Annotated in this window: 95 protein-coding genes (2 of these 95 running past the window's edge); 56 read left to right on the top strand and 39 right to left on the bottom strand. The window is 74.0% G+C overall.

All coding sequences use genetic code 11. From position 1 onward, the window contains the following. The 4 genes from ITJ48_RS07580 to ITJ48_RS07565 form a co-directional block, all read left to right on the top strand. A protein-coding gene (locus ITJ48_RS07580) for a glycoside hydrolase family 38 C-terminal domain-containing protein (RefSeq protein ID WP_194613025.1) crosses the window boundary here: on the top strand, positions 1–2,651 show its 3' portion. 397 nt of this gene lie to the left of the window's left edge; the window shows 2,651 of its 3,048 coding nt (coding positions 398–3,048); the start codon falls outside the window, past its left edge; it ends in the stop codon at positions 2,649–2,651. Next, complete coding sequence (locus ITJ48_RS07575) at positions 2,648–5,941, top strand: GH92 family glycosyl hydrolase (RefSeq protein ID WP_194613024.1); 3,294 nt, start codon at positions 2,648–2,650, stop codon at positions 5,939–5,941. The genes ITJ48_RS07580 and ITJ48_RS07575 overlap by 4 nt, the downstream gene beginning before the upstream one ends. Positions 5,942–6,047: 106 nt before the next feature. After that, on the top strand, positions 6,048–7,031 hold the full coding sequence (locus ITJ48_RS07570; RefSeq protein WP_194613023.1) for an endo-beta-N-acetylglucosaminidase H: 984 nt from the start codon (positions 6,048–6,050) through the stop codon (positions 7,029–7,031). A gap of 64 nt (positions 7,032–7,095) precedes the next feature. Continuing rightward, on the top strand, positions 7,096–7,689 hold the full coding sequence (locus ITJ48_RS07565) for an isochorismatase family protein (RefSeq protein ID WP_194613022.1): 594 nt from the start codon (positions 7,096–7,098) through the stop codon (positions 7,687–7,689). 96 nt (positions 7,690–7,785) lie between these two features. Here ITJ48_RS07565 and ITJ48_RS07560 read toward each other — a convergent pair whose 3' ends face one another. From ITJ48_RS07560 to ITJ48_RS07550, 3 genes are all read right to left on the bottom strand, one after another. Continuing rightward, complete coding sequence (locus tag ITJ48_RS07560; RefSeq protein WP_194613021.1) at positions 7,786–9,366, bottom strand: PepSY domain-containing protein; 1,581 nt, start codon at positions 9,364–9,366, stop codon at positions 7,786–7,788. After that, positions 9,363–10,106, bottom strand: coding sequence for a DUF1775 domain-containing protein (locus tag ITJ48_RS07555; protein WP_194613020.1), 744 nt, complete (start codon positions 10,104–10,106; stop codon positions 9,363–9,365). The genes ITJ48_RS07560 and ITJ48_RS07555 overlap by 4 nt, the downstream gene beginning before the upstream one ends. A gap of 122 nt (positions 10,107–10,228) precedes the next feature. Then, entirely contained in the window at positions 10,229–10,924 is a 696-nt protein-coding gene (locus ITJ48_RS07550; protein ID WP_228506231.1) for a hypothetical protein, read from the bottom strand. On the opposite strand from ITJ48_RS07550, the gene ITJ48_RS07545 reads away from it, so the two are divergent. The 5 genes from ITJ48_RS07545 (at position 10,923) to ITJ48_RS07525 (ending at position 15,453) form a co-directional block, all read left to right on the top strand. Then, positions 10,923–11,660 carry an SDR family NAD(P)-dependent oxidoreductase gene (locus ITJ48_RS07545; protein WP_194613019.1) on the top strand — a complete coding sequence of 246 codons (738 nt, stop codon included), beginning with the start codon at positions 10,923–10,925 and terminating at the stop codon, positions 11,658–11,660. The two genes, ITJ48_RS07550 and ITJ48_RS07545, sit on opposite strands and share 2 nt — an antisense overlap. Before the next feature lie 207 nt (positions 11,661–11,867). Continuing rightward, positions 11,868–12,686, top strand: a complete 819-nt coding sequence (locus tag ITJ48_RS07540; protein WP_194613018.1) for an SDR family oxidoreductase — start codon at positions 11,868–11,870, stop codon at positions 12,684–12,686. Positions 12,687–12,865: 179 nt separating this feature from the next. Further along, positions 12,866–13,561: a DUF2071 domain-containing protein gene (locus ITJ48_RS07535; RefSeq protein WP_194613017.1), complete on the top strand. Its 696-nt coding sequence runs from the start codon at positions 12,866–12,868 to the stop codon at positions 13,559–13,561. A gap of 237 nt (positions 13,562–13,798) precedes the next feature. Beyond that, a complete protein-coding gene (locus tag ITJ48_RS07530) occupies positions 13,799–14,836 on the top strand; it encodes an SDR family NAD(P)-dependent oxidoreductase (RefSeq protein WP_194613016.1) in 1,038 nt (345 codons plus the stop codon). Between the two features lie 23 nt (positions 14,837–14,859). After that, on the top strand, positions 14,860–15,453 hold the full coding sequence (locus ITJ48_RS07525) for a TetR/AcrR family transcriptional regulator (RefSeq protein ID WP_194613015.1): 594 nt from the start codon (positions 14,860–14,862) through the stop codon (positions 15,451–15,453). A 32-nt stretch (positions 15,454–15,485) separates the two neighbouring features. Here ITJ48_RS07525 and ITJ48_RS07520 read toward each other — a convergent pair whose 3' ends face one another. Next, entirely contained in the window at positions 15,486–15,770 is a 285-nt protein-coding gene (locus tag ITJ48_RS07520) for a hypothetical protein (RefSeq protein ID WP_194613423.1), read from the bottom strand. Between the two features lie 107 nt (positions 15,771–15,877). Beyond that, positions 15,878–18,061 (bottom strand): alpha-galactosidase, encoded by a 2,184-nt coding sequence (locus ITJ48_RS07515; protein WP_194613014.1) that lies wholly within the window; start codon positions 18,059–18,061, stop codon positions 15,878–15,880. 127 nt (positions 18,062–18,188) lie between these two features. Here ITJ48_RS07515 and ITJ48_RS07510 point away from each other — a divergent pair, with 127 nt between their 5' ends. From ITJ48_RS07510 to ITJ48_RS07495, 4 genes are all read left to right on the top strand, one after another. Beyond that, complete coding sequence (locus ITJ48_RS07510) at positions 18,189–19,379, top strand: ROK family protein (protein ID WP_194613013.1); 1,191 nt, start codon at positions 18,189–18,191, stop codon at positions 19,377–19,379. Between the two features lie 79 nt (positions 19,380–19,458). Further along, the gene (locus ITJ48_RS07505) at positions 19,459–20,016 is read left to right on the top strand and encodes a helix-turn-helix transcriptional regulator (protein WP_194613012.1); all 558 of its coding nucleotides are present in this window, start codon (positions 19,459–19,461) and stop codon (positions 20,014–20,016) included. Further along, positions 20,013–21,206, top strand: a complete 1,194-nt coding sequence (locus ITJ48_RS07500; protein WP_194613011.1) for a serine hydrolase domain-containing protein — start codon at positions 20,013–20,015, stop codon at positions 21,204–21,206. Before ITJ48_RS07505 ends, ITJ48_RS07500 begins: the two co-directional genes overlap by 4 nt. Further along, positions 21,203–21,568 (top strand): hypothetical protein, encoded by a 366-nt coding sequence (locus ITJ48_RS07495; protein ID WP_194613010.1) that lies wholly within the window; start codon positions 21,203–21,205, stop codon positions 21,566–21,568. Before ITJ48_RS07500 ends, ITJ48_RS07495 begins: the two co-directional genes overlap by 4 nt. A gap of 178 nt (positions 21,569–21,746) precedes the next feature. Here the strand turns inward: ITJ48_RS07495 and ITJ48_RS16650 are convergent, their stop codons facing one another. Next, positions 21,747–22,499 (bottom strand): L,D-transpeptidase family protein, encoded by a 753-nt coding sequence (locus tag ITJ48_RS16650; protein ID WP_370544827.1) that lies wholly within the window; start codon positions 22,497–22,499, stop codon positions 21,747–21,749. Between the two features lie 30 nt (positions 22,500–22,529). Further along, positions 22,530–23,900: a GDSL-type esterase/lipase family protein gene (locus tag ITJ48_RS07485; RefSeq protein WP_194613009.1), complete on the bottom strand. Its 1,371-nt coding sequence runs from the start codon at positions 23,898–23,900 to the stop codon at positions 22,530–22,532. 206 nt (positions 23,901–24,106) lie between these two features. Here ITJ48_RS07485 and ITJ48_RS07480 point away from each other — a divergent pair, with 206 nt between their 5' ends. The 7 genes from ITJ48_RS07480 to deoC all read left to right on the top strand — a co-directional run bounded on the left by ITJ48_RS07480 (position 24,107) and on the right by deoC (position 35,401). Then, complete coding sequence (locus ITJ48_RS07480) at positions 24,107–26,662, top strand: excinuclease ABC subunit UvrA (protein ID WP_194613008.1); 2,556 nt, start codon at positions 24,107–24,109, stop codon at positions 26,660–26,662. A gap of 78 nt (positions 26,663–26,740) precedes the next feature. After that, positions 26,741–27,391 carry a TetR/AcrR family transcriptional regulator gene (locus tag ITJ48_RS07475; protein WP_194613007.1) on the top strand — a complete coding sequence of 217 codons (651 nt, stop codon included), beginning with the start codon at positions 26,741–26,743 and terminating at the stop codon, positions 27,389–27,391. 110 nt (positions 27,392–27,501) lie between these two features. Continuing rightward, positions 27,502–30,117 (top strand): MMPL family transporter, encoded by a 2,616-nt coding sequence (locus ITJ48_RS07470; RefSeq protein ID WP_194613006.1) that lies wholly within the window; start codon positions 27,502–27,504, stop codon positions 30,115–30,117. A 169-nt stretch (positions 30,118–30,286) separates the two neighbouring features. Next, positions 30,287–31,510 (top strand): DUF2254 domain-containing protein, encoded by a 1,224-nt coding sequence (locus ITJ48_RS07465; protein ID WP_370544826.1) that lies wholly within the window; start codon positions 30,287–30,289, stop codon positions 31,508–31,510. A 179-nt stretch (positions 31,511–31,689) separates the two neighbouring features. Beyond that, on the top strand, positions 31,690–33,072 hold the full coding sequence (locus ITJ48_RS16645) for an alpha/beta hydrolase (protein ID WP_194613004.1): 1,383 nt from the start codon (positions 31,690–31,692) through the stop codon (positions 33,070–33,072). Continuing rightward, positions 33,069–34,706: a GMC family oxidoreductase gene (locus ITJ48_RS07455; RefSeq protein ID WP_228506230.1), complete on the top strand. Its 1,638-nt coding sequence runs from the start codon at positions 33,069–33,071 to the stop codon at positions 34,704–34,706. The genes ITJ48_RS16645 and ITJ48_RS07455 overlap by 4 nt, the downstream gene beginning before the upstream one ends. Continuing rightward, positions 34,703–35,401: a deoxyribose-phosphate aldolase gene (gene deoC / locus ITJ48_RS07450; RefSeq protein ID WP_194613003.1), complete on the top strand. Its 699-nt coding sequence runs from the start codon at positions 34,703–34,705 to the stop codon at positions 35,399–35,401. Before ITJ48_RS07455 ends, deoC begins: the two co-directional genes overlap by 4 nt. Before the next feature lie 191 nt (positions 35,402–35,592). On the opposite strand, the gene ITJ48_RS07445 is transcribed toward deoC, so the two are convergent. Both ITJ48_RS07445 and aztA read right to left on the bottom strand, forming a co-directional pair. After that, the gene (locus ITJ48_RS07445) at positions 35,593–36,285 is read right to left on the bottom strand and encodes a class I SAM-dependent methyltransferase (RefSeq protein ID WP_370544825.1); all 693 of its coding nucleotides are present in this window, start codon (positions 36,283–36,285) and stop codon (positions 35,593–35,595) included. A gap of 260 nt (positions 36,286–36,545) precedes the next feature. Beyond that, positions 36,546–37,268, bottom strand: coding sequence for a zinc ABC transporter ATP-binding protein AztA (gene aztA / locus ITJ48_RS07440; protein WP_194613002.1), 723 nt, complete (start codon positions 37,266–37,268; stop codon positions 36,546–36,548). Between the two features lie 44 nt (positions 37,269–37,312). On the opposite strand from aztA, the gene aztB reads away from it, so the two are divergent. From aztB to aztD, 4 genes are all read left to right on the top strand, one after another. Further along, positions 37,313–38,323 (top strand): zinc ABC transporter permease AztB, encoded by a 1,011-nt coding sequence (gene aztB, locus ITJ48_RS07435; protein WP_194613001.1) that lies wholly within the window; start codon positions 37,313–37,315, stop codon positions 38,321–38,323. Further along, positions 38,320–39,828, top strand: coding sequence for a hypothetical protein (locus ITJ48_RS07430; protein ID WP_194613000.1), 1,509 nt, complete (start codon positions 38,320–38,322; stop codon positions 39,826–39,828). Before aztB ends, ITJ48_RS07430 begins: the two co-directional genes overlap by 4 nt. A 191-nt stretch (positions 39,829–40,019) precedes the next feature. Next, entirely contained in the window at positions 40,020–40,922 is a 903-nt protein-coding gene (gene aztC / locus ITJ48_RS07425) for a zinc ABC transporter substrate-binding protein AztC (protein WP_370544824.1), read from the top strand. A gap of 43 nt (positions 40,923–40,965) precedes the next feature. Beyond that, on the top strand, positions 40,966–42,234 hold the full coding sequence (gene aztD, locus ITJ48_RS07420) for a zinc metallochaperone AztD (RefSeq protein ID WP_194612998.1): 1,269 nt from the start codon (positions 40,966–40,968) through the stop codon (positions 42,232–42,234). A gap of 339 nt (positions 42,235–42,573) precedes the next feature. Here the strand turns inward: aztD and ITJ48_RS07415 are convergent, their stop codons facing one another. Beyond that, positions 42,574–43,281, bottom strand: a complete 708-nt coding sequence (locus ITJ48_RS07415; protein WP_228506229.1) for a hypothetical protein — start codon at positions 43,279–43,281, stop codon at positions 42,574–42,576. A 274-nt stretch (positions 43,282–43,555) separates the two neighbouring features. Next, a complete protein-coding gene (locus ITJ48_RS07410; RefSeq protein ID WP_228506228.1) occupies positions 43,556–45,718 on the bottom strand; it encodes an aldo/keto reductase in 2,163 nt (720 codons plus the stop codon). 90 nt (positions 45,719–45,808) lie between these two features. Here ITJ48_RS07410 and ITJ48_RS07405 point away from each other — a divergent pair, with 90 nt between their 5' ends. Beyond that, positions 45,809–46,798, top strand: a complete 990-nt coding sequence (locus ITJ48_RS07405; RefSeq protein WP_194612997.1) for a LacI family DNA-binding transcriptional regulator — start codon at positions 45,809–45,811, stop codon at positions 46,796–46,798. A 319-nt stretch (positions 46,799–47,117) separates the two neighbouring features. Here the strand turns inward: ITJ48_RS07405 and ITJ48_RS07400 are convergent, their stop codons facing one another. Then, a complete protein-coding gene (locus ITJ48_RS07400) occupies positions 47,118–52,349 on the bottom strand; it encodes a glycoside hydrolase family 3 N-terminal domain-containing protein (protein ID WP_194612996.1) in 5,232 nt (1,743 codons plus the stop codon). 290 nt (positions 52,350–52,639) lie between these two features. Here ITJ48_RS07400 and ITJ48_RS07395 point away from each other — a divergent pair, with 290 nt between their 5' ends. The 10 genes from ITJ48_RS07395 to ITJ48_RS07350 all read left to right on the top strand — a co-directional run bounded on the left by ITJ48_RS07395 (position 52,640) and on the right by ITJ48_RS07350 (position 65,531). After that, on the top strand, positions 52,640–53,656 hold the full coding sequence (locus tag ITJ48_RS07395; RefSeq protein ID WP_194612995.1) for a LacI family DNA-binding transcriptional regulator: 1,017 nt from the start codon (positions 52,640–52,642) through the stop codon (positions 53,654–53,656). Between the two features lie 138 nt (positions 53,657–53,794). Next, a complete protein-coding gene (locus ITJ48_RS07390) occupies positions 53,795–55,861 on the top strand; it encodes a beta-galactosidase (RefSeq protein ID WP_194612994.1) in 2,067 nt (688 codons plus the stop codon). Between the two features lie 70 nt (positions 55,862–55,931). After that, on the top strand, positions 55,932–57,227 hold the full coding sequence (locus tag ITJ48_RS07385; protein WP_228506226.1) for an ABC transporter substrate-binding protein: 1,296 nt from the start codon (positions 55,932–55,934) through the stop codon (positions 57,225–57,227). Further along, positions 57,220–58,194, top strand: coding sequence for a carbohydrate ABC transporter permease (locus ITJ48_RS07380; protein WP_228506225.1), 975 nt, complete (start codon positions 57,220–57,222; stop codon positions 58,192–58,194). Before ITJ48_RS07385 ends, ITJ48_RS07380 begins: the two co-directional genes overlap by 8 nt. Next, the gene (locus ITJ48_RS16640) at positions 58,191–59,114 is read left to right on the top strand and encodes a carbohydrate ABC transporter permease (RefSeq protein ID WP_194612992.1); all 924 of its coding nucleotides are present in this window, start codon (positions 58,191–58,193) and stop codon (positions 59,112–59,114) included. The genes ITJ48_RS07380 and ITJ48_RS16640 overlap by 4 nt, the downstream gene beginning before the upstream one ends. Before the next feature lie 115 nt (positions 59,115–59,229). Next, positions 59,230–61,449, top strand: coding sequence for an alpha-xylosidase (yicI, locus tag ITJ48_RS07370; RefSeq protein ID WP_194612991.1), 2,220 nt, complete (start codon positions 59,230–59,232; stop codon positions 61,447–61,449). Positions 61,450–61,670: 221 nt separating this feature from the next. Then, positions 61,671–62,978: an ice-binding family protein gene (locus tag ITJ48_RS07365; protein WP_194612990.1), complete on the top strand. Its 1,308-nt coding sequence runs from the start codon at positions 61,671–61,673 to the stop codon at positions 62,976–62,978. Between the two features lie 194 nt (positions 62,979–63,172). Then, positions 63,173–63,655 carry a MarR family winged helix-turn-helix transcriptional regulator gene (locus ITJ48_RS07360; RefSeq protein WP_194612989.1) on the top strand — a complete coding sequence of 161 codons (483 nt, stop codon included), beginning with the start codon at positions 63,173–63,175 and terminating at the stop codon, positions 63,653–63,655. Between the two features lie 336 nt (positions 63,656–63,991). Next, a complete protein-coding gene (locus ITJ48_RS07355; RefSeq protein ID WP_194612988.1) occupies positions 63,992–65,080 on the top strand; it encodes a helix-turn-helix domain-containing protein in 1,089 nt (362 codons plus the stop codon). Positions 65,081–65,333: 253 nt separating this feature from the next. After that, positions 65,334–65,531, top strand: a complete 198-nt coding sequence (locus ITJ48_RS07350; protein ID WP_123546943.1) for a hypothetical protein — start codon at positions 65,334–65,336, stop codon at positions 65,529–65,531. Between the two features lie 122 nt (positions 65,532–65,653). On the opposite strand, the gene ITJ48_RS07345 is transcribed toward ITJ48_RS07350, so the two are convergent. The 4 genes from ITJ48_RS07345 to ITJ48_RS07330 all read right to left on the bottom strand — a co-directional run bounded on the left by ITJ48_RS07345 (position 65,654) and on the right by ITJ48_RS07330 (position 69,326). Further along, the gene (locus tag ITJ48_RS07345; RefSeq protein WP_194612987.1) at positions 65,654–66,085 is read right to left on the bottom strand and encodes a BLUF domain-containing protein; all 432 of its coding nucleotides are present in this window, start codon (positions 66,083–66,085) and stop codon (positions 65,654–65,656) included. Between the two features lie 356 nt (positions 66,086–66,441). Then, a complete protein-coding gene (locus ITJ48_RS07340) occupies positions 66,442–67,413 on the bottom strand; it encodes a helix-turn-helix domain-containing protein (protein WP_194612986.1) in 972 nt (323 codons plus the stop codon). An 84-nt stretch (positions 67,414–67,497) separates the two neighbouring features. Next, positions 67,498–68,340, bottom strand: coding sequence for an SDR family oxidoreductase (locus ITJ48_RS07335; RefSeq protein WP_194612985.1), 843 nt, complete (start codon positions 68,338–68,340; stop codon positions 67,498–67,500). Continuing rightward, positions 68,337–69,326 (bottom strand): SDR family NAD(P)-dependent oxidoreductase, encoded by a 990-nt coding sequence (locus ITJ48_RS07330; RefSeq protein WP_194612984.1) that lies wholly within the window; start codon positions 69,324–69,326, stop codon positions 68,337–68,339. Before ITJ48_RS07330 ends, ITJ48_RS07335 begins: the two co-directional genes overlap by 4 nt. Positions 69,327–69,482: 156 nt before the next feature. On the opposite strand from ITJ48_RS07330, the gene ITJ48_RS07325 reads away from it, so the two are divergent. From ITJ48_RS07325 to ITJ48_RS07285, 9 genes are read left to right on the top strand one after another with little or no spacing between them, the layout of a single operon-like run. Then, the gene (locus tag ITJ48_RS07325; RefSeq protein ID WP_194612983.1) at positions 69,483–70,799 is read left to right on the top strand and encodes an alpha-glucosidase/alpha-galactosidase; all 1,317 of its coding nucleotides are present in this window, start codon (positions 69,483–69,485) and stop codon (positions 70,797–70,799) included. Continuing rightward, positions 70,796–71,671 carry a class II fructose-bisphosphate aldolase gene (locus ITJ48_RS07320; protein WP_194612982.1) on the top strand — a complete coding sequence of 292 codons (876 nt, stop codon included), beginning with the start codon at positions 70,796–70,798 and terminating at the stop codon, positions 71,669–71,671. Before ITJ48_RS07325 ends, ITJ48_RS07320 begins: the two co-directional genes overlap by 4 nt. 20 nt (positions 71,672–71,691) lie before the next feature. Then, a complete protein-coding gene (locus tag ITJ48_RS07315) occupies positions 71,692–72,570 on the top strand; it encodes an SIS domain-containing protein (protein ID WP_194612981.1) in 879 nt (292 codons plus the stop codon). A 43-nt stretch (positions 72,571–72,613) separates the two neighbouring features. Further along, positions 72,614–73,993, top strand: a complete 1,380-nt coding sequence (locus tag ITJ48_RS07310; RefSeq protein WP_194612980.1) for an ABC transporter substrate-binding protein — start codon at positions 72,614–72,616, stop codon at positions 73,991–73,993. Continuing rightward, positions 73,990–74,958: a carbohydrate ABC transporter permease gene (locus ITJ48_RS07305; RefSeq protein ID WP_194612979.1), complete on the top strand. Its 969-nt coding sequence runs from the start codon at positions 73,990–73,992 to the stop codon at positions 74,956–74,958. The genes ITJ48_RS07310 and ITJ48_RS07305 overlap by 4 nt, the downstream gene beginning before the upstream one ends. Continuing rightward, the gene (locus tag ITJ48_RS07300) at positions 74,955–75,860 is read left to right on the top strand and encodes a carbohydrate ABC transporter permease (RefSeq protein ID WP_194612978.1); all 906 of its coding nucleotides are present in this window, start codon (positions 74,955–74,957) and stop codon (positions 75,858–75,860) included. Before ITJ48_RS07305 ends, ITJ48_RS07300 begins: the two co-directional genes overlap by 4 nt. Then, positions 75,857–76,837 (top strand): carbohydrate kinase family protein, encoded by a 981-nt coding sequence (locus ITJ48_RS07295; RefSeq protein WP_194612977.1) that lies wholly within the window; start codon positions 75,857–75,859, stop codon positions 76,835–76,837. The genes ITJ48_RS07300 and ITJ48_RS07295 overlap by 4 nt, the downstream gene beginning before the upstream one ends. Next, positions 76,834–77,763 (top strand): PfkB family carbohydrate kinase, encoded by a 930-nt coding sequence (locus ITJ48_RS07290; protein WP_194612976.1) that lies wholly within the window; start codon positions 76,834–76,836, stop codon positions 77,761–77,763. The genes ITJ48_RS07295 and ITJ48_RS07290 overlap by 4 nt, the downstream gene beginning before the upstream one ends. Before the next feature lie 40 nt (positions 77,764–77,803). Next, positions 77,804–79,306, top strand: coding sequence for a glycoside hydrolase family 36 protein (locus ITJ48_RS07285; protein ID WP_194612975.1), 1,503 nt, complete (start codon positions 77,804–77,806; stop codon positions 79,304–79,306). Between the two features lie 13 nt (positions 79,307–79,319). Here the strand turns inward: ITJ48_RS07285 and nagA are convergent, their stop codons facing one another. Continuing rightward, positions 79,320–80,462 (bottom strand): N-acetylglucosamine-6-phosphate deacetylase, encoded by a 1,143-nt coding sequence (gene nagA, locus ITJ48_RS07280; protein WP_194612974.1) that lies wholly within the window; start codon positions 80,460–80,462, stop codon positions 79,320–79,322. After that, entirely contained in the window at positions 80,459–81,415 is a 957-nt protein-coding gene (locus ITJ48_RS07275) for an ROK family protein (RefSeq protein WP_194612973.1), read from the bottom strand. The genes nagA and ITJ48_RS07275 overlap by 4 nt, the downstream gene beginning before the upstream one ends. A 140-nt stretch (positions 81,416–81,555) precedes the next feature. Here ITJ48_RS07275 and ITJ48_RS07270 point away from each other — a divergent pair, with 140 nt between their 5' ends. The 5 genes from ITJ48_RS07270 (at position 81,556) to ITJ48_RS07250 (ending at position 87,220) form a co-directional block, all read left to right on the top strand. Beyond that, positions 81,556–82,347 (top strand): DeoR/GlpR family DNA-binding transcription regulator, encoded by a 792-nt coding sequence (locus ITJ48_RS07270; protein ID WP_194612972.1) that lies wholly within the window; start codon positions 81,556–81,558, stop codon positions 82,345–82,347. A 248-nt stretch (positions 82,348–82,595) separates the two neighbouring features. Further along, positions 82,596–83,918, top strand: coding sequence for a Gfo/Idh/MocA family protein (locus tag ITJ48_RS07265; RefSeq protein ID WP_194612971.1), 1,323 nt, complete (start codon positions 82,596–82,598; stop codon positions 83,916–83,918). Between the two features lie 20 nt (positions 83,919–83,938). Then, positions 83,939–85,258 (top strand): sugar ABC transporter substrate-binding protein, encoded by a 1,320-nt coding sequence (locus tag ITJ48_RS07260; RefSeq protein WP_194612970.1) that lies wholly within the window; start codon positions 83,939–83,941, stop codon positions 85,256–85,258. Positions 85,259–85,268: 10 nt separating this feature from the next. Then, positions 85,269–86,231 (top strand): carbohydrate ABC transporter permease, encoded by a 963-nt coding sequence (locus ITJ48_RS07255; protein ID WP_194612969.1) that lies wholly within the window; start codon positions 85,269–85,271, stop codon positions 86,229–86,231. Beyond that, entirely contained in the window at positions 86,228–87,220 is a 993-nt protein-coding gene (locus tag ITJ48_RS07250) for a carbohydrate ABC transporter permease (RefSeq protein ID WP_370544823.1), read from the top strand. Before ITJ48_RS07255 ends, ITJ48_RS07250 begins: the two co-directional genes overlap by 4 nt. A 149-nt stretch (positions 87,221–87,369) precedes the next feature. Here ITJ48_RS07250 and ITJ48_RS07245 read toward each other — a convergent pair whose 3' ends face one another. Continuing rightward, positions 87,370–88,041: a biliverdin-producing heme oxygenase gene (locus tag ITJ48_RS07245; protein WP_194612968.1), complete on the bottom strand. Its 672-nt coding sequence runs from the start codon at positions 88,039–88,041 to the stop codon at positions 87,370–87,372. A 154-nt stretch (positions 88,042–88,195) separates the two neighbouring features. Between ITJ48_RS07245 and ITJ48_RS07240 the strand changes: the two genes are divergently transcribed. After that, positions 88,196–88,549, top strand: a complete 354-nt coding sequence (locus ITJ48_RS07240; RefSeq protein WP_194612967.1) for a DUF3140 domain-containing protein — start codon at positions 88,196–88,198, stop codon at positions 88,547–88,549. Between the two features lie 104 nt (positions 88,550–88,653). On the opposite strand, the gene ITJ48_RS07235 is transcribed toward ITJ48_RS07240, so the two are convergent. The 12 genes from ITJ48_RS07235 to ITJ48_RS07180 all read right to left on the bottom strand — a co-directional run bounded on the left by ITJ48_RS07235 (position 88,654) and on the right by ITJ48_RS07180 (position 101,686). Beyond that, on the bottom strand, positions 88,654–89,109 hold the full coding sequence (locus ITJ48_RS07235) for an SRPBCC family protein (protein ID WP_194612966.1): 456 nt from the start codon (positions 89,107–89,109) through the stop codon (positions 88,654–88,656). 261 nt (positions 89,110–89,370) lie between these two features. Beyond that, the gene (locus tag ITJ48_RS07230; RefSeq protein WP_194612965.1) at positions 89,371–90,693 is read right to left on the bottom strand and encodes a hypothetical protein; all 1,323 of its coding nucleotides are present in this window, start codon (positions 90,691–90,693) and stop codon (positions 89,371–89,373) included. Next, the gene (locus ITJ48_RS07225) at positions 90,690–91,616 is read right to left on the bottom strand and encodes a S26 family signal peptidase (RefSeq protein ID WP_194612964.1); all 927 of its coding nucleotides are present in this window, start codon (positions 91,614–91,616) and stop codon (positions 90,690–90,692) included. Before ITJ48_RS07225 ends, ITJ48_RS07230 begins: the two co-directional genes overlap by 4 nt. After that, positions 91,598–92,257, bottom strand: a complete 660-nt coding sequence (locus ITJ48_RS07220; protein ID WP_194612963.1) for a hypothetical protein — start codon at positions 92,255–92,257, stop codon at positions 91,598–91,600. Before ITJ48_RS07220 ends, ITJ48_RS07225 begins: the two co-directional genes overlap by 19 nt. Before the next feature lie 237 nt (positions 92,258–92,494). Then, positions 92,495–92,635 carry a hypothetical protein gene (locus ITJ48_RS07215; RefSeq protein WP_194612962.1) on the bottom strand — a complete coding sequence of 47 codons (141 nt, stop codon included), beginning with the start codon at positions 92,633–92,635 and terminating at the stop codon, positions 92,495–92,497. Between the two features lie 160 nt (positions 92,636–92,795). After that, complete coding sequence (locus ITJ48_RS07210; protein ID WP_194612961.1) at positions 92,796–94,400, bottom strand: protein kinase; 1,605 nt, start codon at positions 94,398–94,400, stop codon at positions 92,796–92,798. An 89-nt stretch (positions 94,401–94,489) separates the two neighbouring features. Beyond that, on the bottom strand, positions 94,490–94,954 hold the full coding sequence (locus tag ITJ48_RS07205; RefSeq protein WP_194612960.1) for a MarR family winged helix-turn-helix transcriptional regulator: 465 nt from the start codon (positions 94,952–94,954) through the stop codon (positions 94,490–94,492). A gap of 161 nt (positions 94,955–95,115) precedes the next feature. Continuing rightward, complete coding sequence (locus ITJ48_RS07200) at positions 95,116–95,436, bottom strand: hypothetical protein (protein WP_194612959.1); 321 nt, start codon at positions 95,434–95,436, stop codon at positions 95,116–95,118. Positions 95,437–95,542: 106 nt separating this feature from the next. Further along, positions 95,543–95,686 carry a hypothetical protein gene (locus ITJ48_RS07195; protein ID WP_194612958.1) on the bottom strand — a complete coding sequence of 48 codons (144 nt, stop codon included), beginning with the start codon at positions 95,684–95,686 and terminating at the stop codon, positions 95,543–95,545. Positions 95,687–95,879: 193 nt separating this feature from the next. Beyond that, the gene (locus ITJ48_RS07190; protein WP_194612957.1) at positions 95,880–97,235 is read right to left on the bottom strand and encodes a hemolysin family protein; all 1,356 of its coding nucleotides are present in this window, start codon (positions 97,233–97,235) and stop codon (positions 95,880–95,882) included. 112 nt (positions 97,236–97,347) lie between these two features. After that, positions 97,348–101,004, bottom strand: a complete 3,657-nt coding sequence (locus ITJ48_RS07185; RefSeq protein ID WP_194612956.1) for a tandem-95 repeat protein — start codon at positions 101,002–101,004, stop codon at positions 97,348–97,350. A 313-nt stretch (positions 101,005–101,317) separates the two neighbouring features. Then, a complete protein-coding gene (locus ITJ48_RS07180; RefSeq protein ID WP_194612955.1) occupies positions 101,318–101,686 on the bottom strand; it encodes a VOC family protein in 369 nt (122 codons plus the stop codon). A gap of 96 nt (positions 101,687–101,782) precedes the next feature. Here ITJ48_RS07180 and ITJ48_RS07175 point away from each other — a divergent pair, with 96 nt between their 5' ends. From ITJ48_RS07175 to ITJ48_RS07150, 6 genes are all read left to right on the top strand, one after another. Continuing rightward, entirely contained in the window at positions 101,783–102,226 is a 444-nt protein-coding gene (locus ITJ48_RS07175) for a MarR family winged helix-turn-helix transcriptional regulator (RefSeq protein WP_194612954.1), read from the top strand. Between the two features lie 70 nt (positions 102,227–102,296). Next, positions 102,297–103,241, top strand: a complete 945-nt coding sequence (locus ITJ48_RS07170; protein ID WP_370544822.1) for an ABC transporter ATP-binding protein — start codon at positions 102,297–102,299, stop codon at positions 103,239–103,241. Then, complete coding sequence (locus ITJ48_RS07165; protein ID WP_194612953.1) at positions 103,238–104,230, top strand: iron-siderophore ABC transporter substrate-binding protein; 993 nt, start codon at positions 103,238–103,240, stop codon at positions 104,228–104,230. The genes ITJ48_RS07170 and ITJ48_RS07165 overlap by 4 nt, the downstream gene beginning before the upstream one ends. A 55-nt stretch (positions 104,231–104,285) precedes the next feature. Continuing rightward, a complete protein-coding gene (locus ITJ48_RS07160; protein WP_194613392.1) occupies positions 104,286–106,367 on the top strand; it encodes an iron ABC transporter permease in 2,082 nt (693 codons plus the stop codon). 194 nt (positions 106,368–106,561) lie between these two features. Further along, entirely contained in the window at positions 106,562–108,115 is a 1,554-nt protein-coding gene (locus ITJ48_RS07155; RefSeq protein WP_194612952.1) for a cryptochrome/photolyase family protein, read from the top strand. A gap of 200 nt (positions 108,116–108,315) precedes the next feature. Next, positions 108,316–108,534, top strand: coding sequence for a hypothetical protein (locus tag ITJ48_RS07150; protein ID WP_192170559.1), 219 nt, complete (start codon positions 108,316–108,318; stop codon positions 108,532–108,534). Positions 108,535–108,567: 33 nt separating this feature from the next. Here the strand turns inward: ITJ48_RS07150 and ITJ48_RS07145 are convergent, their stop codons facing one another. The 8 genes from ITJ48_RS07145 to ITJ48_RS07110 form a co-directional block, all read right to left on the bottom strand. Next, positions 108,568–108,855, bottom strand: a complete 288-nt coding sequence (locus ITJ48_RS07145) for a hypothetical protein (protein ID WP_194612951.1) — start codon at positions 108,853–108,855, stop codon at positions 108,568–108,570. 404 nt (positions 108,856–109,259) lie between these two features. Beyond that, the gene (locus ITJ48_RS07140) at positions 109,260–109,862 is read right to left on the bottom strand and encodes a TetR/AcrR family transcriptional regulator (protein WP_194612950.1); all 603 of its coding nucleotides are present in this window, start codon (positions 109,860–109,862) and stop codon (positions 109,260–109,262) included. A 225-nt stretch (positions 109,863–110,087) separates the two neighbouring features. Further along, entirely contained in the window at positions 110,088–110,336 is a 249-nt protein-coding gene (locus tag ITJ48_RS07135; RefSeq protein WP_123546918.1) for a zinc-ribbon domain-containing protein, read from the bottom strand. A 34-nt stretch (positions 110,337–110,370) separates the two neighbouring features. Continuing rightward, positions 110,371–111,615, bottom strand: a complete 1,245-nt coding sequence (locus tag ITJ48_RS07130; protein WP_228506222.1) for a hypothetical protein — start codon at positions 111,613–111,615, stop codon at positions 110,371–110,373. Beyond that, positions 111,615–112,688 (bottom strand): extracellular solute-binding protein, encoded by a 1,074-nt coding sequence (locus ITJ48_RS07125; protein WP_192043258.1) that lies wholly within the window; start codon positions 112,686–112,688, stop codon positions 111,615–111,617. Before ITJ48_RS07125 ends, ITJ48_RS07130 begins: the two co-directional genes overlap by 1 nt. Positions 112,689–112,807: 119 nt before the next feature. Further along, positions 112,808–113,899 carry an ABC transporter ATP-binding protein gene (locus ITJ48_RS07120; RefSeq protein ID WP_370544821.1) on the bottom strand — a complete coding sequence of 364 codons (1,092 nt, stop codon included), beginning with the start codon at positions 113,897–113,899 and terminating at the stop codon, positions 112,808–112,810. Then, entirely contained in the window at positions 113,896–114,798 is a 903-nt protein-coding gene (locus ITJ48_RS07115) for an ABC transporter permease (RefSeq protein WP_370544820.1), read from the bottom strand. The genes ITJ48_RS07120 and ITJ48_RS07115 overlap by 4 nt, the downstream gene beginning before the upstream one ends. Continuing rightward, positions 114,795–115,343, bottom strand: partial view of an ABC transporter permease gene (locus tag ITJ48_RS07110; RefSeq protein ID WP_370544819.1) — the 3' portion only. Its footprint extends 276 nt past the window's final position; 549 of the gene's 825 nt are visible here — the last part of the coding sequence; the start codon falls outside the window, past its right edge; its stop codon occupies positions 114,795–114,797. The genes ITJ48_RS07115 and ITJ48_RS07110 overlap by 4 nt, the downstream gene beginning before the upstream one ends.

Raw genomic sequence — 115,343 nt, 5'->3', positions numbered from 1 at the left:
CCGGCGACGAGGTCGAGTGGTTCGTCGAGTGCGCGTCGAACCCGGTGCTGCTCGACTACCACCCCTTCCTGCCGACCGACGAGGGCGACGTGCAGACGTCGTCGCCGCGACCGCTCTACACGAGCCGTCGCATGGACCTCGCGCTGTTCGAGTCCGAGCTGCACGAGCTGGCGCTCGACGTCGAGGTGCTGCTCGAGCTGCAGGCCGAGCTGCCGCAGGGGCCGCGGCGCATGCGCGTCCTCCAGGCCCTCGACGACGCCCTCGACGCGCTCGACCTGCAGCACCTCGCCGAGACGGCCCCGGACGCACGGGCCGCCCTGGCGCCGGCCCTCGCCTCGCCCGCCGAGGCGTCGGCGCACCGGATCTCGGCGGTCGGGCACGCGCACATCGACTCGGCCTGGCTCTGGCCGGTGCGCGAGACGATCCGCAAGGTGGCCCGCACCGCGTCGTCGGTGACCGAGCTGATCGACCAGACCGACGACTTCGTCTACGGCATGTCGAGCGCCCAGCAGTACGCCTGGGTGAAGGAGCACCGGCCCGAGGTGTGGGCGCGCGTCGTCGCCGCCGTCGAGGCCGGCAGGTTCCTGCCGCTCGGCGGCATGTGGGTCGAGTCCGACACGGTCATGCCCGCGGGCGAGTCGATCGTGCGGCAGTTCTCGCAGGGCCAGCGCTTCTTCGAGCGCGAGTTCGGCATCCGCCCCGCCGGGGTCTGGCTGCCCGACAGCTTCGGGTACTCGCCGGCCCTGCCGCAGCTGATGAACCGCGCCGGGTTCCGGTGGTTCTTCACCCAGAAGATCTCGTGGAACCAGGTCAACAAGTTCCCCCACCACACCTTCGAGTGGGAGGGGATCGACGGGTCGCGCACGTTCTCGCACTTCCCGTCGATGGACACCTACAACTCGCAGCTGTCCGGCGCCGAGGTCGCCAAGGCGTCGGTCCAGTTCCGCGAGAACCGGCTCGCCAGCGGGTCGATCGCGCCGGTGGGCTGGGGCGACGGCGGAGGGGGGACCACTCGCGAGATGACGGGCAAGGCCGCCCGCCTGGCCGACCTCGAGGGCAGCGCGCGGGTGGCCTGGGAACACCCGGACGTGTTCTTCGAGCGGGCGAGGGGCGAGCTGGTCGACCCGCCCGTCTGGGTCGGCGAGCTGTACCTCGAGCTGCACCGGGCGACCCTGACCTCGCAGCACCGGACCAAGCAGGGCAACCGACGCACGGAGCACCTCCTCGTCGAGGCCGAGCTGTGGGCGACCGCCGCCGCGGTGCGCACCGGTGCCGACTACCCGTACGACGAGCTCGACGCGTTGTGGCAGACCGTGCTGCTGCACCAGTTCCACGACATCCTGCCGGGCACGTCGATCGCCTGGGTGCACCGCGAGGCCGTGGCGGAGTACGCCCGCGTCGAGGCCGCGGCCCGGGCGATCGTCGAGCGGTCGCAGGCCGCCCTCGTCGGCGAGGGCGACCTCGAGATCGAGGTCAACTCGTCGCCGGTCGCCCGGGACGGGGTCGCCGCCTTCTCGGCCCGCGTGGTCGAGCCGCGCGACGTGCCGGCGGTCGGGCTCGAGGCCCGCGAGGGCGGCGGCCACGTGCTCACCAACGAGCTGGTCCGCGTCGAGGTGGACGCGCAGGGGCTCGTCGTCTCGGCGGTCGACCTCACGACCGGACGCGACGCCGTCGCGCCCGGCCAGGTCGCCGGCCTGCTGCAGCTGCACCAGGACTTCCCCAACATGTGGGACGCGTGGGACGTCGACCGCTACTACCGCAACAAGGTCGTCGACCTGCGCGAGCTCGACGGCATGGAGGCGCAGGTCGACGAGACCGGCACGGCCCGCGTCGTCGTCCGGCGCTCGTTCTCGGCGTCGTCCGTCGTGCAGACCCTGACCCTCGCACCGGGTCGTCGCACCCTCGAGTGGGCGCAGCAGACCGAGTGGCACGAGACCGAGAAGTTCCTCAAGGTCGCGTTCCCGCTCGACGTCCGCGCCGAGCACACGACCGCCGAGACGCAGTTCGGCGCCGTCCGGCGGCCCACCCACGTAAACACCTCGTGGGAGGCGGCGAAGTTCGAGACCTCGATGCACCGCTTCGTGCTGGTCGACGAGCCCGGCTTCGGCGTCGCCCTCGTCAACGACTCGAGCTACGGCTTCGACACCACCCGGGACAGCGCCGACGGGGCCGTCAGCACCACCGTCCGCCTGTCGCTGCTCCGGGCACCGAGGTTCCCCGACCCGGCGACGGACCAGGGCACGCAGACGCACCGCTTCGGCCTCGTGATCGGCACCGATCTCGCCGGCGCGACGGCGGAGGGGCTCTGGATGAACGTCGACCGGACGACGACGACGGGAGCGCGGGACGTCGAGCCCCTCGTGTCGGCGTCGGAGGGCGTCCTCGTGTCGAGCGTCAAGCTCGCCGACGACCGGTCGGGCGACCTGGTCGTCCGGCTCTGGGAGCCGATCGGCCGCCGTGTCCGGGCGACCGTCCGGGTCGACGCCGAGGTCACCGGCGTGCAGACCGTCTCGTTGCTCGAGGAGGTGCTGCCCGGTGCCGGCGACGGTGCCCCTGCCGAGGTGGTCGAGCTCGGGGCGGGAGGGGCCGTCGAGCTGGCCCTCGGCGGCTTCGAGGTGCGGACCCTGCGCTTCGGGCTCGCACGCGCATGACGGGCTCCGGCCGGCCGGCCGGCGTCGTCGAGCTCGGCCTCCTCCGACGCGACGGAGGCCCGTCGGCGCCGGTCGCCGCGAGGGCGGGCATCGGCGCGACGTCGCTCGAGGCCTGGCGCCTCGACGTCGTCGCCGGTGACGGGCTCGTGCGGGCCGACCTCCCCGTCGCGACCGGGCACCCCGTCGGCGAGCTCGACCAGCTGAGCTGGCAGATCTGCCCCGTCGGGGCCGACGCGCCCTTCGACAGCCTCTGGGACGCGACGGCGGCTGCCGTCGACGTCCAGTTCGACGACGGCGCCTGGCTCAGCGAGGTGCCGGAGGCGGTCGACCAGTACGGGGGGCGGCTCGGCCCCGACGACCAGGCCGCCGCCGAGCGCCTCTGGGTCGACCAGTGGAACCTCCGCACCGTCGACCTCGGCGCGTGCGTCGGCCGCGTCGTCGAGCGGGTCGTCGTGACGGCCAGGGCGTCCGCGACGCGTGACCTCGTCCTCTTCGTGGACGCCGTCGGGATCGCACCGCGTCCCGCCGACCCGACCACGCCCCTCGACCACGTGCGCACCACCCGGGGCACGCAGTCCTCCGGCCGGTTCTCGCGCGGCAACACGGCACCGCTCGTCTCGGTGCCGCACGGCGGCGTGCTCGGCCTGCCGACGACCGACGCGACGAAGTCCGACTGGCCTTACTCGTGGCACGAGCACAACCGGGCGAGCGACAACCGGCCGACGGTCCAGGCCTTCTCCACGTCGCACCTGCCGAGCCCCTGGATGGGCGACCGCGGAGTGTTCCAGGTCATGCCGAGCCCTTCTGTGCGGCCGGACGTCTCGCCCGAGGGACGGGCCCTCGGCTTCGACCACGCGGACGAGGTCGACCGACCGCACCTCTACCGGGTCCGGCTCGACGGGGGAGTTGACGCGGCGCTCACGGCCGGCGAGTTCGCGCTCGGCATGCGGTTCGGCTTCGAGGGCGCGACGGGCTCGGTCGTCCTGGATCACCACGGCTCGGTCGCCGACGTGTCGCTGGCCCGCGAGGGCGACGAGCTGGTCGTCGACCTCGTCCTCGACGACCGGTCGGAGACGCCGCCGCACTTCGTGCACCTGCGCGTCGGGCGCGTGTCCGACGACGACCTGCACGAGCACCTGGCCCCCCGGCGCGGGCGGCTGCGCGGCTGGGTCGTCGTCGACGCCTCCTCGGGTCCGGTCGACGTGCTGCTGGGCATCTCGACGGTCGGCCGCGACGAGGCCAGGGCGAACCTGGCGGCGGCGGGCGGATTCGACGCGATGGCGGCCGAGGCCGAGCGGCGCTGGTCCGAGGCGCTCGACACGGTCGAGGTGCACGGCGCGACGCTCGACCAGCGGGTGTCGCTGTACAGCGGGCTCGCACGGCTGTTCTCGTTCCCGACCCGGCACGGTGAGTCGCCGGCGGGCGGGCCGGCGCGGTCGCGCAGCCCGTACGGCAGCGTGCTGTCCTCGCCGATCCGCGACTCCGCAGCCGGCACCGAGGCCGGTGCCGGGGGAGGCGCCGTCGCCGCCGCCGAGGTCGTCGTCGGGCCGTACTCGTCGACGAACGGCTTCTGGGACACCTACCGTACCGCGTGGCCCCTGCTCGGCCTGCTCACGCCGTCGTCGGCGGGCGCTCTCGCCCAGGGCTTCGTGCAGCACCACCTCGACGGCGGCTGGACCCCGCGCTGGAGCGCGCCCGGCGCCGAGGACGTCATGACCGGCACGACCAGCGACACCGTCTTCGCCGACCTGCTCGTCAAGGGCGTCCCGGGCCTCGACCTCGAGCAGGCCTACGCGAGCGCCGTCACCAACGCGACCGTGCCTCCCACCGACCCTCGGGTAGGCCGCAAGGGACTGCACCCGGGGCTGTTCCGCGGCTGGGTCGACACGGACACCCCCGAGGGCATGTCGTGGACCCTCGACGCCGCGATCAACGACTGGTCGACCTCGCAGCTGGCCGCCCTCGTCGCCGCACGGCACGAGCCGGGCACGCCCGAGCACGACCGTGCCGGCGTCGAGGCGGAGTGGTTCGCCCGGCGATCGGCCCAGTACCGGACCGTCTTCGACCGTGCTCGGGGCTTCTTCGTCGGTCGTCGCCCCGACGGCTCGTGGCGCGTGCCCGCCGACCGGTTCGACCCGGCCGAGTGGGGCCACGACTACACCGAGACCAACGCGTGGGGGACGGCGTTCACCGTGCCGCACGACGGGGCCGGCCTCGCCGAGCTGCACGGCGGGGAGGAGGCGCTCGGCGCCGCCCTCGACCGTTTCTTCACCGTGCCCGAGACGGGAGCGACCGAGCTGTCGGGCTCGTACGGCTTCGCCATCCACGAGATGACGGAGGCGCGCGACGTCCGCCGGGGCATGCTCGGCCTCTCGAACCAGCCGGCCCACCACATCCCTTTCATGTACTCGTTCGCCGGGCGGCACGACGACGCGCACCGCGTCGTCCGGGACGCGCTCGACCGACTGTTCGTGGGCTCCGACCTCGGCCAGGGCTACCCGGGCGACGAGGACAACGGCGAGATGAGCGCGTGGTGGATCTTCGCCACCATCGGCCTCTACCCGCTCGTGCCGGCCTCGGGCAGCTACCTGTTGCTGCCCCCCGCGGTCGAGCGCACCGTGCTGCGGCCGCGGGGCGGCCTGCCGATCACGCTGGTCGTGACGAACCCGGACGAGGGCGGACGCTACATCCGGCGGGTGCTGGTCGACGGCGTCGAGTGGCACGACGTCTCGATCGACCACGCACGTCTCGTGGCCGGTGCCACGGTCGAGTTCGAGCTGTCGGCGACGCCGTGCGGGTGGGCAGCCGGGTCGAGGCCGTTCTCCGCGTCGGAGCAGCACGGGCACCGGCGGGCGATCCGCGACGCCACGGCGGGCGCACGAGTCTCGGGCGTCCGGCACGCCGCCGCACTCGTCGACGACGAGGCGGCACGGGCCGTGCGCGTCGGTGCCGGACGGGCCGTCGAGATCCAGTTCGTCGCCCCGGTCGAGGCCCTCGGCCTCTACACGGTGACCGTGGCCGAGCCGGGACGCTTCTCGTGGGACGTCGAGGCGCTTGCCGACGGGGGAGCGCCGTCGGCGGAGGCCGAGGTCGACCGCCGTCGCGACGAGGTGTTCGACCGGCCGGGGCAGACGCGGGTGTTCCGAGCAGGGGCGGGCTCTGCCGTCGACGTGGCCGCCGCGACAGGCGCGGACGCAGCGACCGGTGCGCCCGTCGCCAGGGCGACGCACGGAGTGAGGCTGACCGCGGTGCGCGACCTCCGCCTCCTGCAGGTCGAGGTGCTGGGCTGAGGTGACCACGGCGCTCTCGGGCCCCGTTGACTAAAGCGTTTAAGTCGTGGAGTGTCGAGGCAGCGGTCGACATCCGCGACCGCTGCACCGCTCGACGAGGAGTGACATGCACGAGAACGAGAAGCACGAGAACGCGCAGCACCACGACGCCGTGGGCCACCGGCGCCGTCGGGGGAGGGCAGCCCGGCGGCTGCTCGCCGCCGTGGCGGTCGCCGTCGTCGCGGTCCCCGCGGCCGTCACCGGTGCGGCGGCGGCCTCCGCCGAGGGTGCGAGCACGACCGGGGCCCAGGCCTCGGTCGACGGCGGGCCGACGAGCATCGCCTACGTCGAGGTCAACGACGAGGACCTCAGCAACGTCGGCCGCTACACGCTGGAGGACGGGTCGAACGCCTTCGACGTCGCCATCATCTTCGCGGCGAACATCGACTACGACGGGACGGAGGCGGTCCTGTCGCTGAACGAGCGGGTGCAGGCCACCCTCGACGACGCCGAGAACCAGATCAGGCCGCTGCAGGCCAAGGGCATCGACGTGTCGTTGTCGGTGCTCGGCAACCACCAGGGCGCGGGCATCGCGAACTTCACGTCGCCGGAGGCGGCGGCCGACTTCGCGGCGCAGGTCGCGGACGTCGTCGAGCGGTACGGCCTCGACGGGGTCGACCTCGACGACGAGTACTCCGACTACGGGGTCGGCGGCACCCCGCAGCCGAACGGCCAGTCCGCAGGCTGGTTGATCTCGGCCCTCCGTGCCGAGCTGCCCGACGCCGTGCTGTCGTTCTACGACATCGGCCCGGCGTCGGACAGCCTGGCGACCACCGACCCCGCCGTGAACGCCCAGCTCGACTACGCCTGGAACCCCTACTACGGCAGCTGGCGCGTTCCCGCCATCCCCGGCCTCGGCAAGCAGCAGCTCTCGCCCGCGGCGGTCGACATCCAGGCGACGTCGGCGAGCACGGCCGCAGCGCTCGCGCAGCGGACGGTCGACGAGGGCTACGGCGTGTTCCTCACGTACAGCCTGCCCGGCGGCGACCGCAGCGCGTTCGTCTCGAGCTTCACGCAGCCGCTCTACGGGCAGGACGCGCTCTACCGCTGAGCCGGGGGCGGCAGGTCGCGCCGGATCGTGCAGAATACGATCTACCGACCTGAAAGGACATGACATGTCACCCTCCACCACCCTCCGCGCCGTGAACGACCTGCCGACGGCGCCTGCCGTGCTCGCCGACTCGACCGTGATCCTCGTCGACTACCAGGTCACCTACACGACGGGCGTCATGGAGCTCGAGGGCTGGGAGCCGGCCCTCGACGCCGCGGCCGACCTCCTCGCCCGCGCCCGGGCAGCGGGCTCGACGGTCGTCCACGTCGTCCACGACGGCGGCTCGGGCACGCCGTACGACATCAGCGCTCCGATCGGCCAGGTGCACGAGCGCGTCGCACCGATCGACGGGGAGGCGGTGGTCGTCAAGAACGCGCCGAACGCCTTCGTGGGCACCGACCTCGGCGACCTCGTCGACGCGGCGGGGCACGCCGACGTCGTCGTCGCCGGCTTCATGACGCACATGTGCGTCACCTTCACCGCCGAGGGGGCTTTCCTCCGCGGCAGCAGGCCGACCGTCGTCGCCGACGCCTCGGCCACGCGACCGCTGCCCGGCGTCGACGGGCCGGTGGCGGCGCGCGACCTGCACCGTGCCGCCCTCGCGACGATCAGCGATCTCTACGCCGTCGTCGTGCCGACCGCCGCCGAGCTCGGCTGAGCTCGACCCCCTTCACCGCACCGCGCCACACCCCGGAACCCGCACCACCCCGAGCGATCAGGGTGTCGTGCGGGTTCCGGGGTGCGTCGGACACCGCTACGCGCGGGTGCGGGCCGCCGTCACGAGGGCGTCGACCACGACGAACAGCACGAGCCCGAGGCCGACCATCGGCAGGAACAGCCCCACCACGAGGCCGACGGTGACGACCGCGACGAGCCCCTGCCACGGGGCGCGGACGAGGGCGCCTGCGGGAGCAGGACGTCCGGCACGGAGGCGGCCCGCGCCTCCTGCAGGGCCTCGCCGCCACCACATCAGGTACCCGAACACGACCATCGCGGCGACCCCGAGGGCCGTGACGACCAGGAGGAGCTGGTTCGGCAGGCCGAACATGGTGCCCATGTGCGTGTCCACGCCCCAGCGGGCCAGCTTCGCCATCAGCGGGTGGTCGGCGAAGTCGGTCCGGTCGACGACGGCGAGCGTGGTGCCGTCGACCGCCGTGGAGTCGACCTGGGTCGGCCAGCTCCGCTTGATCTCGGTCACGGTCCAGGCGCTGTCCGCGTCGGCGGGCGGCTTGATCTCGACCAGGCCGGTGTCGACGTTCACCGTGCGCGCGACGGCGAGCACGTCGTCGAACCGGGCCGGGTCGACGTCGGAGACGCCGGCGGCGGCCGCTCCGTGGTGACCGGCGTGGGGGTCGGCCGCGACGTCCGCGGCGTCGGGGGCAGCGCCTCCTGCGGTGCCGGTGGCCTCGGCCGGCAGGGCGGTGTCGAGCGTGGGGGCGGTCCAGCTGAGCGCGGCGCGCAGCGCGGTGACGTTGTCGCCGGCGTGCTGCGACCAGGTGATGCCCGTCGCCGAGAGGAACAGCGCGCCGACCGTCAGCACGACGCCGACGGACGCGTGCCAGGAGAACAGTCGACGCAGGCCCGTCGCGCGCAGGTCGGGCCGCACGAGGTCGCGCCGCGCTCGTGCTCGGGCCTGCCCTGGTCCGCGAGCCCGCAGACGGCGGGCGATCCAGAGGCCCAGGCCCGCCAGCACGACGACGCCCAGCCAGCTGGCGGCGAGCTCGCTGTACAGGCGGCCGACGTCGCCGAGCCCGAGGCTGCGGTGCAGGTCGGAGATCGTCGTCCGCAGCGGCAGCGACCCGCTCGTGCCGTAGACGGGCAGGTCGCCGCGGATCTCCGCCGTCGCAGGGTCGACGAAGATCGCCCGGGTCTGGCTCTCGATCAGGTCGTCGCCGGCGAACAGGACGCGTGTGGTGTCGCCCGGCTCGGGTGCGGGACGCACGGCGACGAGCTCGCCGCCGTCGCCGACGACCCGCTCGGCCGCCTCGACCTGGTCGGCGAGCGACAGCGCCGGCCCGGTGCCCGGAGCCGTCAGCTCGTCGGCGTAGACGACCCGCTCGAGCGTCGGCGCGAGCGCGTAGGCCGCGCCGGTCAGGGCCGCGACGAGGATGAACGGCCCCACCACGATCGCCGCCCAGAAGTGCAGGCGCAGCAGCAGCGGGCCGAGCCAGCTGCCGATCCCGCCGGGTGCGCGGGGCTCGCGAGCGGGGGTGCTGTCCTCCGCCCGGGCTGTTCCGTCTCGTGACGGATCGACCGGCGGCGTGCGTGGTGCATCTGCTGATCCGTCTCGTGACGGATCAGCGGGAGCGGGGGCAGGAGGGGCGCTCGCGCTCATCGGCCGGCCTCCGCAGCGCGGCGGCGCAGCGTCGTCGTGAGCAGGACGAGCCCGACCACTCCCACGACGAGGGCACCCACGGCGAGGGCCCTGGCCGTCTCGTCGACGGGAGCAGGTGCCGAGGAGGCGGCCAGCGCCTCCTGCGAGCCGGTCGCGTCGTCGGTGCTGCCGCCCGCTCCGCCGCCGTCGGCGTCGGTCAGGGTCACGAACGGCGCCGGCGACGCGGGCTCCGCGTCGGAGCCCGGCTCGGCGACCTCGACCCAGTCGTACGAGCCGACCTCGCAGGTCTGCACGGCGGGGAACGCGACGAGGTCGCCCGCCTCGCCCCCGACCGGGAGCAGGGCCGAGACGGCGACCGTGTCGCGGAGGCCGTCAGGGAGGGCGGAGCCCGGGTCGGCCGTCCAGGTGACCGTGGTGCCGGTGCCGGTGCCGGTGCTCGTGCTCGGGTCGGCCGGCACCTCGGTGACCGACCAGCCGGGCTTGATCGTCGGCGTCACGGCCTGGACCTCGGCGGGGAACGTGACGGCGAGGGAGGTGGTGGGGGAGCCCTCGCAGCCGTGCCCGACCGCGAAGGTCAGCACGCTGAGCGCCGCGGGCGCGGTCGACGAGGCCTCGAGCTCGACGTGGGCCTGGGCCGTGAGGGGCGTGGCGACGGCGAGGGCGAGCCCCGCGGCGGACGCGACGACGGTGCCGACGACGAGGGTGCGGGCAGGGGAGGTGGTGCGGGCGCGTGGGCGCATGGAGTGTCCTTCGGGCAGGCGGGGCGGACCCCGCGGCGACAGGGGAGGCCGTCCGGGCCGGACCGGCGGGAGCGGTCGGGCACGCACGACGCCGCGCCCGCCGTCAGGAGGCGTGCGCGGCTCTAGGTCGTCGCCGGCGCGGGCGGCCCGCGCAGGGCTCGCGTGGTCGCGAGCAGCAGGGTGACGAGCGGTCGCGGGGCGCGCTCGACGCGCACGGCGCCGCGCGGCCGGTGCGGCACGACGAGCGCCGTCACGCGGACGACGAGCCGCACGAGCACCAGCCCCAGCGCGCGGACGAGCTGCCGCACGGCCGACGTCCCCACGCGGAGCGACGCGATCGTCACGAGGCCGGCCACGACGTGCGCGCCGACCATGCTGCCGTCGTGGGATCCGGCGGCGAGCTCGGGCAGCACGGCGGCTCCGGGGAGGTGGTGGCCGGCGTGCGTGCCGCCCGCGCCTCCTGCGCCCTGGTCGTCGGTCATCGGGGCCATGCCGCCCGCGAGCGTGAAGACGGCGTGCAGCAGGCCCTGGGTCGCGGCGACGGCGACGACGAGCCGGGGCAGCGTCACGCGGCGGCCGCCGAGCGCGAAGCAGACGAGCACGCTGACGACGACGGCGGTGCCGAGCAGCAGCGCGGGCGGGAACGTGCCGCCGCCGAGGGCGTGCGCGGCGGCCGTGACGAGGGTGCTGACGCCCGCGGACAGGGCGGCGCGCAGCATGCGCTGCCGGCGTGCGTCCACGGGGGCCTCCTGGGGGTCGGGCTCCACGGTAGCCGAGCGGGGGACGGTGTCGGGGGCAGGGTGCAGGATGGGCCGCATGGCACACCTCCTCGTCACCGGTTCCTCCGACGGCCTCGGGCACGGCTCGGCCGCGGCCCTCCTCGAGCAGGGGCACGACGTCGTCGTGCACGTGCGGGGCGAGCAGCGGCAGGAGGCGGTGGCCGGCCTCCTCGAGCAGGGCGCGCGCCTCCTCGTCGCCGACTTCGGCGTGCGCGACGACGTGCTGCGCGCCGTCGGCGAGCTGAACGACGGCCCGGCCCTCGACGGCGTCGTGCACAACGCCGGCGTCTACTCGGGCGCTCCGCTGATCCCGGTCAACGTGGTCGCGCCGTACCTGCTGACGGCCCTGCTCGAGCACCCGACGCGGCACGTCTACCTCAGCAGCGGGATGCACCGCAGCGGCACCGCCTCCCTCGACGGGATCGACTGGGCCGGCGAGCGCGCGACGGGCAGCTACTCCGACAGCAAGCTGTTCGTGACGGCACTGTCGGCCGCGGTCGCGCGTCGGTCGCCCGGCCTGTTCACCGCCTCCGTCGACCCGGGCTGGGTCGCGACGAAGATGGGCGGCCCCTCGGCCCCCGACGACTTCGAGCAGGGCCACCGCACACAGGACAGGCTGGTCGTCGGCGAGGGTGCCGACGCCGACGTCAGCGGCGCGTACTGGCACCACGACCGGCAGCAGCAGCCCGAGGCGGCGGCGCTCGACGAGGCCTTCCAGGACGAGCTGCTCGCGGCGCTCGCCGAGGCCACCGGCGTCGAGCTGCCGCAGCGCTGACGCGGACGCCGCGCCTCCCCCTGTCGCCGCGGGGGACGGCGTGGCCGCCGCGAGGACGGCGTGGCCGCCGCCCGACGCGGTCGGGCGACAGGTGATGTTGATGGCGACAGGTGTAGCGTATGAGCCGATCTCGTGCGGGAGCACGCGGTCAGGACTCGCCGCACCGCTGAGCTCCGAGCCCTTCATCGTCGAAGTCAGGAGAGCACCATGACCACCACGCCCGCACCTGCCCCCACGCCCGCCGTCGACCGCTTCGCCGGCAAGGTCGTCCTCATCACCGGCGGGGGCTCCGGCCTCGGTCGTGCCGCCGCCGTCCGCCTGGCCGCCGAGGGCGCCTCCCTCGCCCTGGTCGACGTGAGCGAGAAGGGCCTCGCCGACAGCGTCGAGGCGATCCGCTCGTCCTCGCCCGACGCCGAGGTGCTGACCGTCGTCGCCGACGTGTCGAAGGAGGCGGAGGTCGACTCGTACGTCGCCGCCACCGTCGAGCGCTTCTCGCGCATCGACGGCTTCTTCAACAACGCCGGCATCGAGGGCCGCCAGAACCTCACCGAGGACTTCACGGCCGACGAGTTCGACAAGGTCGTCGCGATCAACCTGCGCGGCGTGTTCCTCGGTCTCGAGAAGGTGCTCGCGGTGATGCGGCGTCAGGGCTCGGGCATGGTCGTGAACACGGCGAGCGTCGGCGGGATCCGCGGCGTCGGCAACCAGTCCGGCTACGCGGCGGCCAAGCACGGCGTCGTCGGCCTGACCCGCAACTCGGCCGTCGAGTACGGCCGGTTCGGCATCCGCATCAACGCGATCGCCCCCGGCGCCATCTGGACCCCCATGGTCGAGGCGTCCATGACGCAGATCAGCGCCGACGACCCCCGAGGCGCCGCCGAGCAGTTCATCCAGGGCAACCCCACGAAGCGCTACGGCGAGGCACCCGAGATCGCGTCGGTCGTCGCGTTCCTGCTCTCGGACGACGCCTCCTACGTCAACGCGGCGGTCGTGCCGATCGACGGCGGGCAGTCTGCGGCGTACTGACGCCGCCTCCCGAGGGTCGTCGCCGTCGCGGGCACGGGCGCGGGTACGGGCGCGGGTACGGGCACGGGCACGGGCACGGGCACGGGCGAGTTCGTGGGTTTCGGGCCGTCGTGGTCGCCCGGCCGCGACGGACCCACCCGTCTGCGGCACGCCGCGGGCGGCGGGGGTAGAACGGACGCGTGTCCGCCGCCCCTCCGCTCCCGCACCGACCCGTCACGCAGCACGACTGGCGCGAGGTCGTCGGCCTGCACTGGCGTGTCGAGCCCGACCGCGTCGCCCCGCTCGTGCCGCCCGGCACCCGCCCCGACGAGCACGACGGCGCGGCCTGGGCCAGCCTCGTCGCGTACCGCTTCGTCGACAGCACGGTGCCGCCCCTGCCGAGGCTCGGCCGCCTCGGCACCATGACCGAGATCGTCGTGCAGCTGGCGACCGTCGACGCCGCCGGAAGGCAGGGCGTCGCCTACCGCTCGATCGACACGCAGCACCTCCCGGCCGTGCTCGCCGCGCGCACGATCGGCCTGCCCTACGTCTGGGCCCGGGCCGGGTCCCGCGTGCGGCCGGACGACGTCGCGCACCGCACGCAGCGGCACCGAGGAGGTGCGGGCAGCCTCGTGCGCGTCGCCCCGGGCGACGAGGTGGTCGCGCCCGACCCGGCCCTCGAGTTCCTGACGGAGCGCTGGGGCGTGCACGCCCCCTCCTTCGGCTCGACACGCTGGTGGCGGAGGGCCCACGAGCCGTGGCCCCTGCGGACCGCGACGTTGACCCGGCTCGACGACGAGCTGCTCGCGGCGGCCGGCCTGCCCGGCCTCGTCGACCGTGAGCCCGACCTCACGACGTGGTCGCCCGGCGTCGTCGTCCGGTACTCGCGCGGCTGACGCCCCTGGTCGTCTCCTCATTCAGGAAGATCGGTCCTGCGCCGTGCGGCGGGGGGAGGCGCAGTCCTGAATCGTGCACGGATCAGGAAAGCGGAAGGCTCGGGTCCTGAATTGCGCCAGCTCGCGCGGCTGACGCCTCGTGCGGCTGACGCTTCGCGCGGCTGACGCTCAGCCTCCGCCCCTACGCTCCTCAAAACGAGACGATCAGTCTCGTAACACGCGAGGAAGCGAGACACCATGACCACGAACGACCGCCCGCTGACCGGCTCGACCTCGATCGGCGACTGGCTCGACCACCCCGAGGGCGGCGCCCTCGTCCGTGAGGTCCTCGGGCAGGGAGGCGCGTTCGACGAGTCGTCGCTCGCTCCCGTGCGCGGCCTGCCGCTGCAGCAGCTCGTCGCGCTGAGCCAGGGCCAGCTGCCGCAGGCGGTCGTCGACGACCTCGTGCTCCGGGCCAACGGCGGCGTCGTCCCCGAGGAGGCGGCGGGCGGCGACGACACCGGCCCCTGGCGCGAGAAGGCCACCCCGGGACGCTTCACGGGCAAGACCGTGGTCGTGACCGGCGCGGCCTCCGGGATCGGCCGGGCGACCGCCTCCCGCGTGGCCCGTGAGGGCGGCCGCGTCGTCGCCGTCGACCTGTTCGCCGACAAGCTGGAGGCGCTCGTCGCCGACCTGCCCGGCATCGACGTCCCCCTCGTCACCGTCGCCGGCGACATCACGGCGCAGGCGGACGTCGACCGCATCGTCGCCGCCGCCGACGGCCGCATCGACGCCCTCGCCAACATCGCGGGCATCAACGACGACTTCTCGCCGCTGCACGAGACGAGCGACGCGATGTGGGACAAGGTCATCGCCGTCAACCTCACCGGCGCCTTCAAGCTGTCGCGGGCGGTGCTGCCCCTGATGCAGGAGGCGGGCCGCGGCTCAGTCGTCAACGTCGCCTCCGAGGCGGGGCTGCGCGGCAACGCCTCGGGCAACGCCTACACGGTGTCGAAGCACGGCGTGGTCGGCCTGACGAAGTCGGCCGCGTTCATGTACGCGGGCCAGGGCATCCGGGTCAACGCGGTGGCGCCCGGCGGCGTCGCGACGGGCATCCCGTTCCCGGCGACCGTGTCCGAGGTCGGCTCGGCCCGGCTGCGGCCCTTCCAGGCGGCGATCCCGAGCGTCGCGACCGCCGAGGAGCTGGCCGCGTCGATCACGTTCCTGCTCAGCGACGACGCGGTCAACATCAACGGTGCGATCCTCGCGAGCGACGGCGGCTGGTCGGTGCAGTAGCGGCGATCGACGAAGCTGGAGCCATGACCACGACACGACCGGGCCGGGCCCGCAGCGAGGAGGCGCGCCTCGCGATCCTGCTGGCGGCCCGCGACGAGCTCGCCGAGCGCGGCTACGACAAGCTCTCGCTCGACCGGGTCGCGGCCGCGGCCGGCGTGGGCAAGCAGACGATCTACCGCTGGTGGTCGTCGAAGGCGGCGCTCGTGGCCGAGGGCGTCCTCGAGGGGCACCTGATGCCCGGCCTCGCCGTGCCGAGCACCGAGACCGACAGCGACGACGTCTGGGCCGACGTCGCCGGGTGGCTGCGCGACTTCGGCCGGGCGCTCGCGACGCCGTCGACGGCCGCCCTGCTGAGGGCGACGTCGGCGGCGACGGCAGAGGACGACGAGGTGGCGGCTCGCTACGACGAGCAGCTCACGACGGTGACGCGGGTGGCTCTGGAGGCGCGGTTCGACCGCGCGGCGGTGGCGGGCCAGGTGCGTGCGGACGCCCCGACCGCGACGGCGGTCGAGGCGCTCGTGGGCCTGCTCAGCTACCACATCGTGACGCGGCGGGACCTGACGGAGGAGTCGATCGACGGCGTCGTCCGACTCCTCCGCGACGGCGTCGGGGCCTGAGGCCCGGGCCCGAGGTCCGCGCCTGCGGCGGGCTAGTGCTTGGGCGGGCCCGGCTTCGGGTGCCCGGGGATCGAGTCGCCCGAGAGGTTCAGGTCGGCAGGGTCGACGTCGATCGTGCCGACGTCGTCGGGCCCGCCAGAGCCGGGGAGGGTCTTGACGGCGTCCTGGTCGATGTCGTCGTCGATCGCAGGGGAGTCCGACACGGGCGTCGACTGCATCTCCTCGACGGTCTCCTCGCTGGTCGCGGTCGAGGTGGTGGGGTCGTCGGTCTCGTGCTTCGCCTCGGAGGGGCGAGTGGTGTGATCGTCGTTGGTCATGGGCGCGAGCGTACGCCGCGTCCCGGCGGGCGACACCCAGGTCGCAGGAGGCGGTGCACGAGTCCCGGGGGCCGGCCGCCGCCTCCTGCAGGGCCGGCCCGCGCCTCCTACAGGGCCGTCGCGCGCAGCAGCAGCAGCTGCTCGGGGTGCAGGGCAGGCAGCTGCAGCCCCTGCTCGGCGAGCACGCTCCCGGAGAGCACGACGCTGCCGTCCGTGATCCACGGCGGCGGCGAGTCGGACCGCGTGCGCGGCACGTCGCCGGGCGCCTGCAGCTCGACGCGGTACCGGCGTGCCGGGTCGAGCCCCGGCAGCGGCACGGACCCCGTCGCCGAGGTGAGCGGCGTCGTGAGCTGCACGAAGGCGAAGAGGGCGTCCGACCCGTCCTGCGACACCACGCCGTGCAGCAGCGCCGACTCGTCGACGTGGTCGCCGCGCACGACGCGACCGGTGTGCACGAGCGGACGCACCTCCTTGTGGAGGTCGACCCAGCGGGCGAGCTCGGCGCGCTCGTCGGCCGAGGCGCGGGAGACGTCCCACTCGATGCCGAAGTGGCTGAGCAGCGCGGTGCCGGCGCGGAACGCCAGGGTGTGCGTGCGGCCCGTCGAGTGCGAGTGCGGCGAGCCGACGTGCGAGCCGACGATCTCGCCGGGCAGCAGCTGCGAGGTCCAGCGCTGGATCTGCTGACGCTCGAGCGGGTCGATGTTGTCGCTGGCCCAGACCCGGTCGGTGCGCTCGAGCACGCCGAGGTCGGCTCGGGCGCCTCCGGACGAGCACGACTCGATCTCGACGGCCGGGAACCGCCCGCGCAGCTCGTCGAGCAGGCGGTAGAGCGCGAGGGTCTGCTCGTGCACGCCCGGCGTCCCTGTGGGGGAGTGGCCGGCCTCGAGCAGGTCGCGGTTGTGGTCCCACTTGACGTACGCGACGTCGTGCGAGCCGAGCAGGTCGGTCAGCCGCTCGAGCAGGTACGCGTACGCCTCGGGGTGCCCGAGGTCGAGCACCTGCTGGCTGCGCCCGGTCATGGGGAGGCGGCCGACCGGCGCGAGCATCCACTCGGGGTGCGCCCGGGCCAGGTCGCTGTCGGGGTTGACCATCTCGGGCTCGACCCAGATGCCGAAGTCGAGGCCGAGCTCGCGGACGGCGCCGATCAGCGGCTCGAGGCCGTCGGGCCAGACCGTCTCGTCGACGAACCAGTCGCCGAGGCCGGCCGTGTCGTCGCGTCGCCCGCGGAACCAGCCGTCGTCGAGCACGAATCGCTCGGCGCCGACCTCGGCGGCCGCTCGGGCGAGCTCGACGAGCCGGTCGAGGTCGTGGTCGAAGTACACGGCCTCCCAGGTGTTGAGGACGACGGGCCGCGGCGACGAGGGGTGCCCGGGGCGCGACCGGAGGTGCTCGTGGAACCGTGCCGCGGCGGCGTCGAGGCCTCGCCCCCAGGAGGCGTAGACCCACGGCCCCTGGTACGTCTCACCGGCCGCGAGCCGCACCTCGCCGGGCAGCAGCAGCTCGCCCCCGCCGATCACGCTCGTGCCGCTCGCCATGCGCTCGGCGTACTCGCGGTGGTCGCCGCTCCACGCGACGTGCAGCGTCCACACCTCGCCGGACGAGAAGCCGAAGCCGGGCGTGCCGGCGGCGAGGACCAAGGAGGCGTCGGCCCCGGTCCGGCCGCGCCGCGAGTCGCGCAGGTGCGCGCCCACGACGAACGGCAGCCGCTGCGGGGCGCGCTCCCGGCCCCACCGGCCGGCGAGGTCGAGCACCTCCTGGGCGCGCCGGGGCACGGGCAGGGCGACCTGCAGCGAGTCGACGACGAACTCGTCGCCGGACGTGCGGGTGACCGCGGCACGGCTGCGCAGCAGCCCGGACCCGAGCAGCTCGACGACGACGTCGACCGCGAGGCCCGACTGCTCGTCGACGCCGTGCACGGTGAGCACACGGCCCGCGAGCGTCGTGGCCTGCGCCCGGAACAGCGGCGTCCAGGACGTCCCGGCGCTGTGCCCCTCGAGCCCGGGCTGGCCCCGCCACCCGCCCGAGGCGAGCGGCAGCAGCTCCACGACCTCGGGCTCGTCGAGCTCGTTCGGCACGACGCCGGCGAGGCCGCCGCGGACGACGGCGTCGAGCTCGTCCGCCGACAGGTCGCCCAGGGCGGCGCCCCACCAGGCGACGACGGGCAGGCGGCCCGCGCCGAGGTCGAGCACGACGCTGACGCCGCCGGAGGTCAGGTGGACCACCGAGGGGACCGCGGTCGCGGTCGGCTCGGCGGTCGCGGGGGTGGTCGTGGGGTCGGACGGCGTCGTCATCGTGCTCCTCTGGCGGGGTCGCGTACGGCCGAGGGGGTCGACCTCGACGTTTATTTGTAGTGCGCAACGATCTGATCGGTCAAGGAGGTGGGCCGTCACTACACTGCTGATCGTCGGAGGAGGCACCGTGGGAGAGGAGACCGGGACGGCCCCTGCAGCGACGCCTGCCACGACACCTGCCTCCCTCCTGCCGCGACGAGGCACCGGTCACCAGGTGGTCGTCGAGCTGCTGCTGCACGGCCCGCTGACCCGTGGCGAGCTGGGCCTCGCGCTCGCGCTCACGCCGGGCTCGGTGACGCGAGCGGTCCGGCCCCTGCTCGACGCCGGGGTGGTGTCCGAGCTCGACGCGCTGCCCGGCCCCGGCCTCGGCCGTCCGGTGACCCCGCTCGACCTGGTCGTCGACCGTGACGTCGTGGTCGGCGTCAAGATCACCACGGGGCGGGTCTGGGGCGTGGTCGCCGACCTGCGCGGCGAGGTGCTGCACGACGCGTCCGTCGAGCTCTCCTCGACCGATCCGGGCGTCGCCGTCGGCGCGGTCGCCGATCTCGTGCGCCGGTCGCTCGCCCGGTGCCCGGACCGGGCCGTCCACGGGGTCGGGGTGAGCGTCGGCGGACAGGTCGACGCCGAGGGCCGCGTCTCGGTCGCGCCGCTGCTCGGCTGGGTCGACGTCGACCTCGGAGCCGCCCTCCGGCAGCGCCTCGACCTGCCCGTCGTCGTCGACAACGACGTCGTTTCGCTCGTCCGCGCCGAGCGCTGGCTCGGGGCCGCGCGCGACCTCGACCGCTTCGCGCTGGTCACGATCGGCGCTGGCCTCGGCTACGCGCTCGTCGTCGGCGGGGAGATCCTCGAGCTGCCGTCGAGCGCACGGAGCCCGATCGCCCACGTGCCGCTCGGCATCGGCGACGGCGTGTGCGACGAGGGCCACCGGGGGTGCGCCTCCTCGGTGCTGGCCCTGCCGGCCGTGCTCGACCGGGCCGCCGGGGCCCTCGGGCGGGGCGGCGACGTCTCGCTCGACGACCTGCTGGCCGCGCACTCGTCCGGGGAGGCCGGGGCGACGGCCGTCGTCGAGGAGGCAGCGGAGGCGCTGGGTGCGCTGCTCGCGCTCGTCGCCGACCTGGCCTGGCCGCGCGCGATCGTCGTCACGGGCGACGGGATCGGGCTGGCCCTGGCGGGCCGCGACGTCGTCGACACGGCGATGCGGGCTCGTCGGGCTGCGGACGCGGAGCCCGTGACGGTCGACCTGCAGGCGACCGGGTTCACGCGGTGGGCGCGTGGCGCGGCGGTCGCGGCGGTCGAGACGTTCGTCGTCGGCCGGTGACCGCCAGGTCATTCTGCTGCAGGACGCCTAGGTCTCCACATCTGCTGACTTCTTCCGTAATTCTGGCTATGGTGGAGTCATGACATCCCCCGAGTCTCTCCGCGCCGAGCTCGACGAGCTGCGCGAGACCCTGGCCGGAGCCCTCGCGCGCCTCGACGTGCTCGAGCAGGCGGCCGGTGCCGACGAGCCGGTGGGCGCCTCCTCGGCTCCTGCTGCCGCGGGCTCCTCGGCCGACGTGTTCTGGGCGCTCGACGGCGTCAAGCAGCGACTCGACCCGCCGGGAGGCATCGTCTTCGCGGGCTCCGTCGCGGTGCCCGCGGGCCCCGTCGACTGGCAGATCACGCTGACGACCGACGGGCTGCTCGCGGCCGACTGGGCGCAGGCCGCTCCGTCGCTCGCCGCGCTCGGCAACGCCACGCGGCTCGGCCTGCTGCAGGCGGTCGTGGGAGGCGCGGACACGGTCGCGCAGATCTCGGCCGAGGGAGGCCTCGGGTCGACCGGGCAGCTGTACCACCACCTGGGTCAGCTGGTCGCGACGGGGTGGCTCGTGGCCGTGGGGCGGGGTCGCTACGCCGTGCCGCCCGAGCGGGTCGTGCCGTTGCTCGTCGTGCTCGGCGCCGCGGGGAGGACCTCGTGAGCGGGGCCGAGCGCCGCGCCGGCCGCAGCACCGACAGCACCGGCAGGACCGGCCGCGGCAGCGGCCGTGTCGGACGCCGCGTCGTCGCCGCCGTGGTCGCGGGCGTCGTCACGCTCGGCCTGGGCGCCGCCGCGATCCCGCGCCCGCCGTCGCTCTCGGCCGAGACGACCGGGGACGAGGCGCTGATCCAGCGGGTCCGTGACGAGCTGCCCGCGGGCGCCTTCGACCGGCTCGCCCTCGCGGTCGTCGACGGCGACGAGGTCACCCGTGCCGAGTTCGGCACGGCCACGGGGCCGGGGGCCGACGAGTTCGAGATCGGGTCGGTGACGAAGACGGTCACCGCCTCCTTGTACGCGCTGGCCCAGCAGCGCGGCGAGGTGCAGCGCGAGAGCACGCTCGGCGAGCTCCTCGGGGTGACGGGCGACGCCTCCTCGATCACCCTCGAGGAGCTGGCGACGCAGCACAGCGGCCTGCCGCGGCTCCCGGCCGACCTGCCGTTCACGGGGCGGGTGCTGCTCGCGAACGTCACGGGTGCCGACCCCTACACCGACGACGTCGCCGCACTCGTCGGGCAGGCCTCGCGGGCCGAGGTCGACGACGAGAAGCCGTACGGCTACTCCAACTTCGGGATGGCGCTGCTCGGGCAGGCGCTGGCTGCGGCGGCCGACACACCCTGGGAGCAGCTCGTCGCCGAGCGCGTCGCCGAGCCGCTCGGCCTGGCGGACACGTACGCGCCGGGCGACCCGGACGGGCTCCGCGCCGACGCGCCCACCGGCTTCACGTCGAGCGGCCGGCATGCGGACGCCTGGACGATGCGGGCCTTCGGCCCCGCCGGCAGCGTCCGCTCGACCCTCGATGACATGGTCGCCTACACGGTGGCGCAGCGCGACGACCGGGCTCCGGGAGTCATCGCGACCGAGCCGCTCGTCGAGGCGGGCGGCGGCGGCGCCGAGATCGGCTGGGCGTGGATGACGACGCCGCACGACGACGACGACGACGGCGACGGCGGTGGGGACGGGAACGAGGGCTCGACGCCCGGGGGCACCTCGACCTGGCACAACGGGATGACGGGCGGCTACGCGAGCTTCGTCGGCTTCGACCGTGACTCCGACCGTGCGGTGGTCGTGCTGAGCAGCTCGGCCGTCAGCCTCGACGACCTCGCCTTCGAGCTGCTGGAGGAGGAGAAGTGACCTGGATCTCGGCCGTCGTCGTCGGCGTGCTCGCCCTGTTCGTGCCGGGGGCCTTCGCGTTCTCGGTCTGGACCGCGAAGGAGGCGCGGCGCACCCGCAGCCGCGTCGACCTGCTGATCGCCGCGCTGAACTCGGTGGTGGTCCTGGTGGTGCTGCACCAGCTGCTGCCCTGGAGCTCGGTCCCCGTGGCGCTCTGGCTGCTGCCGGTGCTGCTCGTCGCGGCCGGCGTGGTGGGCGCGGTGCTGCGCTGGCCGGGCCTGCCGTGGCTGCGGCCCGACCGGTCGCGTCGGCGGATCGTGGCGGACGTCGTGCTGGAGGTCGTCGTCGCGGCTGCGGTCGTGGTGGTGCTGATCGTCCTCTGAGGCGGGCCGGTCGGTCGGCCATCGCGGGCTCGGGCGGCGCAGATGCCGACCGTGGGCGCTGCAATACGTGGATATCCGGGTGTTGCAGGGCCCGTGCGGCGCGAACGGTCGGCATTTGCGGGCCCCACGCCGAGGAGGAGCCCGGGCCCGGCGCCGAGCGCGCGCGCGGCCGGGCCTGCTACGTGATCGTGATCGGCGTGCCGAGCGGGAGCATCGCGGCGAGCTCGCTGATGTCGGCGTTCGAGAGGCGGATGCAGCCGTGGCTGGCAGCCTGGCCGATGCTGGCCTCGTCGTCGGTGCCGTGCAGGCCGATCTGGCCGGGGCCGCCGCCGAAGGAGTTGAGGGCGTCCGAGAACGCCGAGAGCCCGTAGGCGAAGGGCCCGTAGCCCTGGTTCGTCGGGGCGAGCAGCTCGGTGAGGTAGAACGAGCCGGTCGGCGTCGGCGTGCCGCCGGTGCCGGTCGCGACCGGGAACGACTTCTTCTCGACGCCGGCGTCGTAGAGCACGAGGGTGTTGCTCGTCGTCGAGGCGACGAGGGCGTAGGAGGTGGTGGTCAGGGTGACGGCGGAGGCCGGCACCCAGCCGCTGCTCCCGTTCGGACGCTGCGCGACGGAGACGTTCACCCAGTCGCCCTCCTGGCCGAGCACGAGCAGCACGAGCGGTGCCCCGGACGCCTGCGGGTTGTCCAGGGTGGTCGTCACGGCGCCGTCGGGGGCGTCGTGCACCTCGACCGACCGGCCCGTGACGCTCGCGACGGTCGACGTCGAGGGGACGGCGGGGGCGGCGCTCAGCGTCGGTGTCGGCGCGGGCGCGGTGGCCGACGGGGTGGAGCTCGGAGACGGACGGTCGGGCTCGTCGTCGGCGGTGGAGCACCCCGCGAGGAGGGCGGCGGAGAGCACGACGGCGGCGAGGGGAGCGAGGCGACGGAGCACGGCGTCAGTCTAGGCGGACGTGACGAAGTCTCAGGCGGCCGCTCGGCGGAACAGCTCGCGCTCGATGTCGAGCGCGAAGCCGCGGAGCAGCTCGACCTGGAGGTGGGACACGTCGCGGGGCTGCGGATCGAAGACGCAGAGGGCCCCGATGCGCGTGCCGTCGGCCGTGTGGACGGGCCAGCCCGCGTAGAAGCGGATGTCGTTGCGGGGCAGGTCGAGTCCCTCCTGCCAGGCGTCCGACACGACGAACGGCTCCTCCGAGCGGATCGTCGTGACGCAGAACGACTCGCTGAGGGGCATGGCCGTGGCCGACCCGAGCGTGCTGACCACGGCCCACTGGTGGTCGTCGAGCACGAGGTCGAAGGCGGCCCCGTCGGTCGAGAACGCCTCCCTGGCCCGGTCGGTGATGTCGTGCAGGGCCGCCGTCGGCTCGGCCTGGACGAGCCCCGAGGAGCTGATCGCGTCGAGCCTGACCCGCGCGGGCTGGGGCCGGTTCCGCGCCCGCTGCGGCGAGTCGGTCCTGGCTCGCTGGGCGTGCAGCAACGGCGCCACGTGCTCGCTGAGCGCGTCGGCCCACTGCTCGTAGAGACGGCCGGTGGGGTCGTCGACGCCGCCGGGCGCCTCCTGGGCCCCGGTCCTGTGCGGCGCGGCAGGAACGGCCGACCCGTCGTGCCCCGCAGGGACGGCAGGCAGCGCGAGGTGCGTGACGCGCGCGTGATCGGCGCAGACGCGGTCGGCGACGTCGCGGAGCACCCGGGCGTGCCGGTCGGCGGCGGGCGACGGGTGCAGCCCGAACGTCGAGAGGGCGTCCGTCAGGGGGGCCGAGACCACGACCACCCGCGCGCACGGCCGGAGCCTGGCCAGGAGCGAGGTCACGAGCGCGTCGAGCTCGCGGCCCCAGGCGCGCGGCGAACGGAGCGTCACGGCGTCGGCAGCCCCGAGCGTGACGACGACCACGTCCCAGTTCTCGAGGAACAGGTCGTCCAGGGCCGCACGGATGGCGGGGAGGCGGTGGGTCGGCTCCGCGAGGGAGGCCACGTGGGAGCCGCGGCCCGTGCGGCGGGCCAGCCGACGGGAGACGCGTCCCGGCAGGGCGAGGTCGTGCGAGCTGGTGCCCCAGCCGACGGCCGGGCCGGCCCCGACGACGAGCACGCGGTCGGGGTCGACGCCGGCGCCGGCGCCGAAGGGCACGTCGCTCGGACGCGGCGTCGACGTCGCCCTGGCGCGGAGCCTCGCGTACCGCGCGGCCGAGGCGGGGGCGCGGAGGAGGCGGCCGGCGGTCGTCGCGAACCGGTCCGGTCGGCCGCCGGTCGCGCCTCCTGCGCTGCCGCTGCCGATGCCATTGCCGCTGCCGGCGGCGCCGGTGCCGCCTCCGCTGCCTGTCTTCGTCGTCGTCGACATGGTCCGTCTCCCTGATCGGGTCGTGCTCGCGAGTCGGTGAGCAGCAGGGCTGCCTCGCGCCGGCACCCCCCGGTGCCGTGCCTCCACGGTAGCCACGCCGGGGCGGACGGACAAGGTCGTCTGCCCCTCTCGCAGCCAGCTGTCGGACTCGCCGGCCGCCTCCCCGACCCGGACCCGCTGACGCCGCACCGCCTACCATCGTCCGGATGCCCTCCTCACGCTCGCGCGCCTCCTCGACACCCGACGACGCGACCGCCGCCGTGCCCGCCGACGCGACCGCCGACGTGCCCGTGGCCGCACCGGAGGCCGCGCTCACGGACGGCTTCGTCCGCGTCCGCGGCGCCCGCGAGAACAACCTGCGCGACGTGGACGTCGACGTGCCCCGCGACCGCATCGTCGCGTTCACCGGCGTCTCCGGCTCGGGCAAGTCGTCGCTCGCGTTCGGCACGATCTTCGCGGAGGCGCAGCGCCGGTTCCTGGAGTCGGTCGCGCCCTACGCCCGCCGCCTCATCGCCCAGGGCAGCACCCCGCACGTCGCGTCCATCACCGGCCTGCCGCCGGCCGTCGCGCTGCAGCAGCGTCGCGGCGCGCCCAGCTCGCGGTCGACCGTCGGCACCCTCACCACCCTCTCGAACTCGACCCGCATGCTCTGGTCGCGCGCGGGCAGCTACCCCGAAGGCGCCGAGCGGCTCGAGTCCGACTCCTTCTCGCCGAACACCGTCGCGGGCGCCTGCCCGCGCTGCCACGGGCTCGGCATCGCCCACGAGGTGACCGAGGCGTCGGCGGTGCACGACGACTCCCTCAGCATCCGCGAGGGAGCCATCGCCGCCTGGCCCGGCGCCTGGCAGGGCAAGAACCTCCGCGACGTCACCGCCGTGCTCGGCCACGACATCGACCGGCCGTGGCGCGAGCTGCCTAAGGCCGACCGCGACTGGCTCCTCTTCACCGAGGAGCAGCCCGTCGTCGAGGTCGTCCCGCAGCGCGACCGTGTGGCAAAGCCGTACAAGGGCCGGTTCTGGAGCGCCCGCGCCTTCGTGCTGCACACCCTCGCCGACTCCCAGAGCGAGACGCAGCGCGCCAAGGTGCTGCAGTTCGTCGAGTCGGGCCCGTGCTCGCTCTGCGGCGGCACCGGCCTGACGCGGGCGGCGCTCGCCGTGACCTTCGCCGGCCGCACGATCGCTGAGCTGAACGGGCTGCCCCTGTCCGAGGTGGCCGAAGTGCTGCGGCCGACCGCCTCGCTGGCGCACGCGACCGCGGCGACCTCGCGCGCCTCCTCGGGCGAGGGCACCGAGGTGGCCGTCACCATCGCGCGCGACCTGCTGTCGCGGGTCGAGGTGCTCACCGGCCTCGGGCTCGGCTACCTCAGCCTCGACCGGGCGACGCCGACGCTCTCGCCGGGCGAGATGCAGCGGCTGCGGATCGCGACGCAGCTGCGCTCCGGGCTGTTCGGCGTCGTCTACGTGCTCGACGAGCCGAGCGCGGGCCTGCACCCGGCCGACGCCGAGTCGCTGGTGGAGGTGCTCGAGGCCCTCCGCGCCGGGGGCAACAGCGTGTTCGTGGTCGAGCACGACATGGAGATCGTCCGTCGCGCCGACTGGGTCGTCGACGTCGGGCCGGGCGCCGGCACCGGGGGAGGCGAGGTGCTCTACAGCGGCCCCGTCGAGGGCCTCGCCGACGTCGAGGCGTCCGTCACCCGCCGGTTCCTCTCGCCGCGTCGGGCGGCGGTCGCGACGTCGGCCGCGGGGCGCGACGAGGCCGAGGAGGCGCGCGAGACCGCCGAGGACGCGCCCGCCTCCCGTGCCCCGCGCGTCCCCGCCGCGTGGCTCGAGCTGCGCGACGTCGCCCGGCACAACCTCCGTGCCCTCGACGTCGACGTGCCGCTCGGGGTGCTCACCGCCGTCACGGGCGTGTCCGGCTCGGGCAAGTCGAGCCTCGTCGGCGGCGTCCTCGCCGAGCGGGCGACCGAGCACCCGCTCGTCGACCGCGTGGTGCAGGTCGACCAGGCGCCGATCGGCCGCACCCCGCGGTCCAACCTCGCGACGTACACCGGCCTGTTCGACGCGGTGCGCGCCTCCTTCGCGGCCACCGACGAGGCGAAGGCCCGTGGCTGGGGCGCCGGACGGTTCTCGTTCAACGTGGTCGGCGGCCGTTGCGAGGTCTGCCAGGGCGAGGGCTCGGTCACGGTCGAGCTGCTGTTCCTGCCGGGCAGCTGGGCGCCCTGCCCCGAGTGCCACGGCGCGCGGTACACGGCCGAGACGCTCGAGGTGACCTGGCACGGCGCGACGATCGCCGACGTGCTCGGGATGACCGTCGACGAGGCCGAGGGGTTCCTCGGCGACGTGCCGGCCGCCTCCCGCGCGCTCTCGACGCTGCGGCAGGTCGGCCTCGGCTACCTGCGGCTGGGGCAGCCGGCCCCCGAGCTGTCGGGCGGCGAGGCCCAGCGGATCAAGCTCGCGACCGAGCTGCAGCGGATGCGCGGCGGCCACACGCTGTACCTGCTCGACGAGCCGACGACCGGCCTGCACCCCGCCGACGTCGAGCTGCTCGTCGCGCAGCTGCAGCGACTGGTCGACGCGGGCGGCACGGTCGTCGTGGTCGAGCACGCGATGGACGTCGTCGCGGCCGCCGACCACGTGATCGACCTCGGCCCCGGCGGGGGAGACGCGGGCGGGCAGGTCGTCGCGACGGGCACGCCGCGCGAGGTCGCCGCGTCGCGCGCGAGCCGCACGGCCCCGTACCTGGCCCGGGCCCTCGGCCGCTGAGGAGTCCGGCAGAACTTCCCAGCATCTCCCCACCCTGGCGCCGTGCACCGAGTGCGTCGCTGCACTTAGTGTAGGCAGGTGCCCTCGACCGCTCCCGCCCTCGACCGACGTGCCGCCCTCAAAGCGCGGCACCGTCAGGCGATCCTCGACGCGGCCGACGCCCTCATCGCCGAGCGCGGCTCCCCGCGCTTCAGCGTCGACGAGCTCGCCGCCCGCGCGGACGTGTCACGGCGCACGATCTTCAACCACTTCGCGAGCCTCGACGAGGTCGTGATGACTCTCGGCACCGTGGCGATCACCGACGCCGTCGACGAGTTCCAGTCGGCCACCGCGGCCGTCGCGACGCCTGCCGTCGCCGGCACCCGCGCCTCCTTGTTCGACGAGGTCGCGCTCGCTCTCCGCGGCATCGACCTGCCCGCCGTCATCGCCTACCTCTGGCGCGTGCTGGACGGCGACGCCGAGGGCAACGGGGCGCCGAACGTCATGCAGGACGTCTTCTCGCGCGCGACCGAGCAGCTCTCGGCCGACGCGGCCCGCCGCAGCATCGACGTCGACCAGCTCGACGTCGAGCTGCTCGTCAGCTCGGTCATGCACGGCATCGCGGTCATCGCCGTCCACTGGATCAGGCGCACGGACGGCTCGCTCGACGACGCCTCCCGCGAGGTCTGGGCCGAGCTGTTCGACCGGCTGATCGTGACCGTGCGCAGCGGCTACGCGCCTCCTGCCTGACCTGCCCGACCCGCCCCGACCCCCACCTCCTTCCCGACGACGCGACGCGAGGCTCCACCACCCCACGGACCGACCACCGGCCCACCGCACCACCAGGAGGACGACCGCCCATGGCATCCCTGCTCTACCGACTCGGCCGGCTCTCGGCCCGACGCGCCTGGGTGGTGATCGCCGCCTGGATCGTCGTGCTCGGCCTCGCCGGCGGCTCGTTCGCCCTCTTCGGCGGCACGCTCACCACCGCCGTGAGCATCCCCGGCACGAAGACGCAGGAGGTGTCGGACCAGCTGGCCGACAAGTTCCCGCAGGCGAGCGGCGGCACGGGCTCGGTCGTGTTCACGACCAGCGACGACAGCGCCTTCAGCGCCGACCAGCAGGCCGACATCGTCTCGCTGCTCGGCGGGATGACCGACCTCGACGACGTCAAGGGCACGGTCGACCCGTTCGACACGCAGGCGCAGCTCGCCGACCAGCAGTCGAAGATCGACGCCGGTCGTCAGCAGATCGCCGACGGCCGCACCCAGATCGAGTCCGGCCAGGCGCAGATCGACGCCGCCCAGGCGCAGCTGACCGCGGGTCAGCAGCAGCTCGACGCCGCACGGGCGCAGGCCGAGGCTGCCGGCCAGCTCGCCGCCGCCCAGCCGCAGCTCGACGCGCAGCAGGCCCAGATCACGGCCGGTCAGCAGCAGATCGACACGCAGCAGTCCACCCTCGACTCGAGCCTCTCCGAGCTCGAGACGCAGGAGACGACCCTCGAGGACGGCGCCTCGCTGCTCGACCTCTCGTCCGGCATCCGCCAGGTGTCCGAGGACGGCACCACGGCCGTCGCCACCGTCCAGTTCGACAAGGCGCTCAACCTGGTGCCCTCCGAGGCGAAGGAGGCGGTCGTCTCGCACCTGGAGGACGCCGACATCGCCGGCGTCGACGTCGAGGTCTCGAACGACATCGCCGCGACGATCCCCGAGATCCTCGGCCCGGGCGAGGTCGGCGGCGTCATCATCGCCGCCATCGTCCTGTTCGTCATGCTCGGCACCCTGATCGGCGCCGGCCTGCCCCTGCTCAACGCCCTGGTCGGCGTCGGCGTCGGCGTGCTCGCCTCGCTGTCGCTCTCGGGCGCCGTCGAGATGCTCTCGGTCACGCCCGTGCTGGGCGTGATGCTCGGCCTCGCGGTCGGCATCGACTACTCGCTGTTCATCCTGAACCGGCACCGCACGCAGCTAAAGGCCGGCGTGCCGCTCGACGAGTCGATCGGGCTGGCCAACGGCACGTCCGGCAACGCCGTCGTGTTCGCGGGCTCGACCGTGCTCATCGCCCTCCTCGCGCTGAACCTGACGGGCATCCCGTTCCTCGGCCTGATGGGCACCGTCGGCGCGGTCTGCGTGTTCGTCGCCATCCTCATCGCGATCACGCTGACGCCGGCGCTGCTGCGCCTCGTCGGCCCGCGCATCCTCACGAAGAAGGCGCGTGCCGCGGTCGGCCGCACCGGCGCCGTGACGGTGCCCTCGAAGCCGATGCGCACCGGGCGTGCCGTGCTGACGCTGGTCGCCGGCGTCGCCGTGCTGCTGATCATCGCCATCCCGGCGCTGTCGATGCGCCTCGGCCTCCCGGCTGGGTCGTCGGAGCCCGTCGACTCGAGCGCCTACCAGGCGTACAAGATCGTCGAGGACAAGTTCGGCGCCGGCGTCAACGGGCCGCTGCTCGTCGTCGCCGACCTCGACCAGGCCGTCTCGGACGACGACCTCGTCGCCGAGCAGGTGCGCGTCGGCACCGAGCTGGCCGCCCAGGACGACGTCGCCGCGATCGCCCCGATCGGCGCCTCGGACGACGACACCCTGCTCGCGTTCCAGGTCGTGCCCGAGGGCGGGCCGACGGCCGAGTCGACCGAGCAGCTCGTCCGCGACCTGCGCTCGCTCGACGTCGAGGGCGTCTCGTCGCTCGGCGTGGCCGGCAACGCGTCCGGCAACATCGACGTCAGCGAGAAGCTGGCCGCGGCCCTGCCGCTGTACCTGCTCGTCGTCGTCGGGCTGTCGCTGATCATCCTGATCTTCGTGTTCCGGTCGATCCTCGTGCCCGTGACGGCGACGCTCGGGTTCGTCCTGTCGCTGTTCGCCGCGTTCGGCGGCGTGACCGCGGTGTTCCAGTGGGGCTGGCTGGGCCCGGTGTTCGGGGTGCACGACCCCGGCCCGATCCTGAGCTTCCTGCCGATCCTCATGGTCGGGGTGCTGTTCGGGCTCGCGATGGACTACCAGCTGTTCCTCGTCAGCGGCATGCGCGAGTCGTACGCCCACGGGTCGCCGGCACGCCTCGCCGTCCAGCGCGGCGTCCACGCCGGGCGGACCGTGGTCATCGCCGCGGCGCTGATCATGGCGGCGGTCTTCTCGGGCTTCGTCTTCTCGAACTCCGTGATGATCCAGTCGATCGGCCTGGGGCTCGCCCTCGGCGTGCTCGTCGACGCGTTCGTCGTCCGCCTGCTGCTCATCCCCGCGGTGATGCACCTGCTCGGCGACGCCGCGTGGTGGATCCCGAAGTGGCTCGACCGCATCCTGCCCGACGTCGACGTGGAGGGCGCGTCGCTCGAGCGGTCGCACCCGGCTGCGGGTGCTGACGGCGGTGCGGGTGCGAGCTCCGGCTCCGGTTCGTCGGAGGCCGTGTCGCACGTCGCGGCCGAGGCGCCCGTCGACGCCGAGACGTCGACCCGCCACCACGGGGACGGCGCCCACCGGGCCTGACCCGTCCCCCGGGCCACGGCCCGACCAGCGTCGAGGAGGCGCGGTGCGGCACCCGGCCGCGCCGCGCCTCCTCGTCTGCGTGCCCGACCACGGCTGGGCCGTCCGCGCGACCGGGCACAGTGTGGGGCATGCCCCTCTGCCGCGTCCGCGCCTCCGCCGCCCTCGTGACGTGCCCGTGAGGGCCGTCCTGCTCCGCGCGCGGGAGTCGTTCTGGTTCTTCCCGGCGCTGCTCGGCGTCGTCGCGATCGTCGCGGCCGAGCTGCTCGTCGCCGTCGACCGCGGCCTGATCGGCGGCGGCACCGTCGGCCTGCCGTTCCTCGACGCGCTGAGCGCGAGCGGCGGGCGGTCGCTGCTCTCGATCATCGGCTCGTCGATGCTCACGGTGGCGGGCACCTCGTTCTCGATCACCATCTCGGTGCTCGCGACGACGTCGTCGACCTACGGGCCGAGGCTCGTCCGCAACTTCATGGCCGACCGCGCCAACCAGCTCGTGCTGGCGGCCTTCACCTCGACGTTCCTCTACGCGATCGTCGTGATGCGCTCGGTGCACACCGAGGTCGACGGCGCCGACGCGTTCGTGCCCCTGCTCGCCGTGCACGGAGCCGTGCTGCTCGGCGTGGTCGACGTCGGCGTGCTCGTCTTCTTCATCCACCACATCGCGACGTCGGTGCAGATCACGTCGCTGCAGCAGCAGGTGCTGGGCGACCTGCGCACGGCGGCCGACCTCGCCTACCCGGCCTCGCCCGGCGACCGCGTCACGACCGAGCCGCAGGAGGCGCCCCGCACGACGGCCGCGGTGCGCACCGACCGGGACGGCTACGTCCAGGCCGTCGACTGGCCGCGGCTCGTCCGCGTCGCGGCCGACGCCGACACGGTCGTGGTCGTGCGCGCGATGCCCGGCAGCTGGGTCATCGTCGGCGACGAGCTCGTGGGCACGACGACGACCGCGTCGTCCGCCACGGCGACGGCGATCCGCGCCTGCGTGACGCTCGGCTCGTCGCGGACCCCGCACCAGGACGTCGACTACGCGCTGCAGCAGCTCGTGGAGATCGCCGTGCGCGGCCTGGCCTCCGGCACCAACGACCCCTACACGGCGGTCAGCGCGCTCGACATGTCGACGGCGGTCCTCGTGCCCGTGTGGCGCGGACGCGACCGCGTGACCGGGCACCGCGACGCCGACGGGGCGCTCCGCGTCGTCGTCGGGCTGCCGTCGGTCGAGTCGCTCGTCGACTCGGTCGTGGCGGGCGTCGAGACGTACGGCGCCGACCAGCCGGCCGTGGTCGCGGCGGCGCGCCGGCTCGTCGGGCGCCTGCGGGACGTGTCGCCGGAGCGGCGGCTCGGCACGGTCGACGACCTCGAGCGACGTCTGGCGGCGTTGCCGGCCGCGGTCTGAGCGACCCGGCGCCGCGCCCGCGCTCGCGCGCTCGCGCTCGCGCGGACCGACGTACCCCGGCGGGAGGCGGCAGGCTGGGAGGGCGGTCAGCCGCCCGTTCGTAGTGTCGGCGGTGCCTCGTAGTGTCCGTCGTGCCCCGCCGTCCGGGGGCACCGCGCCGAGGCCCCCGAGGAGCAACCGTGAGCACACCCGTCGACGCGTCGCGTCCGACCATCTTCTTCCTGCACGCCCTGGGCATGAGCGGGCGCGAGTTCGACGGCGTCGCCGCCCGGCTCGCCGACACGGCCGAGGTGGTCGCGCTCGACCTGCCCGGCTTCGGCGACGCGAGCGCCGCCTCCGGCGTCTCGGTCGACGACATGGCCGCCTTGGTCGTGCGCAAGGTCCGGCGCCACGCGCCCGGCCGCTGGCTGCTGGTCGGCCACAGCATGGGCGGCAAGATCGCCTCCGTCGTGGCCTCCCGGGCCCTCGCCGGCGAGCACGGGCTCTTCGGCCTCAGCGGCGTCGTGCTGCTCGCGGCGTCGCCGCCGACGCCCGAGCCGATGAGCGACGACGACCGTGCCGAGAAGCGCGCGATGGCGGACGGCGGGGCGCTCGACGCCGCCTCGGCTCGTGCGTTCGTCGACGCGAACGTGGGCGCGCCGCTCGACCCGACGTCCGACGCGACCGCCGTCGACGACGTGCAGCGCGCCTCCGCCGAGGCCTGGACGGCCTGGTTCGACCGGGGCAGCCGTGAGGACTGGTCCGAGGCGGTCGGCGTGCTCGACGTGCCCGCCGTGATCCTCGCGGGCGGCAGCGACGGCGACCTCGGCGAGGCGGCGCAGCGCGAGCTCAACGGCCGCGTCTACCCGCGGGCCCAGGTGCACGTGCTCGAGGGTGCGGGGCACCTGCTGCCCCTCGAGCGTCCCGACGAGGTCGCCGCCGCGATCCGCGACTTCTGGCGCGACGAGGCCGGCACCGGCCCGGTCGTGCCCGTCGACGTGGTCCGCACCCTCGCCTCCTCCCGCGTCAGCACGCAGACCCGAGCGCTGCACGCGCGGCGCGTCCTGGCTGACGACCCCCGCTACGCCCCCGTCGTGCTCGACGAGGTGCAGCTGCGCACCCTGCGCGAGCTGAGCGACCGCGTCGTCCCGCAGCGCGCGCCCGAGCCGCGACAGACGATCGACCTCGCCGCCCGCGTCGACGCGCAGGTCGGCTCGGGTCGCGGCGACGGCTGGCGCAACGCCGCCCTGCCGCCCGACCCCGAGGCCTACCGCCGCGGCCTCGACGAGCTCGCGGGCTTCGGCGACCTGCCGCGGGCCGAGCAGGACGCCCTCCTCACGGCGGTCGTCGCCGGTGAGCACGAGCCCCGGGCCGACGACTTCACGGCCGAGCAGATGACGCTCTGGTTCGAGGACTGCCGGGTCGACCTCGTCCGCACGTGGCTGTCGCACCCGGCGACGATGTCGCGCATCGGCTACGACGGCTACGCGAACGGCGGTGACGGGCCGCGGTTCCAGGGCTTCCAGCTCCTGGCCGCCGATGCCCGAGAAGCGTGGGAACCGACCATGGAGGCAGCACGATGAAGCTCGACGACATGACCACCTACGGGCACGACGAGGTCGTCGACGCCGTCGTCGTGGGCACCGGAGCAGGAGGCGCGCCCCTGCTGGCGAAGCTGGCGGCGGCCGGCCTGCGCGTCGTCGCGATCGAGGCGGGGCCGAACTTCGACCCCGAGCTGTACACGAACGACGAGGACGCGGGCACGGCCATCAACTGGATGGACGAGCGCCTCAGCGACGGCGACGACCCGAACGCGTTCGGCCCGAACAACTCGGGTCGCGGCGTCGGCGGCTCGACCCTGCACTGGGGTGCCTTCGTGCCCCGGCCCGACGAGCGCGACCTGCACCTGAAGACCGTCACGGGCCAGGGGGTCGACTGGCCCGTCGACTCCGCCGAGGTCACTCGCTACATCGAACAGGTCGAGGCCTTCGTCGGCGTCTCGGGGCCGAGCGACTACCCGTGGGATCCCTCACGGCACTACGCCTACCCGCCCGCCGGGCGCAACGCGGCGGCCGACATGATGGTGCGCGGCTGCGACGCCGTCGGCATCCGCACCGCCGACGCCCCCGAGGCGCTCATCACGCACGACCACCACCAGGAGCACGCCGGCCTCCGCCACGCCTGCGTCAGCTGCGGCAGCTGCCACCAGGGCTGCCGCAACGGCGCCAAGGTCAGCATGGACGTCACGTACCTGCCCAGCGCGGTCGCCCACGGCGCCGAGATCCGGCCCGACTCGACGGTGACGGGCATCGACACCGACGAGAGCGGCGAGGTCACGGCGGTCGTCTACGTGCACGACGGCGTCGAGCACCGGCAGCGCACCGCCGCCCTGTTCCTCTGCGCCGGCGGCGTCGAGACCCCGCGGCTGCTGCTGCACACCGGTCTCGCGAACAGCAGCGGCCAGGTCGGTCGCAACTTCATGGCGCACGGCGCGACCCAGGTCTGGGGCACCTTCGAGGGCGAGATGCGCGGGCACCGCGGCTACCCGTCGTCGATCATCACCGAAGACCTGAGGGCCCCGGCCGACGCCGACTTCGTGGGCGGCTACCTGATCCAGAGCCTCGGCGTGCCGCCGCTCACGCTGGCCACCACGTTGGTGCGCGGCGGCGGGCTCTGGGGCGACGAGCTGGCCGACGTCATCGGGGGCTACCGCCACCTGTCGGGCATCGGCATCAACGCCGAGTGCCTGCCGAGCGACGACAACCGCCTCGTGCTCTCCGACGAGCTCGACGAGGTCGGCGTGCCCAAGGCGCGCATCTCGTTCACGGCGGGCCCGAACGAGCAGGCCATCGACGAGCACGCCATCCGCACGATGACGTCGATCGTCGAGGCCGCGGGCGGCACCGACATCCGGGTCCTGGCCCGGACGGCGCACACCCTCGGCACCTGCCGCATGGGCGACGACGCGGCCGACGCCGTGGTCGACCCGGACGGACGCAGCTTCGACGTGGCCAACCTGTGGGTCTGCGACAACTCGACGTTCCCCAGCGCCGTCGTGGCGAACCCCGCCCTGCTGCAGATGGCCATGTCGCTCCGCACGGCCGACCGGTTCCTCGCCCAGCACCCGACGGCCTCGGTCGTCGAGGTCCGCGACGGCGGGGCCGACGGCGACGCGGCGCAGAACGGTGCGGCCGACCGCCGTACCCTGGTCTCATGACCGAGACGACCCTCACCAGCGCCGACGCGGCGCGCCTGATCGACCACACCCTGCTCAAGCCCGAGGCGACCCGCGCCGACGTGGACGCACTGATCGCCGAGGCCGTCGAGCTCGGCACGTACTCGGTCTGCGTCTCGCCGTCGATGCTGCCCCTCGTGCTGCCCGAGGGCACCGACCTCAAGGTCGCCGTCGTCGCCGGGTTCCCCAGCGGCAAGCACACCTCCGCGGTCAAGGCCGCCGAGGCGGCCGAGGCGGTCCGTGCCGGGGCCGACGAGGTCGACATGGTCATCGACGTCGGCGCCGCGGTCGCCGGCGACTACGCCTCCCTCGAGGAGGACATCGCCGCCGTCCGCCAGGCCGTGCCGGCCCCCACCGTGCTCAAGGTCATCATCGAGTCGGCCGCGCTGAGCGACGACGCGATCGTCGGTGCCTGCAAGGCCGCCGAGTCGGCCGGCGCCGACTTCGTCAAGACCTCGACCGGGTTCCACCCGGCCGGCGGTGCTTCCGAGCACGCGGTCCGGCTGATGGCCGAGACCGTCGGCGGGCGCCTCGGCGTCAAGGCCTCGGGCGGCGTGCGCACGCTGGCCGACGCGCAGAAGTACGTCGCCGCCGGTGCCACGCGCCTGGGCGTCTCGGGGTCGCGGGCGCTCCTCGCCGACTCGGCCGCCGCCTCCTCGGGGGCCAGTTCGTACTAGGCGCTGATCGTCGCTCGGACGCCCCGCTGCCGACCCGGCGGCGGGGCGTCCGTCGTTCCGGGAGCGCATGTCGCGTGCGGGCTGCTGCCCCTGACACCGTCGAGTGAACGGAACACCGCCTCGTTCGCCGGTGTCGCGTCCACTCGGCGGTGTCTGAGGCCGGGCGCTATTGGCCGCGCAGGGTTGCGGGTTCAGCGGGCGGTGCGGCGCTCGGCGATCAGCGCCGCGTGCGGGCGTGATCCCGGGTCGGTGCGGGTCGTCGTCTCGAGCACGGCGAGCCCTGCCGCCTCGAGCCGCACGGCGAGCTCGTCGACCGGCCAGCGCCAGGCCGTCACGACCGCGTGGTCGAACGACTCGAGCGCCGGCGCCTCGAAGAACCCCACGAGGAGGCGCCCGCCCGGCTGCAGGACGCGCGTAATCTCGCGCAGCGGCTCCTCGATGCCGTCCGGAGCGTGGTGGACGAGCGAGTACCACGCGAGCACCCCGGCGATGCTCCCGTCGGCCGCCCGCAGGTGCTCGGCCGAGCCGACCTCGTACCGGACGCCCGGGTGCGTCCGGCGCGCGTGCCGCACGAACGCCGGCACGGGGTCGACACCCGACACGTCGAGCCCGGCGCCGTCGCGCCCCGCGAGGAACGCCGTCCAGTGGCCCGGACCGCACCCGAGGTCGAGCACGGGGCCGTCGAGGCCCCCGGCCCAGCGGGAGACGAAGTCGAGGTCGTCGGGGTGCACCGCGCTCATCGAGCCGAGCGCTGTCGCGTACTCGCCGGCGCGCTCGGCGTAGGCCGCACGGACGGCGTCCGCACCCGCACCCGCGTGTGCGTCGGCGTCTGCGCCGGTGCCCGCGTCGGGCTCACGCGGGGGTCCACTCGGCGGTAGCTGCACGCCGACCATCATCGCGCGCCGTCTGCACCCCGCGAACCCGCGCACACCCTCCGGCGCGCGCGGGGGTGCGCGCGGGTTCGCGGGGTGCGGGCGCAGCCGGCGCCGCGGCGGCGGGGCCGGGCGCGGTGCAGCCCCGACGACGCGCTGCACCCCCGACCGTGCACTGCACCCCTGAATTCGGGGGTGCGGTGCACGATCGGGGGTGCGTCGAGAGGTGTCCGGCGGCGAGACGGCGCCGCGGGCGGCGCGCGCAGCCGCGCTCATGCCACGCGGCGACCGTCCACGAGGTGCACGACGTCGATGCCCGGCCCGTGCAGGGAGTGGTCGTGCGTCGCCTCGACGACGGTCGCTCCGCGGGCGAGCTCGGCGTCGACGGCCGCGCGGATCAGCGCCGTGGCGGCGGCGTCGACCCCGGCCGTCGGCTCGTCGAGCAGCAGTAGGTCGGCCTGCCGGGCCAGCCCCTGGGCCACGAGCACGCGCTGCCGCTGCCCGCCCGACAACGCCGCCAGCGGACGCCGCGCGAGGTCGGCGACGTCGAGCACCTCGAGGCAGTCGTCCACGACGGAACGGTCCCGACGCCCGACCGGCCGCCACGCACCGAGCGACCCCCACCTCCCCATCGCGACCGTCTCGCGCACGGTGATCGGCAGGCGGTCGGTGACCGCGCTCCGCTGGACGACGAACGCCGTCGTGCCCGACGCAGGCAGGGCGACCTGCCCCTCCACGTCGCGGTGGGTGCCGGCCAGCACGCCCAGCAGCGTCGACTTGCCCGAGCCGTTCGGGCCCACGAGCACCGTCAGCCGGCCGCCGAGCACGTCGACGTCGACCCCCCGCAGCGCGGTGCGTCCGTCGTGGTGGGCGCTGACGCCGAGGAGGCGCGCGACTGTCCCCGAGGTCGGCTCAGCCGGGCGGGAGGCGCGGCGGCAGGGGAGGTCGGAGGGGAGGTCGGAGGCCGGCGCGAGGGGTCCCGGTGCGATGTCCATGGCTTGATCATACTGATAATCGTTTTCATGTATTGTCGTGCCTCGTGACCTTCCTCCTCGATCCGTTCAGCACGGCGTTCATGCTCAGGGCCCTCGTCGGCGGCGTGCTCGTCGCCGTGCTCTGCGGCGTCGTCGGCACGTGGGTCGTCGTCCGCGGCATGGCGTTCCTCGGCGAGGCCATGGCCCACGGGGTCCTGCCCGGCGTCGCCCTGGCCGCGCTCCTCGGGCTGCCCGCCGTGCTCGGCGCCGCCGTCAGTGCCGCCGTGATGACGGCCGGCGTCGGTCTCGTGACGCGACGGTCGCGGCTCTCTCCCGACACCGCCATCGGCCTGCTCTACGTCGCGATGCTCAGCGCGGGGGTCGTGATCGTCTCCCGCTCACGCTCGTTCGCGACCGACCTCACGGCCGTGCTGTTCGGCGACGTGCTGGCCGTCGACCAGGGCGACCTCGTCTTCATCGCCGTCGCGGTCGTCGTCGGGGTGGCCGTCACGGCCGCGTTCCACCGCCCGTTCGTGGCACTGGCCTTCGACCCCCGGGTCGCGAGCACGTCCGGCCTCCGTCCGGGGCTCGCCCACGTCGTGCTGGTCGGGCTCGTCACGCTCGTGGTCGTCGCCTCCTACCAGGCCGTGGGCAGCCTCCTCGTCGTCGGCCTGCTGATCGCCCCGGCCGTGGCCGCCGCCCAGTGGACCCGTCGCATCCCCACCACCATGGCCGCCGCCGCTCTCGTCGGCGCCCTGGCCGTGCTCGTGGGGCTGCTCGTCTCGTGGCACGCCTCGACGGCGGCGGGCGCGAGCATCGCCGCGTGCGCCGTCGCGCTGGCCGGGCTGTCGGCCGCGGCGCGTGCCGCGGTCGGGGACCGCGCCTCCTCGGCACCGACGCCCGACGCGACCGCCGGAGCCGCGACCGCGCCCGCATCCGCGGCAACGGCACCCGCACCCGCACCTGCATCCCCGACGAGGGCATCCACGCTCGTGCTCGCCGCCCACCCCGCACCTGCCCACCCGACACTCGACCTCGCGCCCCCGGTGCGACAGGAAGCGACCCCGCACTCGTGACCAGAAGAAGCACAGCCCTCCTCCCCGCCGCCCTCGTCACGCTGCTCGCCCTCGCGGCCTGCAGCCCCGGCACCGGCTCCGCCGACGACGCCGGCACGACCGGTGCCGACGAGACCGCCGTCCCGCACGGGTACGTCGAGGGAGCCCGCGAGCTCCAGGAGCCGCAGCTCCGCCTCGTCGCCCTCGACGGCGACGTGCTGAGCGCCCTCGACCCTGCCTCGGGCGAGATCGTCGAGCTGGCGTCCGGGGGTGCGCTCGGCGACGCCTCCTCGCTCACGACCGACGGCCGGCACCTCTTCGCGGCGACCCCGGACGGCCGGCTCACCGTCGTCGACGGCGGCGCCTGGACGGTGCCCCACGGCGACCACTCGCACTACTACCTCGCGGATCCCCGCGTCGTCGCCGAGCCCGACGACCTGGCCGACCTCGGCGTCGAGACCGGGAACAGCTCCGGCGCCGGCGCGGCCGGCGCGTCCGAGGGCGGTGCGCAGGAGGTGCGGGCCGCCTCCAGCGCCTCCCTCACCGCCGCGTCCTGGTCGGCCACCGGCACGGGGCTCGTGCTCGACGGCGACGCCCTGGCCGACGGCGAGCTCGAGGCGGTCGGGCGGATCGAGGGGACGCCGCACGACGGCGTGCTCGTGCCGCTCGGCGACGAGCTGATCGCGAGCGTCGTCAGCGACGCGGCCGACGCGGCCGACGTGTCCGACGCGGCCGACGCGGCCGACGTGTCCGACGCGGCCGACGCGGCCGACGCCAACGCGTCCGACGCCTCCGACCCGGCCGACGCCTCCGACGCGGCCGACGCGGACGCGGCCGACACGTCCGTGTCCGGGCCCGCCGACGCGTCCGGGCCGGCCGCGCCCGTGCGCGCCGACACGGTCGTCGTCACGACCGCCGAGGGCGAGGCCGTCGACGGCCTCGAGGAGCCCTGCCCTGCCCTCCGCGGCTCGGCCGCGACCCGCGTCGGGGTGGTCGTCGGCTGTGCCGACGGCGCCGTGCTCGCCACCGCCGACAGCGCCGGCGACGTGACGCTCGAGCGCATCCCGTACCCGGCCGGCACGGCCGCGTCGGACGTGGCCACCTCGTTCCAGGCGCGTCCCGGCCGGCCGGCCGTCGCCTCCGTCGCCGGCACCCGCGGCGCCTGGCTGCTCGACACGCGGGCCCGCGCCTGGACGCTCATCGAGACCCCCGAGCCCCTGCTGCGCGCCACCGCCGTCGGCGACTCCGACGACACGGTGGTGGCGGTCGACGTCTCCGGACGCGTCGTGGTGCTCTCGCCCGAGGGCGTCGTCGCGCAGACCGAGCCGCTCGTCGCGGCCGACCTCGTCGCCGGAGCCGACGGCCCCGAGCTGCCCGCGGGCGTCGTGCTCGAGGTCGACGCGTCGCGCAGCTACCTCAACTCGCCGTCGGCGGGAGTCGTCCACGAGATCGACCACGCCGACTCCGCTCGCGTCGCCCGCACGCTGCCGCTGCCCGGCCGCCTGGTCGTGGAGACGGGCCGATGAGCCGCACGCGCCTCCGCGCCGGCTCCGCCGCCGCCGCGCCCGCGCCCGCGCCTGCCGTCCTCCGGCACCCCGAAGTGGACGGAACACCCCGTCGTTCCGGGGTGCACGGTCCACTCGGGGGTGTCAGAGCACAGCGACCCGCGCGACCCGCACGAGCAGCAGCAACTGCGGCAGCCGCCGCCGCCCTCGCCGTGCTGCTCGTCACGAGCGGCTGCTCCGCGCTCGCGGACGGCCCCGGCGGCACAGGCGCAGCCGCAGGCGCCCCGCGCGTCGTCGTCACGACGAACATCCTCGGCGACGTCGTCGGCGAGCTGATCGGCGACCAGGCCGACGTCGTCACGCTGATGCCCCCGGGGGCCGACCCGCACAGCGTCGAGATCTCGGCCCGCGAGGCCGCCGACCTGCGGGACGCCGACCTGGTCGTCTCGAACGGCCTCGGCCTCGAGGAGGGCCTGCAGCAGCACGTCGACTCCGCCGCCGACGCCGGCGTGCCCGTCGTCGAGGCCGGCGACTTGATCGAGCCCCTGGCCTACGCCGAGGGCGACGCCGAGGGCGAGCTCGACCCGCACTTCTGGACCGACCCGCAGCGGATGCTCGACGTCGTCGACGGGCTCGAGCGCGAGCTGGCGACGCAGGTCGACGGCCTCGACGCCGGTGCGCTCGAGTCGGCAGCCGCCTCCTACCGGGGCCAGCTCGAGCAGCTCGACGCCGACCTCGAGGCGAGCTTCGGCGCGATCCCGGCCGAGCGCCGTGCGCTCGTCACGAACCACCACGTCTTCGGCTACCTCGCCGAGCGGTACGGGTTCCGGGTCGTCGGGGCGGTGCTGCCGAGCGGCACGACGCTGGCGGCGCCGAGCGCGTCCGACCTCGCCGGGCTCACCGACGCGATCGAGGAGGCGGGGGTCGGCACGATCTTCGCCGACGCCTCCCAGCCGGACCGCCTCGTGCAGGTCCTCGCCGACGAGGCCGACGTCGAGGTCGACGTCGTCGCCCTGCACACCGAGTCGCTCAGCGCCCCCGGCGGGGGAGCCGAGACCTACCTCGAGATGATGCGCTCCAACGAGCAGCTCATCGCGACCGGCCTGTCGCCCTGACCGGCCTGCACCACCCTCATCACCGAACACGGAAACGGATCACATGACCCAGCGACACCAGATCTCGCGACACCAGACAAGGGCCCTCGCGGGCCTCGCCCTCGCCGCCTCGGCCGCCCTCGCCCTCACGGCGTGCTCGAGTGCAGGAGGCGCGGGCGGCGACGGCGCGACCGGCGCGGCCTCCGAGGCGGGCGCGACCACCGCCTCCTCGGCGCAGCCCCGCATCGCGGCCACCTACGACGGCGGGGTGCTCATGCTCGACGCGACCACCCTCGAGACCGTGGCCGACATCGAGCTGGCGGGATTCAACCGCGTCAACCCGGCCGGCGACGGACGGCACGTGCTCGTCTCGACCGAGGAGGGGTTCCAGGTGCTCGACACCGGGGCCTGGACAGCCGACGGGACGTCGTACACCGCGGAGCCCGAGCTCACCGACCTCGTGTTCGAGGCGCCGACGCCCGGCCACGTCGTGCGCCACGGCGACAAGACCGTCCTGTTCTCGGACGGGACCGGCGACACCACCGTCTTCGACACCGCCGACCTGCTCGACGTCTCGTCGACCGGGGAGCTGCCCGCGACCGAGACGATCTCGTCGCCCGAGGCCCACCACGGCGTCTCGATCGAGCTCGAGGGCGGCACGCTGCTCACCACCATCGGCGACTCCGAGTCGCGGGTCGGCGTGCGCGCGCTCGACGCCGCGGGCGAGGAGATCGTCCGCAACGAGGAGTGCCCGAGCGTGCACGGCGAGGGCACCACGGCCGACGAGGTCGCGGTGTTCGGCTGCAGCGACGGCGTGCTGCTGTACGACGACGGCGCGTTCACGAAGATCGCCGCCGCGGACGAGTACGGCCGCACCGGCAACGCCTACGTCACCGACTCGTCGCCCGTCATGCTCGGGGACTACAACAGCGACCCCGACTCCGAGGGCTACGAGCTGACGCAGCTCACCGCCGTCGACACCGCCGCGGCCACCTCGCAGGTGCTCGACCTGCCCGACGGCGTGGCGTACACCTGGAAGGGCGTCGGCCGCACCGCCGACGACGACGCGCTCGTGCTCGGCACCGACGGAGCGCTGCACGTGCTCGACGTCGCCACCGGCTCGTTCGGGGCGTCGTACCCCGTGATCGAGGCGTGGGAGGGGCCCGCCGAGTGGCAGGACTCGCACCCGAGCCTCTCGGTCGTGGGCGACACCGCGTACGTGACCGACCCGGCGTCGGGCTCGATCCACGCGGTCGACGTGGCCACCGGCGAGGTCACGGCCACGGGCGACCTCGGCGTCGCGGCCAACGAGATCGCGGTCGTCACCGGCTAGCCCGGGCCCTCCCCGTTCAGGAAGATCTGTCCTGAGTCGCGCAATGGGGGGAGCGGGAGTCCTGACTCGTGCACGGTCCAGGAGGCGCGGGCGCGCACCTCCTGAACGGTGACAGTGCCGAGCCGGTCCCGTCTCGGTCCCGTCTCCGTCCCGGCGCCGGGCGGCGAGACGACAGAAAAGGTCCTTTCCCAGACGGGAAAGGACCTTTCCTGACGGTTCATGACCGAGCGGAGGGAGAACCCCGCCCCACGCGTGAGCGTGAGACGGGGCCCCACCGGGAACACCGGCCCACGTGCAGGGTCGGGGCCGGTGTCGTCGTCACTCGGGTGAGGGCGGACCCTACTCGGTGGCGACGGTGATCTTCGCGACGCCGACGAGCATCTCGTCCTGGACGGCGTCGGTGTTGAAGGTCTGGTTCAGCAGGGCGGCGGCGTCGGGGCTGATGTGCACGGTGGTGCCCTCGAGGACGGCGTTGGTGCCCTCCATCTGGAGGGGCTTCAGGGTGCCGCCGTAGAGGTTGAAGAGGTAGGCGTCCTCGGCTGCGACAGCGCCGTTGGCGGTGACGGTGCCGTAGAGCTTGCTCTCGCCCGGGTCGATGCGGAAGTCGCTGAGCTCGACGACGGTGCCGTCGGCAGCGGTCAGGGACAGGCCGGAGCCGTCGTGGTCGATCTCGCCCTGGACGTAGGGGCGCACGTCACTGGAGGGGTCGTAGTAGTCGACGTTGCCGCCGGTGATGGGGAAGGAGAAGGTGCCGGTGGTGGCATCGAACGCGGCGGTGCCGACGACTCCGGGGGTGAGGCCGAGGCTCGTGAGAGCGTCGACGAAGGACGCGTCGACGGCGACCTGGGTGTCGACGCCCTTGCTGAGGTCGGGGAGCGACGCGACGGGCTCGGTCGACGCAGCGGACGACGAGGACGACGGGGCGGCCGAGGACGACGAGCCGGAGGTGGCGTCGCCGGAGGAGCAGGCGGCGAGGCTGAAGATGAGGGCGCCGGAAGCGACGATGCCGAAGGCGGACTTGGTGATGGTCTTGCGCGAGATGTTCACGATGTTTCTCCTTGTCTGTGGTTCCCGGTGGGGGAGTTGACAGGGGTTCGCCACCCTCGCTGGATGAGTTTGGTGCGTTACCTGACCGTTACCTCGAGGAGGCGGTGGGCAGGTCTGCGGGACCGGGCTGGCGCCTCCTCGGCTCGCGGTCTCGGCATCAGCGTTCAGGAACCGAGCGTGCACGGGTCCTGAGTCGTGCAGGGATCAGGACGCACGGGTCCTGAGTTGCGCGACTCAGGACCCATCTTCCTGAATGACGAGAGAGGACGTCGGGTCAGCGCAGGTCGAGCCAGGCGACCTGCTCGTCCGACAGCGAGACGCTGAGGCCGCGCATCGACGACCGCGCCTCCGAGATCGTGCGCGGCCCGAACAGCGGGAACGTCGGGAACGGCTGGTGCAGCACGTACGCCAGGGCGATCGCCGTCGCCGCGACGCCGTGCTCGGCTCCGAGCTGTTCCGCACGGCGCAGGCGCTCGAAGTTGTCGTCGCTGTAGTAGCAGCGCACGAGCTCCGCGTCGGTGAGGTCGTCGGGGCGGGCCCGGCCCGTGAAGAAGCCCCGCGCCTGCGACGACCAGGGCAGCAGCGGGATCTGGCGCTGCTCGAGCCACTGCTTCGACTCGGGGTCGGTGACGTGCTCGCACCCGGCCCACGGCACGTCGTAGGCCTCGGCGAGGCCGAAGTGGTTCGACAGCACCGAGAACTCGGCGCGGCCGTTGGCGCGGGCGTACTCGTTCGCCTCGTCGACGCGGGCGGGGGTCCAGTTCGAGCCGCCGTAGACGCGGATGCGCCCGGCCCGGCGGTGCTCGTCGAGCACGTCGACGAACTCGCCCACGGGGACGTCGGTGTTGTCCCTGTGCATCATGTAGATGTCCGCGTGGTCGGTGCCCTGCCGGTCGAGGCTCTCGAGCAGCTGGCGGGTCAGCGACTCGGGGTCGCAGTGCGGCGTGTGCGCGCCCTTCGTGATGACGACGACGTCGTCGCGGATGCCGCGGTTCGCGATCCAGCGGCCGAGCCGCGCCTCCATCTCGCCGTCGCCGTAGAGCCAGCCGGTGTCGAACGTGTTGCCGCCCTGGCTGACGAAGTGGTCGAAGATCGAGGAGGCGTGCGCCAGGTCCTGCTGGTTGTCCACTCCCATGACCAGTCGCGACACCTTCTTGCCGACCCCGGCGATCTCGCCGTAGACCATCGGGGCGTCGGGGGAGACGGCGAGCGGGCGGCCTGTGACGGTGGGGATGTCGACGTCCTCGCGCTCGAACGGGTAGCGCAGGCCGATCGCGGCACGCCACTGGTCGAGCACGCGGGCGGTGCCGACGCTGTCGTCGAGGCTGATCTCGGCGGCCTCGCCGGTGCCGTCGCGCAGGGCGGCGATCGTCGCGGCGGCCTCGAGGCCGTAGGGCTGTGCCCCGGGGAACGACAGGGTGCGGGTCTCGCCGTCGACGGTGCGGACGGTCAGCTCCGCGTCGTCGCCGAACCACGGGTCGGTGAGCACGATGCTGCCGAACGACCCCGTGATCGTCGCGATGTTGGTGTCGTCGACGCGGACGCCGCAGCGCACGGCGGCGGTCACGCCGTCGCCGAAGTCGAGCTGGGCCAGGGTCCACTCGTCGACGCCGGTGGGGCCGAGCGTGCCCTTGGCGGTCACGGCGAGGGGCTCGGCGAACGCGCGGCCGCGGGCGGCCCCGACGACGGCGCGGGCCAACGAGACGGGGTAGCCGCCCACGTCGAGGATCCCGCCGCCGGCCGTGTCGACGTCGAACAGGCGGCCCTCGCGGTCGGAGGCGGCGAACGAGAACGCGGCGTCGACGTGCACGAGCTCGCCGATCGCCCCGTCGCGCACGAGCTCGAGCAGCGCCCGCGTCTGCGGGTGGAACCGGTACATGACCGCCTCGACGAGGGTCGCCCCGGCCTGACGCGCCTCGTCGGCCACCGCCATCGTCGTGCCCGCGTTCGGGGTCAGCGGCTTCTCGCAGAGCACGGCCTTGCCGGCCGCGACGGCGTCGAGCACGAGGCGGGCGTGGGCGGTGTGCACCGTCGCCACGTAGACGGCGTCGATCGTCGGGTCGGCGAGGACGTCGGCGTACGTCCCGGTGCGGACGCGCGCGACGTCGGTGCCGGAGGCCGAGACGTCGGCGCCGCCCGCACCCGGCTCGTCCCCGGCCGGCGCCGCCCCCTGCTCGACGGCGAACGCGGCGAGCTCGGCGGCGCGGCCCTCGTCGGTGCTGCCGACCGCGGCGAGCACCCCGCCCGACGAGGGCAGCTGCGAGACGAACTTCCGGGCGATGGTGCCGGCGCCGAGCACGGCCCAGCGAGCGGCGGCGCCGGGCTCGGCCAGACGCCCGGAGGCCGAGGACGCAGCGGCCGAGGACGCAGCGGCCGAGGAGGCGGCAGGGGCCGAGGAGGGGGCGGTCGCGTCGGCGGGAGTGGTCAGGGGAGACATCGGTGTCCTTCACTGGTCTGGCGAGCACTGGTCTGGCGAGCGACCGTGAACGTTCACGGCCATCGACGACGCTACCAGTAACCTCAGGGGGTGACGACTGCCGACCCCCGCCTCCCTCGCCCTGCCACGATCCTCGACGTGGCCCGGGTCGCCGGGGTCTCGCGCCAGACCGTGACCCGCTCGCTCAACGGCCTGCCCGACGTCAGCGCGGCGACGCGCGAGCGCGTCGTGCAGGCGGCCCGCGACCTGAACTACCGGCCGAACCGTGCGGCCCAGGGCCTGGTCAGGGGCCGGCAGGTGACGGTCGGGCTCGTGCTCGACGACCTCCGCAACCCGTACTACCCGGAGGTCGCCTCGGAGTTCAGCCGGGCCGCGACCGCACGCGGCTGGGGAGTGCTGCTGTGCGACCTCGGGCACGACGCCTCCGTGGCTCGGGAGAGCCTGGCGTCCCTGGTGCCGCGCGTCGACGTGCTCGTCTCGCTCATGCCGCTCGGCGACCTGCGCGAGCAGGTCGCCGGCGTCCCGACCGTGGAGGTCGACACCGATCCCGACGGAGGCGCCCAGGGCGTCATCGAGATCGAGACGCGGACGGCCGTGCGCAGCGCCCTCGACCACCTCAGGGCGGCGGGCCGCAGCCGGGTCGCGATGATCGACTCCGGGGTGGAGGGCTCGGGGCGGGCCCTCGCCTACCGCGAGTACCTCGCCGAGCACGGCCTGGCGTGGAGCCCCGCCTCCGAGGTGCGGGTCGAGCAGACCCACGCCGACGGGGTGCGGGCGGTGGCGGAGCTGCTCCGCGCGTACCCGGACGCGGACGCCCTGCTCGCCTTCAACGACGTGCTCGCGATCGGGGCGCTGAAGGGCCTCGCGCGGCTCGGCGTCGTCGTCCCGGACGACGTCGCCGTCGTCGGCATGGACGGGCTCGACCTCGGCTCGCTCGTCACCCCGGAGCTGACCACGCTCTCGATCGACAAGGCCGAGCTGGCGCGCGTCGCCGTCGAGGTCGTCGCCGACATGCTCGCCGGTGCCGAGCCGCCGCGGCGTCGCGTCGCGCGGACGCTGCTCCTCCGCGAGTCCGCGTAGCCCGCTCCGCGCCCGGCTCCGCCGCGCCGCGCCCCGCACGCGGCCACCGCGAGCCGCCCGGAGGCCGGAACACCCCGGAGTGGACGAAACACCTCGTCGTTCCGGGGTGTTCCGTCCACTCCGGGGTGTTCCCGGCGGGCGACGGGCGGCTCCGCGCAGCCCGCCCTGCCGCTCGGGTCCCGCGCCGGCGCCCCTCGTGCCCCCTCAGCCGTCCCGTGGGCGATGAACCGCGAACCGAACCATGAACCGCGACAAAACGCGGTTCATGGTTCGGAACGCGGTTCCGGGAGACGCCGGGGGCCGAGCCGTCCCCGCCCGGCTACTCGTCGCCGAGGAGGCGGCGGCGGCGCAGCGTCAGCCACGCACCGACCGCGATCAGCAGGAGCGCCGTGCCGGCGATGCCGACCCAGGCGTCCGAGCCGGTGAAGGCGAGGCCGTCGCGGCCCGCCACGGCGACAGCGCCGCCCGACCCGCCGCCGACGCCTGCGCCCGAGCCCGGCGCGCCCGAGCCCGGCGTGCCTGAGCCCGGAGCGCCCGAGCCCGGCGTGCCTGCACCCGGCGTGCCTGCACCGGGCGTGCCCGCACCCGGCGTGCCGCCGCCGGGCGTGCCCGGGTCACCGGGGTCGCCCGGCCCTGCAGCGGCGAGCACCGTCAGCGTCGCCCGGGCGAGCTGCGCGCCGCCCTCGAGCTCGACGACGTGCGCCCCCGGCTCGAGGTCGGCCGGCACGACGAACCGCAGCACGCCCACCCCGGCGACGGTCGCGGTCGTGTCGCCGATCGACTGCGGCTCCGAGTAGACCGTCCCGGCGAGCTCCTCGCCCGCGACGAACCCGGTCGCGGTGATCGACACCGTGTCGCCCGGCCGTGCCGTGGCCGGCGAGAGCGTGCCCGGCACGATCCTCTTGCCCGGCTCGACGACGCCGAGGTCGACGCCGAGCAGGGTCGCGAGGCGTGCGAGCGCCACGTCGGGCAGCCCGCGCTGCAGCGCGTTCTCCGCGTCGGCGGTCAGCGCCGCGGCGCCGACACCCGCCGGCCCGGCGGCGGCCGTGCCGTCGACCATCGCGTCCTGCGCGAGGTCGCGGGCGACCGACACGAGGTCGTCGGCCGCGCCCATCGCGTCGAGGTCGGTCCCCGAGAACGGGCCCACCGCGGCGAGCAACGAGCGCAGGAGGCGCGCGACGGCGTCGGCGTCCTCGCCCGCCACCGTCCCGTCCGCCGCCCAGACGTCGCCGTCGAGCACGTCCTGCACGCCGTCGCGGGCGGCGCCCGCGGGCAGCGACGCGACGAGCGCCTCCAGCCGGTCGCGCGCGCCGTCGGTGCGCAGGCCCCAGCCGTACGGGTACAGCGGCGAGTAGTCGGCGTCGCCCACGTTGATCGGCACCTGGTCGGCGCTGGCAGCCCAGGTCACGGGCAGGCGCCCGGCGAAGGGCAGGCGGCCGAAGAGCACGTCGGCCACGCCGGCGCCCTCCGAGCCCGGCAGCGACGACGCGACCACGGCGTCGGCGAGCCCGACGACGTCGCCGAGCAGCTGCGGGCGGCCCGACACGACGAGCACGACGCACGACGAGGTCGCGGCGCAGACCTTCTCGACGACGGCCTGGTCGGCCGGCGTGAGCGACAGGCTCGAGCCGTTGTTGCCGACGTCGCCCTGTCCCTCCGCGTAGGGCCGCTCGCCGACGACCACGACGCCGGTCTGGTCGGCGCGGATCGGCTCGGTGGCGCCGGGGCTCACCGTGACGGTCGCGCCGGGCGCGACCTCGCGGATGCCCTCGGCGATGCTCGTGCCGGTCGTCGTGTCGCCCGACCCGCCCTGCCAGCTGATCGTCCAGCCGCCCATCTGACGACCGAGGTCGTCCGCGGTGGAGCCGGCCACGTAGAGGTCGGCGTCCGCAGCCAGCGGCAGCGCGCCTCCTGCGTTCTTCAGCAGCACCTGCGACTCGGCCGCGGCCTGGCGGGCCACCGCGCGGTTCGCGGCGCTGCCGACGCCGTCGACGTTGGTGCGGTCGGCGAAGGGCTGCTCGAACAGGTTCAGGTCGAACTTCTGCGTGAGGATGCGCCGCACGGCGTCGTCCACCCGCGACTGCGACACGGCGCCCGAGCCGACGGCCGCGACGATGCTGTCGATGAACGCGCCGTAGTTGTAGGGCGCCATCGCCATGTCGAGCCCGGCGTTCACCGAGCGGACGGCCTTGTCGGCGTAGCTGCCGCCCGGCAGCTTGTCGATGCCCTCCCAGTCGCTGATGAGGAACCCCTCAAACCCGAGGTCGCCCTTGAGCAGATCGGTGTTGAGCGCGGCGTTCTCGTGCATCCGCACGGGCCCGTCGCCGAGGTCGACCGCCGAGTACGACGGCATGATCGTGCCGACGCCGGCCTCGAGGGCAGGCAGGTACGGGTCGACGTGCAGCCGGGTGAAGTCCTCGAGCGACTCCGCCTCGGTGACGCCCTGGTCGATCGGGTACGCGCCGGTGCCGACGACGGACTCGTCGTACGTGGTGCCGCCGTCGCCGGCCCAGTGCTTGGCGGTGGCGAGGACCTCGTCGGCGCCGCCGATGTCGGTCGGGTCGTCGCCCTGCAGGCCGATCACCGAGGGGGCGGCGAAGGTGCGGACCAGGTCCGGGTCCTCGCCGAACGACTCGTAGCTGCGGCCCCAGCGCTCGTCGCGCGAGACGCAGAGGCAGGGGGCGAAGGTCCACGGCACGCCGGTCGCGCGCACCTCCTGCGCCGTGACGCGGGCGATCTGCTCGACGAGCGCCGGGTCGCGGGTCGCGCCGAGGCCGGTGTTGTGCGGGAAGATCGTCGCCCCGACCACGTTGCTGTGGCCGTGCACGGCGTCGACGCCGTAGATCATCGGGATCTGCAGGCGGGTCGAGAGCGCCTCGCGCTGGTAGCCGTCGACCATGTCGGCCCAGGCCACCGCGGTGTTGCCCTGGGGCACCGAGCCTCCGCCGCTGAGCAGCGAGCCGAGGGCGCGTCCGCTGATGTCGCTCGGCGACGACAGCCCGAGGCGCTCGGCCTGCGCCATCTGGCCGACCTTCTCCTCGAGCGTCATCCGCCCGAGCAGGTCGGCGACGCGCTCGGCGGTCGGCAGCGACGCGTCGAGGTAGGGCAGGCCGTGCGCGCCGATCACGATGCGCGGGCCCTCGCCGACCTTGGCCGTGGTCGACGCGAGCGTCAGCTGCAGCTCCTTCGACTCGGCCGGCCCCGAGGAGGCGCGAGTCGTCACGCTGATCGTCTGCACCGTCCCCGAGGGCGAACCGGCCGGGAACGTCGCCGTGCCCGAGGCCGCGTCGTAGTCGACGCCCTCGACCGCGGTGCCGTCGGCGGTCGCCCAGTCGACGACGACGTCGGAGGCGAGGGGCTCGTCACCCGCCGTCGAGAGGGTGAGCGGCACCCCCGCGACGTCGCCCGCGTCGACGAGCCACACGTCCTGCGTCGAGTCGACGGTCACGGAGGCGGCGGTCGCGGGCGTCCCGTAGACCTGCGTGTCGTCGATCGCCCAGCCGACCGGCGCCGGGGTGCCGGGGGCGAAGGTGATCGAGTAGCCGAAGGCGCTCGTCAGGTCGAGGGTGCCGTTCTTCGTCGCGTCGTCGCCGGGCTGGTAGCCCGACGGCGTGAACGACGAGAAGGGCAGCTCGACGAGCTTCCAGCGGCTGGTGCTGCTGCCCCAGTTGTCCTTGAACGTGGCGGCCCAGAGCTCGCTGGTCTCGGCGGTGTCGCCGCCGCCCGCGGGGTCGCCGTCCTTGATCTCGACCTTGAGGTCGGCGCCGGCGGTGGGCGACGCGGGGTTGTTCGCCTGGGAGGCGTACCACCAGAACCGCAGGCCCTGGTAGCTCGACCAGTCCTGCGCGTCGGCCAGGTCGTGGCTGAGCCCGCCGTAGCCGCCCTCGGGGATCGAGTACGTGCCGCTGAGCACGTGGTTGTCGGCCACGCCGCCGCGCTCCTGGGTCGTCACCTCGCGGCTGATGGTCGGCTCGAGCGGCGCGGGGGAGCCCCACGTGAAGAAGCCGACGGGGTCGGCCCCGGTGGTGAGGTCCACGTCGCCCTCGAAGTCCTCGATCATCGTCGCGCGGTCGAACACGGCGACGTCGTCGACCAGCCAGGTGCCGGCGCCCAGGGCCGTGAGCGTCACGGCGAAGCCGGTCGAGGCGGAGGGGTCGAAGCGGGCGTCGCTGGTCGGTGCCGTCTTCGAGCGGAGGTCGGCGAACAGCACGCTGACCTCCTTCCACTCCGTGCTGTCGTCGATGACGGTCTGCTCGAAGAGGGCGTCGTTGCCGTTCTTCAGCTCGTAGCGCAGCGGCAGGCCGGTGGCGTTCCCCTTGAACCAGAACGAGAAGCCGTCGTGGTCGCTCCAGTCGGTGGCCGCGGTGTCGTGCGCGAAGCCGAACCAGTCCGCCTGCGTGGTGGGCCCCGCGACGACCGCGCTGAGGACCTTCGCGCCTGCGCCCGACGATCCCGCACGATCGGCCGCGACGGTGCTGAGCGTCGGCGTCACCGGCGCGTTCGCGCCCCACGGGAAGTACCCGGCGGGCACGTCGCCCTCGAAGTCGTCGACCACCGTCGTGGCGCCGACGTTCGGCAGGGCACCGGTCGGCGTGACGGTGACGGCCAGCGTCGACCGCGCCCCGAGCGTCACGGGGTCGCTCGGCTCGGACAGCGTCAGGGTGAAGGCGCGACGCGGGCTGAGGCCGCCCGTCGACAGGGTCGTGACCACGACGGAGGCGGTGGTCTCGCCGGGTGCGAAGGTCACCTCCTGGTCGACCGCCTCGAAGTCCGTGCCGGCGACGGCGGTGCCGTCGGTCGACCGGACGCGCGCGGTGACCGGCTCGGTGCTCGTGCCCGTCAGGCTGAGCCCGACGGCGAGCGGCTGCCCGGCGGCGACCGTCGCGGTCGACCGGTCGAGGGTGACCGCGCGGGTCTGCGACTCCCCGAAGACCTGCAGGCCGAAGGCCGAGTAGCCGTACCAGTGCTGGCGCGGCAGGTCCCAGGTGGCGGACGCGCGCTGCAGCATGCTGAGCCGCACGTAGCGGGCCTCGACGGGCGCGTCGGCCGTGCCGACCGCCTCCTCGTCTCGCTGGCCGTCGCTCGTGACCGTCTTCGCGACGGTCCAGCTCGCCTCGAGGGCCGGGTCGCCCTGCGTGGTCTCGATCCGGTAGCTCGACGCGTACGACGCCTCCCAGTCGATGCCGATCGAGTCGACCCGGGCGACGCCGCCGAGGTCGACCGTGACGGAGGCGGTGAAGGGGACGTCCTCGTCGGGGCCGTTGCCGCTCGCCCAGCGCGTGGTCGAGTCGCCGTCGATCAGGGCTTCGGCCGGGAACGTGCCGTCCTTGTCCGACTGCGTCGCCGAGGCGACGACCGTCCCGTAGCGCGCCAGGTCGACCGGCGCGGCCGAGGCGGCGACCGCCGGCAGGCCGCTCAGCAGCAGGGCCGAGACGGCGGTCAGCGCGGCGGGGCCGAGCAGGCCGCGGGCGCGGTGCGGGGAGCCGGGTGCGCGCCGCGAGGGCGAGCCGGCCGTGCGAGGTGAACGAGTGCGGACAGGACGTACGGCCACGATTACTCCCTTGTAATCACGAGCTGACGCGGGACAGTCCACTCCGCCACGTCGTCGTGGCCGCGTGCCGTCTCGAGGCAGGACCGCCCTCGCCGGCCCCGCGAACGGGGGCCAGGGGCGGATCGGCTCATCGTATTCACACAGGCGGCGCAGAGGCAAGGGGGCCGACAAGTCCTCCCAAGCCTTGCGTGAACGTTCACGGTGACTTAGTCTCAGGTCCGACACGGCTGTCGAAGCGCTTCGCCACGACGCCGGCACCACACGAACGACGACTCGACGAGGAGGCCGAGATGACCACGATCCACGACGTGGCTAAGGCCGCCGGCGTCTCGATCAGCACCGTCTCGTACGCGCTCAGCGGCAAGCGGTCCATCCGGGCCGACACCCGCCTCCGGATCGACGCCGCCGTCCGCGACCTCGGCTACCGCGCCAACGCCGGAGCCCGCATGCTGGCCGGCACGCGGACGAACATCCTCGCCCTCAGCGCCCCGATGCACGCCGAGACGCACCCGCCCGCGTTCATGTCGTTCGTCGTCGCGATCGCGACGGCGGCCCGGCGCCACGACTACGACATCCTGCTGCTGACCGAGGCCGACCCGCTCGAGGGCCTCCGCCGGGTGGCGTCGAGCCAGCTGGTCGACGGCGTGGTCCTGATGGACGTCGACACCGACGACGCCCGCCTCCCGCTGCTGCGCGAGCTCGACCTGCCCGCGACGGTCGTCGGCGTGCCCCGCGACACGAGCGGCCTCGTGTGCGTCGACTTCGACTTCGAGGAGGCGGCGCGCACGTCGGTCCGCCACCTCGCCGACCAGGGCCACCGGTCGATCGGCATGGTCGGCCACGCCGCGGCGCTCTACGAGCACGGCTCGAACTTCGCGCCGCGGTTCCGCGACGCCTTCGTCGCGGCGATCGAGGATGACCCCCGCGGGCTGCGCGGCGCCGTCGCCCACGCGCCGGCGCCCGGCGACCCGCGCGACGCGGTCGAGGTGCTGCAGGAGGCGCTGCCCGACCTGACCGCGCTCGTCCTGAACTGCAACGAGGGCGCCCACCGTACCGTGCTCCGGTCGCTCGCTGCCCGCGGCCTGCGCGTGCCCGACGACGTGTCCGTCGTCTCGGCCTGCTCGAGCTTCGACACGGCCGAGTTCGTGCCGGCGCTCGACGTCGTGCCGCTGCCCGCCGAGGAGTCGGGCCGCCGCGCGGTCGAGCTGACCATGGCCCAGCTCGACGGCCGGTCGACGGATCAGGTGCAGCTGATCGCGCCGACCTGGATCGCGGGCCGCTCGACGGCGGAGGTCACCGTCTCCTGACTTATCGACGCACCTGACGCTCGACGGCCCGTCGTCGAAGCGCTTCGACGCCGCATGGCCGCCCACGACCACGACGACCCGCCCGCACCGCCCCCGACCCGCCACCCACCACTTCCACCCCCCACCGAGAGGCCCCCGATGTCGACGCTGACGTCCCGCTCCCGCGACCTGCCCGAGCCCCGCACCTTCCCCTGGATCACCGACGGCCTCGCCCTCGGCGGCGACTGGTCGCCCGAGCAGTGGCCCGAGGAGCTCTGGGCCGACGACGTCGCCCTCATGCGCCGCGCCGGGGTGAACAGCATCAACCTCGCCGTCTTCTCGTGGGGCCTGCTCGAGGTCGCCGACGGCGAGTTCGACTTCGGCTGGCTCGACCGCGCGATGGACCTGCTGGCCGACGCCGGCATCGGCGTGAACCTCGCCACCCCGACCGCGGCGCCCCCGATCTGGCTGTTCCGGGCGCACCCCGAGATCGGCCTCGTCACCGACCGCGGCGTGCGGGTCTCGCAGGGCGGCCGGCTCGGCTGGTCGCCGAGCTCCCCGGTGTTCCGCCGCTACGCGCTGCGGCTCGTCGAGACCATGGCGGCCCGCTACGCCGACCACCCGGCCCTCCGCCTCTGGCACGTGAGCAACGAGCTCGGCAACGAGAACTCGCACTGCTTCAGCGACGAGACCTCGGCCGCCTTCTCGACCTGGCTGGAGGCGCGGCACGGCACGGTCGAGGCGCTGAACGCGCACTGGGGCTCGGCCTTCTGGGGCCACCGCTACACGTCGTTCGACCAGGTCGAGGCGCCCCGATTCACCGGCACGAGCCACAACCCCGGCCTGCTGCTCGACTTCGAGCGCTTCAGCAGCGACGCCCTGCTCGGCCACTACCTCGCCGAGCGCGAGGTGCTGCGGCGCGTGACGCCCGACGTGCCGATCACGACGAACTTCATGATCCAGAACCACCCGGGCGTGCACGACTACGCGGGCTGGGCGCGCGAGGTCGACCTCGTCGCCAACGACCACTACACGATCGGCGTCGACCCCGAGCGCTGGGGCGAGCTGGCCTTCAGCGCCGACCGGACCCGCGGCATGTCGCAGGGCGAGCCCTGGCTGCTGATCGAGCACTCGACCTCGGCCGTCAACTGGCAGCCGCGCAACCGCGCCAAGTCGCCCGGCGAGCTGGCCCGCAACAGCCTGGCGCACGTCGCGCGCGGAGCCGACGGCGCCCTGTTCTTCCAGTGGCGCCAGTCGACCGCGGGCAGCGAGCAGCACCACTCGTCCGTCGTGCCGCACGCCGGTGCCGACAGCCGCGTCTACCGCGAGGTGGAGGCGCTCGGCGCGACCCTGCGCCGCATCGGCGCCGTGCGCGGGTCGACCGTCGAGCAGGCCCGCGTGGCGATCCTCTTCGACGAGATCAGCCCGAACGCGCTCCGCTCGGGCAACAACCCGAGCGTCGACGTCAGGGCGCTCGACCAGCCGCTCGCGTTCCACCGAGCGCTGACGCGCACGGGCGTGGCCGTCGACGTGGTCGCGCCGACGAGCGACCTCTCCGGCTACGACCTCGTCGTCGTTGCGACCCTCTACCTGTGCCCCGAGGAGGCGGTGGCCGGCCTCGAGCAGGTCGTCGCCCGAGGCGGCACCGTCGTCGTCACCCCGTTCTCCGGCATCGTCGACCGGCACAACCGCGTCGTCGAGGGCGGCTACCCCGGCGTGCTGCGCGAGCTGCTCGGCGTGCGCTCGGAGGAGTTCTTCCCGCTGCTGCAGGGCGCCGAGGTCGAGCTGTCCGACGGCCGCCGCGGCCGCGTCTGGAGCGAGCTCGCCGAGCCCCGCGCCTGGGCCGGAGGCGCGGCCGCCACGGTCACGAGCACCTACGTCACGGGCCAGCTCGCCGGGCACCCCGCGACCTTCCGCCGCGACGTCCCGGGCGGCGGAGCGGCGCTCTACCTCACCACGCACCTCGACGACGCCTCGCTCGCCGCCCTCGTCGACGACCTGGTCGCCGAGCAGGCGATCGCGCCCACCGCGGTCGGCGACGACGGCCTCGAGAGGGTGCGCCGCACCTCCTCGACCGGGTCGTGGCTCTTCGCGATCAACCACGGCGACGTCGACCAGCAGGTCGAGGCGACCGGCATCGACCTCGTGTCGGGCGAGCGTGCCGACGGCTCGTTCACCGTGCCCGCCGGCGCGGTGGCCGTGATCGAGGAGACCCCGGCGAGCTGAGCACGCACCACCACCCGAACACCTTCCGCCGACCCTCACCCGGGCGGCACCCGCGTCGAAGGAGATGCAGATGAGACACCCGAAGACCGTGAGGGCCGCCGCGCTGGCGACCCTCCTGATCGGGGGAGCCGCGCTGAGCGGCTGCTCCGCCGTGGGCGGCGACGACGTCGTCCGGCTCGAGTACTGGGGCTGGGGGGTCGGCCAGGGCGAGCAGGTCGCCCTCTGGAACGCCGCGAACCCGGACGTCCAGGTGCGGCACACCGACGCCGGAGGCGGCACGGACTCGGCCGCGAAGCTCCTGACCTCGAGCCGGGCCGGCAACGCCCCCGACGTGGCGCTGGCCGAGTACACGACGATCCCGTCGCTGGTGATCGCCGACGTGCCGCGCGACATCACCGACCTGGTGGCCGACGTGGACGACGCGTTCACCGAGGGCACCTGGGCCCAGACCACGTTCGGCGGGCAGGTCTACGCCCTGCCGCAGGACGCCGGGCCGATGGTGCTCACCTACCGCGCCGACCTGCTCGCCGAGACGGGCCAGGCCGTGCCGACGACGTGGCAGGAGTTCGGCGACGTCGCCCGTGCCGTGCACGAGCAGCGGCCCGACACGGTGCTCGCCGCGGTCCCGGCCGGCGAGCTCGGCTTCTGGGCCGGGGTCTCGGCGCAGGCCGGTGCCGACTGGTGGTCGGTCGACGAGGACGGCTGGACGGTCGGCATCGCCGACGAGCGGATGCTCGAGGTCGCCGACTTCTTCGAGCAGCTCGCCGCCGACGGCTCGATCGACACGGACCCCGTGCTGTCGCCCGAGTACAACAAGCGCGTCAACGACGGCACGATCGGCGGCTGGGCCGCGGGCATCTGGGCGCCGAGCGTGCTCGGCGGCGTCGCTCCCGACACCTCCGGATCGTGGGAGATCACGCCGCTGCCCGAGTGGACGCCCGGCGACGCCGCGGTGCCGTTCCAGGGCGGCTCGGCCCTGATCGTCACGAAGAACAGCGAGCACCCCGAGGAGGCGGCGGCGTTCGCGAAGTGGATGAACGCGAGCACCGAGGGCAACCAGTCGCTGCTCGACGTGCGCGGCGTCTACCCCGCGTCGATCGAGGGCCAGGAGCTCGCGATCGGCAACGCGCCGCCCTCGCTGATGCCGCAGCAGACCGAGTTCTACGACGTGGCCGCCGAGGTCTCGGAGGACGTCCTCCCCACCACGTGGGGACCCAACGTCGCGCTCGCGACGACCACGCTCACCGACGAGCTCAACGCCGCGATCAGGGCCGGCACCCCGTGGCGCGACGCCTTCGTCGCGACCCAGGCCGTCGTCGTGGCCGACATGGAGGAAGTGGGATACCAGGTGACCACGAATGGCTGACACCGCGCTGCGCCCCGAGATGACGCACCCCGTGACCGCGAGCCCGGCCCCGCGCCCGGCACGCGGCCGCCGCCGGAGCCCGCTGGCTCCCTACCTGTTCGTCGCGCCGGCCGTCGTGCTGTTCGTGGTGTTCATGCTGATCCCGCTCGGCTACACGATCTGGTCGAGCCTCCGGGCCTACCGGATCGAGGAGGGGGCGTCGGTGCTCGGCGTCCGCGTCGACCGCTTCGTCGGCCTCGACAACTACGTCGCCGTGCTGCAGGACGCCGAGCTGCTCGCCAGCTTCGGCCGGCTCGGCATCTACGGCGTCATCGCGGTGCCGCTGACGCTCGGGCTCGCGCTGCTGTTCGCGCTGCTGCTCGACGTGCCCGCCGTCCGTGCCAAGCGGTTCGCGCGCACGGCGATCTTCATCCCCTACGCCGTGCCCGGCATCACCGCGGCGCTGCTCTGGGGCTTCATGTACCTGCCGAGCACGAGCCCGTTCTCGTACGTGACGAACGCCCTCGGCTGGGGGCCGATCCCGTTCCTCGAGGCCGACGGCCTGTTCGGGTCGCTCGCCAACATCGCCATCTGGGGCGGGGTCGGCTTCAACATGATCATCATCTACACCTCGCTCCGCGGCATCCCCGCCGAGATCTACGAGTCGGCCCGCCTCGACGGCGCCAGCGAGCTGCAGGTGGCCCTGCGCATCAAGGTGCCGCTCGTCGTCCCCGCGCTCGTCCTCACCGGCGTCTTCGCGCTGATCGGCACGCTGCAGCTGTACGGCGAGCCGAACACCCTCCGTCCCCTGACCACCGAGATCACCCAGAGCTGGGCACCGCTGATGACCATCTACCGCGACGCGTTCCTGACCGACGACCTCCCGTCGGCCGCCGCCTCCTCGACCATCCTCGCGCTCGGGACGGTCGCCCTCTCGGCGATCGTGCTCGCCGTCGCGAACCGCCGCCGGAAGGAGGGCGTCTCGTGACCGCGCTCGACACGCGCCCCCGCGCGGGCTCCCGACGAGGAGGCGCGGAGGGCGACCGCAGGACGGCCCGCCCCGGTGCCGCCCGCGCCGCCCGCAAGGGCAAGCTGCTGCCCACGATCGTGCTGCTGATCGGCGCCTTCTACTGCCTCGTGCCGGTCGGCTGGGTGTTCATCGCCTCGTCGAAGTCGCCGGGCGAGCTCTTCACCTCGTTCTCGTTCGCCCCCGGCACCGGCCTGCTCGGCAACCTCGGCGACCTGTTCGCGTACGAGGGCGGCCAGTACGGGCTGTGGGCCGCGAACTCGCTGCTCTACGCCGGGGTCGGCGGCGTGCTGTCGACGCTCGTCTCGACGATGGCGGGGTACGCCCTGGCGAAGTTCGCGTTCCGCGGGCGGAACCTGATCTTCTTCATGATCCTCGCGGGGGTGCTCATCCCGGGCATCACCCTGGCGATCCCGCAGTACATCCTGCTCAGCGAGATCGGGCTGGCGGGCGGACCGATCTCGGTGCTGCTGCCGATCATCATCAGCCCGTTCGGCATCTACCTCTCGCGGGTGTTCGCGCAGTCGGCGGTGCCGCAGGAGATCCTCGAGGCGTCGCGGATCGACGGCGCGGGCGAGTGGCGGATCTTCCGGCACATCGTGCTGCCGATCATGGTGCCCGGCATGGTGACCGTGTTCCTGCTGCAGTTCGTCGGCATCTGGAACAACTTCCTGCTGCCGTTCGTGATGCTCAGCGACCAGGCCGACTACCCGCTCACCGTCGGCCTCTACACGCTGCTGTCGAAGGGGTCCGGGGCACCGGCGCTGTACTCGCTCGCCATCACCGGGGCGGCCGTGTCGATCATCCCGCTGACGCTGCTGGTGCTGTTCCTGCAGCGCTTCTGGCGGCTCGACCTGATCTCGGGAGGGCTGAAGGGCTGATGACCGACCCGAACGGCACCTCCGAGGCCCCCGGGCGCTCGGCCGCCTCCTCACCGGCCACCTCCACCCCGGCCACCTCCTCCTCGCACCCCGCGCACCCGGAAGGCAGCACCGCATGAAGTTCACCGACGGCTACTGGGAGATCCTGCCCGGCGTCACCGCCCTGTACGCCCAGGAGGCGCACGACGTCTGGGAGCAGGACGGCGGCCTCGTCGCCTACGCCCCGACCAAGCGCATCGCCGGGCGCGGCGACACCCTCAACCGGCCGATGCTCACCGTGTCGCTGTCGTCGCCGGCCGAGGGCGTGATCCGCGTCCGCATCGACCACCACCAGGGCGCGCGCGGCCGCGGCGGGTTCGACCTGCCCGGCGACGACGGCTCGCGGGTCGGCGAGGTCAGCGTCGTCGACGGCGTCGGCACGCTCACCTCGGGGGCGCTCACCGCGACCGTGGGCGAGGGCGCCCCCTGGTCGCTCGAGTTCAGCTCGGGCGGCGAACGGCTGACCGGGTCGGGGCACCGCTCCGTCGGGTACGTGACCGACGCCTCCGGCCGGTCGTTCGTGCACGAGCAGCTCGACCTCGGCGTCAGCGAGCACGTCTACGGGCTGGGGGAGCGCTTCGGGCCGCTCGTCAAGAACGGCCAGACCGTCGAGATCTGGAACGCCGACGGCGGCACGTCGAGCGAGCAGGCCTACAAGAACGTGCCCTTCTACCTGACGAACAAGGGCTACGGCGTGCTCGTCGACGACCCCGGCGCGGTCTCGTTCGAGGTCGGCACCGAGTCGGTCGAGCGCGTGCAGTTCTCGGTCGAGGGCGAGTCGCTCGAGTACCTCGTCATCGCCGGGCCGACGGGCAAGGACGTGCTAGAGCGCTACACCGCGCTCGCCGGCCGGCCCGCCCTCGTGCCGGCCTGGAGCTACGGCCTCTGGCTGACGACGAGCTTCACGACCGACTACGACGAGGCGACGGTCACGTCGTTCATCGACGGCTTCGCGGAGCGCGACCTGCCGCTGTCGGCGTTCCACTTCGACTGCTTCTGGATGCGCGAGTTCAGCTGGACCGACTTCGTCTGGGACCCGCGCGCGTTCCCCGACCCCGACGCGATGCTCGCCCGGCTGCACGAGAAGGGCCTGCACGTCTGCGTCTGGATCAACCCCTACATCGCGCAGCGCTCGCCGCTCTTCGCCGAGGGCGCCGCGGCGGGGTACCTGGTGACGAAGGCGAACGGCGACGTCTGGCAGTGGGACATGTGGCAGGCCGGCATGGCGCTGGTCGACTTCACGAACCCGGAGGCGGTGGCCTGGTACCAGGGCTACCTTCGGCAGCTCACGGCGCAGGGCGTGGACTCGTTCAAGACCGACTTCGGCGAGCGCATCCCGACCGACGTCGTCTGGCACGACGGCAGCCACCCCGAGGCGATGCACAACCTGTACGCGCAGCTGTACAACCAGGCGGTGCACGAGGTGCTCGTCGACGAGCGGGGCGAGCGCGACGCCGTCGTCTTCGCCCGCTCGGCGACCGTCGGCGGCCAGACGATGCCCGTGCACTGGGGCGGCGACAACTCGTCGAGCCACGTGTCGATGGCCGAGACGCTGCGCGGCGGGCTGTCGCTCTCGATGGGCGGCTTCGGGTTCTGGGCGCACGACATGGGCGGCTTCGAGGGGCTGCCCGACGCGGGCGTCTTCAAGCGCTGGCTCGCCTTCGGCCTGCTCTCGTCGCACTCGCGCCTGCACGGCTCGAGCTCGTACCGGGTGCCGTGGCTGTTCGACGACGAGGCCGTCGACGTCACGCGGTCGTTCACGAAGCTCAAGCTGTCGCTGATGCCGTACCTGTTCCAGGCGGGCGTCGAGGCGCACGAGAAGGGCATCCCGGTGATGCGCCCGATGGTGCTCGAGTTCGACCGCGACCGCGCCGTCGTGCACGTCGACACGCAGTACATGCTCGGCCCCGACCTGCTCGTCGCGCCGGTGTTCTCGGCCGACGGCACCGTCGAGGTGTACCTGCCGCACGGCCGCTGGACGAACTGGTTCACCGGCGAGGTCGTCGAGGGCGGGTCGTGGCGCACCGAGCGGCACGGCTTCGACACCCTGCCGCTGTACGTGCGCGAGGGAGCGGTCGTGCCCGTCGGTGCCCGCGACGACCGGCCCGACTACGACTACCTGGACGGGCTGACGCTGCACGTGTTCCCCGGTCCCGACGGGGTGCGAGAGGTCACGGTCACCGACCAGGCGACGGCCGAGCCGACCGTCTTCCGCGTCGAGAGGCGAGGAGGCGCGGCGGAGGTGACCGGGCCCGAGGGCGCGACCCTGCCTGCCCTGGTGGTGCGCGCCTCCTAGGCTGCCGTCCGATCTGTCGAACCGGGCTGGCCCTCGACCGGGGGCCAGCCCGGGTACGGGGCGACGCCACCGGTCGGGGTACGGCCGCTCGGACGTCAGCCGAGAGAACTAGCGCGATCATTGTGCTTGTCGTGGATCAGGCGTATATCTCAGGCAACGGGGAACATCAGCACGTCCGACACGTGTGCTCTGGTGCCTCCTCTCCGCAGTCAGGTGCCGCCATGGCCCGCACGACGTCCACCCTCTCCTCCTCGCCGCGGACGGTCGTCGTGCTCGGCGTGGCCGCCGCACTGACGCTCACGGCGGGCCTCTCGCTCTCGGGGGCGTCGCCGGCCGCCGCCGACACGGTGATCGGCGGCCCCGTCGGGCTCGGCACCGCCGCCACCTACGGCGTGCTCGCCGGCTCGGCGGTGACGAACACCGGCGCCAGCGTCGTCGACGGCGACCTCGGGCTCAGCCCCGGCAGCGCGGTCAGCGGCTTCGACGTGCCCGGCGGGCCCGGGACGGTCGTCGGGGGAGTCCAGCACGTGAACGACCCCGCGGCGGCCCTGGCACAGCAGGACCTGACGACCGCCTACGGCGTCGCCGCCTCGCTCACCCCGCAGGAGTCCGGCATCACCGAGCTGAACGGGCGCTCGCTGACCCCGGGCGTCTACTCCGGACAGGCGGTCCAGCTCGCCGACACCGGCACGCTCCGCTTCGAGGGGACCGCCGACTCGGTGTGGGTGATCCAGGTCGCCAGCGCGCTGACGATCGGCGGGGACACGACGATGGTCTTCAGCCCGGGCGCCAGCGCCTGCAACGTGTTCTGGCAGGTCGGCAGCTCGGCGACCATCGGCAGCGCCGCGCAGTTCCGCGGCACCGTCCTGGCGCAGGAGTCGATCTCGGCCACGAACGGGGCGACCGTGGTCGGCCGCCTCCTCGCCCGCACCGGCGCCGTCACCCTGATCAACGACGCGATCACGGTCCCGGAGGACTGCGCGGCCGGCGACGTGACCAGCAACCCCACCATCACCTCCGGCGCGCCCACCACCGCCACCGCGGGCACCCCGTACACGTTCCCCGTGACGGCCACCGGCGCTCCCTCGCCGGCCTACACCGTGACGGCGGGCACCCTGCCCGCCGGGCTGAGCCTCGACTCGGGCACCGGGATCATCTCGGGCACGCCCACCACGCCCGGCTCGACGACCGTCACGATCACCGCGTCGAACGGGGACGCCCCGGCCGACAGCGAGACGTACGTGATCACCGTCGACGCGGCTGCGGTCGTGCCGCCGGTCGTGGTGCCGCCCGTCACGACGCCGCCCGTCACGACGCCGCCCGTCACCACACCGCCCGTGACGCCCGGCGTCCCGGTCACGCCCGTCGCCGACCGCACCCGCGGCCAGCTCTCCGCCGGGCGCCTCGCGAACACGGGCGCCGAGAGCACGGTGCCCGCGCTGCTCGCCGGGCTCGCGCTGCTGTCGGGCGTCGCGCTCGTCGTGACGGCCGCGACGCGTCGCCGCCGCGGCGCGCACGTCGCCCGCTGATCCTCTGGCCGGCTGGCTGACCGGCTGACCGGCCTGCTGACCGGCTGACCCGGCCGTCCGCCCCGACGCCCCGGCCGGTCGGAGGGTCGGCGGGTCGCGCCGCGGCCGTGGCGGAGCCGCAGGTGTGCTTGCATGGGCGCCTGCGCTCGTCCTCCGCACGACACGGACGCCCGCGGCCCGATCGAGAGGTCCCGATGACCGACGAGACGACCGAGGGCGACAACGGCGTTCTCGCCGCCATCCACGCGATGCAAGACGCCGAGGCCCTCTTCCGGGCACGGCTCCGCAGGAAGCTGGGGATCGGGGCGAGCGAGCTCGCCGCCGTCCAGTTCCTCGCGCGGCTCGAGCTGCGTGGTGCCGACGCCCGCCCCGTCGACGTCGCCGCCCACCTCGGCATCTCGACGAGCGCGATGTCGCCCGTCGTCGTGCGGCTCGAGGGGCGGGGCTACCTGGTCCGTCGGCCCGACCCGGCCGATGGCCGGGGGATCCGGCTCGCGCTGACGCCCGCGGTGCACGCCGCCGTGCTCGCGGCCGCCGGCGGGGACAGGCTCGGGGCCCTCGCGGGGGTCGCCGGCCTCGGCGACGTCGAGTCGCGCCGACTGGTCGTGCTGCTGGCCGGGGTCACGTCGGGCTACGCCGACGGCGCCGCGCCCGACGTCCTGCTGCCCGCGAGCTGACCGTCCGCGACCGGTCTGCGGTCGCGCCGCGCGCCTCCTTCGTCGCGGGCTTGGCTGTCCCGTCTCGTCCCGAGCATCCTGTCGTCCCGGGGCGAGACGGGACGCACGGGACGAGACGGGACACGGATGGGGCGTCGGCGGGTGCGGCCGATCGGGCCCGTGCTCGGGGGTGGTGACGCGGGGTCGTCGGTGCGAGAGGATGGACCCGCGACATCCGTGCCTGCACCTCCGTGCCCGCGCGTCTGTGACGAACCGGCTCGCCGGCACGTCCTGACAGAGGCGGGCCCGCCTCACCAGCGACGAGCGCCGGCCGGGAACGGACCAGGAGAACCACTCATGACCAGCACCGACACCGTCGGATCCACCGGGACGACCGGCACCGCCAGCACCAGCGCCGCGACCGGCACCGCCGACGCCAGCGACCTGGAGACCCGTCTCCCCGGGCACGCGGACGACTCCGACGCCGTCGAGCCCGACGCCGAGCCGCGCTTCGAGAAGGTCCAGTTCGCGACAGACGACCTCGAGGAGGCGCGCAGCAGCCTCGAGAGCGTGCTCGACGGCCGCCAGTTCCGGGCACGCCTCGCGGGGGAGCCGTTCGTCTCGCGCTTCGCCTCCGCGGGCGACTCGCGCCTCAGCCTGCAGACCGGCACCTTCACCGCGCACCTCCAGGGCGTCATCCCCTGGTCGCGCGACTACGTGATGTCGTGGTTCCGCTCGGGCTCGGTGACCGTCGACTACCCCGTCGGCCAGCTGACGAGCGAGGGCTCGCGGCCGTTCCTCACGCCGAGCGAGACCTCGTTCGCCTTCTCGATGACGCCGCACCGACACGGGATCGTCCACGTCGACGCGGCGTTCCTCGAGGCGGTCGCCAGCGAGCGCCACGCGGGGCCGCCGCAGCGGATCGTCTTCGACTACGCCGCCGTGCCGACCGACGAGGCGCTCGCCGCGTGGCGGACGACCCTCGGCGAGGTCACCCCGCTGATCGTCGGCGAGGAGACGCCCGCGCTGGCCCGCCACGCCGCCCAGCAGGCGCTCGTCCGGGGCATGCTCGACCTGTTCCCCTGGCGCGCGATCGACGTGCCCGACGCCCTCCGGACCGAGCGCACCCGACGCCTCCGCCAGGCCGCGGAGTACGTGCACGCCTACGCCGACCAGGCCATCACGTCCGCCGACATCGCGACCGCGGCGGGCATGCACACCCGCACCCTGCAGCTGCTGATGAGCGAGCACCTCGGCTCGAGCCCGACCAACTACGTGCGGCACGTGCGCCTCGACCGGGCCCGACAGGACCTGCTCTCGTCCGAGCCCGGCTCGGTGCTCGTGTCCGACGTCGCCCGCAGGTGGGGATTCGGCAACCTCGGCCGCTTCTCGGCGTCGTACTCCGCGCGGTTCGGGGAGTACCCGCGCGACACGCTCGCGCGCTGAGCGCGCTGAGCGCGCTGAGCGCGCTGAGCGCGCTGAGCGCGCTGAGCGGGCTGAGCGGGCTGACCGCGCTGACCGCGCTGAGCGCGCTGAGCGCGCTGCTGGGCGTCCTGGGCGCCCGAGGCGCTGAGTCGGCCGCGCCTCCTGCGGCGTTCGACCCACACCTCCTGCGGTGCCCGGCCCACGCCTCCTGCGGGCGGGGGGTTCACAGCGAGCTCGGGGTGCTCTCGCGGGGGCCGGGCGTACGGTCCGCGACATGAGCACCGACGACAAGTCCGACGAGACCATGACCAGCCCGATGATGGACGGTGCCGAGGAGGCGACGGCCGAGGAGAAGACGGACGGCCTGTCCGAGCAGGCCGACGCCGACCACCGCGACGGAGGCGGGACTGGCAGCCGGGAGGGCGACGTCCGCGAGCGCGCCGCCCAGCACGACGCGCAGTCGGACGTCTAGCCCGGGCTGAGCCGCGCCGCGCTCGCTCGTACCGCGCCGCACTGCACCGCCTTTCGTACACCGCACCGGGTCTAGACGCGGTGCAGTGTACGGAACGCGGTGCGGTCCTGCAGCGGGGGGTGTCAGGTCCCCGCGGGAACCGGCGCGCGGAACCAGTCGAGCAGCGCCCGGACCGACGGTTCGAGATCGGCCCGGCGGCGCGACTCGTCGAGTGCCGCGCCGCTGACGTCGGCGTAGCCCGGGATCGCCTCAACGAGCTCGTCGGTGGCCGGCCGGTAGCCCATCGACCAGTCCGCGAAGCGGCGCTCCTCGATCGGCTCGCTCAGCAGCACGGCCAGATCGGTGTGCCTCGGATCGGCGGCGATCAGGTCGTAGCGGGCCTGCACGGCGTCGTCGGGACCCTCGAGCACCTGGACGAAGCGCCCCTGCTTGTGCATGAGGAACCCCGAGAGCCCCAGCCGGCGGTTGTTCGCGCGGCTGTTCATGAGCAGGGTGGCGAGGTCGCCGTCGTCGAAGGGCGTGCGGGCGGCACTGGTGTAGACGATCGAGAGCATGGGGGCCTTCCGAGGGGGGTCACTCGAGCTTGCCTGCTCAGCCGCGCGCCGTCACGCCCCAGAGCGGGGGCTGCGCCGCGTCGCCGCCCGCGCCCGCGCCCTCGGGACCCGCCCGGTCTGCGGCACCCGCCCGCACCCTCGGGACCCGCGCGCACCCCTCGGCGCGCGCGAGGGTGTGCGCGGGTTCGGCGGGTGTCGACGCAGGCCTGCGGGGACGCAAGGTGGCTGGTGCTCAGGGGCGCTCGCCTCGAGGTTCGTCCGCAGCGCTGCACCCGCTGAACCCGCGCGCACCCCTCGGCGCGCGCGAGGGTGTGCGCGGGTTCGAGGGGTGTCGGCGCGTCCTCGCCGCCGCCCGGTCAGCGCGCGAGCGTGTCGCGGGGGTACTCGCCGACGTGGTCGGCGTAGCTGGCCGAGAAGCGGCCGAGGTTGCCGAAGCCCCAGCGGCGGGCGACGGCGGCGACGGTCGTCTCGTGCGGCGACGCGGCGAGCAGGTCGGCCCGCACGCGGTCGAGTCGGACCTGCCGCAGGTACGCGGACGGCGTCGTGCCGAGGTGCTCGCTCATCGCGAGCTGCAGGCTGCGGGTGTGCAGGCCGACGGCGGCCGCGACGTCGGAGGGGCTGATCGCCTCGGCCGCGTGCGCATGCAGGTACTCGAGGGCGTGCCGCACGCGGACTGTGCCGGGCGTGCGGAGCGAACGGGGGACGTCGACGACCTGCCAGCGCCAGGTGCGGAGCACGGCCCGCGCCGTGCTCAGCTGCGCCTCGAGCCGGAGCAGGGGAGGGACGACTTCGCCGACGACGGCCTCGGTCGCCCCCGCCATCGTCGTCCGCCAGTCGGAGATCGCCTCCGTGCCGGGCACGCTCGACGTGTCGAAGGCGACGCGCTGGGCCGGCCCGCCGTGCAGCTCGGTCGCGGTCTGCTCGAGGAACTCGGTGCCGAGCCGGACCAGGTGGCTCTGACGCGGCCGGAACTCGAACTCGAACGAGTCCTCGGCGGGGATGAGGAACGGCGTGGACCCCTCGGTGCGGTACGCCTCCGACCCGCGACGCACCGTCGCCGACCCGCTGCGGAACCACATGACGAAGTGGGTGTCGGGGAACGGGATCTCGCCCTCCATGTGCCCGCTGAAGTGCGACGTCTGCAGGCTGACCCGCTCGTCGCCCGCCGTGACGTAGCGGTACGAGAACGGCGCGCTGGAGGGGCGTGCGTCGAAGCGGCGCCCGCCGTGGTGGTCGGCGCGGCTGCGCAGCACCTCGTGCAGGTCGGTGCCCTGCTCGACGGCACGGCTGTACGCCGGCACGTCGAGGCGTGCGGACTCGTCCGACATCAGGCTTCGTCTCGTCTCTGCAAGGGTCCGGGCAGGAAGAGCTAGATCGTGCCACACGCCGCCGACAGCCGACCTGAGGGCCGATCAGTCGTCGTGCGAGAGCGCCCCTGACACCTCGCGCAGCGCGTCGATCTGCCGTTGCACCGTCGCCTGCTTGGCCTCGACCGCGCGCATCGCGTCGGCCCCGGCGACGAAGCGGGCAGGCAGCTCGGGGCCGTCCGACAGCGCGACGACGGCCTCTGCCAGCTTCGCGGGGTCGCCTCCCTGCGTGCCGTTCATGCCCTTCCAGCTCTCGATCGTCCGGGCCGTGCCCTCGGCGTAGTCGTCGACGTGCAGCTCGGGCCAGGTGGTCGACGAGCCCTCGACGAGCAGCTCGGTGCGGAAGAAGCCGGGCTCGACGGCCATGACCGAGATGCCGAAGCGGGCGACCTCGGCGGCCAGCGAGTCGGACCAGCCCTCGAGCGCGAACTTCGACGCGGCGTAGGCCGAGGTGAACTCGGCGCCGACGAAGCCGGCGGTCGACGTGACGGTGATCACCTGGCCGGAGCGCTGCTCGCGCATCACCGGCAGCACGGCGCGGGTCACGGCGAGCGGGCCGAAGAAGTTCGTCTCCATCTGCGAGCGGAACTGGTCGGCGCTCAGCGTCTCGAAGTACCCGGCGAAGAAGTTCCCGGCGTTGTTGACGAGCACGTCGACGCGTCCGAACCGGTCGACGGCCTGGGCCACCGCGCGGTCGGCCGCGGCCGGGTCGGTGACGTCGAGGGCGACGACGAGGAGGCGGTCGTGGGCTCCCACCGCCGACTCGACCGCCGCGACGTCGCGGCCGGTCGCGACCACCGAGTGGCCGGCGGCGAGGGCCGAGCGGACGATGTCGGTGCCGAGCCCGCGGCTCGCTCCCGTGACGAGCCAGACGTGGCTGTCGGTCATGACGATGCTCCTTCGTGCGGTGCGGGCGTGCCTGAGGCGCGCGAGCGCGCCTCCGCGTCGACGAGGGCGAGCGAGACGTCCCACAGGCGGTCGGCCTGGGCAGGGTCGAGCGCCCAGGCGCGGACGCCGTGCAGCCCGTCGACGATCTCGTCGACCACCTCGGCCTCGTGGCAGTCCTCGAAGTAGCGGCCCCGCACCTCCGCCAGCTCGGGCGCGGTGGCGAGCAGCACGGAGGTGGCCGCGCCCTGCTCGGGCGTCTTGACCGCGTCGGCCGCCGCGACCTTGGTGGCGGCGAGCACGTCCGGGTCCCAGTGCTTCTGCAGGCCCGTCCAGATGCCGCCGGGCATGCACGAGTTCGCGACGATGCCGTCGTCGGCCCAGCGCGCGCTCGCCCCGACGGCGAAGAGGGCGTTGGCCGTCTTCGACTGGGCGTAGGCGAGCCCCGGCTCGTAGCGCCGACGCCGGAAGAACAGGTCGTCGAACACGACGGGCGACCCGCCGTTGCCGCTCGACGAGACGGAGACGACGCGGGCGCCGCCGGCCGCGGCGAGGGCGCCGTGCAGGCCGAGCGCGAGCGCGAAGTGGCCGAGGTGGTTCGTCGCGAACTGCAGCTCCCACCCCGCGGTCGTGTAGGTCTCAGGCGAGTCCATGACGCCGGCGTTGGCGATCAGGATGTCGAGCGGCCCGGTCCACGCGGCCGCGACGCCCTCGACCGAGGCGGGCCGGTCGAGGTGCAGCTCGACGACGTCGGGCGCCGGCCCCCCGGTCGAGCGCGCGATGTCGTCGGCCACCGCACGCCCCGCGGCCAGGTCGCGCACGGCCAGCGTCACCCGGGCGCCGGCCCCGGCCAGGGCGCGGGCCGTCTCGACCCCGATCCCCGAGGAGGCGCCCGTCACGAGGGCCGTCCGCCCGCCCAGGTCGACGCCCTCCACGGTCTCGGCCGCCGTCGTCGTCGCCCCGAAGGTGCTGATGTCGCGTGTCGTCACGTCGTCCCTCTCGCTCGATGCCGCGACCCTACGCCGGGCCGCCGACACCGTCGCCTCCTCGCTTCGCCGACACGCACGCGCAGTCGGTCGTGAGCGATTAGGCAGCTTAATGATCATTTAGTTGCACATCCGCGCACGATCGATCATGATCGGCGCATGACACGAATCGCGTTCATGGGTGCCGGCAGCGTCGTCTTCACCCGCCAGCTGATCGCCGACCTGCTCGGCTTCGACGACCTCGGCCCCGTCGAGGTGGCCCTGCACGACATCGACCGGCAGCGTCTCGACGTCGCCGAGGGCACGGCCCTCCAGCTGGCCGAGCGGTTCGGGCGGCCGCTCACGGTGTCGACCCACCTCGACCGGCGCACGGCGCTCGCCGGGGCGGACTTCGTCATCGACATGGTCCAGATCGGCGGGGTCGAGGCCACGCGACGCGACCTCGAGATCTCCGCCCGGCACGGCCTGCTCCAGACCATCGGCGACACCACCGGAGTCGGGGGCGTCTTCCGTGCCCTCCGCACGTTCCCCTTCCTCTCGGCCCTCGCGGCCGACATGCGCGAGCTCTGCCCCGACGCCGTCCTGCTGAACTACACGAACCCGATGGCGATGAACATCTGGTGGGCCTCCGTCGTCGCCCCCGACGTGCGGGCGCTCGGGCTCTGCCACAGCGTGTACTGGACGGCCCACGACCTCGCCGAGCTGGTCGGCGTCCCCGTCGACGAGACCCTTCACCGTGCGGCCGGGGTCAACCACCAGAGCTGGCTGCTCGAGTGGACCCACGAGGGCCGCGACCTCTACCCGCTGCTCGAGGAGAAGATCGCCGCGGACCCCGAGCTGCAGCGCCGGGTCAGGGTCGAGATGTTCCGCCGGGTCGGCTTCTACCCGACCGAGACGAGCGAGCACTCGTCCGAGTACCTCTCGTGGTTCCTCCGCTCGCCCGAGCAGGTCGACCGGTTCCGGCTGCAGCCCCTCGAGTACCTCGGCATCAGCGACGAGAACGTCGCCGAGTACCACCGCGCACAGGAGGCGCTCCGCACCGGGGCGGACCTGCCGGTCGAGGGAGGCGCCGCCGAGTACGCCCCCCAGGTGATCCACTCGCTCGTGACGGGCACCCCGCGCGAGATCCACGCGAACGTCCCGAACGCGGGCCTCATCGACAACCTGCCCCAGGGCGCCGTCGTCGAGGTGCCCACGCTCGTGGGCCCCGACGGCATCCGTCCCGTGCCGATGGGCGCCCTCCCCGTGCAGTGCGCCGCGGTCAACCGCCCCTACGTGTCGGTCGCCGAGCTCACGGTCGAGGCGATGCGCACCGGCGACCCCCGCCTCCTGCGCCAGGCCGTGCTCGTCGACCCGAACGCCAGCTCGACCCTGACCCCGGAGCAGATCTGGCAGCTCTGCGACGAGCTCGTCGAGGCGCACGGCGACCTCCTGCCCGAGCCGCTGCGCGAGCGGCTCCCCGCGAGCGCGCTGTGACCGCCGTCGCCACGGCCGAGCTCGTCGCGGCGGCCGTCGAGCGCGGCAGCGCCGTGCCGAGCTTCAACGTGATCGGCCTCGAGCACGCCGAGGGCATCGTGCTCGGCGCCGAGCGCGCGGGCACCGACGTGCTGCTGCAGCTGAGCGAGAACGCCGTCCGCTACCACGGGGGGCTCCGCCCCCTGGTCGCGGCCTGCCGCGAGCTCGCGGCCGGCGCGGCCGTCGGGGTGTCGATCCACCTCGACCACGTCGAGGACGCCGCCCTGGTGGACGAGACCATCGCGCTCGGCACCGCCGCCGGGATCGGCTCGCTGATGGTCGACGCGTCGACCCTCGACTACGCCGACAACGTCGCCGTGACGGCCGACGCCGCCCGTCGCGCCCGTGCTGCCGGGCTCTGGGTCGAGGCGGAGCTGGGCGCGATCGGGGGCAAGGACGGCGCGCACGCGCCCGGCGTGCGCACCGACCCCGCCGAGGCCGCGTCGTTCGTCGCCGCGACGGGCGTCGACGGGCTCGCCGTCGCGGTCGGCTCCTCCCACGCGATGGCCGACCGCACCGCGTCGCTCGACCTCGACCTCGTCCGCCGCCTCGCCGAGGCCGTCCCGGTGCCGCTCGTGCTGCACGGCTCGTCGGGCGTGCCCGACGGCCTGATCCGCGACGCGGTCGACGCCGGCATCCGCAAGATCAACGTCGGGACGGCGCTCAACGTCGCGTGGACGTCCGCCGTCCGCACGGCGCTCGCCGACGACTCCCGCCTGACCGATCCGCGCCGCTACGGCCGGCCCGGCCGCGACGCGCTGGCCGACGCCGTCGCCTCCTTCTGCTCCGTCATCTCCCCGACCACCGCCTCCGCCGCCGTCCGCGGTCGGTGAGCCACCTCGAAAGGACCACCATGAGCCTCACCACCACCGAGATCCTGAGCCAGCCGGACACCTGGGCCAGGGCGATCGCCGAGGCGCCCGCCGCCAGCACCTTCTTCGGGCTGCCGGGCGAGCGCGTCCTGTTCCTCGGCTGCGGCACGTCCGCGTTCGTCGCCGAGTCGCTGGCCTCCCTGCGCGAGCGGGCCGGCCTCGGCGAGACCGACGCCGCCTACGCCAGCGAGTGGCGCCCCGGCCGCCGGTACGACCGCATCGTCGCGATCACCCGCTCGGGCACCACCACCGAGATCCTCGACGCGCTGCAGGCCGCCGACCCGGAGACGACGAAGGTGGCGATCGTGGCCGTCGGCGGCAAGCCGGTCGACGACCTCGTGTCGGACACCCTCGTGCTCGACTGGGCCGACGAGCAGAGCGTCGTGCAGACCCGCTTCCCGACGACCCTGCTCGCCGCCGCGCGCACCGTCTACGGGTACGACGTGAGCGGCCTCGTCGAGCAGGGGCGCGCCTCCCTCGCCCTGCCCTTCGCGCACGACGTGACGCGGTACGACCACTTCGTCTACCTCGGCAGCGGCTGGACCCACGGCCTGGCGCAGGAGGCGGCCCTCAAGGTCCGCGAGGCCGCGCAGGCCTGGTCGGAGTCGTACCCCCTGCTCGACTACCGCCACGGACCGATCGCGGTCGCGGGCGAGCGCTCGCTCGTCTGGGTGATGGGACCGGTCGAGCCGCAGCTCGTCGCCGACATCGAGGCCGTCGGCGCGACCGTGGTCGTCGACGACCGCGACCCCCTCGTGCAGCTCGCCGAGGCCCAGCGCCTCGCCGTCGCGCTGGCCGAGAGCCGCGGGCTGAACCCCGACACGCCTCGGCACCTGACCCGCTCGGTCATCCTCGGCTGACGACGCCCCACCTCCTCCACCACCACCCGAACGGAGCACGACGATGTCCTTCCTCTCGAACCCGCCCACCGTCCGCAGCACGGCCGCCGGCCGCCCGCGCCGCCTCCGGGGCCGACCCGGCACCGGCCTGCGGCGCGGCCTCGCGCTCGGCGCGGCCCTCGTCACCGCGGCCGGCGCCCTCTCGGGCTGCGCCTCCGCGGGGTCATCGACCCTCGACGAGTCCGCCGACGTCGAGATCACGATGTGGACGGGCCAGGACGACGCGGCGGGCCAGCTGCTCGACGACCTCGCCCAGGAGTTCATGGAGGAGCACCCGAACGTCACGCTGAAGCTGTCTCCGGGCGCCTCGTCGACCGAGCAGCTGCTGCAGAAGCTGTCGGCGTCGTTCGCCGGGGGCACCTACCCGGACATCTCGTACGCGTTCGGCTCGTGGGCGAGCCAGCTCGAGAAGTCGCAGCGCACCCTCGACATCAGCGACCAGGTCGCCGAGCCCGACGTGGCCTGGGAGGAGTTCCCGGAGGCGGCACGGAAGACCGTGCAGCCGACCGGCGACCGCACCATCGGGTTCCCGGCGGTCGTGGACAACATCAGCCTGCTCTACAACGAGACGGTGTTCGACGAGGCGGGCGTCGCCTACCCGACCTCCGACTGGACCTGGGACGACTTCCGAGCCGCGGCCGACCAGCTGACCGACCCTGCCTCGAACACCTACGGCTACGCCTACTCGGTGTCGGGCAGCGAGGAGACCACCTGGCAGCTGTGGCCTCACCTGTGGCAGAACGGCGGCGAGATCCTCAGCGAGGACGGCACCGAGGCGGCCTTCGACAGCGAGGCCGGCGTCGACGCCCTCACCCTGCTGCGCGACATGGCGGTCGACGACGAGAGCGTCTACCTCGACCAGACCGACACGAAGTTCGGGCCCCTGTTCGCGAGCGACAAGGTCGGCATGATCACCTCGGGGCCGTGGCAGCTGAACGACCTGAAGATCGCCGGCACGAAGTACGGCGTCGTCGAGCTGCCGGGAACCGACGGCGACCACCAGACGGTCTCCGGCCCCGACGTGTGGGCCCTCTTCGACCACCAGGACGCGAACCGCGCCTACTGGTCGTACGAGTTCGCCGAGTGGTTGACCTCCGCCGAGCAGGACCTGCGCTTCAACGTCGAGTACGGCAACCTGCCGCTGCGCTCGAGCGAGGCCGACAGCCCCGAGTTCCAGGCCAAGGCCGCCGAGCTGCCCGGGCTCGAGGTGATGCAGGCCAACGCCGAGAACGCCGTGCACGCCCGTCCGACGGTGCCGGGCTACGTCGACGTGTCGACCGCGGTCGGCCAGGCGGTGTCCGAGGTGCTGCAGGGCGAGGGCGACCCGGCCGACGCGCTGCGCAGGGCCGCGGACGAGTCCGACGAGGCCCTGGGCGACCGGTGAGCGCGACCGCGACGCCCCCGAGGCCGTCCCCCGTCGAGGCACGAGGAGGCGCGGACCCGTCGCCGGCACCGGCCCGGTCGGGTCATCGGCTCGGCTCCCGCCTCGGCGGCTGGGGCTTCGTCGCCCCTGCCCTCGTCATCGTGCTCGGGCTCTCGATCTTCCCCGCGCTCTGGGCCCTGCTGCTGTCGCTCCAGGAGTGGGACGGCTTCAGCGCGCCCGAGTTCGTGGGCGGCGACAACTACGTCGAGCTCGTCGGCGACGCCGACCTCGGCGCAGCGGTGGTGCACACGGTGCTCTACACGGCCCTGTTCGTGCCCTCGGTCGTGCTGGTCGGCCTGTTCCTGGCCGTGGCGCTCAACCGCCGCATCCGGTTCGTCGGCCTGTACCGCACGGCGATCTTCGTGCCGTTCGTCGCCTCCGCGGCCGCGACCGGCATCCTCACCACGTACCTCTTCAACCCGCAGTTCGGGCTGATGAACAACGTGATGCGGGTGCTGCACCTGCCCCAGCAGGGCTGGCTCGAGGACCCGAGCCAGGCCATGGTCGTGATCGCGCTCATGTCGCTCTGGGGCCAGGCCGCCTTCACGACCGTCATCTACCTCGCGGCGCTGCAGGACGTCCCCGGCGACGTCGTCGAGGCCGCGCGGATCGACGGTGCCGGGCCGTGGCAGGTCTTCTGGGCCGTGGTCTGGCCGCAGCTGCGGCCGGTCACGACCTTCGTCGCGATCTACATGACGCTGCAGGCGGTCCAGCTCTTCGACCTCGTCTACACGACGACGCGCGGAGGGCCCCTGAACGCGACCGAGACGATCGTCTACTACCTGTGGCAGACGGCGTTCCGCGAGCTCGACTTCGGCTACGGCTCGGCCGTCGCCTACGGCCTGTTCTTCGTCACCCTGATCGCCACCGTGATCGTCACGCTGCAGCAGCGCCGTGCCGCCGCCCGAGAACTGGAGACCCGATGAGCGTCGACGCCCCGGTGCTGCCGCGCCGACCCCTGGACACCGCCGAGTCGGTGACCTCGCCGCCCGCCGCCCCGACCAGGAGGCGGCGAGGGCTCCCCTTCAGCGCCTGGCACCTCCTGCTGCTGCCCGTCGCCGTCGTGTTCCTCGTGCCGTTCGTCGAGATGTTCCTCACCTCGGTCACGCCCGCGGACGAGATCAACACGTTCCCGCGCGCGTTCTTCCCGTCGTCGCTGACGACGGCGGGCTACGAGCGGCTCTTCGCCGAGTCGGACATCCTGCACTGGCTCGCCAACACGGTCGTCGTGTCGGCCGTCGCCATCGCGTCGCACCTCGTGCTCTGCTCGCTGGCGGGCTACGGGTTCGCGCGGCTGAGGTTCCCGGGGCGCGACATCGGGTTCCTCGCCGTGCTCGCCACGATCATGATCCCGACCCAGCTGCTCATGATCCCCACCTACGTGCTCTTCGCCCGGGTGGGCCTGATCGACACCCTCGGGGCAGCGATCGTGCCGTGGCTCGCCTCGGCCTTCGGCATCTTCCTCATGCGGCAGTTCTTCCTCTCGCTGCCCGCCGAGCTCGAGGAGGCCGGCATGATCGACGGCTGCACCCGGGTGCAGGTCTTCTTCCGGATCGTGCTGCCGCTGGCCCGTCCGGCCCTGGCCACGCTGGCGATCTTCACGCTGCTCGGCTCGTGGAACGACCTCGTCTGGCCCCTCATCGCGATCAACGACGACCAGGCGTTCACCCTGCAGCTCGGCCTCACGAACTTCCAGGGCAACCGGCGCACCGACTGGAGCCTGCTGATGGCGGGCAACGTCGTCGCGACCCTGCCGCTCATCGCGTTCTTCCTCGTGGCCCAGAAGCAGTTCGTCGCCACGATGACCTCGTCGGGGCTGAAGGGATGACCCGCGTCCTCGTCGTCGGCGACGCCAACCTCGACCTCGTGCTCGCCGGCGACGTCGTGCCGCGGTTCGGGCAGGAGGAGCAGCTGCTCGACTCGAGCCGCCTCGTGCTCGGCAGCTCGGCCGGGATCGTCGCCCACGGCCTCGCCCGCCTCGCGGTCGACACGACGCTGGTGGCCTGCGTCGGCGACGACGACTTCGGACGGGTCACCGTCGAGCGCCTCCGGGCGGGCGGTGTCGACACCTCGGGCGTCCGGGTCGTCGGGGGCCGGGCGACCGGGCTCTCGGTGATCCTCTCGGCGCCGCACGACCGCTCGATCCTCACGGACACCGGCGCGATGACCGAGGTGGGCACGGCCGACGTCCGGGCGGTCCTCGAGGCCGGCCGTCGCGCCGGCCGGCCCTTCGGCCACGTGCACGTCGCGTCGTGGTTCCTGCTGCCGGGCCTCGCGGCCGAGCTGCCCGCCCTGTTCGCCGAGCTGCGTGCAGAGGGCACGACGGTCAGCCTCGACACGAACTGGGACCCGGCCGGCCGGTGGGAGGGACTGCGCGAGGCCCTGCCGCACGTCGACCTGTTCCTGCCCAACCAGGAGGAGCTGCGCGCGGTGGGGGCCGTGCTCGAGGCCCCGTCGGGGTGGTCGGGCTCGTCGGGGGACGACGCTGCCCGGGACCTCGCGGCGGCGAGCGCGGTCGCCGCCCTCGGGCCGGCCGTGGTCGTCAAGGCAGGACGCGACGGCGGCTGGTCGCTCCGGGCGGGGGAGCCCGTCGTGCGCCACCCGGGGCTCGTCCTCGACGTCGTCGACACCACGGGCGCCGGCGACAGCTTCGACGCCGGCTACCTCGCGGCGTGGACCTCGGGCGCGGCCGACGAGGTCGAGCGGCTGCGCTGGGCCACGACCGCGGGCTCGCTCTCCACGCGCGCCGCGGGGGGCACCGGGGCCCAGGCGACGGTCGACGACCTCGGGCGGGTGCCCGCGTGATCGTCGTGGCGGCCTTCAGCCCCGCGCTCGACACCGCGTACGTCGTCGACGACCTCGTGCTCGGGCGGCCGCACCGGCCGTCTCTCGTGCGTCGCGTCGCCGGCGGCAAGGCGCTGAACATGGCCAGGGCCGCGTCCGCGCTCGGCGCCGAGGTCCGGGCCGTGCCCGTCCTCGGCGGCCGCGTCGGCGACCTCGTGGCCGAGCTCCTGCGCGCCGACGGCGTCCTGGCGGTCCCCGTGCCCGACGACGCCGAGACCCGGGTCTGCGTCTCGGTCGCGTCGACGGCGACCGGCGACCTGACCGAGGTCTACGAGCACGCCGTGCCCGTGTCGGAGGCCGTCGTCGACGCCGTGCTCGGCGAGCTGGAGTCCGCCCTCGTGCCCGGCGCGTGGCTCTCGGCGTCGGGCAGCATGCCGCCGGGCGGTCGGGGGGACCTCCTGACGCGTCTCGTCGACCTGGCCCGCACCTCCTCGGCCCGTCTCGCGCTCGACACGCACGGCGAGCCGCTGCGCCGGCTGCTCGACGCGGGGACGGGCGTCGACCTGCTCAAGGTCAACCGCGAGGAGGCGTGCGCCGCTCTCGACCAGCCGGCCGACGCCGAGCTCGCGACGCTGGTCGACGGGCTCCGGGCGCGCACGCACGGCACGGTCGTCGTCACCGACGGGGCCGCCGGCTGCCTCGGCGCCGACGACCATGGTCGCTGGCGCGTGGCCCTGCCCACCACCGCGGGGACGCACCCCGTGGGCAGCGGCGACTCGTTCCTGGGCGCGCTCGTCGCCGCCCTCGACGAGGGCCGGCCGCTCGAGCAGGCGCTCGCCGCGGCCACCGGCGCCGGCGCCGCGAACGCCGAGGTGCCGGGAGCCGCCGTGCTCGACCCCGCCCGCGCGCGCCAGGTCGCCGACCTCGTCCGGGTCGAGCCCGCCTGACCACCCTTCCTGATCCACGACCGCCGACAGAGAGACCCCGATGCAGTACACCTTCGACTTCGACGACACGACCTTCGCCGCCAACGTCCCCGCCGAGCCCAGGCGCACCGACACCGGGTGGATCGTCCCGCCCGGGCCGCTCGCGGTGCTGCACCCGTTCGGCGACACCGAGTTCTACCGGCACGGCTGGAACTCGTGGAGCCCCAGCGGCTGGGCGCTGACGGACGGCGAGACGATCGGCATCAAGGACAGCCCCGAGCGCCTGCTCACCGCCGACGACGCCGCGGTCGAGACGCCCCACGCCCACTCCGGCAGCGCCGTGGGCGCCGTCGCCGGCCCCGACGGCCGTGTGCTGCTGATCGGCAGCCTCGGCCTCGGCACCCCGCGCGTCGGCGCCGACCGCGACGTGCTCTGGGGTCGCGCCGAGCAGGACCTCGCCGAGTGGTTCGTCGCCTTCGGCCCCGAGCTCGAGGTGTTCGCGGACTACGCGCGGCTGCTCTCGGACCGGCTCGGCCACCGCACCCGCCGCGCCGGGACCGTGTGGAGCAGCTGGTACTCGTTCTTCGAGTCGATCGACGAGCAGCTGATCGCCCGCACGGTCGGCGACCTCGAGGGGCAGCCCGTCGACGTGTTCCAGATCGACGACGGCTGGGAGCCGATCGTCGGCGACTGGACGGCCGGGCCCGACTTCCCGTCGGGCATGCAGGCGACGGCCGAGGGCATCGCGGCCCGCGGCTTCCGACCCGGTCTCTGGCTGGCGCCGCTCATCGCCCTGCCCGGCTCGGAGATCGCGCGCACGCGCCCCGACCTGATGGTGCAGGGCGACGACGGGCGGCCGCTCGTCGCGGGCCACAACTGGGAGTCGCACTACTTCGCCCTCGACACGACGCAGCAGGAGGTGCGCGACCACCTCCGGGAGGTCTTCGAGCGGGTCACCGGGTGGGGCTTCAGCTACCTCAAGCTCGACTTCATGTACGCGGGCGCGATCACGGGTCGACGCAGGGTCGACGTGCACCGGGAGGTCGCCTACCGTGACGCGCTGCAGCACATCCGCGACGTCGTGGGCGACGACACGTACCTGCTCGGCTGCGGCGTGCCCATGGTGCCGTCGGTGGGCGTCCTCGACGGAGCCCGCGTCGGCCCGGACACGGCTGCGGTGTGGGACAACGCCGAGCGTCCCCGCGACCCGTCGGGCGCCGGCGCGCTGAACTCGATCGTCCAGTCGGTGAACCGGGCCTGGATGAAGGGCCTGTACGAGGTCGACCCCGACTCGGTCTACTTCCGCAGCACCCGCAGCCTGCTCGGCGAGGCCGAGCGCGAGCTGCTGCGCGACACCGCAGCGGTGCTCGAGTTCCGCTCGACGTCCGACCCGATGGCCTGGCTCGGCGAGGCCGAGCGTCGACAGCTGACGGCGTGGCTGTCCGAGCGCCCGACGGTCGAGCAGGTGGGCCGCCACCGGTTCGTCGTCGACGGCCGGGAGGTCGACCTGTCGACCGTCGCCACGGGCGGGCACGTGCCCGACCCGACAGCCGTCGCCGGCTGAGGCAGCCGGCGGCTCAGAGCCAGCGGCCCCCGCGCATGACGCGCCCGGTCCGGCCCCGGTCGTCGAGGACGACGAGGTCGGCCCGGTCGCCGGGGGCCAGCCCCGCGCCGACGAGCCCCAGGGACTCCGCGGCGGTCGCGGACGACGCGCGCACCGCCTCCTGCAGGGAGACGCCGTGCTCGCCGACCAGGCGGGCGACGCCCTCGCCCACGGTCCCGGTGCTGCCGGCGAGCGACGAGCCGTCGGCGAGCATCGCGACGCCGTCGGCGACGACCACCTCGGAGCCGGCGATCGCGTAGCGGCCGTCGGACCAGCCGGTCGCGGCCATCGCGTCCGACACGAGCACCAGGCGCCCCGAGGAGGCGCGGCGCGCGATCTCGGCGGCGTCGCGGGAGACGTGCTGGCCGTCGAGGATCAGCTCCACGGCGAGGCGGTCGTCGGTCAGCGCGGCCCCGGCCAGGCCCGGCTCGCGGTGGTGCAGCGGCCGCATGCCGTTGAAGACGTGGGTGACGACCGTGGCGCCGGCGTCCGCGGCGGCGTGCGCCTGCTCGGCGGTGCAGTCGGAGTGGCCGAGGGCGACCACGACGTCGGCCGCCACGAGGCGGCGGATCGCGTCGACCGCCCCCGGCAGCTCGGGGGCGATCGTCACCATGCGCAGGACACCGGCCGCGGCCTCGAGCAGCGCCTCGACCTCGGCGGGCTCCGGGCTCCGCAGCAGCCCCGCGTCGTGGGCGCCGCGACGGGTGGCGGAGAGCCACGGGCCCTCGAGGTGGACGCCGTCGAGCACGCCCTCGCCGACGAGCGGCGAGAGCACCCCGAGGGCCCGCGCCAGCGACGGCGTCGAGGCGGTGGCGACCGACCCGACGAGCCGGGCGGAGCCCGCACGGTGGTGGTGCGCGGCTGCGCGACGGGCCCCGGCCTCGTCGGCCGTGCCGAAGTCGACGCCGAGGGCGCCGTGCACGTGCTGGTCGACGAAGCCGGGCACGACCGTGCCGGCGACGCGCTCCCGCGGCAGCCCGGCGAGCTCGGCCCGGTCCCTCGAGGGGTCGCCGGGGCCGGCGTCGACCACGAGCCCGTCGCGCACGGCAAGCCAGCCGGGGCCGACGTCGCCCTCGGCCGTGACGACACGATCGGCCAGGACGACCTGCGCGGTCACGCCGCGCCTCCTGCGGTCGTCCCGACGGGGATCCGGTCGGCCAGCAGCGCCCGCTCGGCCAGCAGCGCCGCGCCCACCATCGCGGCACCGTCGCCGTGCACCGCGGGCACGAGCGCGGGGCGACGCGAGTGCGCGAGGCGTTCGTCGAGGGCCTCGCCGAGAGGGTCGAAGAGGAGCGCGCCGGCACCGGCGAGCCCGCCCCCGACGACGAGCGTGGCGGGCGCGGCGACGGCGGTGATCCAGGTGAGGCAGTCGGCGAGCACGGCGACCAGGTCGTGCCAGGCCGTCGTCGCCTCCGGGTCGCCGGCCCGGACGAGCTCGACGACGGCCAGGGCGTTCTCCGCGCCGACGCGGCGGGCGAGGCCGCCCGCCGAGGCGACGTCCTCGACCCGCAGTCCCGCGAGCGGACCCGAGGTCAGCACGACCTGGCCGATCTCGCCGGCCCAGCCGCCCGAGACCAGGGACTCGCCGCGCTCGACGAAGGCCGAGGCGAGCCCCGTGCCCACCGGGACGAAGGCGAGGCCGCCCGTCGACCCGGCACCGGCGCCGGTGGCGGCCTCGGCGAGGGCACCGGCGCGCACGTCCTGTCCGAACCCGACGGGCACCGAGGAGGCGCGCTCCAGCAGCGCGCGGAGGGGCACGTCCCGCCACCCCAGGTTCACCGACGCGACCGCCGTGCCGGCCTCGTCGTCCACGATGCCGGGGACCACGAGGCCGACGGCGTCGAGCCGGCCCTGCTCGCGAGCGGCGTCGACGAGCCCGACGACCGCGGCCACCGTGCGTCGGCCGTCCGCGTCGCCGCGCGGGGTCGGGACGCGTCGTTCCCAGAGGGCCCGGCCGTCCGGTCCGGCCTCGACGAGGCGGGCCTTCACGGTCGTGCCGCCGACGTCGACGCCGAGGAGGCGGGGCGCCGGGGCGGGGCGCACGGGGGAGTCTCGGAGAGGAGTGGTCATGGAGGTCCCTTTCGTGGTGGACTGGCCGCCAGGTGAGCGGCGGCGTGATCGAATCACGCTCGATCGCTCACATCCGCTCATCCTGCCGGACGATCGATAAGATCGGAACCTCGATCACCTGGCTTCGTCGAGGAGAGACCGTGACACAGCAGCAGCGCCTCAACGCCCTCCTCGAGCTCGTCAGCGAGCGGGGCAACGTCTCCATCGCCGAGATCGGCGAAGCCCTCGGCATCTCGGCCGCGACCGCCCGACGCGACCTCTCGACCCTCGCCGGCCAGCGCCTCGTCACCCGCACGCACGGCGGCGCGGCCGCCCTGGGCAGCGGGTACGAGCTGCCGCTGCAGTACAAGATCGCGCGGCAGGCCGAGGCGAAGGTCGCCATCGCCCGGGCGACCGCGGCGCTGATCCAGGTGAGCGACACCGTCGGCGTGAACGGCGGGACCACGACGAGCGAGGTGGCCCGCGAGCTCGGCCGGAGCGAGCGGTTCGTCCGCGGCGAGGGCGAGGACGGCGTCACCATCGTGACCAACGCGCTCAACATCGCCTACGAGCTGTCCGTCCGGCCGCACGTCAAGATCGTCGTCACGGGCGGAGTCTCCCGGCGGCAGTCGTACGAGCTCGTCGGGCCGATGGTCACGACGTCGCTGGCCGAGATGGCGCTCGACGTCGCCGTGCTCGGCGTCGACGGCCTGACGGCCCGCTTCGGCGCGACCACCGTGCACGAGGGCGAGGCCGACGTGAGCCGCCAGTTCGCCTCCGTCGCGAAGAAGGTCGTCGTCGTGGCCGACAGCACGAAGCTGGGCCGCTCGACGTTCGCGCGGATCGCCCCCCTCGCCGCGGTCGACGTGCTCGTGACCGACGTCGCCGTCGACGCCGAGCTGCGCCGCGACCTCGAGGCCGCCGGCGTCGAGGTCGTCGTCGCCACCGTCTGACGCCCTCACCCGTCGCCCCGACCGTCGACCTCGAGCGGCGCCCCCCGACCGCCGACCCGACCGCCGCCCTGCCCCGGCCGTCCCGGAGGCCGCCGTCGGCGTGGCTCCGTGCCGACCGAGTCGGGCGTGTTTCGTGTGCGTAAAACCTCCCATCAGGCCCTATCGCTGATCGATCACGCGATTTACTGTCGCTTCATGATCGATTCGGCTACATTCGAGTCATGTTCACGCAAAGGAGCGATGGCACGATGACCAGTCCCACCCCGACGGACGCGCCGACCGCGACTGCCGCCGCGCGCCTCCGGGTGGGCGTCGTCGGCGTCGGGCAGCGCGCTTACATCGCCCACCACGTCGCGGCGTCCGGCGAGGCTGCCGACCTCGTGGTCGCCGCGGACACCACCCCCGAGGGCCGTGACCGGGCCGCCGTCGAGTTCCCCGGCGTCGCCGTCGTGGCCTCCCACCACGACCTCGTCGGCCGCGTCGACGCCGCGATCGTCACGACGCCGGACTCGACGCACGCGGCGATCGCGATCGACCTCCTCCGTGCCGGGATCGCGGTCTACCTCGAGAAGCCGCTCGCGACGACGGTCGCCGACGCCGACGCCATCCTCGCCGTCGCCGCCGAGACCGGCACACCGCTGTACGTCGGCCACAACTTCCGGCACGCCGCCGTCGTGCGGCTGATGCACGACGTGATCGCCCGCGGCGAGATCGGCGAGGTCAAGACCATCTGGGTGCGCCACTTCGTGGGCAACGGCGGCGACTACTACTTCAAGGACTGGCACGCCGACCGCTCGCAGACCGGCACGCTGCTGCTCCAGAAGGCGAGCCACGACATCGACGTCGTGCACCTGCTCGCCGGCGCCTTCACGCAGCGCGTCGTGGGCATGGGCGACCTCATGGTCTACGGCGACGTCGACGACCGTCGTGAGCGCCCCGGCGAGACGGTCGGCGACTGGTTCTCGTTCGACAACTGGCCCCCGGCGTCGGCGACCGGCCTGAACCCGGTCGTCGACGTCGAGGACGTCTCGATGATGATGATGACGCTCGACAACGGGGTGGTGGCCAGCTACCAGCAGTGCCACTTCACGCCCGACTACTGGCGCAACTACACGGTCGTCGGGACCGAGGGCCGGCTCGAGAACGTCGGAGACACCGGGGGAGGCGTCGTCAAGGTCTGGAACCGGCGGCACGACTGGCAGGTGGCCGGCGACGTCGAGTACCCGATCGACGGCGTGGAGGCGGGCCACGCCGATGCGGACGTCGCCGCGGTCACGGAGTTCCTGGCCTTCGTCGCCCGGGGCGTGCTGCCGACCCTCTCGCCCGTCGCGGCCCGCGCGGCCGTCGCCGCCGGCGCCCTCGCCGCGGAGTCCCTGCGCGACGGCTCCACCCCGCGCGACGTGCCGCCGCTGCCCGATGCGGTGCTCGCCCACTTCGCCCGGCTCAGCGCCGCCACGAGCGCTGCCCCCGTGACCGACGCCTCCTCGTCCATCGCCCAGCCCACCCCGACCGCCCAGCCCACCCCGACCGCCTCCGCCGGCTCCTCCTCGCCCGACCCCGTCGCCCCGTGACGGACCGAAAGGACAGCACGATGTCTCGACCCTCCTCCGCTCCCCGCCGTGGCGTCCGTCGCGGTCTCTCCGTGGTCTCGGCCGCGGTCGGCGTCGCCCTCGTGGCCGCCGGCTGCAGCTCGGCCGGCGGCCCCGCCCCAGCCGCCGACTACGAGGCCGCCCCGAGCGACCTCTCGGCCTCGATCACCTACGGCGTCTGGGACCAGGCGCAGGTCGCGGCCATCGACGCCAACCTCGAGGGCTTCGCCGAGCTCTACCCCGACATCGACGTGAGCGTCAACGTGACGCCCTACGCCGACTACTTCACGAAGCTGCAGACGCAGGCGTCGAGCGACAGCCTGCCCGACCTGTTCTGGCTGAACGGGCCCAACTTCCAGCTGTACGCGAGCAACGGCAAGATCGAGCCGGTCACCGGCGCGGTCGAGGCGGGCGACATCGACACCGGTGACTACCCCGAGGCGCTCGTCGACCTCTACTCGCTCGACGACGTGCAGTACGGCGTCCCGAAGGACATGGACACGATCGGCGTCTGGGTCAACGAGGCGCTGTTCGAGCAGGCCGGCGTGCCGCTGCCCGAGGCGGACTGGACCTGGGACGACTTCCAGGAGACCGCCGCGACGATCTCGGAGGCGCTGGCGTCCGAGGGCGCCTACGGCGGGGCCGGCGGCATGGACGGCCAGACCACCTACTACGACACCATCTTCCAGGCCGGCGGCGAGGTCGTCGCCGACGACGGCACCGCGTCGGGCTACGGCACCCCGGAGGCGGAGGAGGGCCTGCAGTTCTGGACCGACCTCATCGCGTCCGGCGGCTCGCCCAGCATCCAGCAGCTCACCGACACGCCCGCCGACCAGTGGTTCACCTCGGGCAAGCTCGCCATGTACTGGGGCGGCAGCTGGCTGAACGCCGCCGTGTCCGACTCTCCCGTGTCGGCGACGACGGACGTGCTGCCCCTGCCCGCCGGCGAGGAGCAGGCGACGGTCATCCACGGCGTCTCGAACGTCGTCGCGGCGAGCAGCGAGAACAAGCAGGCGGCTCAGGCGCTGCAGGTCTACCTCGCGAGCGAGGAGGCGCAGCAGCAGCAGGGCGACCTCGGCGCCGTGATCCCCGCCTTCACCGGCACGCAGCAGGGATTCGTCGACAGCGCCCCCGACCGTGACCTGCAGGTGTTCCTCGACGCCGTCGACTACGCCGTCCCGCTGCCCGTGTCGAAGAACGCCGCGGCGTGGAACGCCCTCGAGAACGCCGACCTGCCGGGCGCGTTCAGCGGCGACGAGCCCGTCGCCGAGGTCGCCTCGTCGCTCGGCGAGCGGATGACCGCGCTGCTCGAGAAGGAATGAGGCACCGCCGATGAGCGACGACACGATCACCCCCACGAGGCCGCCGGCGGTCCCCGCCGCGACCCCGCCCGCGGACCGGTCCCCGGCACCCCGTCGCCGTGTGCTGCAGCGGGACGGCGCCTGGCCGTGGCTGTTCGTGTCGCCGCTCGCGGCCGGCATCGCCGTCTTCTTCGTCTGGCCCGTGCTGCAGACGGCCTACTACTCGTTCACCACCTGGGGCGTCTTCGGCGGCTCGACGTTCACCGGGCTCGCGAACTACGCGCGGCTGGTGGTCGACCCCCAGCTGTGGACGGCACTCGGCAACACGCTGGTCTACACGGGGATCGTCCTGCTCGGCGTCCCCCTCGCGGTGTGGCTGGCGAGCCTGCTCAACACCCCCGGGCTCCGGTTCGCCTCGTTCTACCGCGTGCTGTTCTTCCTGCCGTACGTCGCCATGCCCACCGCTATCGCCATGGTCTGGCGCATCATCTTCAACGGCGACTTCGGGGTGCTGAACTACCTGCTCGGCCGCGTCGGGATCGAGGGGCCGTACTGGATCTCGACCCCCGGCGCCGCGAACGTCGCCGTCGCCCTCGTGGGGCTCTGGTCGTCGCTCGGCTTCGCGATGATCATCCTCGGCGCCGGGCTCAAGTCGGTGCCGCCCGAGCTCTACGAGGCCGCGGAGCTCGACGGTGCCACCTCGTGGCGCCAGTTCCGCTCGGTCACCGTGCCGCTGCTGACGCCGAGCATCTTCTTCGTGCTGATCATCACGATCATCTCGAGCTTCCAGCTCTTCGACCTGCAGTTCGCGATCCTGGGCAGCCAGAACCCGGTGCTGCCGAAGAGCCTCTCGCTCGTCTACTTCTTCTACCAGCAGGGCTTCATCGCGAACGACAAGGGCTACGCGGCCGCGATCGCCATGTTCATCTTCGTGCTGATCGGCCTCGTCACCCTCCTCCAGTTCCGTCTCCAGAAGAAGTGGGTGCAGTCGTGACCGACCGAGCCGCACAGGTCCGCTCCGCGGCCGTGCTCAGCGATCCCCAGACCCTGTCCACGACGCCGGCGGCGCTCGTCGACGCGGCGACCCCGCAGGAGGCGCGGCGCGAGGGGGCGCCCCGCTCCGGCGGTCCCGCCCGCGCACGCCGCGCCTCCTCGGGTCGTCCCGGTCGCCGGGGGCGCTCCCACGTCGTGCCCCACCTGGTGCTCGGCGTCGGCGGGTTCCTCATGGCCTTCCCGTTCCTGTGGCAGATCATCATGTCGCTGTCGACGAACGCCGAGGTGCAGAGCGTCACGCCGAACCTCTGGCCGGCCGAGCTGCAGTGGCAGAACTACGTCGCCGTGTTCGAGCGGCTGCCGTTCCTCGACCAGCTGCGGACGAGCGTCGTCGTGACCCTCGTGCGGACCGTCGCCCAGATCGTCCTGTGCACCCTCGCCGGCTACGCCTTCGCGCGGATGCGGTTCCGGGGGAGCGGCGTCCTGCTCGCCGTGATCCTGTCGATCCTGATGGTGCCGTCGCAGGTCTACCTCATCTCGCAGTACCAGATCGTGCAGAACCTCGGCTGGCTCGACACGATCGCCGGCATCGTCGCCCCGGGGCTCTTCAGCGCCTTCGGCACGTTCCTCATGCGCACGGCGTTCCTAGCGCTGCCCGCCGAGCTCGAGGAGGCGGCCCGCCTCGACGGGGCCAACCCGTTCCAGGTCTTCAGCCGCGTCATGCTGCCGCTCGCGGTGCCGTCGATCAGCGTGCTCGCCATCACCACCGTGCTCTGGTCGTGGAACGAGCTGCTCTGGCCGCTCGTCGTCTCGACCTATTCGGACCGCATGCCCCTCTCGGCGGGCCTCGCGACCCTGATCGGCGACAAGACCACCGACTACCCCGTGGTCATGGCGGCGAGCCTGCTCGCCATGGCACCGGTGCTCATCGCGTTCATCGTGCTGCAGCGTCGGGTCATCGACGGGCTGGCGCACAGCGGCCTCAAGTGACTGCCGCCGCGGGCCGCTGGCCGCTGGCCCCGAGAACCGACGCGGAAGCGACAGAGCGACGCGGGGTCCCGCGGACGTTCGTCGCTCCCGCGTCGGTCCATTCGGCAGAGCGGCGGCGGGCCGTCAGGCGGCGGACGCGGCGGTGCGGCTCAGGCGGCGGACGCGGCGGCGCGGCGCGCCCGGCGGTCGGCCTCGAGGCCGTCGAGGAGGCGGGTGTCCAGCGAGTGGGCCAGCGCGACCTCGGCGACCACCGCCTCCTTGTCGGCGTCGGTCCACGGGGCGGCGTCGAGCTGCTCGCGGTAGGTGGCGCGGAAGCAGGCCGGGTCGGCGACCTCGGCGAAGACGTAGAAGCCGACGCCGTTGACGTCGAAGCCGTAGTGCTTCTGCAGCAGCGTGCTGATGAAGCGCCCGCACGACAGGTCGCCGAGGTAGCGCGTGTAGTGGTGGGCGACGAACGCCCCGGCCGAGGTCGCGGCCACCGTCTCGAGCCGCTCGACGTACTCGCGCGTCGCGGGCAGCGCCGTGACCCGGTCGCGCCAGGCGTCGCCGAGGAGGAACTCGAGGTCGGACTCGAGGGCAGGCAGCCGGCTCATCCCGGTGGTGACGAAGGGCGCGGCGACCGGGTGCGCCGCCATGGCCGAGGAGGCGCCGTCGAGCGCCCGGTACACGAACCAGTACTGCGCCACGAGCTGGGCGTAGTCGTCGACGCCGCAGGTGCCGCGCAGCAGGTCGGTCATGAAGTCGGCGCCGCTGCTGGTGCCGTGACAGCTGGTCGTCCGGGCCCGCAGGAACTCCGAGAAGGGGACGACGTCGTGGGCCACGGGTGACTCCGATGCTCGGATCGGGAGGTCGGTCGACCACCCGTCCCTGAACCGTACTTAGGTCACCCTTACTCCGCAACCCCTGCGCCTCCGAGGTCGCCGAGAGCAGTCGGTGAGGGGGCCGTGCCGCGAGGGCCGGGGGCATGCTGGGCCGATGGACGACGACGAGAAGAAGAGCATCCGCGACGACTTCCACGACGCGGTGAACATGACCCCGCACGAGCTCGAGCAGTGGCTCGGGACCGACGAGGCGAAGGAGGTGGGGCAGAAGTCCTCCGACGGCGCCGAGTCGGTGGGGCACGTCAGCGGACGCCGGATCGTGACGATCCTCCGCACGAAGGTGGCCGACCTGGGCGACGACGACTACGCGCACATGAAGAAGGTCACCGGCTACGTGCACCGGCACTCCGCGCAGGGTCCGGAGGGCGACGCGCACGACTCGAAGTGGCGCTTCTCGCTGATGAACTGGGGCAACGACCCGGAGAAGGCGACGAAGTCGGAGAAGTAGCGGCGACAGCAGCAGCGCCCCGCCGCGCACGGCGACGGCCCCGCCCCTCCGCGAGGGAGGAACGGGGCCGTCGTCGTCTGCGGGCCGGGGCCCGCGGGTGCGGGCTACGCCTGCACGTCGCCGCGCCAGGCGCCGTCGGCCTGGCCCTTCGACTCGATGTACTGCTTGAAGTTCGCGAGGTCCTTCTTGATGGCCCGGCCGTCGGAGCCGATGGCCGCGCCGAGCTTCTCGAGGATGCCGTCGGTGGTCCAGTCGATCTGCACGGTGACGCGCGTCTCGGTGTCGCTCAGCTTGTGGAACGTGACGACGCCGGCGTGGTCGACCTCGCCGCCGGTGCTCGTCCAGGCGACGCGCTCGTCGGGGTGCTGCTCAGTGATCTCCGCCTCGAAGGTCTTCTCGACCGGTCCGACCTTGACCTTCCACACCGTGAGGATGGGGGTCGTCTGGGTGATCGACTCGACCTCGTCGAGGAACTTCGGGAACTCCTCGAACTGGGTCCACTGGTCGTACGCGGTGCGGACGGGGACCTCGACGTCGATCGTCTCGATGGCCTGTGCCATGGTGTTCTCCTCTTGTCGTGATGTCGTGGGGCGGGCGAGCCCCGGGGGCCGACCCCGGAGGGGCCGGCACTGGTGGGGCAGCCTCGTCCGAGGCCGTGCCCGCCGACGTGAACGGTAGGAGGCGCGGGCCGGCCCCGTCCACGTGCAGGGGCGATGGTCAGGTGCCGGGTGACGCGGCGTCCCCCGGCACCCGCCGCGGGTCGGCAGCGTACTCGCCCGGCCGGCCCTCGCCTCCTCCGTGCCCGCCCGGGCGACGCGCGTTCAGCGAGGCGTGACCGCCATGCTGCGGAACGACGCGGGGATGCCGAGCGTCCGGACCCCGACGTTGCCGGGCGTGGTGTCGCATCCGGTGTCGGTGTGCGACGCGGTCGTCCGCGGACCGCCCGACGACGCCTGCGCCGTCACCGTGAGCGTGCAGCCGACCATCTCGACCGTCAGGTGCTGCCACTGGCCCTGCGGGAGGGCGGCGGGCAGGGGCGTGCGGACGAACTCGCGCCAGGTGCCGCCGACGTGCTTCCCGAGGATCAGCGACGTGCGGGAGACGCCGCCGTAGTACCCGTCCAGCCGGTCGGTCCCCGTGCCCGGGTTCCGGACCCGGACGTTGTAGCCCGCGTCGAGGTCGGCGCTCGTCGCGGCGTCGAACCTCACCTCGCCCGTGACGGACGCGTTCCCCCAGGTGCGCGAGGTCTCGACCGACTTGTCGCCCTTGCCCGACTGCGTGTTCGAGTAGGTCTCCTTCGCCTGGTCGTTCGACCAGGCGCCTCCGTAAGGGGTGAAGGCCGAGACGTCCGCGACCTTCCACGGCGTGTTCCACGGCCGTGGCTCTGTGCTGGCCGTGGCGCCGGCCGTCACCGTGACGAACCGCCAGGCCCCGGTCCCCTCGAAGTCACGGAGGCCCACCTTGCCCTGGAGGTGCGTGGGGGAGCAGCCGGTGTCGACGTAGGTGAACCCGCGCACGCCGGTGTCGCCGTTCGCCCCGGCCGTGCTCTGCGACACCGTGACGGTGCAGCCCGTCACCTGGACGACGAGGTGGTACCAGGTGTTCAGGGCGATGCCCCCTGGGACGTCCATCGTCTGGAGGAACCTGTACGAGCCCTTGGTCATCTTCCCGAGCTCGAGCTTGCCCGCCGACGAGACGTAGGCCCAGTACCCGTTGTGCTGGTCGAGTCCCGGCGAGGGGTCGCTCACCCTGGCGAGCAGGCCGACCTGCTTGCCGCCGTCGAGCTTGACGTCGGCCTGCACCGTGTAGTCGGTCCAGGCCGCGTCGCCCGTGACGGCCTTCGGCGCGGCCGCCGTCGGCGAGCCGCACTTCTCCGTGTAGTAGCCGAACCCCTCGGCGGTCGTGGTCGCCCAGCAGCCGTCGTAGGTGGTCCAGTCGGTGGCGCCTCCCGCGAAGCCGGACCGGTACGGCAGGGGGCCGGACGTGCGCGGGAACGACGCGGCGGTCGTCGCCGTGTTCCCCGTGCCCCGCACGGCAGCGGTGAAGGCGCCGGAGGTCGGGCTCGTGGTCCAGAGCCCCGCGACGAGCGCGGCGAGCAGCAGCGCGACCACGAGGAGGCGGCGACGGGTGACCGTCCCCGTCACGAGGCGGCCGATCGTCGCCCGGCCGTCTGCGGCGCGAGCCCGACGGTGAGGCACCACACCAGGGGCAGCAGGCAGACGAGCGCGAACACCACCCAGCCGGCGGGGTCCAGGTGCGGGGCGATCGAGATGAGCACGCCTCCGCCGGCCGGGGCGTCGGGCGCGAGGGCAGGCAGGTCGAGCGCCCCCACCTCTCCCGAGGCGAGGACGACGGACGAGCCGTGCTCGGTCGCGAGGCGGGACGGCAGCAGGCCGGTCGACACGACGGTCGCGACGCCTCCTCGACCTTCGTCGCTCGCGGTGGTGGCGAGGACGGTCGCGGCCGTGAACGGGCGCAGGGCTGCGGCCACCGCGGCGACCACGCCGGCGGCGCCGACGACGCGCAGGGCGGAGCGGTGGGTCCGCGACGGCACGAGCAGCGTGACGGCCCAGAGCGCGACGCCCCCGACGACCAGCCACGGCAGGGCCCTCGCGAGCCACCCGACGCCGGGCAGCAGCACGTCGGCCCTGCCGACCAGGTCGGCGTCCACGAGGCGCCATGGGTCGTCGGCCTCGCTGGCGTCCCCACGGGTGACGACGCCGTCGGCGTCGAGGGCGGCGACGCGGTGCGTGAAGGTGGTGCCCCCGCGTCCGGGCGGGACGAAGGTGACGACGTCGCCGAGGCGCAGCTCGTCGACGGTGACGGGCGACGTCACGACGAGCGTGCCGACGGGAGCGGCCGTCCCCATGGAGGCGGTGCGGACGACGAACGTCCGGGAGCCGGCCAGGTGCAGCGCCGCCAGGGCGACGAGCAGGCCGAGGGCGAGCACGACGCCGGCGACGAGGGCTGCGTCCCGACGGCGGAACGGCGCCCGACCCGGCGAGCGAGCCGGTCGCGACGCCGGGTCGGGCGCCGCGACCGGTCCGATCAGGCGGTGAAGGTCCACGTGAGCGGCACCGTGGCGGTGAGGCCCTGGTAGTCGTTGGAGAGACCGTCGGCGAGCTTCGTGGTGAAGGTGAACGACTGGCTCGCCTTCGGGGCAACGGCAGGCAGGACGAGGTCGACGGTGCTCGCGCCGAGCTGCTGGAGTGTTCCCGAGAAGATCTGCGTGCTGCCCGACATGACGAGGAGGTTGATCTTGCCGCAGACGTCCGTCGCCGTGCCGCTCGGGGAACCCGACGCGGTCTGGCGGCAGATGTCGGCTTTGCGGAGGGTGAAGGTCCTCGCGGACACGGTTCCGTCGTTGGTGACGACGACGGTCGTGGCGGGGCGGACCTCGCTCGGGTCAGGCACCAGAGCGCTGGTCCCGAACGTGTTCACTGTCGTGCACGACGTGCTGTTCGACGCAGAGATCGGGGTGCTCTTCTCGGCGCCGTTGCTGTAGCAGGTCGCGCCGGGCGCCCCATCCATCTTCATCAGCAGGGTGCCGGAGCTGACGTTGGCGTTCGCGTTCGTGATGCTCGCCGTGAACGCGGACAACGTGCCCGACATCGTCAGGGCCATCAGCACGGCGGCGGCGAGGCCGGTGACGACGGCGAGGGGAGTGGTGCGGAGGCGCGCGCGAGCGCGGTGGGACGAGGAGGCCATGTGATCGGTCTTTCGGTCGGGTCGGTCGGTCACGGTCGCGACCGGCGCGGTCGTGACGAGCCGATTCCCAGCGGCGCCGCACGACGGTGACGACTGATCCCCCACCGGTCGATGCAACGCTATCGATGTCCACAGAAATGAGGACTCCCCAGTTCGGGGCGACCGTCCTCGTCCGGCGATCGCGTCCCGATGCCCTGGGACTCGGGCGGCTGTCTGGCGTCAGAGGGCCAGAGGAGGCTAGAGGAGGCCGAGCACCGTGAGCAGGCCCGCCGTGGCCGTCGCGCCCGCCGCGAGGGCCGAGCCGAGGACGACGAGGAGGGTCACCCGGCGCTCGCGGTCGTCGACGGAGGAGGTGCGGTGCGGTTCGGGGTACGTCACGGGGGCTCCCTCCGGTCGGGCCCGGATCGTCCCGGGCGCGCCCAGCATGGACCTGTCGTGGCGTCCGCGCACGCACCCCGTCCGGGGCGCTTCGCTCAGCGGCCAGTTGCTGGACCGGCGGGTGTGCGGTCGACGACCGGCCTGCGAGCCCCCCTGGGGCTCAGCGGGCGGCGGGTCCTCCGACGCCGCCCAGGTCGACGGCGGTGCCTCCGGCACCCGCGCCGAGGCCCTTGCCGTTGCCGGTGCTGACCCCCGCGCCACCGCCGTTGTTGGCCCCCGGGCCGCCGTTCCCGTTCCCGTTGCCGTTGCCGTTGTTGCCCGGGGCGGCCGGCTGGCTCGGCGCCGGCTCCTCGACCGGGGTGCTCGGCTCGGGAGCGGGGGCCTGCGAGCTCGTCTCGTCGGTCGGCTCGGACGTCGAAGGCTCGGGTGCCGGCTCCTCGTCCTCGGTCGAGGGCGACGGGGTCTCGGCCGGCTCGGTCTCGGCCGGCGTCGTCTCGGACGGGGCGGGTGTGTCGCTGGTCGCCGGGGCGACGGGCTCGTCGTCTCCCTGGGTCACCGCGAACCCGATCAGGGCGGCGGCGCCGAGGGCGAGTGCGACGAGGCCGGCGATCACCGCGCCGCGACGGCTGCGGCGCTCCGGCGGTGCCGCGGAGGGGCCGGCGGTGCCGAGCCCGCTGCCCGCACCGGCAGCCGTCCGGTCGTCCAGGGCGCCGAAGCGCTCGGTGGCCGCGTCGGCCGCGCCCGACCCGGCGAAGGCCCCCGCGGCACCTGCCGCACCGGCGACGCCCAGGCCCGCCGCGCCGAGCCCGGCACCCGCACCCGCCGGCAGGCGACGCGTCGCGGCGTCGCCGTCCGCGCTCGGCATGAGCGCCGTGGCGGCGCCGGTCCGGGCGTCGTCGGCGCGTGATCCTCCGGCGACGAGCGCCTCCGCCCGGGCGTGCACCTCGAGGGCCGTCGGCCGTGCGTCCGCCTCGCGCGCGGTCATCGCGCGGAGCAGCGAGGCCCACTCCGGGCCGAGCGCGTCGGGGACGACGGGGTCACGGTGCAGGCGTCCGGTCAGCGACTCCATCATCGAGCCGGGGAACGCCCGCTCCCCGGTCAGCGCCTCGAGCGCCACCAGGCCGAGCGAGTAGACGTCGGAGGCCGGTCCGACCCGCGTGCCCAGGGCCTGCTCGGGGCTCAGGTAGGCGGCGGTGCCCAGCACGGCGCCGGTCGCGGTCACGCGCGTCGAGTCGACCAGCGAGGCGATGCCGAAGTCGGCGAGCTTGGGCGACCAGCGGCGACCGGGCACGGGGGAGGGCGCGAGCAGCACGTTGCTCGGCTTGACGTCGCGGTGCACGATGCCGGCCGTCTGCACGACGTGCAGCGCGCCCGCGAGGTCGACGAGCAACTGCGCCGCGTCGGTGGTGTCGAGCGGGCCCTCGGCCAGGCGCGACGAGAGCGACGGGCCGTCGACGAGCTCCATCGCGAGCCAGCCCGGTCCGCTGGTCGGCGCGACGTCGGCGTCGTACAGGGTGACGAGGGCGTGGTGGCTGAGCGAGGCGAGCACGGCGACCTCGTTCTGGGCCCGCTGGGCGTCCGCCGGGTCGGAGCCCTGCGCGCTGAGCAGCTTGACGGCGACGGTCCGCCCGAGCAGCTGGTCGTCGGCGCGGTGCACCGTCGACATGCCCCCGCGCCCGAGGACGTCTCCGAGGAGATAGCGGCCGGCGAGGAGGCGCGGTGCGTCCCGGTCGTCCACGGTCGCGTCGTCGTCCCGGTCGTTCATGACCCCGAGGCTACCCGGAGGCGGCGGAGCAGGCGCCCGGCCCCCGCGGCGGGCCGGACCGGACCGAGGCCAGGCCGAGGAGCGGCCCCCTAGCGGGCCGAGACGGGCGCCGAGGCCTGCTGCGACGCGATGACCGAGCTGAGCTCGTCCAGGAACGCGCTGACCGCCTCCGCCTGCTCGGCGGGCACGCCCATCAGGAACTTGCGCACGTGGGGCGCACTCGTCACCGTGTCGCAGGCGTCGCGCCCGGTCTCGGTGGTCGTCACGATCTTGCGGCGGCCGTCGGCGGGGTCGGGGGTGCAGGTGATCAGCCCGGCGTCCTGGAGGCGGTGCAGCAGGTTCGAGACCGCGGGCGTCGAGAACCCGAGCGTCGCGGCCAGCGTGCTGGGCGTCATCGGCTCGTCGGTCTGCTCGGCCGCGAGCACCAACGCCAGCGCGTCACGCTCGGTCCGGGGCAGGGTCCCCGCCGAGCCGCGGCGGTCGAGTCGCTGCTCGGTGATGCGCCAGGCCTCGAGGGCGGCGTGCAGGCGGGCTGCCTGGATCTTGTGCGGCATGCGGGGTGGTGTCCTCTGAGTGGTCAGGTCGTCGGGGTGCGGCGAGTGCGGGTGGTGCGTGTCGATCGTCGGCGGTCAGTCGAGGTCGTCGTCGTCGATCGAGGTGTCGAAGTAGGCGACGTGGTCGTCCGGCGCGGAGCCGAGGATTCGGTCGGCGAAGGTCACGAGGCGACCGCCATCTCGCGGTCGTCGCGGGCCGACACGGCCTCGGGGTCGACGAAGAAGCTGGCGTAGCTCACCTCGACGGGTCGGACCACCTCGACGGCCCGGGCGCCCGACTCGACCGAGCCGGCCATCGACGCGACGACGTCGCGGACCCGACGGCGACGCGGGTAGGTCTCGATGCGGGCTGCGGGGACCGAGCGCTCGCGGACGTAGAAGCTGTCGAGCTCGGTCGCCGTGGGGCGAGCCGGGCCGGCGACGCGGCCGCTCACCGCGGCGACGAGCCCCTCGTGCGTGAGGCGACGCAGGTCGACGCTCATCGGAGGGTCTCCGAGTCGAAGAGCTCGGCGAGGTCGAGGGGCTGGGTCTCTGCCAGGAGGTGGTGGCCGGCGTCCGTCACGGCCGCGGTCGCGGAGGTCGAGGCGCTCATGCGCCGGCGCCCATCGCGAACAGCATGCCGGCGATCAGCGTGCCGCAGGCGGCGAGGGCCGAGGTCGCGACGACGAAGAGCGTCAGCTGACGGTCGGCGTCGCGGATCTCGGAGAAGGTGGTGTGCTGCGTGGTGGTCATGTCCTGCCCGTTCCTGCCAGCCCTGCGCTGACCTCGAGGTGCATGTGTTCGTGAGGCCCTGTTGCTCGGCCTCGTACCGCCGTGAATCGGTACGTACGAATGGTTACACAGACTCGCTAGTCGCTCTAACTAGATGGGCGAGAGAGTTCGCAGAACGGACATGGCTCGACGACGAGAGACCTCGACGCGCCGCCTACGGGCCCGTCGGGGCGGTCGGCACCGCCGTCGCGGTCGGCTCGGCGGGCGGCTCGGCGTGGTGCTCCAGGGGCGTGACGCGCACCGTCGCGATCCGGTAGCCCTCCATGTGGACCACCTCCAGCGTGGCGCCGTCGACGGCGAGGGTGTCGCCGACGACCGCCAGTCGTCCGAGAGCGTCGAAGACCCAGCCGCCGACCGTCTCGTACGGGCCCTCGGGCAGCGAGACGCCGGTCTGCTCCTCGAGCTCCTCGACGATCAGGCCGCCCTCGACCTCGCGGCTCTCGCCTGCCTCCAGGGCGCCCTCGCCGCGGTCGCCGGTGTCGTACTCGTCGTAGATCTCGCCGACGAGCTCCTCGAGCAGGTCCTCCAGGGTGACGATGCCGTCGGTGCCGCCGTACTCGTCGATGACCACCGCGATCTGGTGGCCGTCGTCGCGCATCGTGCTGAGCGCCGCCAGGACCTTGGTCGTGCCGGGCAGGGCGAGGATCGGCCGGGTGATGTCGGCGACGGTCGTCGCCTGGTCGCCGCCCGCCGCGGGCACCGACGCCATCAGGTCGCGCACGTGCACGAAGCCGAGCACGTCGTCGCGGCTGACGCCGACCACGGGGTAGCGCGAGTGCGGCAGGGCCAGCACGGTGCGGTAGCCGTCGCTGACGGACGAGTCGCCGCCGAGGAACGACACGTCCGGCCGTGGTCTCATCACCTCGGCCACCCGGCGGTCGTCGGCGTCGAGGACGTCGGCGAGGATGCTGCGGCTGTCGCGGTCGATCTCGCTCGTGTTCGAGATGATGTCGCGGACCTCGTCGGCCGAGACCTCGTCCTCCTTCTGGTCGGGATCGAGCCCGAGGAGGCGCCCCACGGCGTCGGTGGACACCGACAGGAGCCAGATGACCGGCCGCATCAGCCGGGCGAGGGCGTTGAGCGGCGGCGCCAGCGCCTTGGTGAACGCGACGGACTTCTGCATCGCGAGGCGCTTCGGCACCAGCTCGCCGAACACGAGGGAGAGGTAGGCGACCACGAGCGTCATGCCGATCAGCGCGACGGTCGACGCGACGCTCTCGGTCAGCCCGAGGGCCATGAGCCCCGGCACGAGGTCGGGCGCGATCGTCGAGGCGCCGTAGGCCGACGAGAAGAAGCCGGCGAGGGTGACGCCGATCTGCACGGCCGAGAGGAACGTGTTCGGGTTGCGGACGAGCTGCCCGATCTTCCTGCCGCGGTCGCCGCTGGCCTCGATCGCCCTGACCTGGCTGTCGCGCAGGGTGACGATCGCCATCTCCGTGCCCGCGAACACCCCGCCGACCAGCACGAAGAGAACGACGAGGCCGACGTTGAGCAGGGTGTCCGTGTCCATGCGCGAAGTCTGGCGACGCAGGCCGGGAGATCACCTCGAACGTGCGCGAGGTGCACGGACGAGGGGCCGGGCACGCGCTCGGCGTGCCCGGCCCCTCAGGGTGCGGAGCGGATCAGCTCTCGGTGCCGCGGCGGCGACGCACGACGACGACCGTGACGCCGGCGAGCATCAGCGCGACCGCGGCCAGGGCGGCCTGCAGCACGCCGTCCGAGCCGGTGAACGCCAGGGCGCTCTCGACGGGCGACGCCGGTGCCGGGTCGGCGGCTGCGGCCTCCACCGTGATCGTCAGCTCGCCGGTCGCGCGGCCGCCGTCCTCGCCGGCCACCGAGTAGGTGATCGTCGAGGTGCCGGTGTGGCCCGGCGCCGGGGTGAAGGTGACGCGACCGTCGGTCCCCACGTCGTAGGTGCCCTCGCCGGGCACCGTCACCGTGGTGACGAGCGTCCCGGTGGCGGGGTCCACGAGCCGGACCGAGCCCGGGTCGAGGGGCGACGAGCCGGGGCCGTCGTTGCCCGCGACGTCCACCGTGACCGGGGTGCCCGGCCGGGTGGTCGTCCGGTCGGCCACGGTCGTCGGCGGCGTGCCCACGGTCACCGTGACGGTGGAGGCGCTGGTGCCGCCGTCGACGTCGGCGATCGCGTACGGCGCCGTGGCGTCGCCCGAGAACCCGGCCTCCGGCGCGAAGGTGATCGCGCCGGTCGTCGTGTCGACCGAGAACGTCCCCTGGCCGGCGACGACGAGGGTCGTCACGAGGGCGCCGGAGGGGTCGGCCAGCCGGACGCTCGTCGGGTCGATCGGCGTCGCCGCGTTGCCCGCGACGTCGTTCCGGAGCGGGTCGAGCGTGACGGGGGTGCCGGCCGGCGTGCGGGCGGCGTCGGGCGCCGCGGTCGGCGCCACGGCGGCGACGGTGACCGTGACGCGAGCCGTCGCGGTCTCGCCTCCCTCGTCCGAGACCTGGTAGGTCACGGGCGAGGTGGTGCCGGCGAAGCCCTGCTCCGGCGTGAAGGTGACGACGCCGGAGGCGCGGTCGACGGTCCAGGTGCCCTCGCCGGGCACCGTCAGGCCGCGGCCGCCGTCGGAGACGACGGCTCCGGTCGGCTGACCGGCGTCCGTGAAGACCACGGTCGCCGGGTCGACGGGGGTGCCCCCGGCGACGCCGGGGCGGTCGTTCGTCGTGACGTCGATCGCGACGGGGGTGTTCTGGTCCGTCGAGGCGGTGTCGGCGGCGGCCTGCGGGCCGACCGCGGTGACCGTCACGGTCAACGAGGAGGTGGCGGTGCTGCCGTCGACGTCCGACACGCGGTACGACACCGGCAGGGCCTCTCCCCGGAACCCGGAGACGGGCGTGAAGGTGACGTCGCCGGTCTTCGGGTCGACCGTGTGGACGCCCTGGTCGGGGACGGTCAGCGTGCGGCCGCCGGCCGAGACCACGGCGCCGTTCGGCTGACCGCCGGCGGGGAAGACCACCGAGGTGCGGTCCAGGGGCGTCATCGGGTTGCCCGCGGCGTCGGTCGCGAGGACGTCGACCGTGACGGGCGAGCCCTGCTGCGTGCTGGCCGTGTCGGGGGCGGCGACCGGTGCCACGGCGTCGACGGCGACGGTGAGCGACCCGGTGGCCGTCTCGCCCCCGGTGTCGGACACGCGGTAGGTGACCGGGGTAGCGGTGCCGGTGAAGCCGTCCTGCGGGGTGAAGGTGACCGCGCCCGTGCTCGGGTCGATCGTGTAGACGCCCTCGCGGGGGACGGTCAGGGTGCGGCCGTCGCCCGAGACGACGGAGTCGGTCGGCTGACCGGCTGCCGGGAACACGACGGAGCCGGGAGCCAGCGGGGTGCCGCCGGCGACGCCCGGACGGTCGTTGCGGACGACGTCGACGGTGACGGGGGTGTTCTGGCTCGTCGAGCCGGTGTCGGCCGACGCCACCGGGGCGACGGCGGTGACCGAGGCGGTGATCGTGGCGGTCGACGTGGTGCCGTCCGCGTCGGAGACCCGGTACGTGACGGGGCTCGCGTCGCCGCGCAGCTGCGGGTCGGGGGTGAACGTGACGGCCCCGGTGCCGCGGTCGATCGTCCAGACGCCCTGGCCCGGGACGGCGAGGGTGCGGCCGCCGTCGGTCAGGGTCGATCCTGCCGGCTGCCCGGTCGCGGGGAACACGACGGACGTCGGGTCGAGGGTGCCCTGGTCGTTGCGCAGCGGGTCGACGGTGACCGCCGTGCCCTGTCCGGTCGTGACGGCGTCGTCCTCGGCCACGCCGACGTAGGTCACCGCGACCTGGCCGGTCGCCTGGCCGCCGGCGGCGTTCGCGACGGTGTACGTGACGGGCGTCGGGTTGCGGGTGGCGCCCTTCTCGGGAGTGAAGGTGACGGCGCCGGTCGTGCGGTCGACGGTCCAGACGCCCTCGCCGGGGACGGTGAGGGTGCGGCTGTCGCTGCTGAGCGTCGAGCCCGGGACGGCGGGGGCCGTCAGGGCGAGCGTGCTCGCGTCGGGGTCGCCCGTGGCGCCCTTGAGCACGTCGACCGTGACCGGCTGGCCCTGGCGGTTGCCCGTCGAGGTCGAGTCGGCGACGACGGGCTTCAGCGGGTTGGCGAAGGAGCACTTGACGTCGCCGCCGGCAGCCGGAACGGTGAACGACGCGGACGAGCCCTTGCCCTCGGAGACGGTGGTGCCGTCGACGAGGTTCTTGCAGGTGTACGAGGTCGAGTAGTCGGCAGGGTCGGTGGTCGCGTTGCCGGGAGTCTGCGTGACCGTGTACTCCTGCCCGGGCAGCAGGATGATCGGCCCCGCGGTGGCGGGGTCGCCGTCGGGCGAGGTCGTCGCCGAGGGCTCCTTGGTGATGCCGCCGCCGCCGAGGGTCACGGTGAACTGGTCGTCGCCGTCGTGGCGATCGCCCGAGAAGGCGGCCTCCACCTGGCCGGTCGAGGGCGCCGCCCGCGAGCCGAGGTCGGTGATGGCGACGCTCACGGTCTTGCGCTCGAGCGTCTTGCCGGTCACGGGGTCCACCTTGAGGAACCCGTTCGTGCCCGTGCCCGCGACGTAGAGGTAGCCGTCGTCGCCGAAGGCGAGCGAGTTGAGGGCCGCGGTCGGGGTGATGGGCGGGCCGACCTCGACCGCGGTCGTGGCTCCTCCGCCGAGGTCCGCGGCGTCCACCCGGTAGAGCTGGGCGAGGGTGGAGCTGCTCGAGATGAAGTAGAGGTTGCCCTGGCGGTCGAAGGTGAGGTCGCCGTTGCCGCCCGGGGGGTTCGGGGCTGTGACCGTCACCGCGTCGCTCGCGACGGTGCCCGTGGCGGGGTCGTACGACGCGAAGGAGAACGTGCTGCCGGACTGGCCTCCGAAGAAGAAGCGCCCGCTCTTGGGGTCGACACCGCCCATCGTGGTGCCGACGGCGGCGCCGGGCGTGCGCGGGGTGCGCTTCCACGACTCGTCCTTGGCCGTGTACTCGAACACGAAGTCGGGGTTCGTGAGGAACAGCTTCTTGCCGTCGCCCGAGACGCCGATCTGGTTGAGGTCCACGGGGGCCGCGCCCCCGTCCTGGCCGGGGACGGTCAGGACAGTGGTGGCCGTGCCGGTCGCCCGGTCGACGGAGAGGATGTTCGACGAGGGCGAGGTCCGGCTCGACTGCGTCGCGTAGAGGCCCGAGACCGGGAACGGCTCGGCCGCGGAGGCCATCTGGGGGGCGATGAGCGCCGCGCCCCCGGTCGCGAGGACGACGGCCGTGGTGGCGGCGATCCACTTCTTCAGGGGCGGTCTCGGTCGAGCGCGGTGTGCTGCGGTCACGGGTTCTCTCTTGCGTCGGGTGCTGCGTCGCCGTTCTCGGGAAGGAGGCGCAGCCGAGTCGGGCGGACGCGCGGCGCAGGCCGGGTCGCCCGATCCGGGTCGGGTGGAGGTCGCTCGGGTGGCGACCGGAGAGAAGTTATCGGCGGCAGGGGGACCACTGACAGTCCCCCGAAGCGGGGACCCCGACGCTCCGGCCCGGAGGATCCGTCTCGTGCGACGGGCGGGGGCGGGCGCCGTCCCCACCACTGGGGGCAGGCCCGCGCCGTCCGCACTCGTCGGGCGGCCAGGCGCGGCGGCGCACGCGCCCTCGACGTCAGGCCCGGTCGTGCAGGGTCACGTGGTAGCCGTCGGGGTCGGCGAACGTGAAGGTCCGGCCGAACGGGCCGTCGATCGGCTCGGCGACGACGGTCACGCCGGCCTCGACGAGGGCGTCGTGGATCGCCTGCACGTCGGTGGCGTGCAGCCAGAGCGCGACGCCGAGGCCGGGCTGGGCGACCGCGTCGAGGTCGGTGCCGGGCAGGAGGCCGCGCAGGGCGAAGGCGATCGGCGTCGTCGTGAAGACGACGGCGTGCGGCGGGCCGGCGGGCGAGCGGACGAGTCCGAGGTGGGTCTCGTAGAACGCCTGGGAGGCGTCGAGGTCGCGGACCTGGAGGGAGACGAAGTCGGGGCCGGTGACGGGCATGGGTGCTCCTGTGCTGATCGAGGTGAGGTGAGGTGCGGTGGTGGTGTCGCATGTGTCAGTCTGCTGACATGCGTCAACCTATGTCAGAATGCTGACATGAGTCAAGGCATCGACCTCGAGACGTCGCTGGGCTACCTCCTCAAGGAGGCGTCGAGCGCACTGCGGACGGCGATGGAGGAGGTGCTCCGGCCGCTCGGCATGACGGTCACGCACTACTCGTGCCTCGAGCTGCTCGCGCAGCGACCCGGGCTGTCGAACTCGGAGCTCGCCCGCGGGGCCTTCGTGACCCGGCAGTCGATGAACGTCCTGCTCCAGGCGCTCGAGCGCGACGGGTCGGTGACCCGGCCCGCGGAGGCGCCGGTCGGCAAGGCGCTGCCCGCTCGCCTCACGCCGGCCGGGCAGCGACGCCTCGCGGCGGCGACCGCCGCGGTGCGCGGCGTCGAGGTGCGGATGCTCTCGGGGATGAGCGAGGCCGACCGGCCCGTGGCTCGTCGCCTGCTGCGCAGCATGGTGGTCGCCCTGCAGGCCGACCCCGAATGACGACCGGCTGTCTCGGCGTCGAGGCACCGGGTTGCGGCAGGTTGCTAAGGGTAGGCTAACCTCAGTCTTCGTGACCCCGACCGACACGGCCCTCGTGCCGCCCGCCTCCCCGGCCCTGTCCGGCGACGCGCAGCCCGCAGGCGTCCGCCCGACGCCCGGTGCGCAGGCCGAGGCGACCGCCCTCGTGGCCGACGGGGTCTCGGTCTCGTACGGCGGCTCCGACGTGGTGCACGACGCCCGGCTCGAGCTGAGGCCCGGCCGGGTCACCGCGCTCGTCGGACCCAACGGCAGCGGCAAGTCGACGCTTCTCCGGACCGCCGCGCGGCTGCAGCGGGCGCGCACGGGGACGCTGTCGCTCGAGCAGCAGAAGCAGCAGCAGCCCGACACCGCCGCGCCGGCCGACGGCCTGGCCCTCTCGGTGCGCGACTTCGCCCGGCACGTCGCCCTCCTCACGCAGGGACGCCCGGTGCCGAGCGGCCTCAGCGTGCGCGACGTCGTCCAGTTCGGCCGCTACCCGCACCGCGGGCGCTGGGGCAGGGCCGACCCGGGAGGCGCGGCGGCCGTCGACCGGGCCCTGCGGCTCACCGGCGTGGAGGGCTTCGCCGAGCGCGGCGTCGACCAGCTCTCCGGCGGGCAGCTGCAGCGTGTCTGGCTCGCTAGCTGCCTCGCGCAGCAGACCGGCGTGCTGCTGCTCGACGAGCCCACCACCTACCTCGACCTGCGCTACCAGGTCGAGCTGCTCGACCTCGTGCGCGACCTCGCCGACGAGTCGCAGATCGCCGTCGGGGTCGTGCTGCACGACCTCGACCAGGCCGCGGCGCTCGCCGACACGGTCGTGCTGCTGCACGAGGGCCGCGTCCGAGCCACGGGCACGCCCGCCGACGTGCTGACCCCCGACCTCCTCTCCGAGGTCTGGGGCATCGACATCGAGGTCGACACCGATCCCTCCACCGGCCGGCTCCGCACCCGTGCGGTCGCCCGTCACCACACCAGAACCGAGAGGCTCCACCCATGACCAGCAGACGACGCGTCCTCGCCGTCACCGCCCTCGCCGCCTCGGCCGCCCTCGTGCTCGCCGGCTGCGGCACCACCGAGGAGGCGGCCGGCGGCTCGACAACCGGCTCGGGCTCGGGCGAGCAGATCACGCTCACCGACGGCACCGGCACCGAGATCACGCTCGACGGCCCGGCGACGAAGGTCGTGGGCACCGAGTGGAACGTCGTCGGCGACCTCGTCTCGCTCGGCGTCGAGCCCGTGGGCGTCGCCGACGTCGAGGGCTACGAGGCGTGGTCGTCGGCCGTGCCGCTCACCGGGGACCCGACCGACATCGGGACCCGCGGCGAGCCCAGCGTCGAGACCGTCGCCTCCCTGGCTCCCGACCTGATCGTCGCGACCACCGACCTGCCCGCGGACGCCGTCGAGCAGCTGCGCGACATCGCGCCGGTGCTGCAGGTCGTCTCGGCCGACGCGTCCGACCAGATCGGCCAGATGCAGACGAACTTCGGGATGATCGCCACGGCGACCGGCACCGGCGAGCGGGCCGACCAGGTGCTCGACGCCTACACGAAGGCGGTGCTCGACGGCGAGCGGGCCCTGGCCGACGCCGGCCTCGCGGGGACGAGCTTTGCGTTCGCGGACGGGTACGTCGACGCCGGCCAGGTGAGCATCCGCCCCTACGCGCCGGGCTCGCTGATCAGCGAGGTCACGACCACTCTCGGGCTGCTCAACGCCTGGACGCTCGAGGGCGACCCGGCCTACGGCCTCGCCTCCACCGACGTCGAGGGGCTGACGCAGCTGCCCGCCGACACGCAGTTCCTCTACTTCTCGAACGCCGTCGACGGCGACCCGTTCGCCGACACGCTCTCGTCGAACGCCGTCTGGCAGTCGCTCCCGTTCGTGCAGTCGGGCGACGTGCACCGCCTGCCCGACGGCGTCTGGGTCTTCGGCGGACCTGCCTCCATGACGGCCTACGTGAACGCGCTCGTCGAGACGCTGACGGCCTGATCCGGTGACCGTCACGGAGCCGGCGCCCGTCGCCGACGCGGCACCCGTCGCCGGGGTGCCCGTCGCTGCGGACCGGCAGGAGGTGCGGGTCACGACCCCGCCCCGTGCCGGCCTCGGCGCCGTGGCGGTCGTCGTCGTGCTGGCGGCGGTCGTCGTTCTCCTCGCCCTCGTGGACGTCACGCAGGGCACCGCGGCCGTCGGGCCGCGAGAGGTGTGGCGGGCCCTGACCGGCTCCGCGACCGCGGGCGACGCCTCCGTCGTCGTGGCGTCGCGCCTGCCACGGATGGCGGCGGCGATCCTCGTCGGCGTGGCCCTCGGCGCCGCGGGGGCGGCGTTGCAGACCGTCAGCCGCAACGTCCTCGCGTCGCCGGACACCCTCGCGGTGAACGCCGGCGCGTACGCGGCCCTCGCGGTCACGTCGGTGACCGGTCTCTCGCTCCCGCTGGTCGCCTCCTCGGGCATCGCGTTCGTCGGCGGGCTGCTCGCCGCGGGCGTCGTCCTCGCCCTGTCGGGCCTCGGCTCGGGATCGGTGCGACTCGTGCTCGCGGGCAGCGCCCTCGCGCTGGGGCTCGCCAGCGTGACGAGCTCGCTGCTGCTGCTGTTCCCGCGCGAGACCGCCGGGCTCTACCAGTGGGGGCAGGGCAGCGTCGGACAGAACGGCTTCTCGTCGGTCGCCCAGATGGCCCCGGTCGTGCTCGTCGGCCTCGCGGTGGTGCTGCTCATGACGCGCCGGCTGGACGCCCTCGGCCTCGGCGACGACGCGGCCCGCAGCGTCGGGGTCGACGTGCGCACCACCCGCGTCGTCACCGTCGTCGCGTCGGTGCTGCTCTCGGCCGGTGCGGTCACCGTCGCCGGGCCGATCGGCTTCGTCGGGCTCTGCGCCCCCGCGTTCGTGCGGCCGTTGCGGCGGCTCGTGCCGAGCGTCCGCCGCACCTGGGTCTTCGTGTCGCTCGCCGGGCTCGCCGGTGCCGTCGTGGTGCTCGCCTCGGACGTGCTGCTGCGCGCCGTGGTGGGGGCGGAGGCGTCGGTCCAGGTGCCGACCGGCATCGTCACGTCGATCGTCGGCGCGCTCGTGCTCGTCGTGCTGGCCTTCCGAGCGGCGGACCACGGCGGGTCTACCCCGACCGAGCAGCACCGGGTGGTCTCGCGGCGCCGCTTCGTGCTCGTGCTCGCCGCGCTCGTGGTCGTGCTGGTCGGCGTGGCCGTCTCGGGCGTGCTGCTCGGCGACGCCGTGCTGCTGCTCGGCGACGTCGCGAACTGGGCGACCGGGCGCGCCGGGCCGGTCGTCGGCTACGTGCTGGACACGCGCGTGCCGCGGGTCGTCGCCGCGCTGCTGGCGGGCGCTGCGCTCGCCCTCGCCGGGGGAGTCGTGCAGTCGGTGACGCGGAACCCGCTGGCGGAGCCGAGCATCCTCGGCGTCTCCGGGGGAGCCGGGCTCGGCGCCGTCGTCGCGGTGACGAGCGTGCCCGCGATCTCGGGCTGGGGCGTCGCCGGGGCCGCGTTCGCCGGGGCCGTCGTCGCGGCGGTGGTCGTCTTCGGCCTGGCCGCCCGCGGCGGGTTCCCGCAGAACCGGCTCGTGCTGATCGGCGTCGGGGTGGCCGCCGCGACCGCCGCGGCCATCAGCCTGCTGATCGTCCTGACCGACCCGTTCAACGGCGCGAAGGCCCTGACCTGGCTGTCGGGGTCGACCTACGGCCGCTCGTTCGCCGACTCGGTGCCGGTCGCCCTCGCGCTGGTCGTCGGCCTCGTCGTCGCGGGGACGAGCCACCGGGCCCTCGACCTCGTCGCCCTCGACGACGACACTCCCCGGCTGCTCGGCGTCCCGCTGTCGAGGTCGCGCCTGCTCTTCCTGTCGCTCGCGGTGCTGCTGACCGCCGCCGCGGTCGCCGCCGTCGGGGTGATCGGGTTCGTCGGGCTCGTCGCCCCGCACGCCGCCCGCTCGCTCGTCGGAGCCCGCCACGCCCGCGTGCTGCCCGTCGCCGTCGTGCTCGGCGCGGCGCTCGTCGGCCTCGCGGACGTCCTCGGCCGCACGGTCATCGCCCCGGCCCAGCTCGGCGCGGGGTTGCTGACCGCGCTGATCGGGACGCCGTACTTCGTGTGGCTGCTCTGGCGCGGCCGCGCCGCCCGCGCGCGCTGACCCTCCTGCGTGGGTCGGTGAACCGGCACGAAGTGCTCTCCTGGCCTGCCCGGACGACACTTCGTGCCGTCTCACCCGACGAGAGGCCTCGAATCGACCAGGGAGGCGTCGGCCGGGTCGATCTGCGGCCTCTCGTGCCGCTCGGCAGCGTCCGTGCCGCCGGTGTTGTCGGCGGCGGGGCGTAGGTTCCGAGCATGTCCGAGACGCCGACCGCCTCCGCCGACGCCCCCGACGACGCTGCGCGCGGCGGCGAGGGCCCCGCCGACGCCCCCGCCCGCGCACGGCTGATCCTGCCCGGGCAGTACGGCGACGAGTTCGACGACGGCGGCCCCGTCGTCGTGGTCGAGGCACGCGACGCCTTCACCCGTCGGCCGATGCACCGCGCGAAGGCGCACCTCTGGCTCTCGGCGCTGCGGCACCGGGTCGCCGCGCTCGGCGACCGGGCGACCCACGTGCAGGTCGACACCCTCGACGAGGTGCTCGACGACGCCGCCGGGCTCGGCCCGTTCGAGGTCGTCGACCCGCCCGACCACCAGCTCCGCGCGGCCGTCCGCCGAGAGGGCCGCGACGTCCGCGTGCTGCCGAGCCGCGGGTTCGTGACGAGCGAGGAGGAGTTCGCGACCTGGGCGGCCTCCCGCAAGGGGCGCCTCCTCATGGAGAACCACTACGAGACCGTCCGTCGCCGTGAGGACTGGCTGATCGAGGGCGACGGGCCGGCAGGCGGCAAGTTCAGCCTCGACGAGCAGAACCGCAACCCGCCGCCGAAGGGCGCGACGACGCTCGGCCTGCCCGACCCGGTCTGGCCCGACGAGGACGAGATCGACGACGCGGTCCGCGCCGACCTCGACGCGTGGGTCGCCGACGGCAGCGTCGTGTTCGTCGGCGCCGACGACCGGCGCCGCTTCGCGGTCACGCCGGCCGAGGCCGAGGCCGCCCTCGACGACTTCGTCGAGACCCGCCTCGGCGACTTCGGCCCCTTCGAGGACGCGATGCTCTCGAACGACTGGACGATGTCGCACTCCCTGCTCAGCGTGCCGATGAACCTCGGCGTGCTCGATCCCCGCCACGTGGTCGAGCGCGTGCTCGAGGCCCACGCCTCAGGAGGCGCGCCCCTGGCGAGCGTCGAGGGCTTCGTCCGTCAGATCGCCGGCTGGCGCGACTACGTCTGGCACCTGTACTGGCACCTGGGCGAGTCGTACACGACCGACAACAACGCCCTCGGCGCGACCGAGCCGCTGCCCCGGTGGTGGCGGCAGGTCGACGCGTCCGAGGTCCAGGCCGAGTGCCTGCGCAGCACGCTCGAGACGGTGCACCAGCACGGCTGGACGCACCACATCCAGCGGCTGATGATCCTCGGCAACTGGGCGCTGCAGCGCGGCTACCGGCCGGCCGAGCTCACCGACTGGTTCACGGACGTCTTCGTCGACGGCACCGAGTGGGTGATGCCGGCGAACATCGTCGGCATGTCCCAGCACGCCGACGGGGGAGTGGTGGCGACCAAGCCGTACGCCGCCGGGGGCCGCTACATCCACTCGATGAGCGACCACTGCGGCTCGTGCCCGTTCTCGCCGACCGTCCGGGTCGGCCCGAAGGCGTGCCCGTTCACGGCGGGCTACTGGGCGTTCCTCGACCGGGTCGAGCCGGCGCTGCAGGGCAACCCGCGAATGATGCGTCCCCTCCAGGGGCTCCGACGCCTCGACGACCTGGACGAGGTCGTCGCGCAGGAGGCGGCGCGCACGACCCCCTGACCGGTCGCGTCCCGCTCGGCTCGCGCCGCGCCTCCTCCGGCTGCCTGGTTCGCGCCGCGCCGCGCCTAGCCGTGCCTCGACTCCGAACGGCTGCCTGGCCGTCGAACGAACCACCAGAACTGGGGGCGTCCTCGATTCCCTCTCCGGGGCCTCGGGCTGCGAACATCGTGCAGACCCGATGCGACCCCGAGGAGGCCACGATGACCGAGCAGCGACCACGCCGACCGCTGTTCGTCGACGACGTGACCGACCCCGGCGTGTGGGAGGCAGCTGCCGAGCGGCGCGCCCTGGCCGCCTCGGCCCGTCGCTCGTTCGCCCGCCGCACGGCCGACCACCTCGGCGAGGCGCTCGGCGTCAGCGCCGCCCCGCGCGTGCTGCTCGACTCGGCGGACGACGACGCGCAGGTCCCCGCCCTCTGAGCTCCCGGCGGCTCTCAGCGACGCGGTCGCGAGTCAGCTGGCGGACGTGCCCGCCGCCTCCTCGTCGTCCGTGACGAGCTCGCTCTCGTCCGTGTCGTCGAGTTCGTCGTTGCCGGCCGCCTCGACCCAGTCGGTCGCGTCGTCCGAGAGGTAGAACTCGTCGGCGTCCACGTCGGCGGCCCAGTCGTCGTCGGCCGTCGGCTCGCCCGTGACGGCGGTGATCTGCTCGAGCACCCAGGCGGGGACGACCTCGCCCGCGTTGTCGATCAGCCACTGTCGGGTCGAGGGGACGAGCTCGGACCACCATTCGTCGATGCGCATGCACCGAGCCTGACACGTCTGGGGTCCTCGGCGCTCGTCAGCGCCGCGACGTGTCGAGGATCCAGGTGTCAGCGTCGCGACGCGTGCCCACTGCGGGGCAGGCGGCGTCTCGACGACACGCACGCCTGACTCCTCGACACGTCGTGCCGCGGCCGCGCTCGTCTCCACGCCGCGCTCGTCTCGCTCGTCGAGCTCGCTCGGCAGGCGGAGGTCGACGAGCGCGCCACGTCGGTCGCGCGCGTCGCGTCGGCCGCGCGCGCCGCGTCGACCGCGCCGCAGCGCAACTCAGGAGGCGGGCATCGCGGACTCCTGATCCGTGCACGACTCAGGACCCACGCTCCCCCCGCCGCGCAACGCAGGACAGATCTTCCTGAATGAGGAGAGGACCGTGGGGCAGCCCGCGGTCACCAGCCGCGGGTGAGCCCTTCGAGCCCGAGGTCGAACGCGACGACGACGTCGTGGTCGGGCTGGAGCAGCATCTGCAGCTGCAGGCCCATGTAGAGCGCGACGACGCTGGTCGAGAGGGCGGCGACGTCGGTGCCCGCGGGGATCTCGCCCTGGCTGAGGTCGAACGCGAGCCCCTGGAACACCATCGCGTGGAAGTCGCGGTAGCTGTCGCGGACGAACCGTCCCGAGAGGTCGCCCGCGTCGGCCGAGCCGATCGAGAGCGTCATGAGCGAGCGCGACAGCCCGCGGTGCACGTTGCTGTGCGCGACGAGTCCGCGCACGAAGCCGAGCGTCGCCGCGCCCGCCGTCTCGCGGGCGACCTGCTCGAAGCGGTCGAGGTTCCACCGGTCGACGGCGGCGAGCACGAGTCCCTCCCACGACGGGAAGTGCCGCTCGACGCAGGCGGGCGACATGCCCGCGGTCCGGGCAACGGCGGAGACGTCGGTCGCGTCCCAGCCGACGGCGTCGAGCGTCTCGACGGTGGCGGCGACGATGCGCTTGCGGTCCGCGACGCTGGTCTCGAACGCGCTCGGTTCGTGGTGCGCGGTGATCGTGCTCACGCGGTCTCCTCCGTGGCTGGCGTCCGCGGCGGGTGGGTGAGTCCCCGCCTGTCGTCCGTGTCCCCAGCTTGGAGCAGGCAGCCGGTCCCGACCACCCCCTCCGCGCCCCCAACCCGGGTGCCACGCGACGGTCCCGCAGACGGCGCGGCGTGCGCCGGCCGCGCCCGGAGGAGGCGCGGTGCGAGCCCGCGAGGAGGCGCGGCGCAAGCCCCGAGGAGGCGCCCGTCAGCCCTGCCGCGCCGCCCACTCCTGCGAGTGCTCGGCCTGCTCCCGCGTGAGGTCGGTGACGCCGCCGCAGTTCGTGCACTGCACGTGGTACCGCTTCGACACCGTGAACAGCGGCACGAAGAACAGCGTGAAGCGCGTCGAGCGGCGGGCGACCTGCTGGTCGACGGTGCGTCCGCAGAACCGGCAGGCGAAGACGACGACGGTCAGCAGGGCCTGGCGGACGGAGGTGCCGAAGAGCAGGAACATCCCCCGACGCTACCGAGGCCCCGGCCGACGCCGCTCAGCGAGCTCCGACCCCGAGCTCCGACCCCAGCTGCGAAGCGAGCGCCGCGAGCTCGGCGACGAACCGCTCGCGCAGCGCCGCCTTCTCGGCCGCGGGCAGCCACGACGCGTCGACGCCGGCGAGGGCCATGCCGCGCACCTGGTCGGCGCTCGCGCCGATCTGCTCCGAGACGATGCGGTACTCCTGGGCGAGCGAGGTGGGGAACATGCCCGGGTCGTCCGACGCCGGGACGACGTTCAGCCCGGCGTCGAGCATCGCGGCGATCGACGCGCGGCGCCACGGCCGCCACGAGCGACGCGACGTCGTCGACACGACCGTGAAAACGACCTGCTCGTCGCGCATCCGCGCCACGACGTCGTCGTCCTCGAGCACGTAGTACCCGTGGTCGATGCGGTCGCAGCCGAGCTGGTCGAGGCAGGTGATCGTGTTCACCGCGGTCGGCGCGTGCTCGGACGAGTGCGCGGTGCGGCCGAGGCCGGCCTCCCCGGCGAGCCGGTAGGCGTCGACGAAGCGCTCGGGCGGGCCTGCGGTCTCGAGGTTGTCGAGCCCGATGCCGGCGACGTACTCGTGCGGGTGGTCGACCACCTGCTGCACGAGGGCGAGCGCGTGCTCGCCCGACCGGCTGCGGTCGATGCCCTGGATCATCCGGCCCGTCATGCCGAAGTCGCGCTCCGCCATGCGGATGCCCTCCGCGTACGCCTCGACGGACCCGGCGTAGCCGAGCGACTCGAGGTGCGGCGGCACGGCGTCGAAGAACAGCTCGAGGTGACGGGTCCCGCTGCTGCGGTGCGCCTCCTCGAAGGCCTCGTACGTGATGCGGGTCAGGTCGTCCGCGTCGCGGAGCACCTCGACGACCCACCCCGACGCCTGGAACAGCGAGTACGACACGTCGGGCTCGCCCTCGCTGCGGCCCTGCGGCACGGGGATGCGCGTGTCGCGGTACAGCGCCGGGTCGGGCGGCAGCGAGTTGATGTCGGCGAAGATCCGCTCGGGCTCGGCGGGCAGGGCGAGGCCCTCGCGCCGGGCGAGCTCCGCGAAGGTGGACGCCCGCACGGTGCCGATCAGGTGGCAGTGCAGGTCGGTCTTCGGCATCCGGTCGAGGTACCACCCCGGCAGCGAGGAGGCGGTCGGCGAGGAGGCGCTCGGCGAGCCTGCGGTCGGCGAGCCGGCGGCCGGCGAACCAGCGGTCCGCGAGCCGGAGGGCACCGGGTCGGAGGTCAGGAGGCGTGCGTCGGCACCCATCAGCGCGACGTCACCTCGCGAGCGAAGCGGTCGACCCACTCGGCGCGCGTCGGGACGAGCTCGGTCGGGTCGAGCGTGGCGTAGCCGGCGGCGATCGGGTCGGCGGCGATGTCGCCGACGACGTCCTGGATGGTCGAGGGGACGGTCGCGTCGGGGTTCACGGGCAGGTCGCCGACGATCTCGGCGGACGACGACTGCGCCTCGGCCGACAGCAGGTAGTCGATGAACTGCGAGGCGCCGTCGACGTTCTCGGCGCCCGTGGGGATCATGGCGCGGTTGGTGGCCATGTACTTGCCGGTCGCGGGCGGCGTCCAGGCGACGGGCTCGCCCGAGGCGACCAGGTCGGTGGCGAAGCCGCTGAGCGCGTCGGCGGCGACGATCTCGCCCTGCGTCAGCAGGTTCGTGACCTCGGTCGACGAGCTGTAGAACTGCAGCACGTTCGGCGACCACTCGCCGAGCTGCTCGAGCGCGGCGTCGATGTCGTAGGGGCCGTCGCCGAACTCGGAGGCGACGCCCGAGACCATCAGCTGGCCGGCGGTCACCGAGATGTCGGGCAGGGCCACACGGCCCTCGAGGTCGGAGTCGCCGTACAGCGACCAGTCGGCGGCCTCGTCGGCGTCGAGCTCGTCGGTCGAGTAGAGGGTGCCGTTGAGCTGGTAGCTGTAGGCGGGGCCGACGTAGGCGTCCTCGGTCGCGAAGTCGGCGATGGCCTCCAGGTTCGGCACGTCGGCCGCCTCGACCTGCTGGAACAGGTCGTCCTCCTGGCCGAGGGCCGCGTAGTAGTCGCTGATCAGCATGACGTCGATGCCGGGGTCGCCGTCGGCGAGCTGCAGCTTCGACAGACGGTCGGCGTTCGAGCCGGTCTCGATCTCGACCTCGATGCCGGTGGCCTCGGTGAACGGGTCGACCACCGCCTCCTGGAACTCCTCGACGCCGAACGGGAACGTGCTGACGACGATGCTCTCGGCGTCCGACGACGAGGCGTCGCCCGACGAGCAGCCGGCGAGCACGACGGCGGAGACGGCGAGGCCGGCGGCGAGGGCCAGGGGCCGTGTGCGGGAGGTGCGGGTCATGGTGGTCCTTTCGAGGAAGGGCAGAGGGGGTGCAGGAGGCGCGGAGGGCAGGACGCGCGGGTGCGGTCCAGGGGAGAGGGGCGGAGCGGAGGGGCCAGGTGCAGGAGGCGCGGGCCGGCTCAGTCGGCCAGCGCGACGAGCCGCGACTGCGGCGCGGTCACGACGACGTCGTCGCCGGGCGCGAGCGACGACGTGCCCGTGGCGCGCACGTCGGACACGAGCCGCACGCGAGCGCCCGAGGCGTCGATCGCGGCGACCGTGACGAGCAGGTCGACGCCGCGGTACGCGACGTCGGTGACGGTGCCGGGGAGGTGCAGGCCGGCCGCGGCCGGTGCCGCCGCCCGACCCGCACCTCCTGCGGTGGGCTCGACCACCAGGTGCTCGGGCCGGACCGTCAGCGAGGTGCCGTCGGCGGCGGAGACGAAGTTCTCGTAGCCGAGGAAGTCGGCGACGAAGCGGTTCGCGGGTGCCGGGAACACGCTCTGCGGGGCGCCCTGTTGCATGATGCGTCCGGCGCGCATGAGGACCATGTCGTCGCTCATCTCGAGGGCCTCGTCCTGGTCGTGGGTGACGAGGACGACGGTGAGCCCGGTCTCGCCCTGGATGCGGCGGATCTCGGCGCGCATCTGGACCCGGAGGCGGGCGTCGAGGTTCGAGAGCGGCTCGTCGAGCAGCAGCAGCTTCGGGCGGATCGCGATGGCCCGGGCCAGGGCGACGCGCTGCTGCTGGCCGCCGGAGAGCTTCTTCGGCTTGCTCGCCGCGAGGTGCCCGAGGCCGACGAGGTCGAGGGTCTCGGCGACGCGACGGGCGCGCTCGTCGGCGGGCACCCGGCGCAGCTTCAGGCCGTAGCCGACGTTCTCGGCGACCGAGAGGTGCGGGAACAGCGCGTACGACTGGAACACCATGCCGAGCCCGCGCTTCTCGGGCGGCGTGCGGGTCATGTCGTCGCCGTCGATCAGGATCGTGCCGTTCGTCGGGGCCGAGTAGCCGGCGAGCATGCGCAGCGTCGTCGTCTTGCCGCAGCCCGACGGGCCGAGCAGGGTCGTCAGGGCTCCGCGGCGGATCGACAGGTCGATGCCGTCGACGGCGGTGAAGTCGCCGAAGACCTGGCTGACGCCGCGCAGCTCGGCGGCGGGGCGCTCGGCGGCGGCGTGCTCGGCGCTGGCGTGCTCGGTGACGGGGCGGGTGCCGGCGGGGTCTGGGGTGCTCACTTGTTGATGCCTCCGAAGATCTTGGCGAAGCCGACGGTGCGCTCGGCGACCACGGCGACGACGACGGTGGCCGCGAGGATCAGCGTGGCCATCGCCGCGACCATGGGGTCGTAGCTCTGCTGCACGTAGTCGAGCATCGTGACCGGCAGGGTGCGGAAGTCGCGGCTCTGCAGCAGCAGCGACAGGGGGACGTTGTTGAACGAGGTGACGAAGCTGAGCAGCGCCGCCGAGAAGATGCCGGGCCGCAGCAACGGCAGCGTCACGGTGAAGAAGGCGCGGACCGGGCTGGCGCCGAGTCCGCGGGCCGCCTCCTCGAGCGACGGGTCGGCGAGGGCGAGGGAGGCGCCCGTCACCCGGACCGCGTACGGCATCATCAGCGCGGTGTGGCCGATCAGCAGCGTGGGGAAGTTGGCGAGCCCGAAGCCGATCATCAGCTGCTGGTAGAGCGCGAGGCCGACCACGAGCTCGGGCACGATCAGCGGCGAGAGGAACATGCCCTCGATCAGGCCCTTGCCGGGCAGGCGTCCGCGGTGGATCGCGAGGGTGACCGGCACGCCGACCGCCAGCGCGATGACCGTGGCGAGCACGGCGAGCTGCAGGCTCGAGACGAGGGCGCCGGTGAAGGGCGCGTACGTGACGGCCTTCTCGAACCACTGCAGCGAGAAGCCCTGCGGCGGGAACGTCAGCGTCCGGCCGCCCGTGAACGCCGTCGCGACGACGAACAGGATCGGCACGATCATGACGACGTAGCCCGCGACGGCGAGGGTCCCGGCGACGGGGCGTCCGGTGCCCGGGGTCTTGCTGCTGCGGGCCGGCTTGCCGGGACGGGCGGTGTCGGCGCCGACGGTCGCGCTGCTGTCGGCGGTCGTGCTGCTGCGGGGCGTGCTGGTGCGGGTCACTGGGTGGCTCCCTTGCGGGCGACGAGCGACGAGAGGCCCGAGACGACGAAGACGAGCACGGTCATGATCAGGGCCGTGGCGGAGGCGCCGGCCCAGTCGATCGTGACGCTCGAGTACGAGAAGAGCTGGGTGCTGAGCATGCGCTGGCTCGACCCGCCGAGCAGGTAGGGGGTCGTGTACGCGGTGACCGAGCCGGCGAAGACGAGCGTCGCGGCGACGACGATGCCCGGGCTCGAGAGCGGGACGACTATGCCCCAGAAGGTGCGCGACCGGCTGGCTCCGAGGCCGCGGGCGGCGTCGTCGAGGCCGGCGTCGACCTGGGCGACGGCCGAGTAGCACGAGATGATCGCGAGCGGCAGGAACAGCTGCGTGAGGCCGAGGACGATCGCGAGCTCGGTGTAGAGCAGCTGCGGCGCCCGGTCGACGAGGCCGAGGCCGACAAGCAGCTGGCCGATGGCGCCCTGGGAGCCGAGCACGACGAGCCACCCGAAGGTGCGGACGACGTTGCTGAGCAGCAGCGGGAAGATCGCGAGGGCGAGCAGCAC

The organism is Frigoribacterium sp. VKM Ac-2530 (assembly GCF_015350835.1).
Classification (GTDB): domain Bacteria; phylum Actinomycetota; class Actinomycetes; order Actinomycetales; family Microbacteriaceae; genus Frigoribacterium.
Note: the sequence above shows the minus strand (reverse complement) of the source record. Positions and strands in the feature narration are given on the sequence as shown.

Bases quoted from the DNA above. Each gene is read 5' to 3' on its own strand.
- ITJ48_RS07575 (WP_194613024.1), top strand. From the start codon at position 2,648: ATGACGGGCTCCGGCCGGCCGGCCGGCGTCGTCGAGCTCGGCCTCCTC.
- ITJ48_RS07570 (WP_194613023.1), top strand. From the start codon at position 6,048: ATGCACGAGAACGAGAAGCACGAGAACGCGCAGCACCACGACGCCGTG.
- ITJ48_RS07565 (WP_194613022.1), top strand. From the start codon at position 7,096: ATGTCACCCTCCACCACCCTCCGCGCCGTGAACGACCTGCCGACGGCG.
- ITJ48_RS07560 (WP_194613021.1), bottom strand. From the start codon at position 9,366: ATGAGCGCGAGCGCCCCTCCTGCCCCCGCTCCCGCTGATCCGTCACGA.
- ITJ48_RS07555 (WP_194613020.1), bottom strand. From the start codon at position 10,106: ATGCGCCCACGCGCCCGCACCACCTCCCCTGCCCGCACCCTCGTCGTC.
- ITJ48_RS07545 (WP_194613019.1), top strand. From the start codon at position 10,923: ATGGCACACCTCCTCGTCACCGGTTCCTCCGACGGCCTCGGGCACGGC.
- ITJ48_RS07550 (WP_228506231.1), bottom strand. From the start codon at position 10,924: ATGCGGCCCATCCTGCACCCTGCCCCCGACACCGTCCCCCGCTCGGCT.
- ITJ48_RS07540 (WP_194613018.1), top strand. From the start codon at position 11,868: ATGACCACCACGCCCGCACCTGCCCCCACGCCCGCCGTCGACCGCTTC.
- ITJ48_RS07530 (WP_194613016.1), top strand. From the start codon at position 13,799: ATGACCACGAACGACCGCCCGCTGACCGGCTCGACCTCGATCGGCGAC.
- ITJ48_RS07525 (WP_194613015.1), top strand. From the start codon at position 14,860: ATGACCACGACACGACCGGGCCGGGCCCGCAGCGAGGAGGCGCGCCTC.
- ITJ48_RS07520 (WP_194613423.1), bottom strand. From the start codon at position 15,770: ATGACCAACGACGATCACACCACTCGCCCCTCCGAGGCGAAGCACGAG.
- ITJ48_RS07515 (WP_194613014.1), bottom strand. From the start codon at position 18,061: ATGACGACGCCGTCCGACCCCACGACCACCCCCGCGACCGCCGAGCCG.
- ITJ48_RS07505 (WP_194613012.1), top strand. From the start codon at position 19,459: ATGACATCCCCCGAGTCTCTCCGCGCCGAGCTCGACGAGCTGCGCGAG.
- ITJ48_RS07485 (WP_194613009.1), bottom strand. From the start codon at position 23,900: ATGTCGACGACGACGAAGACAGGCAGCGGAGGCGGCACCGGCGCCGCC.
- ITJ48_RS07480 (WP_194613008.1), top strand. From the start codon at position 24,107: ATGCCCTCCTCACGCTCGCGCGCCTCCTCGACACCCGACGACGCGACC.
- ITJ48_RS07470 (WP_194613006.1), top strand. From the start codon at position 27,502: ATGGCATCCCTGCTCTACCGACTCGGCCGGCTCTCGGCCCGACGCGCC.
- ITJ48_RS07455 (WP_228506230.1), top strand. From the start codon at position 33,069: ATGAAGCTCGACGACATGACCACCTACGGGCACGACGAGGTCGTCGAC.
- deoC (WP_194613003.1), top strand. From the start codon at position 34,703: ATGACCGAGACGACCCTCACCAGCGCCGACGCGGCGCGCCTGATCGAC.
- aztA (WP_194613002.1), bottom strand. From the start codon at position 37,268: ATGGACATCGCACCGGGACCCCTCGCGCCGGCCTCCGACCTCCCCTCC.
- aztD (WP_194612998.1), top strand. From the start codon at position 40,966: ATGACCCAGCGACACCAGATCTCGCGACACCAGACAAGGGCCCTCGCG.
- ITJ48_RS07410 (WP_228506228.1), bottom strand. From the start codon at position 45,718: ATGTCTCCCCTGACCACTCCCGCCGACGCGACCGCCCCCTCCTCGGCC.
- ITJ48_RS07395 (WP_194612995.1), top strand. From the start codon at position 52,640: ATGACCACGATCCACGACGTGGCTAAGGCCGCCGGCGTCTCGATCAGC.
- ITJ48_RS07390 (WP_194612994.1), top strand. From the start codon at position 53,795: ATGTCGACGCTGACGTCCCGCTCCCGCGACCTGCCCGAGCCCCGCACC.
- ITJ48_RS07385 (WP_228506226.1), top strand. From the start codon at position 55,932: ATGAGACACCCGAAGACCGTGAGGGCCGCCGCGCTGGCGACCCTCCTG.
- ITJ48_RS07380 (WP_228506225.1), top strand. From the start codon at position 57,220: ATGGCTGACACCGCGCTGCGCCCCGAGATGACGCACCCCGTGACCGCG.
- yicI (WP_194612991.1), top strand. From the start codon at position 59,230: ATGAAGTTCACCGACGGCTACTGGGAGATCCTGCCCGGCGTCACCGCC.
- ITJ48_RS07365 (WP_194612990.1), top strand. From the start codon at position 61,671: ATGGCCCGCACGACGTCCACCCTCTCCTCCTCGCCGCGGACGGTCGTC.
- ITJ48_RS07360 (WP_194612989.1), top strand. From the start codon at position 63,173: ATGACCGACGAGACGACCGAGGGCGACAACGGCGTTCTCGCCGCCATC.
- ITJ48_RS07355 (WP_194612988.1), top strand. From the start codon at position 63,992: ATGACCAGCACCGACACCGTCGGATCCACCGGGACGACCGGCACCGCC.
- ITJ48_RS07350 (WP_123546943.1), top strand. From the start codon at position 65,334: ATGAGCACCGACGACAAGTCCGACGAGACCATGACCAGCCCGATGATG.
- ITJ48_RS07345 (WP_194612987.1), bottom strand. From the start codon at position 66,085: ATGCTCTCGATCGTCTACACCAGTGCCGCCCGCACGCCCTTCGACGAC.
- ITJ48_RS07340 (WP_194612986.1), bottom strand. From the start codon at position 67,413: ATGTCGGACGAGTCCGCACGCCTCGACGTGCCGGCGTACAGCCGTGCC.
- ITJ48_RS07335 (WP_194612985.1), bottom strand. From the start codon at position 68,340: ATGACCGACAGCCACGTCTGGCTCGTCACGGGAGCGAGCCGCGGGCTC.
- ITJ48_RS07325 (WP_194612983.1), top strand. From the start codon at position 69,483: ATGACACGAATCGCGTTCATGGGTGCCGGCAGCGTCGTCTTCACCCGC.
- ITJ48_RS07315 (WP_194612981.1), top strand. From the start codon at position 71,692: ATGAGCCTCACCACCACCGAGATCCTGAGCCAGCCGGACACCTGGGCC.
- ITJ48_RS07310 (WP_194612980.1), top strand. From the start codon at position 72,614: ATGTCCTTCCTCTCGAACCCGCCCACCGTCCGCAGCACGGCCGCCGGC.
- ITJ48_RS07300 (WP_194612978.1), top strand. From the start codon at position 74,955: ATGAGCGTCGACGCCCCGGTGCTGCCGCGCCGACCCCTGGACACCGCC.
- ITJ48_RS07295 (WP_194612977.1), top strand. From the start codon at position 75,857: ATGACCCGCGTCCTCGTCGTCGGCGACGCCAACCTCGACCTCGTGCTC.
- ITJ48_RS07285 (WP_194612975.1), top strand. From the start codon at position 77,804: ATGCAGTACACCTTCGACTTCGACGACACGACCTTCGCCGCCAACGTC.
- ITJ48_RS07275 (WP_194612973.1), bottom strand. From the start codon at position 81,415: ATGACCACTCCTCTCCGAGACTCCCCCGTGCGCCCCGCCCCGGCGCCC.
- ITJ48_RS07265 (WP_194612971.1), top strand. From the start codon at position 82,596: ATGACCAGTCCCACCCCGACGGACGCGCCGACCGCGACTGCCGCCGCG.
- ITJ48_RS07260 (WP_194612970.1), top strand. From the start codon at position 83,939: ATGTCTCGACCCTCCTCCGCTCCCCGCCGTGGCGTCCGTCGCGGTCTC.
- ITJ48_RS07255 (WP_194612969.1), top strand. From the start codon at position 85,269: ATGAGCGACGACACGATCACCCCCACGAGGCCGCCGGCGGTCCCCGCC.
- ITJ48_RS07240 (WP_194612967.1), top strand. From the start codon at position 88,196: ATGGACGACGACGAGAAGAAGAGCATCCGCGACGACTTCCACGACGCG.
- ITJ48_RS07235 (WP_194612966.1), bottom strand. From the start codon at position 89,109: ATGGCACAGGCCATCGAGACGATCGACGTCGAGGTCCCCGTCCGCACC.
- ITJ48_RS07220 (WP_194612963.1), bottom strand. From the start codon at position 92,257: ATGGCCTCCTCGTCCCACCGCGCTCGCGCGCGCCTCCGCACCACTCCC.
- ITJ48_RS07210 (WP_194612961.1), bottom strand. From the start codon at position 94,400: ATGAACGACCGGGACGACGACGCGACCGTGGACGACCGGGACGCACCG.
- ITJ48_RS07205 (WP_194612960.1), bottom strand. From the start codon at position 94,954: ATGCCGCACAAGATCCAGGCAGCCCGCCTGCACGCCGCCCTCGAGGCC.
- ITJ48_RS07200 (WP_194612959.1), bottom strand. From the start codon at position 95,436: ATGAGCGTCGACCTGCGTCGCCTCACGCACGAGGGGCTCGTCGCCGCG.
- ITJ48_RS07195 (WP_194612958.1), bottom strand. From the start codon at position 95,686: ATGACCACCACGCAGCACACCACCTTCTCCGAGATCCGCGACGCCGAC.
- ITJ48_RS07190 (WP_194612957.1), bottom strand. From the start codon at position 97,235: ATGGACACGGACACCCTGCTCAACGTCGGCCTCGTCGTTCTCTTCGTG.
- ITJ48_RS07180 (WP_194612955.1), bottom strand. From the start codon at position 101,686: ATGCCCGTCACCGGCCCCGACTTCGTCTCCCTCCAGGTCCGCGACCTC.
- ITJ48_RS07175 (WP_194612954.1), top strand. From the start codon at position 101,783: ATGAGTCAAGGCATCGACCTCGAGACGTCGCTGGGCTACCTCCTCAAG.
- ITJ48_RS07165 (WP_194612953.1), top strand. From the start codon at position 103,238: ATGACCAGCAGACGACGCGTCCTCGCCGTCACCGCCCTCGCCGCCTCG.
- ITJ48_RS07155 (WP_194612952.1), top strand. From the start codon at position 106,562: ATGTCCGAGACGCCGACCGCCTCCGCCGACGCCCCCGACGACGCTGCG.
- ITJ48_RS07150 (WP_192170559.1), top strand. From the start codon at position 108,316: ATGACCGAGCAGCGACCACGCCGACCGCTGTTCGTCGACGACGTGACC.
- ITJ48_RS07145 (WP_194612951.1), bottom strand. From the start codon at position 108,855: ATGCGCATCGACGAATGGTGGTCCGAGCTCGTCCCCTCGACCCGACAG.
- ITJ48_RS07135 (WP_123546918.1), bottom strand. From the start codon at position 110,336: ATGTTCCTGCTCTTCGGCACCTCCGTCCGCCAGGCCCTGCTGACCGTC.
- ITJ48_RS07130 (WP_228506222.1), bottom strand. From the start codon at position 111,615: ATGGGTGCCGACGCACGCCTCCTGACCTCCGACCCGGTGCCCTCCGGC.
- ITJ48_RS07125 (WP_192043258.1), bottom strand. From the start codon at position 112,688: ATGACCCGCACCTCCCGCACACGGCCCCTGGCCCTCGCCGCCGGCCTC.